The sequence below is a fragment of the Hydrogenophaga sp. genome (assembly GCF_026125825.1).
GTDB lineage: Bacteria > Pseudomonadota > Gammaproteobacteria > Burkholderiales > Burkholderiaceae_C > Hydrogenophaga.
In genome coordinates, this window is record NZ_JAHCKK010000010.1 from 1 (window position 1) to 84962 (window position 84962).

Below are 84962 nucleotides of genomic sequence, written 5' to 3' on the forward strand. Positions count from 1 at the left end.
AAGGCTCGCGCGGCGGCTTCGGTGCCGAGGCCGACACGCTCTTGGCGCGCGCCGGGCCGGGCGGGCGCACCGGAGCGCGGCGCGGGGCGTAGGGGTCGTTGGGGGCCTTGCCGGCAGCGCCCGGTTTCAGCTTGAGCGTGCGGGCAGCGGGTTTGTCGGTCGTCATGGGGGGGATCATCCCAGATAAGCCCGCCGCGCCGCGCCGCCGGGGGCACGGCGGCGGCGCAGGGGGTCAGGCATCTTCCAGGGTTCCGGAGCGCAGGGCCGTCAGATCGAGCACCCGCAGGCCCCCGTAGTCCACGCGAATCCAGCCCTTGGCCGCCAGGGTTGTGAGCGCCTCGTTGACGCGCTGGCGCGACAAGCCCACCAGATAAGCCAGCTCTTGCTGCGTGATGCGCAGCACGCCGCCCACATTGGGCGAAAGCAGCGGGTGGAACAGCGCGGCCAGGTTGCGGGCCACGCGCAGATCGGGGCTGTTGAGACGGTCGATCTCGCGCGCCGCGATGAACTGGCCCAGGCGCTCGTTGAGCTGGTGCATCACAAAGCGGTTGAAGCCGATCGAATGGTCCAGCAGCCAGTCGAAGGTTTCCACCGGCAAGCCGGCCACGCGGCTCTTGCGCAGCGCGAGGATGTTGTAGCGGTACTGCTCGTGCTTGAGCACCGTGCCTTCGCCGAACCAGCCCCCCGGCGCCACGCCCGCGAAAGTGACCACCGGCCCCTGCGAATCGTCGTTGCTCATCTTGAGCAGGCCGTCCACCAGGCCGAACCAATAGGTGACCGGGCGGCCGAAACGGCAGATGTAATCGCCCGCCTCGGCATCCCCCACCACCAGCGCGGCCAACGCGCGCTCGCGCTCGCCCGGCGTGAGGCTCTTCAGCCAGGGAATCTCGGCCAGCTCCTCCTGGGTGGGCGGGCGGGCGCGATCGCGCAGGACGGTGCCGGGACGGCGGTGGGGCAAAGCGCTCATGGGCGGGATGGGTCTAGGGAAAGTCCTAGGAGGGTTGACCCCAGATTGTCGTCGAACCGACAACATAACGTCAAATGAAGGCCTACCATGCGCAGCAGAACGGGACGCCCTATCCGGGGCGTTCCAGGCACCGGCGCCACGGGCCCGGCCTCAGGAGATACGCATGCAACACACGTTCCCCCGGCTTTTGCTGGGCCACGCACAAAGCCACCCGCAAGGTGCGGCCATGCGCGAAAAGGAATACGGCATCTGGCAGACCACCACCTGGGCCGGCATGGCCGAGCTGGTGGAGCAACTGGCCTGCGGCCTGCATCAGGCGGGCCTGCGGCGCGGGGAGCACATGGTGGTCATCGGCGCCAACCGCCCCCGCCTGTACGCCACCATGCTGGCCGCGCAATCGCTGGGCGCCATTCCGATTCCGCTGTACCAGGACGCGGTGGCCCCCGAATGCGTCTTCCCGATCAACAACGCCGAAGTGCGCTTCTGCGTGGTGGAAGACCAGGAGCAGGTCGACAAGTTGCTGGAGATTCGCGACCGCTGCCCGCAGCTGAGCCACCTTTACTACGACGACCCACGCGGCCTGCGCAACTACCACCAGCCCGGCTTGAGCAGCATGGCGTCGCTCATCGAGGCCGGCCAGGCGCACTCGAAGGCAAACCCCCAGCTCTTTCGCGAGCAGGTGGCGCTGGGCCGCCCCGATGACGTGGCCGCCATGTTCTTCACCAGCGGCACCACCGGCAACCCCAAGGGCGTGGTGCACACCCACCAGACCCTCATCGACCGCGCCACCGTGGGCTCGAGGTTCGACAAGCTCAACCGGCAGGACGAGATCCTGGCCTACCTGCCGCCAGCCTGGATCGGGCAAAACATCTTCAGCTACGCGCAGTGGCTGGTGACTGGCTACGTCGTGAATTGCCCGGAATCGGCCTCCACGGTCACGATCGACCTCAAGGAAGTCGGCCCGACCTACTACTTCGCACCGCCGCGCATCTTCGAAGGCCTGCTCACCAGCGTGATGATCCGCATGGAGGACGCTGGCGCGATCAAGCGCGGCATGTTCCACCGCTTCATGGCGCTGGCCCGCCGCGTGGGCCCCGACCGCATGGACGGCAAGTCGATCGGCCTGATCGATTCCATCAAGTACCGCCTGGGCGACTGGCTGGTCTACGGCCCGCTGCGCAACAACCTCGGCATGAGCCGCGTGCGCGTGGCCTACACGGCCGGCGAGGCCATCGGGCCCGACCTCTTCAGCTTCTACCGCTCCATCGGCATCAACCTCAAGCAGCTCTACGGCTCCACCGAGACGGCCGTGTTCGTCTGCCTGCAGCCCGACCACGAGGCGCGCGCCGACACGGTGGGCGTGCCCTGCGAGGGTGTTGAGATCAAGCTCTCCGACAGCGGCGAGATTCTGGTGAAGTCGCCAGGCCTGCTCAAGGGCTACTACAAGAACGAGGCGGCCACGGCCGAGGTGCTCACCGCCGATGGCTGGTACCACACCAGCGACGCGGGCTTCATCGACGCCTCGGGCCATCTCAAGATCATCGACCGCGTCAAGGACGTGGGCCGCCTCAAGGGCGGCGCACACGACGGGGCCATGTTCGCGCCCAAGTACGTGGAGAACAAGCTCAAGTTCTTCTCGCACATCAAGGAGGCCGTGGCCTACGGCGACCAGCGCGAGCGGGTCTGCGTGATGATCAACATCGATTTCGACGCGGTGGGCAACTGGGCCGAGCGGCGCAACCTGCCCTACGCCGGCTACACCGACCTGGCGCAGAAGCCCGAGGTGTACGAGCTCATCCGCGAATGCGTGGAGAAGGTCAACGCCGACCTCAGCCGCGATGAACTGCTGGCGGGCAGCCAGATCAGCCGCTTCCTGGTGCTGCACAAGGAGCTGGATGCCGACGACGGCGAGCTCACCCGCACGAACAAGGTGCGCCGCGGCTTCATTGCCGAGAAGTACGGCGTGCTGGTCGAGGCGCTGTACGGTGGCAAGACCGAGCAGTACATCGAGACGCAGGTGAAGTTTGAAGACGGCCGCACTGGCTCGGTCAGCGCCACGCTCAAGCTGAGCGACGCCAGGACCTTCACCCCCGTCAAGGCCGCGGCCTGAGCCCGAACACCCACACACCCGACCATGACACAGAAGAAGATCGGCGACGTCGTCCTCAACGTCCAGAACATCAGCCTGCGCTTTGGCGGCGTCAAGGCGCTGACCAACATCAGCTTCGACGTGCGCGAACACGAGGTGCGCGCCATCATCGGGCCCAACGGCGCGGGCAAGAGCTCCATGCTCAACTGCATCAACGGGGTGTACCAGCCTCAGGAGGGCTCGATCAGCTTTCGCGGCCGCACCTTCCGGCACATGAACAGCCGCCAGGTGGCCGAGATGGGCATCGCGCGCACGTTCCAGAACCTGGCCCTCTTCAAGGGCATGAGCGTGATCGACAACCTCATGACCGGGCGCAACCTGCGCATCAAGAGCGGGCTGCTCGCGCAGGCCTTTCGCAACCCCTTCGGCATCGGCGGGGCGCAGAAGGAAGAAGAGACGCACCGTGAGTTCGTGGAACACATCATCGACTTCCTGGAAATCCAGGCGCACCGCAAAACGCCGGTGGGGCAGCTGCCCTACGGGCTGCAAAAGCGCGTGGACCTGGGCCGCGCACTGGCCATGGAGCCGCAGGTGCTGCTGCTGGACGAGCCGATGGCGGGCATGAACCTGGAAGAAAAGCAGGACATGAGCCGATTCATCCTGGATGTGAACGACGAGTTCGGCACCACCATCGTGCTCATCGAGCACGACATGGGCGTGGTGATGGACATCTCCGACCGCGTCGTGGTGCTGGACTACGGCAAGAAGATCGGCGACGGCACGCCCGAAGAAGTCCGCAACAACGAGGAGGTCATCAGCGCCTACCTCGGCACGAGTCACTGAACGAGAACAAGACCATGGCATTCTTTCTTGAGACTCTCTTCGGCGGCCTGATGGTGGGCATGCTGTATTCGCTCGTGGCCCTGGGCTTCGTGCTGATCTTCAAGGCATCGGGCGTCTTCAACTTCGCGCAAGGCGCGATGGTGCTGTTCGCTGCGCTGGCCATGGCCCGCTTCTCCGAATGGATCCCGGTGTGGCTGGGCATCGAGAACAAGTGGGTCGGCAACATCGCGGCCTTCGTGGCGGCCGGCGCCCTCATGTTCGTCATGGCCTGGCTGATCGAGCGGCTGGTGCTGCGCCACCTCGTGAACCAGGAGGCCGCCACGCTGCTGATGGCCACGCTGGGCATCACTTACTTCATCGATGGCCTGGGCCAAAGCCTGTTTGGCAGCAACATCTACAAGATCGACATTGGCATGCCCAAGGACCCGGTGTTCGTGCTGGACTCGGTGTTCCAGGGCGGGCTCCTTCTCAACCAGGAGGACGTCATCGCCGCGGCCATCGCCGCGGCCATGGTGATCGCCCTGAGCCTGTTCTTCCAGAAGACGGCCACCGGCCGGGCGCTGCGCGCCGTGGCCGACGACCACCAGGCCGCGCAGTCCATCGGCATTCCGCTCAACCGCATCTGGGTCATCGTCTGGTGCGTGGCCGGCCTGGTGGCGCTGGTGGCGGGAATGATTTGGGGCTCCAAGCTGGGCGTGCAGTTCTCGCTGACCACCATCGCGCTGCGCGCGCTGCCCGTGGTGATCCTGGGCGGCCTCACCTCGGTGCCCGGCGCCATCATCGGCGGGCTGATCATCGGCGTGGGCGAAAAGCTCTCCGAGGTCTACCTCGGGCCGTTCGTGGGCGGCGGCATCGAAATCTGGTTCGCCTATGTGCTGGCGCTGGTGTTCCTGCTGTTCCGGCCCCAGGGGCTGTTCGGCGAAAAAATCATTGACCGCGTGTGACCCAGAACAAGAAAGAGAAAGCCCGTCATGTTCTATCGTGAAAACGGTCAATTCAAGACCACCTACAGCGCCGACCAGCAGATTTTCCCGATCGCGCAGGACCGCTGGTTCGTCCTGGCCCTGGTCGCGCTGGCCTTCGTCGCCGTGCCAATGCTCGCCAGCGACTACCTGATGCGAGCCATCTTGATCCCCTTCCTGATCTTCTCGCTCGCGGCCGTGGGCGTGAACATCCTGGTGGGCTACTGCGGCCAGATCTCGCTGGGCTCGGGGGCCTTCATGGCCGTGGGGGCCTACGGTGCCTACAACTTCTTCGTGCGCGTGCCGGGCATGCCGCTGATCCCGGCGCTGATCCTCGGTGGCCTGTGTGCAACGTTGTTCGGCATCCTCTTCGGCCTGCCCAGCCTGCGCGTGCGAGGCCTGTACCTGGCGGTGGCCACGCTGGCGGCGCAGTTCTTCGCCGACTGGATGTTCCTGCGCGTCAAGTGGTTCACGCTGGACACCCCCTCGGGCTCGGTGGCGGTCTCCAACCTGCAGGTGTTCGGCCTGCCGCTGGAGAGCGCGGCGAGCAAGTACCTGTTCTGCCTGGCGGTGCTCGCGGTCATCGCGCTGCTGGCCAAGAACCTGGTGCGCAGCGCCATCGGCCGCGAGTGGATGGCGATCCGCGACATGGATGTGGCCGCCGCCGTGATCGGCATCCGCCCCATGTACGCCAAGCTCAGCGCCTTTGCGGTCAGCAGCTTCATCATTGGTGTGGCGGGTGCGCTCTGGGCGTTCGTGTACCTCGGCGCGTGGGAGCCTTCGGCGTTCTCGGTGGACTACTCCTTCCGCCTGCTGTTCATGGTGATCATCGGCGGTCTGGGCTCCATCATGGGCAGCTTCTTCGGCGCGGCCTTCATTGTGGTGTTGCCCATCGTCCTGAGCCAGTTGCTGCCCTTTGTGGCCGGGCTGTTTGGCTTCTCGATTTCCACCACCGCGGTCTCGCATGCCGAACTGATGATCTTCGGTGGATTGATCGTGTGGTTCCTGATCGTCGAGCCCCATGGGCTGGCGCGGCTGTGGTCCATCGGCAAGCAGAAGTTGCGGCTGTGGCCCTTCCCGCACTGAGCGGCAGGCTGCTCGCAAGTACCAATGTTTTTCGTGGTGTTTGAGCGTTTACTGAGTGTGTTTCAACCTTTCATGACATGGAGACAGATATGAAACTTCGCAAGATCGTTGTGGCTGCCACGGTGGCGCTCGCAGGCACCGCGTCGCTGGTGTCGACCGCCGCACTGGCCCAGGCCAAGGAGCAGTACCTGCCCGTGTTGTCGTACCGCACCGGCGCCTATGCGCCCAACGGCACGCCCACGGCCAACGGCATCGTCGACTACTACAAGCTGGTCAACGCGCGCGGCGGCATCAACGGCGTCAAGCTGCTGGTGGAAGAGTGCGAAACCATGTACGACACGGCGCGCAGCGTGGAATGCTACGAGCGCCTCAAAGGGAAGAACGGCGGCGCCACGCTGATCCATCCCTGGGCCACTGGCGCCACCTTCGCGCTGACGGAAAAGGCCTCGGTCGACAAGATCCCCCTGATCACCACCGGCTACGGCCGCAGCGAGAGCGCCGACGGCACCATCTTCAAGTGGAACTTCCCGCTGCTGGGCACCTACTGGGTGGCCGCCGACGTGATCGTCCAGGCCATCGCGCAGAAGGAAGGCGGCCTCGACAAGCTCAAGGGCAAGAAGATCGCCCTCGTGTACCACGACTCCCCGTTCGGCAAGGAGCCCATCCCGCTGCTGCAGGAGCGCTCCAAGATGCACGGCTTCGAGCTGCAGCTGCTGCCCGTGGCCGCGCCCGGCGTGGAGCAGAAAGCCACCTGGCTGCAGATCCGCCAGTCGCGTCCCGACTACACCCTGCTCTGGGGCTGGGGCGTGATGAACTCGACCGCGCTGAAGGAAGCGCAGGCCACCGGTTACCCGCGCGAGAAGATGTACGGCGTGTGGTGGTCCAGTGCCGAGCCCGACGTGAAGGACGTGGGCATGGGCGCCAAGGGCTACAACGGCGTGACGCTGCAGCACGGCACCGACAAAAACGCGCCCATCGTCAAGGAAATCCTGGCCAAGCTGCACGACAAGGGCCAGGGCACCGGCCCGCGCGACGAGGTCGGTGAGACTCTGTACCTGCGTGGCGTGGTCAGCGCCGCCATGGGTGTCGAAGGCATCCGCGCCGCGCAGGAGCGCTTCGGCAAGGGCAAGGTCATGACGGGCGAGCAGGTGCGCTGGGGCCTGGAAAACCTGAACCTGACGCAGGCCAAGCTTGACGCACTGGGCTTCAAGGGCGTGCTTCGCGGGCCCATCAGCACCTCGTGTGCCGACCACGTGGGCGCGGGCGCTGCGCGCATCCACACCTGGGACGGCACCAAGTGGAGCTTCACCTCCGACTGGATCGAGGCAGACCAGCAGATCATCAAGCCGATGGTCAAGGCCACGGCCTCGAAGTACGCGGCCGAGAAGAAGCTGACGGCCCGCACGCCGGCCGACTGCCAGTCCTGACCCACCCCCGCCGCGCTGCGCGCGACCCCCTCAAAGGGGCGACACCTGGGGCCGGCAAAGCCGGACCCTCGGTGTCCCTTGAATGGGGCACGCGCTCCGGTGGTGGTTCTCTCTTGCGGCTGGTTTTTCCAGCCGCCATTCGCAAGGCCGGCGAGCCGTGCCTTGCGAATGGTCCCCAAGGAATCGGAATCTCCATGAGCACTCCCCATACCGTCCTCAACGTCAACGGCATCGAGGTCATTTACAACCACGTCATCCTGGTGCTCAAGGGCGTCTCCCTGCAGGTGCCCGAAGGCCAGATCGCGGCCATCCTGGGTGGCAATGGCGCGGGCAAGACCACCACGCTGCGCGCCGTCTCCAACCTGCTCAAGGGCGAGCGCGGCGAGGTCACCAAGGGCAGCATCGAGCTGCGCGGCGAGCGCATCGAAAACCTCTCGCCCGCCGATCTTGTGCAGCGTGGCGTGGTGCAGGTGATGGAAGGGCGCCACTGCTTCGCCCACCTCACCATTGAGGAAAACCTCATGACCGGCTCCTACACCCGAAAGAGCAAGGCCGAGATCGCGGCCAACCTGGAGAAGGTCTACACCTACTTCCCGCGCCTGAAGACGCGGCGCACCAGCCAGGCCGCCTATACCTCGGGCGGCGAGCAGCAGATGTGTGCCATCGGCCGCGCCCTCATGACCAATCCCAGCGTGATGCTGCTCGACGAGCCCTCGATGGGCCTGGCCCCGCAGATCGTCGAAGAGGTGTTCGAGATCGTCAAGGACCTCAACCAGAAGGAGAAGGTCACCTTCCTGCTGGCCGAGCAGAACACCAACATGGCGCTGAAGTACGCCGACTACGGTTACATCATGGAGAGCGGTCGCATCGTGATGGACGGCGTGGCCAGCGAGCTGCGCAACAACGAGGACGTCAAGGAGTTCTACCTCGGCATGGGCGGGGGCGAGCGCAAGTCGTTCAAGGATGTCAAGAGCTACAAGCGCAGAAAGCGCTGGCTGGCATGACGCTTCCCCCGCGACGCGCCTGAGGCGCCCCGGAAGCGGGCTGCACCTCCGGTCTGGCAAAGCCGGTACCGCGGCATCCTGGTTTCAGTCACTTCTTTCAAACACTTCAGCCATGGCACAGACCGAATTTTTTGATGCGCTGGAAACCCGATCGCCCGAGCAGCGTGAACGCGAGCACATGAGCGCGCTGGCGGCCCAGGTGGCGCACGCGCAGCAACACAGCACGGCCTTCGCCGAGATCCTGGGCGGCGTGGAAGCGGCGGGCGTGAGCAGCCGCCAAGCACTCGCGCAACTGCCCGTCACGCGAAAGTCCGATCTGCTCGAACGCCAGAAGGCGCAGCGCGCCCGCGACCCCTTTGGTGGTTTCTCGGCGCTGCTCCGCGGCCCGGGCATGAGCCGCGTCTACGCCTCGCCCGGCCCGATCTACGAACCCGAAGGCGCCACGCGCAACTACTGGCGCGCCGGCCGCTGCCTTTATGCGGCGGGCTTTCGCGCGGGTGAGCTGGTGCACAACGCCTTCAGCTACCACATGACCCCCGGCGCCTTCATTCTGGAATCCGGCGCCCACGCGGTGGGCTGCTCGGTGTTCCCCGCTGGCACCGGCCAGACCGAGCAGCAGTTGCAGGCCATCCACGAGCTCAAGCCCGAGGCCTACACCGGCACGCCCAGCTTCCTTCGCATCCTGGTCGAACGGGCCCAGGCCGATGGGGTCGACATCAGCAGCCTGCGCAAGGCCGTCGTGGGCGGCGAGGCACTGCCGCCCAGCCTGCGCGACTGGTTCGCCGAGCGCGGCGTGTCGGTCTACCAGAGCTACGCCACCGCCGACCTCGGCCTCGTGGCCTACGAGACGAGCGCGCGCGAAGGCCTGGTGATTGACGAGGGTGTGATCGTCGAGATCGTGCGCCCGGGCACCGGTGAACCCGTGCCCGACGGCGAGGTGGGGGAGCTGGTGGTCACCACCCTCAACCCGGCCTACCCGCTGATCCGTTTCGGCACCGGCGACCTCTCGGCCATCCTGCCCGGTGCGTGCCCGACCGGGCGCACCGGCCCACGCATCAAGGGCTGGATGGGCCGCGCCGACCAGACCACCAAGGTGCGCGGCATGTTCGTGCACCCCGCCCAGGTGGCCGACATCGCCCGGCGCTTCCCGCAGGTGAAGAAGGCCCGCCTGGTGGTCAGCGGCGAGATGGCGAACGACCAGATGTGCCTGCGCGTGGAGGCCAGCGATGACCACAACGGCCTGCAAAAGCAGATCGAAGCCGCCGTGCGCGAAGTCACCAAGCTGCGTGCCCAGGTCGAGCTCGTCCAACCCGGCACCCTGCCCAACGACGGCAAGGTGATCGAGGACGCACGCAGCTACCAGTAGGAGGAAAAGCCCTGCAACCATCGCGGAACTGACGCCAAACTGACGCCAAAAGTGCGCCAACGAGGGTTTTCCCCGGCCCGAAGCTAAGTAATTTCCGCGATACGGACATGGGGCGGGGGGGCTACGATCGCCCGGTAATCAACCTCTTCAAGGAGCATCGTATGAAGAAGATCCTCGCCCTGGCGGCCTTGGCTGCAAGCATTTCGTCAGGCGCCTTCGCGCAGGGCTTCCCCAGCAAACCCATCTCCTTTGTGGTGCCCTTTGCCGCCGGTGGCCCGACCGACCTGGTGGCGCGCCGCCTGGCAGAAGCCATGCGCAAGCCCCTGGGCGGCGCCAACATCGTGGTGGAGAACGCGGCCGGTGCCGGCGGCACCATCGGTGCCACCAAGGTGGCCCGCGCCGCACCGGACGGCTACACCCTGCTGGTCTGGCACATCGGCATGGCGGCCACCACCAGCCTGTACCGCAAGCAGACTTTCAAGCCGCTTGAAGACTTCGAGTACCTGGGCGCCATCAACGACGTGCCCATGACCCTGCTGGGCAGCAACAAGCTCAACGCCAACACCTACCGCGATTTCGAGGCCTACATCCGCGCCAACGGCGGCAAGCTCAACCTGGCCCACGCCGGCCTGGGTTCGGCGTCGCACATCTGCGGCCTGATGTGGCAGTCGGCCATGAAGCTGGACAAATCGCTGACCACCATTCCCTATGGCGGCACGGCGCCGGCCATGAACGACCTCATCGGCGGCAACGTCGATGTGATGTGCGACCAAACCACCAACACCACCTCGCAGATCGAAGCCGGCCGCGTGAAGGCCTTCGCCGTCACCACCGCCAAGCGCCTGGAGAACCACAAGCTGCTCAAGGACTATCCTTCGCTGCAGGAAATGGGCCTCAAGGACTTCAACCTGACCATCTGGCACGGCCTGTACGCGCCCAAGGGCACGCCGCCCGAGGTGACGAAGAAGCTCAACGAAGCCCTGCAAGTGGCTTTGAAGGACCCGGCTTTCATCAAGAGCCAGCTCGACCTCGGCGCCATCGTGGTGACCGACAACCGTGCCACGCAAGCCGGCCACAAGGCCTTCGTGGCCAGCGAGATCGCCAAGCTCAAGGCCGCCATCGACGGCGCTGGCCAGTACGCCGACTGATTTCGTGCCGCACGCCCGAAAGGGCGGCTCCCTGCAAGCCGCCCTCGGGCGGCTTTTCTTTTTGCCACCCAAGGAGACATCGCATGGACAACAAGCCGTTTTCCGCCTCGCGCCGCCATCACCTGCAGGTGCTGGCCGCTGCCACCGCAGCCCTGGGACTGCCTGGCCTGGGCTGGGCGCAAGCCGGGTGGCCGAACAAACCGGTCCGCATCGTCGTGCCGTTTGCGCCGGGGGGCACCACCGACATCCTCGCCCGCGTGCTGGCGCCCGAGCTGAGCAAGACGCTGGGGCAGTCCTTCGTGGTGGAGAACCGCGCGGGAGCCGGCGGCAACATTGGCGCCGAGGTGGTGGCCAAGTCACCGGCCGACGGCTACACCCTGCTCATGGGCACGGTGGGCACGCACGGCATCAACAAGTCGCTGTACGACAAGCTGCCCTACGACCCGCAGAAAGACTTCGCCCCGATCACGCTGGTGGCCGGCGTGCCCAACGTGATGGTGATGGGCACCCGGCGGGCGCAGGCCCTGGGCATCACCAGCGTGGCCGACTTCGTGAAGTACGCCAAGGCACACCCGGGCCGGCTGAACATGGCATCCAGCGGCAACGGCACCTCGATCCACCTGGCGGGCGAGCTGTTCAAGTCGCGCACCGGGATCTTCATGACGCACATCCCCTACCGGGGCTCCGGGCCGGCCCTGACGGACCTGCTCGCGGGCGCGATCGACGTGATGTTCGACAACCTGCCCTCGGCCATGCCCCACATCCAGGCCGGCAACCTCAAGGCGTTTGCGGTGACCAGCGCGGTGCGCTCATCGGCTTTGCCGGAGGTGCCCACGGTCGCCGAGGCTGGCAACCTGCCCGGGTTCGAAGCCAGCTCGTGGTTCGGCCTTCTGGCGCCCGCCGGCACACCGCCCGAGGTGGTGAACCGCCTGCAACAGGAGACCGCCAAGGCGCTGAACCTGCCGACGGTGAAAGAGCGCCTCTTGGCCCAGGGTGCAATCCCGAGCGGCAACACGCCCACCGAGTTCGCGCGCCTGATCGATGCGGAGACCACCAAGTGGGCCGCCGTGGTCAAGGCCTCCGGCGCCCGGGTGGACTGACGGAATTCAGCCCCGCAGGGGCTGCGCTGCCGCCCGAGGGGTCTTCAGACGCCCCAGACGATCTCGACACCCGCTGCCTCGCAGCGCTGCAGCATCTCGATGAAAGGGGCCGCGCGCATGCGCAGGCTCACGGGATCGACCTGCGCGTCTTCTTCGCGGGCGTTCTCCTCCGATGGCTCTTTCTGCTTCTGTCGGGCCGCGTCGTCCGCCGCCACGGCGGCACGGATCTTCTCCACGGCCGCGTCCATTTCGGCCGGCTGGATGATGCCAGGGCCGGACACGGGCTTGCCGAGGATTTCGAGCATGCGTTGGCCATGCTGGTGCAGCATGACGAGGTCGCCCGTTTCGCGGGACTTGAATCGATACACAGACATGAATGCCTCCGGGGGTGGTGAGGTAAGACCATTCTTGCACCTACACGCGGTGAAAAACCAGCGGATTTGTAGGAGAGACGTCCCGACGGATGTAGGACGCATGGCCCGGGCATCGCCGCCGCTGATGGACTGCGGGTTTACCCGATTGGAGTTGCTTATTTTAAGCCTAAACTAATTAGGCATGAAAACATCCGTTCCTGCGCTGCGGCGCATCCTGTGCATCGGTGGCGGCCCGGCGGGCCTGTACTTCGCCCTGCTGATGAAACGGCGCGACCCGTCGCTGACCGTGACGGTGGTCGAGCGCAACCGGCCGTTCGACACCTTTGGCTGGGGCGTGGTGCTGTCGGACCAGACGCTGGGCAACCTGCGTGAAGCCGACCCCGAATCGGCCGCGCTGATCGGCGAGGCCTTCAACCACTGGGACGACATCGAGGTGTTTTTCAAGGGTGGGCGCGTGCGCTCGGGTGGCCATGGCTTCTGCGGCATCGGCCGCAAGAAGCTGCTCAACATCTTGCAGGAGCGCTGCCTGGCCCTGGGCGTGAACCTGGTGTTCGAGACCGATGTGACCGACGACCAGGCGCTCGCGGCGCAATACCAGGCCGATCTGGTGATCGCCAGCGACGGCCTCAACAGCCGCATCCGCACCCGCTACGCCGACACCTTCCAACCCGATATCGACACGCGCCAGTGCCGCTTCGTCTGGCTGGGCACCAAGAAGACCTTCGACGCCTTCACCTTCGCCTTCGTGCAGACCGAACACGGCTGGTTCCAGGCGCACGCCTACAAGTTCGACGGCGAGACCTCCACCTTCATCGTGGAGACGCCCGAAGAGGTCTGGAAGGCGCACGGCATCGACCAGATGAGCCAGGAAGACGGCGTGGCCTTCTGTGAGAAGCTGTTCGCACCCTACCTGGACGGCCACGCCCTCATCAGCAACGCCTCGCACCTGCGTGGCTCGGCGATCTGGATCCGCTTCCCGCGCGTCATCTGCCACACCTGGGTGCACTGGAACGACGTGGCCGGCCGCCGCACACCCGTCGTGCTGATGGGCGATGCCGCGCACACCGCGCACTTTTCGATTGGCAGCGGCACCAAGCTCGCGCTCGAAGACGCGATCGACCTGGCCGACGAGTTCTCGCGCCATGCCAACGCCGACGTGGCCGAGGTGCTGCAAGGCTACGAAGCGCGGCGCAGCGTCGAGGTGCTCAAGATCCAGAACGCCGCGCGCAACTCCACCGAGTGGTTCGAGAACGTGGAGCGCTACACCGGCATGGAGGTCGAGCAGTTCGCCTACTCGCTGCTCACGCGCAGCCAGCGCATCAGCCACGAAAACCTGCGCCTGCGCGACGCGAAGTGGCTCGAAGGCTATGAGGCCTGGCTTGAAACCCAGGCGAAGCCCGGCGCGCCGGCGAAGAAGCACCCCACACCCCCCATGCTGCTGCCACTCACCGTGCGCGGCCTCACGCTCAAGAACCGCATCGTGGTCTCGCCCATGGCGCAGTACAGCGCGGTCGACGGCGTGGTGGGCGACTACCACCTGGTGCACCTGGGCGCGCGCGCCATGGGCGGTGCCGCGCTGGTGATGGTGGAGATGACCAGCCCCACGCCCGAAGGCCGCATCACCCCGGGCTGCCCGGGCCTGTGGAACGACGCGCAGCAAGCCGGGCTCAAGCGCATCGTCGACTTTGTGCACGGCCACAGCAGCGCGAAGATCGGCCTGCAGCTTGGCCACAGCGGTGCCAAGGGCTCGACCCAGCTCGGCTGGGAGCAGATCGACGAGCCCCTGCCCAGTGGCAACTGGCCGCTGCTCTCGGCCAGCGCCGTGCCCTATGGCGAGCAGAACCAGGTGCCGCGCGCGATGGACCGCGCCGACATGGACGCGCTGACGGCGGCCTTCGTCGCCTCCACCCGGCGCGCGGCCGCGGCCGGCTTCGACTGGCTGGAACTGCACGCCGCGCACGGCTACCTGCTGTCGAGCTTCATCACCCCGCTGACCAACCAGCGCACCGACGAGTACGGCGGCTCGCTGGCCAACCGCTGCCGCTACCCGCTGGAGGTGTTTGCCGCCATGCGCGCCGCCTGGCCGGCCGACAAGCCCTTCAGCGTGCGCATCTCGGCGCACGACTGGGCGCCCGGCGGCAACACGCCGGACGACGCGGTGGAGATCGCGCGTCTTTTCAAGGCCGCCGGCTGCGACCTGATCGATGTGTCCTCGGGCCAGACCACGCGCGCGGCCAAGCCGGTCTACGGCCGCATGTACCAGACGCCGTTTGCCGACCGCGTGCGCAACGAGGCCGGCATCCTCACCATGGCCGTGGGTGCGATCACCGAGGCCGACCACGCCAACAGCATCATCGCGGCCGGCCGCGCCGACCTCTGCGCCGTGGCGCGCCCGCACCTGGCCGACCCGGCCTGGACGCTGCACGAAGCCGCCAAGCTGCAGACGCGCGCCATCGAATGGCCGCGCCCCTACGAGAGCGGGCGCGACCAGCTCTACCGCGAGATCGCCCGCCAGCAGGCCCTCACCGCCCCCGCACCATGAACGCTTCTTCCCCGCTCGACCTCGAAGCCCGCGCCCACAGCGAACATGCGCACGAGCTGCGCCTGTGGCTGCGCCTGCTGACCTGCTCGCAATTGATCGAGAAGCGCGTGCGAGCCGGCCTGCGCGAGCAGTTCGACACCACGCTGCCGCGCTTTGACCTCATGGCGCAGCTCGAACGCCACCCCGACGGCCTGAAGATGAAAGAGCTCTCGCACCGCCTCATGGTCACCGGCGGCAACGTCACCGGCATCACCGACCAGCTCGTCAACGAAGGCCTGGTGGAGCGCATGGGCGTGGACGGCGACCGGCGCGCTTTTCGCGTGCGCCTCACGCCCCACGGCCGCACGAGCTTCACCGAGATGGCCCAGCAGCACGAGAGCTGGATCGTCGAGGCCTTCGAAGGCCTGAGCCCGCGCGACCTGGACAGCCTGCACAAGCTGCTGGGCAAGGTCAAGCAGCACCAGCTCGAGCTCAATCAGCGCATCGAGGAATGAACACCCCCGCCGCGCTTCGCGCGACCCCCTCCAGGGGCGAAGCCAACGGCCCGGCCCATCCGGAAGGACTTTTTGAATGAAACACCCGATCCCCGACCACAACCCGATGCGCGGCCAGTACGGCCCCAAGGCCACCCCGGCGCCGGCGCATTTCGCGCTCAGCGTGACCGACGACGGCGTGGCCACCGTCACGCTCAACCGGCCCGAGCGCAAGAACCCGCTGACCTTCGACTCCTACGCCGAGCTGCGCGACTGGTTCCTGGGCCTGCAGAAAGCGACCGACGTGCGCGCCGTGGTGCTCACCGGCGCGGGCGACAACTTCTGCTCCGGCGGTGACGTGCACGAGATCATCGGCCCGCTCACCAGGATGAGCATGCCCGAGCTGCTGGCTTTCACCCGCATGACCGGCGCGCTGGTGAGCGCGATGCGCGCCTGCCCGCAACCCATCGTGGCCGCCATCGACGGCGTGTGCGCCGGTGCCGGCGCGATGATGGCGCTGGCCTCGGACCTGCGCCTGGGCACGCCGCAGACGAACACCGCCTTCCTGTTCACCCGCGTTGGCCTGGCCGGCGCCGACATGGGCGCCTGCGCCCTGCTGCCGCGCATGATCGGCCAGGGCCGCGCCAGCGAGCTGCTGTTCACCGGCCGCGCCATGAGCGCCAGCGAAGGCCACGCCTGGGGCTTCTTCAATGCGCTGCACGACAGCGCCGCCCTGCTGCCCGCTGCGCACAAGCTCGCGGCCCAGCTCGCGCAAGGCCCGACCTTCGCCCACGGCATGACCAAGACCATGCTGCACCAGGAGTGGGCCATGACCCTGGACCAGGCCATCGAGGCCGAGGCCCAGGCCCAGGCCATCTGCATGCAGACGCAAGACTTCCGCCGTGCCTACGAGGCCTTCGCGGCCAAGCAGCGCCCGGTGTTCGAAGGCGATTGAACAGGAGACGGCACCATGGTCGCCTTTGAACACCCGCACGACCTGCGCCCGCCGCAGGCGCAGTGGGAGCTGCCCTTCTTCGATGCCCACCACCGGGACATGGCGCCGCGCCTGGCCGACTGGGCGAGCATGCAGGACATCGACGAAACCGACGACCGCGCCGCGTGCCGCGACTGGGTGGCGCGCCTGGGCCAGGACGGCTGGCTGCGCTACTGCGTGCCCGCGGCCCACGGCGGCGCGCTGCCCTCGCTCGATTCGCGCTCGCTGGTGATCCTGCGCGAAACCCTCGCTTTCCACTCGCCCCTGGCCGACTTCGCCTTCGCCATGCAGGGCCTGGGCAGCGGCGCCCTCACGCTGGCCGGCACCCCTTCGCAGAAGGCCCGCTACCTGAGTGCGGTCGCCACCGGGCAGAAGATCGCCGCCTTTGCGCTCAGCGAGCCCGAGGCCGGCTCCGACGTGGCCGCCATGGCCACGCGCGCCACGCAGACCGCCAGCGGCTGGACGCTGCAAGGCAGCAAGACCTGGATCAGCAACGGCGATCTGGCCGACTTCTACGTCGTCTTCGCCAAGACCGACCCCGAAGCCGGCGCACGGGGCATCAGCGCCTTCGTCGTCGATGCGAAGCAAGCTGGCCTGGACAGCAGCGAGCACATCCACGTGATGGCGCCGCACCCGCTGGCCACGCTGCGTTTCGACGGCTGCGCCATCGGCCCCGACGCCCTGGTCGGCACCGTGCACGGCGGCTTCAAGCTCGCCATGCAGACGCTGGACATCTTCCGCGCCTCGGTCGCCGCCGCCGCCCTGGGCATGGCGCGGCGCGCATTCGCCGAGGCGGTCGCTCACGCCAAGCAGCGCCGGATGTTCGGCCAGACCCTGGCCGACTTCCAGCTCACGCAGGCGCGGCTTGGCGAAATGAGCGCGCTGATCGACGCCGCCGCCCTGCTCACCTACCGCGCCGCCTGGCAGCGCGACTGCAGCCCCACGCAGGGCGCGGGCACGCCGGCCTACACCACGGCCGCGGCCACCGCCAAGCTCACCGCCACCGAAAACGCGCAGCGCGTGATCGACATGGCCCTGCAGATGTTCGGTGGGCGCGGTGTGCAGGTGGGCCAGAAGGTGGAAAGCCTGTACCGCGACATCCGCTCGCTGCGCATCTACGAGGGCGCCAGCGAGGTTCAACTGCTGATCCTTGGCAAGGCCGCGCTGAAATGAAACGCCCCGCCGCGCTTCGCGCATCCCCCTCGAAGGGGCCATGCCCGGTTCAAGGCATTTCGCGCCGACATCACTGGAGTTGAGTGAATGATGAACATTGCCATGCCCTCCGCCCAGGTCGATCACTTCGTGCACGACCGACTGCCCCCACCCGAGCAGTGGCCGGAACTGCGCTTTGACCGGCCCGAGCTGCAACTGCCCGCGCAGGTCAATGCCGTGCACGCGCTGTTCCAGCGCGCCATCGCGGCCGGACACGGCGAGCGCCCGCTGTTCCGCAGCGAGGAGCGCACCCTGACCTACGCGCAGGCGCAGGTCGAGGTGAACCGCATTGCCAACGTGCTCACGGTCGAGCTGGGCCTGGTGCCGGGCAACCGCGTGCTGCTGCGCGGCGGCAACTCCGTGGCCATGGCGCTGGCCTGGCTGGGCACGGTGCAGGCCGGCCTGATCGCGGTGGCCACCATGCCGCTGCTGCGCGCGAAGGAGCTGGGCGCCATCCTCACCAAGGCCCAGCCTTCGGTGGCGCTGTGCGACGTGAAGTTGCAGGACGAACTCAAGGCGGCGCTCGCCGCCGACCCCGACCTGGCGGGCCTGAAGCTGCTGGTGTTCAACACCGGCGAGGCGAGCCCGCCGAACTCGCTCGAAGCCCTGGCGCGGCGCCAGTGCGAACACGGCACGCCCTGCCCCACCGCCGCCACCGACATCGCGCTGCTGGCCTTCACCTCGGGCACCACCGGCACGCCCAAGGCCGCGGTGCACACCCACCGCGACGTGCTCGCCGCGTGCGAAACCTGGCCGCGCCATGTGCTGCGCGCCACGCCCGAGGACATCGTCATGGGCTCGCCGCCCCTGGCCTTCACCTTCGGCCTGGGCGGCCTGCTGGTCTTTCCCATGTGGGCCGGCGCCTCGGTGTACTTCCCCTCAATTCCCTATACCCCCGAGGCCATGGTGCAGCTGATCGGCCGCGTGGGCGCCACCATCTGCTACACCGCACCCACCTTCTACCGCCAGATGGCGGCGTTCGCCCGCCAGCATGGCATCGGGCGGCTGCGCATCAGCGTGAGCGCCGGCGAGGGCCTGCCCGATGCCACGCGCCAGCTGTGGAAGGAAGCCACCGGGCTGGAGATGCTCGACGGCATCGGCGCCACCGAGATGTTCCACATCTTCATCTCCTCGCCGCCCGAGGCCGTGCGCCGGGGTGCGATCGGGCAGGTCGTGCCGGGTTACGAGGCGCGCGTGGTGGACGACGAAGGCCGCCCCCTGCCCGTGGGCGAGGTCGGCAGGCTCGCCGTGATCGGCCCCACCGGCTGCAAGTACCTCGACGAGCCGCGCCAGACCCAGTATGTGCGCGACGGCTGGAACTTCCCCGGCGACGCCTTCCGCCAGGACGCCGATGGCTACTTCTTCTACCAGGCACGCACCGACGACATGATCATCACCGCCGGCTACAACGTGGCCGGCCCCGAGGTGGAGGCGGCGCTGCTGCAGCACCCGGCCGTGGCCGAGTGCGGCGTGGTTGGCAAGGCCGACGAGGAGCGCGGCCAGATCGTGCTGGCCTACGTGGTGCTCAAGCCCGGCGAGACGGCCGACGCCGCCCAGGCCAAGGCGCTCCAGGAGCACGTGAAGCAGAACATGGCGCCCTACAAATACCCGCGCGAGGTGGTCTTCGTGAGCCAGCTCCCGCGCACCGAAACCGGCAAGCTGCAGCGCTTCGCGCTGCGCCAGCAAGCCCAACAACATCAAAGCCAACCGACATGATGAAACACCTGCAACCGCCCGGCTGGGCAGCACCCAGGGGCTACGCCAACGGCATCGCCGCGCGCGGCACCCACGTTTACGTGGGCGGCCAGATCGGCTGGAACGCCGCTCAGGTGTTCGAGAGCGACGACTTCATCGCGCAGACGCGCCAGACCCTGCTCAACGTGCGCGATGTGCTCGCCTGCGCCGAGGCCGGCCCGCAGCACATGGTGCGCATGACCTGGTATGTGATCGATCGGGTGGAATACAACGCGCGCCTGCGCGAGCTCGGCGAGGTCTACCGCGAAGTGATGGGCCGCAACTTCCCGGCCATGACCTGCGTGGAGGTGAGCGCGCTGATGGAAGCGCGCGCCAAGGTGGAGATCGAAGTGACCGCCGTGGTGCCGGACTAGGGCCTTGTCACCAGAGCGCGGAATCGCGCATGTCGTCGAGCTTGCGGCGCTGGCGCTGCAGGCGCGCCTGCACGATCACCGCCACCGCCACGCCCAGCATGCCGCCGAGCAGCACGGTTTCGGCGATGGAGAGCGCGCGCCCGAGCCAGTCCGACGCAAGCCAGGCGATGCCGGTCAGACAGGCGGCCCAGCCGACGGCGGCGGCAATGATCAAGGGAAGGTGATGGGGCATGGGTGGCTAGGGCGTGGCGTCACGGAGAAGTCATTCTCGCATCCCCACCGCTGTTTGGGCACCCTACACTGGCGTCCTTTCCCCAAGCCCGAATGCCTTTCATGGACATCCTGACGCTGGCGCTGGCCGTTCTCCTCGGCCTGGCCTTCCTTCATTCCCGAGAACAGAAGAAGCGCATCGCGCTCCTGAGCCAACACCTGGGCCCCTACCAGATCGAGGCGACGATGGAAAAACTCACCCAGGGCTACCTGCGGGCCTTGGGAGAAACCGATGCGGCTCGCCGCGATCAGATCTGGCAATGGCTGGTGACGGCCGAATCGAGCATCGTCAGCCAGTTCGACCGCTTCACGCAGGACTTCGCCAAGGTCGAGGCGAGCGCCACGCGCGTGAGCACGCTGCCCATCGCCCTGCCCGGGGCGCACCGCTGGTGGCCCGGCGCGGGCTTCGACCTGCGCGAGGCCTTGCGCATCCACGCCAGGGGCATCGCCGAAGCCGCGGCCAACCATGCGAACCGATCGCCGCGCGACAAGGCCTACACCTTGACGGCCGAGCTCTTCCTGATGCAGCACACCTGCCACTGGTTCTGCCGCTCGCGCGGCATCGCCTCGGCCCGCCTGTGGCGGCGCCACCAGACCCGCCACGACCAGGTGCTGGCGGCGGTCGACCCGCTGACGCGGCGGGCCTATGGGGAACTCACCGGTCTCTGACACCCACCGGTGTCACGGGTCAGCCCACGGCGTCCCGGTTGCACTTCTTGCTGAAGCTGGTCTTCGCGGCGCCCGAGAGCTTCTTCTCGGCCGCGGCCATGTCGCAGCTGGCCGCCGCATCCTTCGTGCATTTCTTCAGGAACGAGGTCTTGGCCGCGCCGGCGAGCTTTTTCTCGGCCGCCGCCGCGTTGCAGCTCGGCCCCTCGGCAAACGAAGCCACGGGCATCAGGGCGGCAACGGCGAACGAACACAGGACAACGAGGCGCATGGACATCTCCAGGAGGGACGAAAGCCCCATTGAAGGCGCTGGCCGCCTGGCTGTCAAGAATACCCCCCTGGGGTATTCAACCTGACGGCGCCTGGCTGCGCGGCCCGGTCAGTGGCTGATCATCCAGGGCCGCTTGCCCGGAAAGGCCTTGGCGCCGTTGGGCGCCGTCACCGTGGCCTTGCTGCGCCCTGAGCCGCAGCAGCCGCAGCCCGCCGGGTGCTTGAGCCGCTGGTAGTCGCGCGACATCCTGGGCTCGTGGCGCGCGCGCTCGTTGATGCCCATGGCGGTGCGCGTGCCGCCGTCCATGAGCGCCAAGCGCGGCGCACTCACCCACACGCGCGGCGAGGCGATGCCGCAGTCGGGGCAGCAGGCCGGCTCGTCGCGTTCGCTCACGGAGCGCAACGCCTCGAAGCCACCGCAGGACGGACAGTCGTAGTCGTAGGTCGGCATGGCGTCACAGGTCCGGTGAGAGCGGCATCACCACCGAGCCGTCGAGGTGCTTGATCGGGCCGCTCGCGTTGGGGTTGATGTCGAAGTCGAAGATCTGCGTCGGCAACCACAGGGTGGCGCAGGCGTTGGGCACGTCCACCACGCCGCTGATGTGGCCCTGCACCGGCGCCGTGCCCAGGATGGAGTAGGCCTGCGCGCCCGAATACCCGAACTTCTTGAGGTACTCGATCGCGTTGAGGCAGGCCTGGCGGTAGGCCACGTTCACATCGAGGTAGTACTGCTTGCCGCTCTCGTCCACGCTGATGCCCTCAAAGATCACGTAGTCGTTGTAGGTGGGCGTGATCGGGCTGGGCTTGAAGATCGGGTTCTTGATGCCGTACTTGGCCATGCCGTCCTTGATGATGGACACCTTCATGTGCACCCAGCCGGCCATCTCGATGGCGCCGCAGAAGGTGATCTCGCCGTCGCCCTGGCTGAAGTGCAGGTCGCCCACCGAGAGGCCTGCGCCGTCCACGTAGACCGGGAAGAAGACCTTGGAGCCGCGCGAGAGGTCCTTGATGTCGCAGTTGCCACCGTGTTCGCGCGGCGGCACGGTGCGCGCGCCGGTGGCCGCGGCCTTGGCCTTGGCCTCGCCCGTGAGCTTGCCCATGTGGGCGGTGCCGGCAAACGGCGGGTTGGCCAGGCCGCTGGTGGCGGGGTCGGAATCGATCAGCGCCTGCTCGCGCGTGTTCCAGGTCGCCAGCATCTGGGGGTCGGGCAGGCAGCCGATCAGGCCGGGGTGGATCAGGCCGGCGTACTTCACCCCCGGCACATGGCGCGAGGTGGTGAACATGCCGTGAAAGTCCCAGATGGACTTCTGCGCCTGCGGGAAGTGCTCGGTGAGAAAGCCACCGCCGTTCTTCTTGCTGAAGAAGCCGTTGAAGCCCCACAGGCTGTCGTCCTTGGCGCCGATGTCGAGCAGCTCGACCACCAGCAGGTCGCCGGGCTTGGCCCCTTTTACCCCCACCGGGCCGCTGAGGTAGTGCACGGTGGTGAGGTCGATGTCGCGCACGTCGTCGGCGCTGTCGTTGTTCTGGATGAAGCCGCCGGTCCAGTCGTAGGTTTCCAGCACGAAGTCATCGCCCGGGTTGACCCAGCAGGCCATGGGGATGTCCGGGTGCCAGCGGTTGTGCACCATCTCGTTGCTGGGGGCGGGGGCGTTCAGGTCGACTTTGATGAGGGTCTCGGGCATGGCTTGTGCTCCTTGGGGTGGACGGAAGAGAGAGAGAGGGTGAGATCAGACGGAGAGGTAGGACTTGATGCGCTGCTGGTCCGTGTCGGCGCGCTCGGTCTCGTGCACCAGGCGGCCGCCCTCGATGACGAACAGGCGGTCGGCCACGTCCATGGCGAACGAGAGCACCTGCTCGGAGACCACGATGGTGATCTTGCGCATCTTGCGGATCTCGTTGAGCGCCTTGGCGATGTCCTTGATGATGGACGGCTGGATGCCTTCGGTGGGTTCGTCGAGCAGCAGCACCTTGGGGTCGGTGACGAGCGCGCGCGCGATCGCCAGCTGCTGTTGCTGGCCGCCCGAGAGGTTGCCGCCCTTGCGCCGGCGCATGTCCCACAGCACCGGGAACAGCGCGTAGATTTCTTCCGGGATGGTCTTGTCCTTCGCGTTCTCCAGGCCGGTCTGGATGTTCTCTTCCACCGTGAGCGTGGGGAAGATCATGCGGCCCTGCGGCACATAGGCAATGCCTTTGGCCACGCGCTGGAAGCTCTCCAGTTGCGAGACTTCCTGGCCGGCCACCGAGATGTGGCCGCTCTTGATCGGCAACACGCCGATCAGGCTTTTGAACAGCGTGGTCTTGCCCATGCCATTGCGGCCCATGATGGCCACGGTTTCATTCTCACGGCCCTCGAACGAGATGCCGTGCAGCGCCTGGCTCTGGCCATAGGCGACGACGAGGTCCTTGACTTTCAGCATGGCGGTTCCTTCAGTGGCCCAGGTACACATCGATCACCTTGGGGTCGGCCTGCACCTGGTCCATGGGCCCTTCGGCCAGGATCTTTCCCTGGTGCATGACGGTGACCTTGTGAGCGATCTTCTTGACGAAGTCCATGTCGTGCTCGATCACGATCACGGCGCGGTTCTGGCAGATGCGCTGCAGCAGTTCGGCGGTCAGGTCGCGCTCGCGCGCGCTCATGCCGGCGATGGGTTCGTCCAGCATCAGCAGCTCGGGCTCCTGCATCAGCAGCATGCCGATCTCCAGCCACTGCTTCTGCCCGTGCGAGAGCAGGCCGGCCTCGGTCTCGAGCTTGTCGCCCAGGCCGATGTCCTCGGCCACCGCCTTCACGCGGGCCTGGATCTCCTCAGTGGCGGTGAAGGCCAGCGCGCCCCACACGGAGCGGCCCGAGGGAAACGACACCTCCAGGTTCTGGAACACCGAGAGGTTCTCGTAGATCGAGGGCGTCTGGAACTTGCGGCCGATCCCCAGGCGCACGCGCTTGTGCTCGGCCACCTGGATGATTTCGTGGTTCTTGAACTTGATGCTGCCCGCGCTGGCCTTGGTCTTGCCACAGATCAGGTCCAGCAGCGTGGTCTTGCCCGCGCCGTTGGGGCCGATGATCACGCGCAGCTCGTTCTTGTCGACGTAGAGCGTGAGCTTGTCGATGGCCTTGAAGCCGTCGAAGGAGACCGTCAGGTCTTCCACGGAGAGGGCGAAGTCGGTGTTGCTCATGGTGCGGGCTCCTTGCGTTCACACACCCTGGCTGCGCGTGCCTTCGGGCAGCGGCGCATCCACGGCGGCTGGGGGGGTCTTGGCCATGGGCGCGTGCGGCGGCGGCGAAGGCGGCTGGGGCCGTGCGGCCGCGGCCTCGCGCAGCGCGGCCTGGCGCGACTTCCACCAGGGCACGATCCTGCTTTCCCACAGGCCGGCCAGGCCCATGGGGAAGGCCATGGTCACGCCGATGAAGAGGCCGGCCATGAGGAACAGCCAGAGGTCGGGAAAACTCTCGGAGAAGTAGGTCTTGCCGGCATTGACGATCAGCGCGCCGTACACCGCGCCCACCAGGCTCATGCGCCCGCCCACGGCGGCGTAGATCACCATTTCGATCGAAGGCACGATGCCCACGAAGCTGGGCGACATGAAGCCCACCTGCAGCGTGAACAGGGCGCCGCCGATGCCGGAGAGCGCGGCCGCCAGGCAGAACACGAAAATGCGGAAGTCGGCCACGTCGTAGCCCGAGAAGCGCACGCGGTCTTCCTTGTCGCGCATGGCCAGCAGCAGGGTGCCGAGCTTGCTGGTCTGGATCCAGCGGCAGACCACGATGGAGATCACCAGCATGCCCACGCAGACGTAGTACAGGATGAGCTTGGCGCTGTCGGTGCGGGTGTCCCAGCCCAGCAGGGTCTTGAGGTCGGTCATGCCGTTGACGCCGCCGGTGTAGCCCTGCTGGCCGATGATGAGCACGGTCAGGATCAGCGCCACGGCCTGCGTGATGATGGCGAAGTACACGCCGCCCACGCGCCGCTTGAACATGGCGAAGCTGATGATCCAGGCCAGCAGCGTGGGCACCACGATGACGGCGGCCAGCGCGAACGGAAAGCTCTTGAACGGCAGCCAGAACGAGGGCAGCTCGGTGAGCTGGTTCCAGTCCATGAAGTCCGGGATGCCGGGCGTGGACTGGATCTTGGTGGCCTCGGGGTCGGAGGCTTCCAGCTTGAGGAACATCGCCATGGCGTAGCCGCCCAGGCCGAAGAACACGCCCTGCCCCAGGCTGAGCACGCCGCCGTAGCCCCAGAGCATCACCAGGCCGATGGCCACGAAGGCGTAGGTCAGGTACTTGCCGACCAGGTTGAGGCGGAAGATGTCGAGGCTGAGCGGCAGCACCACCGCGAGCAGCACGGTGAGCAGGACCAGGCTGGCGAGCTGGTAGCGGGCGATCCAGGCTTTCAGGGCGTTCATGACGGACTCCGGGAGACAAAAAATCAGCGGCGGACTTTGCTGGCGAACAACCCTTGCGGCCGCAGCATCAGGATCACGACGATCAGCGACAGCGTGAGCATCTTGGCCATGGAGCCGGCCATGAAGAACTCGGTGATCGACTGCGTCTGGGCGATGCCGAAGGCCGAGACCACGGTGCCCAGCAGGCTGGCCGCGCCGCCGAAGGTGACGACCAGGAAGGCGTCGACGATGTAGAGCGAGCCCGAGGTCGGGCCGGTGGAACCGATGGTGGTGAAGGCCGCGCCGGCCACCCCGGCGATGCCGCAACCAATGGCGAAAGTCAGGCGGTCGGTCTTGCGGGTGTCGATGCCGATGGCGTTGGCCATCACGCGGTTGCTCACCGTGGCGCGCACCCGCAGGCCCCAGCGGCTCTTGTGCAGCGCGACCAGCACGCCGCATGTCACCACCGCCGTGAGCGCGAGCACGAACATGCCGTTGATCGGAATGTCCAGGCCCTCGGCTGGCGCCCAGGAGCCCAGCAACCAGTCGGGCAGCGTGGGGCTGACTTCCTTGGGGCCGATGAAGGTGCGGAAACACTGCTGCAGCGCCAGGCTGATGCCCCAGGTGGCCAGCAGCGTGTCCAGGGGCCGCTTGTACAAGTGGCGGATCAGCGCCCACTCGATGAACCAGCCGGCCGCGAACGCGAACACGAAGGCCGCGACGATGGCAAACGGGAAATAGGCCGCCACGGCGCCCGGGCTGATGGCGTTGGCCAGCGTGGAGCCCAGGAAGATGGTGTAGGCGCCGATGGTCATGAACTCGCCATGGGCCATGTTGATCACGCCCATCTGCCCAAAGATGATGGCCAGGCCCAGCCCCATGAGCAGCAGCACCGCGAACAGGCTCAGGCCGGCGAAACCCTGCATCAGGCCGATGTTGAGCAGGTCGTTGAAACTCATGTCCATGAGGACTCTCCAGGCAAAGAAAAGGCAACGAGAGCAGACCTCTCGATCCAGAACGCCGCGGGTCCGGCTGCGCCGGCCCGCCAGCGTTGCCCCCTGGCGGGGGTGGGCTTACTGATAACCCTTGGGGAACGGATCGGGTTTGATGAGATCAGGTGACTCGGCCACCACCTTGAAGGTCGCGTCCGGCATGCCCATGGCGATGCGCGACTTGCTCCAGAGGTGGTGGTTCGGGTCGAGCTTCACGTAGCCCTCGGGCGCGGTCTTGAGCTCGATGCCGGTGCGCGAGGCGGCCACCACCTTGTCCACGTCGAAGCTCTTGGCCTTCTCCACCGCGGCCTTCCACAGCCAGGGGCCGAGGTAGCCGGCCTGGGTCACGTCGCCAATCACCGCGTCCTTGCCGTACTTGGCCTTGAAGGCGGCCACGAACTTCTTGTTGTTCTCGTTCTCCAGCGACTGGAAGTACTTCATCGACGAGTAGAAGCCCTGGAAGTTCTCGCCGCCCACGCCGGTCATCTCGTCCTCGGTCACCGAGAGCGTGACGAGCAACTGCTTGTCGCCCGTGATGCCGGCGGCCTTGAGCGCCTTGTAGAAGGCCACGTTGGAGCCGCCCACCACCGCGCAGAAGATGCAGTCGGGCTTCTGCAGCTTGATCTTGTTCATCAGCGAGCCGAAGTTGGTGCTGCCCAGGGGGTAGTACTCCTCGCCGACGACCTTGCCCTTCTGGAAGTTCTCGATGTGCTTGCGCGCGATCTTCATCGAGGTGCGCGGCCAGATGTAGTCCGAGCCGATCAGGAAGAAGGTCTTGGCCTTCTTCTCCTTCTGCGCCCAGTCCAGGCTGTAGAGGATCTGCTGCGTGGCTTCCTGGCCGGTGTAGATCACGTTCTTGGACTGCTCCAGGCCTTCGTAGAAGGTGGGGTAGTACAGCAGGCCGTTTTCCTTCTCGAACACCGGCAGCACGGCTTTGCGCGAGGCCGAGGTCCAGCAGCCGAAGACGGCGGCGCAGCGGTCGTTGATCAGCAGCTTCTTGGACTTCTCGGCGAAGGTCGGCCAGTCGGAGGCGCCGTCCTCCTTGATCACCTTGATCTTGCGGCCCAGGATGCCGCCCATGGCGTTGATCTCATCGATGGCAAGCTGCTCGGCCTGAATGGAGCCCGTTTCCGAGATCGCCATGGTGCCCGTGGAAGAGTGCAGCTGGCCCACGGTGACTTCGGTGTCGGTCACGGCCAGCTTGGTGGTGTTGACCGAGGCGGTGGGCTGGCCAAAGCTCCAGGCCGGCAGGCCGGCCATGCCGGCGACGCCCAACATCTGCAGCACGCGGCGGCGGCTGGCCTGCGGGGTTTCGAGGGACTCGGGCAACTGGGCATTCGGATCGGAAGCGTGCTTCATGGAGGACTCCTGGGACGTTTGGGGCGGTGGAACCGGCGGTGTGCCGACTGGGTTGAAGACTAGGGAAAGCCCTTGCGCCCGCCCATACGTCAAATAACGTAGGGCCCCGGTCTGGTGGGTAGGGCCGGTTCTTGCTAGCGTCCCAGGCATGCCCTTGCCCGAGCCCGCACAGCCCGTTGCCGCCCAGAAAATCTTCCGGTTCCGCCGGGAGTACAACTCCTGGGTGGCCGACGAAACCATGGAGGACTACGCGCTGCGCTACACGCCGCGCAGCTTCCGCAAGTGGAGCGAGTGGCGCGTGGCCCACACCGCCTTCGGCTCGCTGTCGTTCCTGGCGCTGGAAGCGATTGGCGGCGCGATCGCGGTCAACTACGGCTTCGCCAACGCCATGTGGGCCATCCTGGTGGTGGGCCTGGTGATCTTCTTCACCAGCCTGCCGATCGCCTACTGCGCCGCGCGCTACGGGCTGGACATGGACCTGCTCACCCGGGGCGCCGGCTTCGGCTACCTGGGCTCGACCATCACCTCGCTGATCTACGCGGTGTTCACCTTCATCTTCTTCGCCATCGAGGCGGTGATCATGGCGCTGGCCCTGCAGATGGCGACCGACTGGCCGCTGGCCTGGTGCTACCTGATCTCGGCGGTGGTCATCATCCCGCTGGTCATCCGGGGCATCACCCTCATCTCGAAACTCCAGGCCTGGACGCAGCCGCTCTACCTGTTCCTGCTGTTGCTGCCCTTCGTGTGGATCGGGCTCTCGCAGCCCCAGCTGTACCGCGACTTCACCAGCCTTGCCGGCATCCGCTCGGGCAGCAGCGAGTTCCACCCGCTGATGTTCGGCGCGGCCGCAGCCGTCATCTTCTCGCTGGTGGTGCAGATCGGCGAGCAGGTGGACTTCCTGCGTTTCATGCCCGAGCGCAAGCGCGAGAACCGCTGGCGCTGGTGGGCCGCGGTGCTGATCCCCGGCCCGGGCTGGATCGTCATGGGCATGCTCAAGATGGTGGGCGGTGCCTTCCTGGCGTTCGCCGCGATGCAGTTCGAGGTCGACCCCGAGCGCACCGCCGAGCCCACGCAGATGTTCCTGGCCGGCTTTAACGAGGCCGTGGGCCACCCGGGCCTGGCGGTGGCCATGACGGTGGTCTTCGTGATCCTGGCGCAGATCAAGATCAACGTGACCAACGCCTACGCCGGCTCGCTGGCCTGGTCCAATTTCTTCGCGCGCGTCACGCACAGCCACCCTGGCCGCGTGGTCTGGCTGGTGTTCAACGTCTGCATCGCCACGCTGCTGATGCTGCTGGGCGTGTTCGCCGGCATCGAGAAGGTGCTGGGCGTCTACAGCAACGTGGCCATCGCCTGGGTGGGCGCGCTGGTGGCCGACCTCGTGATCAACAAGCCCCTGGGCCTGAGCCCCAAAGGCATCGAGTTCCGCCGCGCCTACCTCTACGACTTCAACCCGGTGGGCATGGGCTCCATGATCATCGCGGCGCTGGTGGCCAGCCTGGCCTATGCGGGCGTCATGGGCGAATACGCCGCCGCCTTCTCGCCCTTCATCGCGCTGGGCCTGGCGCTGGTGCTCTCGCCCCTGATCGCCTGGGCCACCCAGGGCCGCTACTACCTGGCGCGCACCCCGTCGGGCGGCTGGAAGCCCGGCGAAGCGGTGCGCTGCTCGGTGTGCGAGAACCAGTTCGAGTCGGAAGACATGGCCAGCTGCCCGGCGTACCAGGCGCCGATCTGTTCGCTGTGCTGCTCGCTCGAATCGCGCTGCCACGACCGCTGCAAAACCAACTCGCGCGCCATCGACCTGGTGCGCGCCGCGCTCACGGCCGTGCTGCCGCAGGGCGTGATGCTGCGCGTGAACTTCCGTGCGGGCCAGTTCCTCGCGGTGTGGCTCTCGCTCAGCGCGATCATGGCCTTCCTGATCGGCATGGTCTACCTGCAGGAAAGCCTGCACGCGCCGGCCGAGGCCCTGCAGTCGCCCTTCCTCAAGATCTATGCCTTCCTGGTGCTGCTGGCGGCGGTCTGCGCCTGGTGGGTGGTGCTGACCACCGACAGCCGGCGCATGGCGCAGGACGAGTCCGAGCGGCAGACCCAGTTGCTGATGCAGGAGATCGACGCCCACCGGCGCACCGATGCCGAACTGCAGTCCGCGCGCGACCGCGCCGAGACCGCGAGCCAGGCCAAGACGCGCTACGTGGCAGGCATGACGCACGAGCTGCGCACGCCACTCACCAGCATCCTGGGCTACGCGCAGATCCTGCTGAAACACAACGACATCTCGGTCTGGGTGCGCGAGACCATCGCCACCATGCAGCGCAGCGGCCAGCACATGCACGCGCTGATCGACGGCTCGCTGGACCTCGCGCGCATCGAGGCCGGCCGCCTGAAGCTCGACCCGGTGCCGCTGCCGCTGGGGCAGTTACTCGAAGACGTGGAGCGCATGGTGCGCCCGCAGGCCGAGGCCAAGGGCCTGCGCTTCGTGGTGCAGCAGGAAGGCGAACTGCCGGCCTGGGTGCGGGCCGACGCCAAGCGCCTGCGCCAGATCCTGATCAACCTGCTGAGCAATGCGGTGCGCTTCACCGACGAGGGCGAGGTCACGCTGAGGCTGGACTTGCGCCAGCAGGTGGCGCGCATCGACGTCATCGACACCGGCATCGGCATCGCCGCGCAGGACCAGAAGCGCATCTTCCTGCCCTTCGAGCGCGGCAGCGCGGGGCGGCGCGCGCTGGACACCGGCACCGGCCTGGGCCTGACCATCACCCACCTGCTCACCGACATGATGGGCGGCGAACTGCTCCTCAAGAGCCGGCCGGGCCATGGCAGCACCTTCTCGCTGCGCCTGTACCTGCCGCCGATTCCCTCGGACCCCAAGCACCCGCTGCCCATTCCCTCCACGCTGCGCGCCGTCACCGGCTATCTCGGCGAGCGCCGCACCCTGCTGGTGGTGGACGACCAGCCGCTGCACCGGCAGCTGCTCGCCAGCATCCTGGTCCCACTGGGCTTCGTGGTGCGCGAGGCGGCCAGCGGCCAGGAATGCCTGGAAATCGTCGAGCAGCACCCGCCCGATGGCCTGCTGCTGGACCTGACCATGGACGGGCTGGACGGCTGGCAGACCGCCGCGGCCGTGCGCAAGCTGCTGCCCGCATCCCGCCTGCCCATCGTGTTTGTCTCGGCCAACCTGTTCGACAACCGGCCCGAACAACTCGCCGCGCTGGACTGCCAGGGTTTCGTCGCCAAACCCATGATGGAGTCGGAACTGCTCGACGCGCTCCAGCACGCGCTGGCGCTGGAGTGGCTGACCGAGCAGGCCCCGGCCGCCACGCCGGTGAGCTTCGTGCGCCACCGCGTCACGGGCCTGCCGCTGCCCGAGGACCTGCGCGAGGAACTGCAGCGCCTGGCCCGCCAGGGGCAGGCCGCCGCGCTGCGCCAGCGCCTGTGGCAGGCCCAGACCGCCGAGCCCGCGCACGCCGCCACGCTGGCGCTGCTGCAGTCGTGCGCCGACCGCTTCGACTTTCAAACCCTGATCGAGTACCTCAGAGACACCGCGGAGCTGACGGAAGATGACATCGACGACTGACCCCATGGTCCCTGCGCCGCCCTCGGTCACGCCACCCGTGATCCTGGTGGTGGACGACGCGGTGGACACCCTGCGCATGCTGGGCGACGCGCTGGTGGCCGAAGGCTATGTGGTGCTGGCCGCGCGCGATGCCGACGAAGCCCTGGAGCGCTTCGAGGTCGCCGTGCCCGACGGCGTGCTGCTCGACGCGGTCATGCCCGGCATGGACGGCTTCACGCTGTGCGAACGGATCAAGGCCACGCCGGCCTGGGCGCACGTGCCCATCGTGTTCATGACCGGGCTGTCCGAGAGCGAGCAGATCCTGCGCGGCTTTGCCAGCGGCGGGGTGGACTACGTGGTCAAGCCGCTGCGCATTCCCGAGGTGATGGCGCGCCTGGCCACCCACGTGCGCAACGCGCGCGTGACCCGCCTGGCGCAGGAAGCGGTGGACGTGGCCGGCATGGGCACCGTGGTGCTGGACACCCAGGGCCGCCTGGCCTGGCGCTCGCCCCAGGCCACGGCCTGGCTGGCGCTGGCCTTTGGCCAGGACGCCACCGCCGGCCAGCGCGCACGCGAGTGGCTGGGCGCCTCGCTGAACCAGGGCGACACGACGCGCGACCTCGGCCGCCACGGCCGCCTGCTGGCGCGCCACATGGGACAGGGCAACCTGGGCGAGGCCATGCTCCTGCTCACGCTCACGCCGCCCGACAGCGACGCCGCGCAGCGCCTGCGCGACATCGCGCTCACGCCGCGCGAGACCGAGGTGCTCTCGTGGCTGGCCAAGGGCAAGACCAACCGCGACATCGCCGACATCCTCGGCATGAGCCCGCGCACGGTGAACAAGCACCTGGAGCACGTGTTCGAGAAGCTGGGCGTGGAGACGCGCTCGGCGGCGGCGGCGATCGCCGGGCGCCTGTTGCCGCAGGCGTGACGGCGGGACCGGGCAGCCCGGTCTGTGCGGCAAAGCACCGACGCGGGCGCGCCGGCGATCCATGCTCAATGGCGGCGCAGATGCCGCCGCTGGAAACCCCCCTCCGCCCCACCCGAGAACACCATGAACCCGCCCACCAAACCCCTTGACATCACCGAACTGCGACAGAGCGCGCGCCAGCACATCGAAGAAGGCGCCGTGACCGCCGGCTACAGCGCCAACCGCGAGAAAGTCATCGAGCTGCTCAACGAAGCCCTGGCCACCGAACTGGTGTGCGTGCTGCGCTACCGCCGCCACCACTTCATGGCCAGCGGCATCCACTCGCACGCCACGGCGGCCGAGTTCCTGGTTCACTCCAACGAGGAACAGGGCCACGCCGACCAGCTGGCCGAGCGCATCGTTCAACTCGGCGGCGAACCCGACTTCTCGCCCGACTCCCTGAGCCGGCGCAGCCACGCCGAGTACGTCGAAGGCGTGACGCTGGGCGACATGATCCGGGAGAACCTGGTGGCCGAGCGCATCGCCATCGACAGCTACCGCCACGCGATCGAGGTCGTGGGCGCGGACGACCCGACCACCCGGCGGCTGTTCGAATCCATCCTTGCGGTGGAGGAGGAACACGCCGACGAGCTGGCCGACCTGCTCACCCAGGTGCCCGCCCCCACCCAAGCAGCTTGAGGGCTTTGCCGGACCCGCGCTACCAGTCGAAGCCTTCGCGCTCGGCGACCGAGCGCGGATCGCTGCTCCACACATGGAGCACGAAATCCGCCTCGCGCAGCTCGCACAACACCGGCAGCCCCAGGCCACGGGCCAGTCGCTCGTGCACGGCATCGCCGTCGAGTGCGCAGCCCCGGATCGGGCGGCGCCAATGGCACGCCAGCACCGTGCCGCCCGGCAGCAGGGCTGCGCGCGCCTGCGCGGCGATGGCATCGAGCGATGCCGCGTCCACGAAGTAGCCCAGCTCGCTGATGGCGATGAGATCGAAGCCGCCCTCGGGCCAGTCGGCGGGCAGGTGCGCCTGCACCACCTCGACGTGGGCCAGCGCAGCCAGCCGCTCGCGGGCAAGAGCCACCGCGCGCGCCGACACATCCGACACCAGCAGGCGCTCACAGCGCTCGGCCAGTTGCGCCGAGAGTTCGCCGTTGGCGCAGCCCGGCTCGTACCCGCGGGCGTAGCGCCGCGTGGGCAGGCAGGCGACCGTGAGGGCGCGCTTGCGCGCCTCGTACCAGCGCGAGCGGAAACCCCAGGGGTCGTCGTTCTGGCGAAACAGCTCATCGAAGTGGTTCGGGCCTGGGGTGTCGGGCATGGTCAGACAAAAAAGTATTCGTGAGGCCACGCCGCGCGCGCCAGCAGGCTGCGGCCCAGCACGGCACCCAGGCTGGCGCTGCGCGGCGTGAGCTGGGAGACGTGGGCCGACAGCGCCGCCTGCTTGCGCCCGCACGCGTCGGCGTCCAGGGCCAGGCGGCGCAGGCGGTGCCAGGGCACGCGCGCGTCGGCGGGGACGGCCCAGTGCCACATCCACACCGGCGCGGCGAGGAAGCGGCAGCCCATGCGCAGGCAGGCGCCCTGGGTGACGCGGCCGGTGCTGTCGTGGTCCGGATGGCCGTCGCCCTCCCAGGTGCTCACCACCACATCGCGGGGGCGCAGGAACCACAGCAGCCAGCCCCACAGCAGGCCGCCGTGTGCCTGCACGTCGCCATCGGGCAGGGCCAGCGTGTGCACCTGGGGGTGCGCGATGCCCAGGCGCGCCAGGCCGCGCAGGCGCTCCTCGCGCCGCTGCAACGCCAGCCCGCGCCGATCTTGCAGGCACAGCCCGCCGTGGCTGGCCTCCCCGTCGGTCACGGCGACGAACACCACTTCGCCGCCGCGCGCGGCATGCAGGGCCACCAGGGCGCCGCAGGCCAGCACCTCGTCATCGGGATGGGGCGCCACCACCACAAGGCGCTGCGACGGCGCCAGCGCCTGCGCCATCGACAGCTCCGCGCACGGCGTGGCGCCCAGCCAGTGCTGCCAGGTGGACTCGCTGGTGCCCTCGCCCTCGATGCGCGGTGGCGCTGCTACAGCGACCATGGCGTGCCCTGCGGTGCGACCGCGCGTTCGCCCAGCGCGGCCAGGTCGCGTTCGGCGTGGCTCTGGCGCAGGTAGACCGGCAGGTCTGCCGCCATGCGCGCGAAGCGACGGTCGCGACAGAAGGGCGTGGCGCCCAGCGCGCGCCCCACCTCGTCCAGCACCAGGGTGGCACTGCGCTCGGCGCACAGGCGCGCGCGCAGCGCCAGCGCGCTGGCGTCCTGAGTGGGGTGCTGGTCGATCCACCGCGCCGCCTCGCGCAGCAGGGCGGCCGTGGATTGCAGGGCCACGTCCACCCGGCCCAGCGCGGCCAGCCGGAAGGCGCTGCGCTGCTCAGGTGGCGCCTCGGCCAGGGTCTGGCGCAAGGTGTTGGCCAGCGCCAGCGCCCCGCCATGCCAGCAGGCGGCGATGCCCGCGCCGCCCTGCCAGAAGCCCGGGCGCTGCAGGTAGGCCCCTTCCTCGCCCACGCGGTGGCCCACGGCGTCTTGGAAGGTGATGTCGCCGCTGGCGCTGGCCGCCATGCCGACCGCCTGCCACGCAGCGTCCGACACCCGCACCCCCGGCTGCGACAGGGCCACGCGAACCAGTTGCGGCCCCGTGCCGCCGGCGGACCACGCGGTGAGCAGGCCGTGGCTGAGACGAGCGGCGCCGGAGCACCAGGCCTTGCGGCCGTTCAGACACACCTCGTCCCCGCCGAGGGCCTCAAAGCTGGTGCGCCCGCCCGGCGCCTCCGACGCCCACATGCCCCAGGTGGCACCGGGCGGCGGCAGCGCACCGGGTGCGACCTCCGCCTGCACAGCCAGGGCATCGAGGTGCCCTTCCACCAGCTTGGCCAGCGACAGATCGTGCTCGGCGACCCTGGACAACAGTTGCCAGCGCAACAAGGTGCTGCCCTGCCCGGGCAGGGGCACCTCGTCCAGGCCCTGGTGCACCAGCCGCGCCAGGCCCTGCGCGGGACCGGCATCGGGGTCGAGCCCGGTCAGCGCATCGTCGAGCCAGGCGCGCAGGCAGGCGCCCGCGCCCTCGGGCTTCATGCGCCGCCTTCCGGGGACATGGGCAAATGGCCCTGGGCCAGGGCGAGCAGGGTCGAGCCGAACCCGCCGGGCGCGCGGAAGAGCTTGCGCGCACTGGTGACGACGCGCGGCGCCGCCGACCAGGCGATGCGCGCGCCCACCGCCTGCAAGGCCTGCACGAAGGCCACATCCTCGCGGGTGGCCAGCGGCTCGAAGCCCCCGGCGCGGTGGTAGGCCTCGGCGCTCACGCCCAGGTTGGCGCCATGGATGTGCTGGTGCCCGTCGACGTCGGTGTAGGTGGCATTGAAGTGGCGGCGCATGGGTTCGCCATAGACGCCCCAGTCCTTCACGCTGACCGTGCCGCACACCGCATCGCTGCCCAGGGCCATCTGCTCGTGCAGCCATTCGGGGGCCACGGTGGTGTCTGCGTCGGTGAAGGCGAGCCAGCGCGCGCCCAGCGCCAGGGCCAGGCGCGCACCTGCCGCGCGGGCCATGCCCACGTTGCGCACCTCGACCGTGGTGGTGACCGCGCCAGCCTCGTGGGCAATGGCCGCCGTGCCGTCGGTGCAGGCGTCCAGCACGACGATGGTCAGCACCGGCTCGCCCGCGAGGCCCGGGCAGGCGGCCGCGGCCGACACCGAGCGCAGGCAGCCGCCGATGGCCTCTTCTTCGTTGTTCGCGGGAATGATGATGGCCAACAAGGCGTGCTCCGGTGCCGGAGGGCACATGCAGGCATTACATCGGAGGTGCCCCTGCCGGTCTGTTCGGTACCGCGCTGTGCGCCATCGCGCGCGCCTCGGCAGGCCTGACGTCGGGGTTCCTGAACACACGCGGCAGAATCCACCGCATGCCCCCACCGCCCTACGACGCCCCCCAGGACATGGAACGCCGCGACTGGATCGCCGGCCTGGAGAAGGGCCTGCACCTCATCGAGGCTTTCGATGCCGAACACTCGCGCATGACGGCCAGCCAGGCCGCCCAGCGCTGCGGCATGACGCGCACCGCTACGCGACGCTACCTGCTCACGCTGGTGCACACCGGCCACGTGACCACCGACGGCAAGCTGTTCTGGCTCACGCCGCGCGTGATGCGGCTGGGCCAGGCCTACCTGGAATCGGCGCGCCTGCCGCGCGCCGTGCAGCCCTACCTGCAGCGCGTGACCGCCGGCACCGGCGAGGTCGCCTACGCCGCCGTGCTGGACCACGACGAACTGGTCTACATCGCGCGCAGTGGCACGCAGCGCCACCTCAACACGGGCTACATGCTGGGCTCGCGCGTGCAGCCGCACCTGACAGCTGCGGGCATGGCGATCCTGGCCGCGCTGGGGCCGGGCTTCTGGGAACCCTGGCTCGCCACGCAGACGCTGCGCCCCTTCACCTCGCACACCGTGCTGGACAAGCCGCAGTTGCACCAGCACCTGATGAAGGCGCGCGAACAGGGCTGGGCCATTTCCGAACAGCAGCTGGAGATGAACTACCGCGGTGTCGCGGTGCCGCTGTGGGACCACAACGACGCTTTGCTGGGCGCCATGAGCGTGACCATGCCCATGAACAACGAGACCAGCGAGCTCGCCGTCAAGCGCATCCTGCCGGTGCTGCAGGAGACCGCGCGCAGCGCGCGGCCCCTGCTCTGAGCGCGCGCCTCAGGCCTCGCTCAGCGGCAAGGCCGTCTTGTAGCGCACCTGCTTGAGCGCGAAGCTTGAGCGGATCTTCTCCACCTGGGCGATGGGCGAGAGCTGCTCCAGGATGAAGCGCTCCAGCGCCGGCATGTCGGGCACGGCCACGCGCAGCAGGTAGTCGGCGTCGCCCGTCATCAGGTAGCACTCCATCACCTCGTCGCGGATGCTGATGCGCGACTCGAACTCCTCCAGCGCCTGGCGGCTCTGCTGCTTGAGGCTGATGGAGATGAACACGTTGAGGTGCAGCCCGAGCTGCTTGGCGTCCAGCAGCGCCACGTACTGGCGGATCAGCCCACGCGCCTCCAGCGCCCGCACCCGCGCCAGGCAGGGCGACGGCGAGAGGTGCACGCGCCGGGCCAGCTCGACGTTGGAGAGGCTGGCGTCTTTCTGAAGCTCTTCCAGAATCTTCAGATCGGTGGCATCGAAGTGGTTTGTGCCGTCCGCTTTCATGGTGCAAGCATTTTATGCCTGCAGATGGCGCGCCCGTGCGTCCGATCGACACCAACTGCCAGCCTGTCGCGCCTACAGTGCCTGATCCAGGAGCACCCACCATGAACGACATTTCCCGGCCACCGCAGGCCAGCGCATCCCTGTCGGCCGACCCCGACCCGCAAGAGACCCTCGAATGGCGCGAGTCCTTGCTGTCGCTGGCGGCCAGCCAGGGGCCGGCGCGGGCGCGGCAGATCCTGACCGAACTCGCCCGCCTGGCGCGCCAGCAGCGCATCGGCTGGCAGCCCGAGCTGAACACGCCGTACATCAACACCATCGCGGTGGAAGACCAGCCCGCCTTCCCCGGCGACCTCGCGGTGGAGGAACGCCTGGCCTCGCTCATGCGCTGGAACGCGCTGGCCATGGTGGTGCGCGCGAACCAGGCCTATGGCGAACTGGGCGGGCACATCGCCAGCTACGCCAGCGCGGCCGACCTGTTCGAGACCGGCTTCAACCACTTCTTCCACGCCCGCAGTGAACAACATGGCGGTGACCTCGTGTTCTTCCAGCCGCACAGCGCGCCCGGCGTGTACGCGCGCGCGTTCCTGGAAGGGCGGCTGAGCGAGGCCGATCTGCTGCACTACCGCCAGGAAATCACCGCGCCGGCCAGCGGCGCGCGCGGCCTGTGCAGCTACCCGCATCCGTGGCTGATGCCCGATTTCTGGCAGTTCCCCACCGGCTCCATGGGCATCGGCCCCATCAGCTCGATCTACCACGCGCGCTTCATGCGCTACCTCACGCACCGCCACCTGCAGGACTGCACCGGCCGAAAGGTGTGGGGCGTCTTCGGCGATGGCGAAATGGACGAGCCCGAAAGCATGAGCGCCCTCACCCTGGCCGCTCGCGAGAGGCTGGACAACCTGGTGTGGGTTGTCAACTGCAACCTGCAGCGCCTGGACGGCCCGGTGCGCGGCAACGGCCGCATCATCGACGAGCTGGAAAAACTCTTTGCCGGCGCGGGCTGGAACGTGATCAAGCTGGTGTGGGGCAGCGACTGGGACGGCCTCTTCGCGCGCGACGTCACCGGCGCGCTGGTGCGCGCCTTCGCCCACACGGTGGACGGCCAGATGCAGACCTTCGCCGCCAAGGACGGCCGCTTCAACCGCGACAACTTCTTCGGCCAGAACGAAGAGCTCGCCCGCCTGGCGCAGGGCATGACCGACGAACAGATCGACCGCTTGAAGCGCGGGGGCCACGACCTGGTGAAGATCCACGCCGCCTACGCGCGCGCGGCTGCACACACCGGCCAGCCCACCGTGATCCTGGCGCAGACCAAGAAGGGCTACGGCATGGGCAGCGCGGGCCAGGGCAAGATGACCACACACAGCCAGAAGAAATTCGACGGCGCCGACCTGATCGAATTCCGCAACCGCTTCAACCTGCCGCTCTCCGACGAACAGGCCACCGGCCTGGTCTTCTTCAAACCCGCCGACGACAGCGCCGAGATGCGCTACCTGCGCGAGCACCGCGAGCGGCTGGGCGGCGCCATGCCCCGGCGCGAGACCGCTTGCGCGGTGGTGCCCGTGCCCGCGATCGAGGCTTACGCCAGCTTCGCGCTCAAGGCCGACGGCAAGGAGATGAGCACCACCATGGCCTTTGTGCGCATGCTCGGCAGCCTGCTGAAAGACGCCGACCTGGGCCCGCGCATCGTGCCCATCGTGGCCGACGAGGCGCGCACCTTCGGCATGGCCAACCTGTTCAAGCAGGTCGGCATCTACAGCAGCGTGGGCCAGCGCTACGCACCGGAAGACATCGGCTCGGTGCTGAGCTACCGCGAGGCGCTGGACGGGCAGATCCTGGAAGAAGGCATCAGTGAGGCCGGCGCCATCGCCAGCTGGACGGCCGCCGCCACCAGCTACAGCGTGCACGGCCTGGCCATGCTGCCGTTCTACATCTACTACTCCATGTTCGGCTTCCAGCGGGTGGGCGATGCGATCTGGGCCGCGGCCGACCAGCGCTCGCGCGGCTTCCTGCTCGGTGCCACCTCAGGGCGCACCACGCTGGGGGGCGAGGGCCTGCAACACCAGGACGGCAGCAGCCACCTCGTGGCCGCCACCATTCCCAACTGCAAGGCCTACGACCCGGCCTTCGCGGGCGAGCTCGCCATCATCCTGGACGCCGGCATGCGCGAGATGCTGGTGGAGCAACAGGACGTGTTCTATTACGTCACGCTCATGAACGAGAACTACGCCCAGCCGGATTTGCCCGAGGGGGCGGCTGAGGGCGTGCTCAAGGGCGGCTACCGGTTCGGCCATTTCGGCCCCGACCACGCCGCACAGCAGGTGACCCTGCTGGGCTCGGGCGCGATCTTCACCGAGGTGCTCAAGGCCGCCGTGCAACTGGCCGCGCAAGGCATTGGCGTGCATGTGTTCAGCATCACCAGCTGGAGCGAGCTCGCACGCGACGGCGTGGCGCACGGTGAGCGCTCGCACCTCACACAACTGCTGGCCGACAGCGCGAGCCCGGTGATCGCCGCGACCGACTACGTGCGCACCGTGCCCGAGAGCGTGCGCGCCTTCGTGCCCGAAGGCCGGCGCTTGCACACGCTGGGCACCGACGGCTTCGGCCGCAGCGACACGCGCGCCGCGCTGCGCGCCTTCTTCCAGGTCGACGCGGCGCACATCGCGCGGCAGGCGCGCGCCGCGCTGCCTCAGCCGGCGCGCTGACCGACGGGGCCGGCGCCACGGGTGCCAATGCCGGGCAGAGGCCCTACCGGCAATGCCCCTCGTAGTTCACGATCGTGGGGACCGAGTGAAGCGTGACGCCGTGAGACGACCGCTGGACGATGAGGTAGCCGTTCGGGCACATCCGCGCCTGCTGCAGGGCCATGCCCAGGTTGCGAAGGCGCGCTTCTTCGGCATCGGGCGAATGCAGATCGCAATACCCCGGGCAATCCGATCGATACGAAAAGCCGTCGGGCGTCGCGACCAAGGGCGTCCGCAGTTGGAAGGCGTGCGTGCAGGCGATCAACGGGAGACCTGCCAGGCAAACAAGCGCTGTGTGGAAGAATCTGCAGTTCATGTTGAATCTCAGTTCCGTCACGGGACAGTCCGGCAGGCCGCTCGCCCGATCGGCCATGGATCGGTGACGGGATGCCAGCGTCCATTCTGCAGGAGACATGCATGCGTGCCTTGATCCATCGTCCTCTGGTGGCCAGCGCGGTCGCCATGGGCTTGCTGGGGGCCTGCGCTTCGGCGCCGCCCGTGAACAGCGTGGCCACCGTGGCGGTCCAGGCCACGGTCACGCCCGAGGAGCTTCAAGCCGGCCATTCCCATGCCGTCCGGATGCGAACCGCGCTGCAGGCCGCGGGCGTCCCCCGTGAGGTGGTATCGGCCGGCCGCGTGGTTCGGGTCGCCTGCGCCATGATGAGCGACGGCACCTGGGGCGGTCTCGGTGTGCTGCCCGAGGGCGCTCGCGCGGCAAACGACAGCGTCTGGCGCATCCGCGTGCGGGATGTGGGCGACAACGATCGCGAGGCGGTGAATCCGCTCATCGATCCCGTGCACGGGCTGAGCTGGTCCGGCAAGGCGGCCTACACCTTCGTCCCCGACTGGCGCGAGCAAGGCCGTTTCTCCAACCTGGATCCGGTGCCGCTGCCCCGCGATCAGGCGGGCCGCTATCACGTGGTCTTCAGCCGCTACCTCGTGCGCTGCTCCGGCTAGACCGCCCCGCCGCCGCACTCAGGGCTCAGGCCAATGGCACACCACCTCCACGTTGTGGCCATCGGGCGCGATGGCGAAGGCGGCGTAGTAGTTGGCGTGGTAGTGAGGGCGAAGCCCTGGAGGCCCGTTGTCTTTCGCGCCCGCGGCCATTGCGGCGCGGTGGAACGCGTCGACCTCGCTGCGGCGGTCCGCCTTGAACGCCAGGTGCAAGGGCACCGGACTGTCCTTGGACTCGGACAGCCAGAGCGAAGGTTTGCCGCCCTTGCCCAGGCCCACGCCGTGCGGACCCTTCATGGCGACGCCCACCCCCAGCGGCGCCAATGCACTCAGGAAAAAGGCCTCGCTGGCCTGGACATCGCTGGCGGGAATACCGATGTGATCGAACATGTTCGCCCCTCTCTGAAACCAGGGAGGTTAGGACGCCAGCCACCGCCCCACCTTGCGGTAGGTCAACGCGCGAGTGCGCGCGGGGCGCTGCGGGATGGGGTGCGGGTCAAGTTCGTCCCCCGGCGGTCGATACAGGGGCATCTCTCTTCTTCCCGTTTGGAAATCCCCATGGACGTTTCTCCCGCCGCCCTTGTCCACGCCGTTGCCGACATGAAGCGCGACCAGGTCACCAGCGAGGTGCAGATCCAGGTGCTGAAGAAGGCGCAGGACATCCAGTCGTCCAGCGCCATGGCGATGCTCAACGCCTTGCCGGCCGCCCTGCCGCTGGCCAGCAGCGGCTCGCTGGGCACGCAGGTGAACGCCCTGGTCTGAACGCTCAGGCCGGCGCGCTCGAAGCGGCCTGCCGCATCAGCTCGATGAACCGCTTGGCACCGAGCCCCATGGCCCGGTCGGTGTGCCACACCACGTCCACCCACACGCGCAACTCGTTGCTGATGTTGTTGAAGCGGATTTCCGTCAGCGTGCCCGCGGCCACCATGGGCGCAATGAGGCTGCGCGGCAGGTAGGCCCAGCCCAGGCCCGCCTGCACCAGGCTGAGCGTGGCGAGGTGGCTGTCGGTGCGCCAGATGTGGCGCGAGAGCAGCAGGCGCGGATCGCGGCCGCGCGGGTCGCGGCTGACCACGGCGATCTGGCGGATGTCGATCAGGTCGTTGAGCTGCAGCCGGCCCTGGCGCGCCTGCGCTTCAGGGTGAGCGGGTGATATGACGGCCACCAGGATTTCCTGCCCCAGCTCCTGAAAGCCCTCGCGCTCGTCGGTGCCCGGGCGTTCGAACACAAGCGCCAGCTGGGCATCGCCCGCGTGCAGCATGCGCAAGGCGTCGGCCTGCGGGGCCGAGCGCACTTCCACGATGAGCGCCGGAAACTCGGCGGCCAGCACGGCCAGCGGCTCGCTCCAGGGCGCGGACAGCAGCTCGGGCGCAATGGCGATGGTCAGTTGGCGCTCCAGCCCCTGGTGCAGGCCTTCGGCGTGGGCCTGCAGCTGGCGCAGTTGGCTGGCGAGCTGCCGGGCCTGTGGCTCCAGCGCTCGCGCCACGTCGGTGGGCCGGGGCTCGCGCGCGCTGCGGTCGAACAGCACCAGATCGAGTTCGGCTTCCAGGTGGGCGATGGTCATGCTGACGGCCGAAGGCACGCGCCCGAGCTGGCGCGCGGCGGCCGAGAACGAGCCGGCGTCGAGCACCGCGAGGAAGACGCGCACGTTGTCGCTGGAGAAGGCCATGGCGCTTAACTTATCAGATTTTCTGAAAGTATCTGACTTTTACCGTCAGCCATGGCGATCTAACATGCCTTCATTGCCTCAGCCAGACCGGCCCGGAGGCCAGGGATATCGGAGTTTCGCCATGCAAGGCATCAAGCGCAAAGTTGTCTACATCACCCTTTACGAGGTCATCGCCATCACCATGTCCACCGCCGGGCTGGCCCTGCTGTCGGGTGCCCAGATGGGGCATGCCAGCGTGGCGGCCGTGGCCGCCTCGGCCATCGCGGTGGTGTGGAACCTGGTCTACAACACCTTGTTCGAGCGCTGGGAGGCGCGCCAGGCCCGGCGCGGGCGCAGCGTGTGGCGCCGCGTGGCGCACGCAATCGGTTTTGAAGCGGGCCTGGTGATCACGCTGGTGCCGCTGTTCGCGTGGTGGCTGGACATCTCGCTCTGGCAGGCCTTCGTGCTGGACCTGGGCCTGATCGTGTTTTTCCTGGTCTACACCTTTGTGTTCAACCTGGCGTTCGACAAGATCTTCGGCCTGCCGGCCTCGGCGCAGCCCGCGCCGCAGGGGGCCTGAGCCCCGGCTTCGTCAGATCTTGGCGAAGTCGCCGCTGCGGCCCAGGCCGGCGGCAAAGCGGCCGGCGCCATCGGCGCCCTGCTCCCAGTGCGCTTCCACGCCGTTGTGCCATTCGCGGCGCATGGCCTCGCGCAGCGGCAACCCATAGGTTTCGTGCACGGTGCGGCGGTCGGCCCGCACGGCAGCCTGGGGGAATCGCGCGATCTCCTGCGCCATGGCTTCGGCGGCGGCGCGTGCGCCCCCCTCTTCCACGACTTTTTCACACATGCCGATGGCCAGCGCCTCGGCGGCGGGCACCTTGCGGCCGGTGAGGATGATTTCCATCGCGCGGCCCTGGCCCACGAGGCGCGGCAGGCGCACGGAGCCGCCGTCGAGCAAAGGGATGCCCCAGCGCCGGCAGTAAACGCCGAAGTAGGCGCTGTCGGCCATGACGCGGATGTCGCACCACAGCGCGAGCTCCATGCCGCCGGCGACGGCCGGGCCTTCCACGGCGGCGATGACGGGTTTGGAGAGTTCAAGGCGCGTGGGCCCGAGCGGGCCGCGCGGCGCGTCGTTGGCACCCATGGGGAAGGCCAGGCCGCGCGCGATGTCGGCGTCGAACTTCTCGCGGTCGTTCAGGGTGCTGGCGTACTTCAGGTCCCAGCCGGCGCAGAAGGCGCCGCCCTCGCCCCAGAGCACGGCCACGGAGGCGCTGGCGTCTTTGTCGAAGGCCTGCAGCGCGGCCACGAGGGCGTCGGCGCTCTCGGGGTCCATCGCGTTGCGCGCTTCATCAAACCGGCTGTGGATGATGGTCCAGACCGGGCCGTTCTTTTCGGTTCGCACTGCCATGTGTCATGTCTCCTGCTGTCCGGCGGCTCGCCGGCGGGTGGTCAATGAATGCTCGATGAGCTGCCTGGGGGAAAGCTTGGCGAACTGCAGGCGCCCGGCCTGGTGCAGCACCAGGGTGCCGATGAGCTGCGCGAAGGTGGCCATGGCTTCGGCGTCGGGCGGGCTGTGGCGGCTGCGCCGGGCGTGCGGCGAGAGCAGCACGAGGGTGTCCATCAGCGCCTTGTTGAGCGCGAGGTCGTGTTCCTTGCCGACGCCGAGCTTTTTCAGGCCGTTGAAGGCGTAGAGACCGAGGTTCACCTCGTAGGGGCGCGCGAGGTAGTGGTCCAGAAAGGCCCTGGCGGCGCGCTCGTGCGGCAGGCCCGCGCCCGCGCCGCTGGCGGCGGCGGACACCTGGGCGTGCAGATCGGCCAGCGAGGTCGCGAGCAGCTCGGCGTAGATCAGCTCCTTGCTCGCGAACAGCGGATAGATGGCACCGGTGGTGCAGCCCGCGCGCTGCGCGATCTGCCGCATGGTGGCACCCTGCAGGCCGTGCTCGCCAAAGACTTCGCTCGCCGCGGCGAGGATGGCCACGCGCTTCATGTCGCGCACGCTGGCGGCCCAGGGGCCTGCGGAACTCGAAGACGAAGGGTTCATGTAGCGCCGATACGTTTCAATAACGTTGTTATGTTAGCGCCGCAAAAGAAGCCGCGCAAGGGCCGCGCGGCGGGTGGGTGGATTCAGGCGTCGAGCACGAGGTGGCCCGCGCGGCAGCGCGACACGCAGATCATCATGGACTTGTTCGCCGCGCGCTCCTGCTCGGTGAGGATGAGGTCGCGGTGCTCCACATCGCCCGCAATGACCTTGGTCTCACAGGCGCCGCACACGCCTTCGCGGCAGCTGTGGTCCAGCGCCACGCCTGCGTTGAGCAAGGCGTCGAGCAGCACCACGCCGGGTGCGACCTGCACGGTCTTGCCGGACTTGCGCAGTTCCACGCTGTAGCCCACCGCGGCGCTGGTGTCGGCCACGGGCGCGCCCGCGGCGAAGCGCTCCAGGTGCACGTGGCCCTGGCCCAGTTGCGCGCAGGCCCGTTCGTAGGCTTCGAGCATGGGGGCGGGGCCGCAAGCGTAGAAGTGCGTGTCCGCGGCGTGACCGTCGAGCAATGTCAAGAGCTGGGGCGGGCGGCCCTGTTCATCGTCGAAGTGGGCGTGCAGCGAGAGCATGGGATGCGCCCGCACCAGGGCCTCGATCTCGCCCACGAAGGCCGCCTCTGCCCGGCTGCGCGCGCAGTAGATGAGGTGCGCCGGGCGGTGCAAGGCGGCCAGGCGCTGGAACATGGCGAACACGGGCGTGACACCGATGCCACCGGCCAGCAGCACGCTGCGCGGCGCGTCTTCCTGCAGCCGGAAGTGATTGCGCGGCGCGCCGATGGGTATGACCTGGCCCACGCGCAGTTGCTCATGCACATAGCGCGAGCCACCCCGGCTGTGGCGGTCGTTGAGCACGGCGACCACGCAGCGGTGGCTTTCGCCCGGGTTGGTGAGCGAGTAGCTGCGCACCAGGCCGTTGCCCAGGTGCAGGTCGATGTGGGCGCCGGCCTCCACCACGGGAAAGGCGGTGGCGGGCGCAACGGGACGCAGCTCGACGCTGACGATGCCCGTGGCTTCGTGCCGGAGGTTGTAGACCAGGGCCTGCAAAGTGGGAGATGACATCCCGGGCGCCTCACATGATGTGCAGCCCACCGTCGACCATCAGCGTGGTGCCGGTGATGAAGGACGCTTCGCCCGAGGCCAGCCACACGATGGGCCAGGCAATTTCCTCGGGCGAGGCCCAGCGGCCGATGAGCGAGGTGTCCTTGCGCTCGGTCTTGAGCTGTTCGACGCTCTTGCCCGAGCCTTGGGCGCGGCCGACGTGGAAGTCCGTCAGCGTGGAGCCGGGGCAGACCGCGTTGGCGCGCACGCCGTGTGGCGCCTCCTCGAAAGCCAGGCTGCGCGTGAACGCGAGCTGGGCGGCCTTGGTCGCGTCGTACAGCGCCATGCCTTTGCGGCCGGTGACGGCGTAGCAGGACGAGACGTTGACGATGGCGCCCGCGCCGCTGTGCCGCAAGGCCGGCAGGGCCGCGCCGCAGTAGTTGGACATGCCCACCAGGTTCACGCCCACCATGGCCTGCCATTCGGCGGGCGTGGCGTGTGCCGCGGCGGTGTAGTTGCGCATGGCGGCGTTGTTGACCAGGATGTCGAGCCCGCCCCACTGCGTGGTGCACTGGGCCACCGCCGCCTGGGCGGCGGCTTCGTCGGCCACGTTGGCCGCGACGATGGCCACGCGCGCCTGCGGCATGGCCTGCAGGATGGCGTCCTGCGTGCGCGCCAGGGCCTGGGCGTCGGCGTCCACCAGCAGCACGGCCGCGCCTTCGCGACAGAACAACCGGGCAGCGGCGGCGCCGATGCCGGCGCCCCCGCCGGTGATCAGCGCGGTCTTGCCCGCGAGTCGGGGTTCGCTCATGTTGCGATCACTCCGCCTTGGCGCCGGTGGCCTTGATGACCTTGCCCCAGCGCACGATCTCGGTGCGGATCCAGTCGCTGAACTGCTTGGGCGAGCCCGCGATGATTTCAAACTCCATCTCGTGCAGGCGCTTCTGAATCTCGGGCGAGTTCAGGATGCGCACCATCTCTTCGTTGTAGCGGTTGATGATGGCCGGCGGTGTACCGGCGGGCGCTAGCAGCCCGATCCACGAGGTGGCCTCGAAATCCTTGAGGCCGGACTCGGCGAGCGTGGGCACGTCGGGTGTGCTGGGGAAGCGCTTGGGACCGGTGGAGGCCAGCAGCTTGAGGCGGCCTTCCTTCACGAAGCCCTGCACGTTGCCCGGCACGAAGAAGCCGGCCTGGATGTTGCCCGCGATCAGGTCGGTGACGGCCGGGCCGGCGCCGCGGTAGGGGATGTGCGTCATGTGGAAGCCGGCGGCCGACTTCATCATTTCCATGGTGAGGTGCGAGGCGCTGCCCATGGCGACCGAACCATACGAGTACTGCGCCGGGTTGGCCTTGGCCTTGGCGATGAAGTCCTTCACGTCTGCGATGCCGGCGGCGGGATTGACCACCAGGTACTGCGGCGACTTCACGGCCAGGGTGATGGGCGCGAGGTCCTTCACCGGGTCGTAGGGCATCTTGTCGAACAGCGTGACGTTGATGGCCAGCGGGCCGTTGTAGCCGATCAGCAGGGTGTGTCCATCGGGCGCGGAGCGCGCCACTTCCAGCGCGCCGATGTTGCCGCCCGCGCCGGGCTTGTTCTCGACCACGAAAGGCTGGCCAAAGGCCTTCTGCAGTTCCGGGCCGATCAGACGCGCGAGCACGTCGTTGGTGCTGCCGACAATGGGCACGATGATGCGCACGGGCTTGCTCGGTCGCCAGTCGGCGCCTTGCGCCCAGGCCGAGGTGGCCGCGCAGGCCGCGAGCGCGACAGCGGCCGCGAATTTGAGATGGGACTTCATGGATGTCTCCTGTGGTGGTCTGTCGTGGGGAAAAGGGTCAGCCGCTCAGAGGCTGAAAACCGGCTTCTTCGTGGCGTCGGCGAGCTGCTCGCGGGCCCAGGCGACCGGGTCCTGCTCCTTGGGCAGCAGCACGCCGGCGGGGCGCACGTGCTGCGCGCTGGCGTCGAGCGCAGGCGGCGTCTGTCCCTGCTCCAGGCCGAGCGCGGCTTCGTTGAGCATGCGGCGCGCCATCACGATGGCCTTGTCGGTGGGCAGCAGCTTCTCGGCCTCGTGGTCCTGGATGGTGCCCATGCTTTCCTGCAGCGAATAGTCCTGCGCGGAGAAGCCGAAGACGCCGCTGTACGAGCGGTCTTCGCGCTGGGCCACGCGGTCCATGCCGTAGTCGTTGTCGCGGTTCTGCTTGGGGATGAAGCTGCCGGGCGCCTCGTACTCGACGTGGATGCCCTTGCCCTCTTGCATGGCGGTGCGCTCTTCTTCGGTGAGCGGCCGGGCGGGTTGCCAGTTGATGCTCCAGGCCCAGCAGCTGTGGTCGTCGATCGGCACCCACACATGGCCGCCCAGCGCATGGTCGCCGAACGGGGCGATGAGTGTGAACCAGGGAAACAGCCACTGCGTGATGCGCCAGTAGTACGAGTCAGGCTCGCCGTTGCGGCGCCCGAACAGGCTCAGGCCAAAGGGGGTCTGCTCGATCTCGAACTTCACATTGCCGTCGGCCTTGATGTAGTCCAGCGCCTTGACACCCTGGTGCATGGGATCGGTGTCGACCTCGAAGCGGTGCACATAGGAGACATGGGCGGTGTCAATGCCGCCTTCCATGGCCTGCAGCCAGCTGCTGTACTGCAGGCGCTTGGAGACGAACACATGCTCCGGCGGCAGCGTGCACCACTCCAGCTCCGGCGGCTCGGGCTGCTGCTCGGCCGGGCCCATGTACGCCCAGACGATGCCGCCGCGTTCGACGCAGGGGTAGCCCTTGATGTGCATGCGCGCGCAGGCTTGCGGGGCGGAGGGCACGTCCACGCACTTTCCATCGCCATCGAACTTCACGCCGTGGTAGGCGCAGCGGATGCCGTTGTCCTCGTTGCGGCCGAAGTAGAGCGAGACACCGCGGTGCGAGCAGAACTCGCCGATCAGGCAAGCCTTGCCATCGGTGTTGCGAAAGGCCAGCAGTTTCTCGCCGAGCAGTTGCACGCGCACCTGGGGCCCATCGGCCTGCGCGATTTCGCTCGACATCAGCGCGGGCACCCAGTAGCGACGCATCAGGTTGCCCATGCGCGTGCCGGGACCGACGCGGGTGAGCGTTTCAGACATTTCCTTGTTCACAGGGGGACTCCATGGGGTGGGTTATTTGTACGTCAGGTGAGACAGTTGTCCATTTTTAATCCAGGCTTGATCCATGTCAAAGAAAATGACTCGACTGTCCATCAGGCGGACGTATTTCATACAATGCGGCATCCGATACCCGGGAGATGGCAATGAGCATCGACAAGAGCAACGAGGGCGTGCGCGCCGTGGATCGCGCGCTGGACATCCTGATGGCCTTTCGCGCGGACGACCGGCAGCTGAGCGCGAGCGAACTGCTCAAGCGCGTGGACCTGAGCCGCCCTACCCTGTACCGGTTGCTGCGCACGCTGGAGTTGCGCGGCTTCATCGTGTCGGTGGGCGAGCCGCAGCGTTTCCAGCTCGGCCCGTCGGTGGCGCACCTGGCGCACATGTGGAACTCGGGCCTGGACCTGGCCACGCTGTCGCAGCCGATGATGCGCCGCCTCTGGGAGCAGACGGGCGAGACGGTGGCGCTGCTGGTGCACCACGGCGAGGAGCGGGTGTGCGTGGCGGAGATGCCGAGCGCGCAACCCCTGAGTTTCAAGCGCGGCGTGGGCCACAGCGAGAAGGTGATCCTGGGCGCGAGCGGGCGCGCCATTCTCGCGTTCGCGCCCGACGCGCTGAACTACATCGAGGGCCGCATCCCGAAGGCGCGCCAGAAGGCGTACCTGGACGAGCTGGTGCGCATCCGCGAGACCGGCTACGCCATCAGCCGCGACGAATTGATCCAGGGAGCGGTGGCGATCGCCGCGCCGTTTTTCTCGGCTGGCTCGAAGGTGGTGGGCTCGCTCGCGGTGTATGGCCCGAGCGCGCGCGTGGACGACGCGCAGGTCAGGCGCATCGTGCAGTGGCTGCTGCAGGCCGCGCGCGATCTCTCGCAGAAGGCCGGCGCGGGGCCATAACGCGCTGCGCCCCATGCGCGGCGTGGGACGCACCTATCATGGGCGCCTGATCCTCTTCTGACGAAAGGAACCGCTCCATGAAAAGCATCGCCACCGTCCTGTTCGGCGCCTGGGCCGTGCTGGTGCTCACGCTGCCCGCGTTCGCGGCGGAGCCTTCCTCGGCCTGCCATGCCAAGCGCCGCAACATCGAGGCCCAGCTGACCAACGCGACCGAGAACGGCCGCAAACAGGAAGCGGCCGGCCTGAGGAAAGCCCTGCGCGCCAACGAAGCGAACTGCACGGACGAATGGCTCGACAAGGAGCACAGCCGCAAGATCCTGGAGGCGCGCCAGAAAGTGGCCGAACGCGAGGCGCGCCTGCGCGAGGCCGAACAGAAGGGCGATCCGAAGAAGGTGGCCGAGCGCCAGGCCAGGCTGGAAGCAGCGCGCCGCGAACTGAGCGAGGCCGAGCAGCCGCTCGAGCGCTGAAGCGCGGCGGGCGCCCTGCGCCTCAGACGGTGGTTTCCATCAGGCAGCGGGTGACGCGCGGCGGTTCGTCGCCGAGATGAAAGGCCAGCTTGCGGTCGCGCAACGCGACGTCGGCGGCGGTGACGCGATCGAATCGCCGAAGGTGGTCCGTCCAGGACTCATCCACGATCACCTCGACGAAGCGGCCCGGGTCGTTGATGTCGTGCAGCAGCTCCCAAGACAGGGCGCCGTGGCGCAGGCGCCCGCGCCGGCTTTCGTTGAGCATCAGGAGCCGGAATTCCGCCGCGCGCGCGGGGTCGATGCGGTACTCGATGCTGACCATCACATGGCCATGCCCCGGCGGTTCAGAGGTCGACGGTGCGGGAAAGATGCGCTTGGGGGTGAGATCGTCTTCCAGACCCGCGTCGGGCATCCAGCGGTTGACGGCCGCCATGGCGCTGATGCCGCTGACGGCGGCGATGCCCAGGCAGACGGGCACGCTGGTCCAGGTGGCGACCTGGCCCCAGAGCGCCGCGCCCGCCGCGCTGCCACCCATGATGGACATCTGGTAGATCGACATGCCGCGCGCGCGCACCCAGTCGGGCAGGCCCATCTGGATCGACACGCTGAGCGTGTTGGCCACGGTGATCCAGGCCGCCCCCCCGAGGAACATGGCGGGCACGGCGATCCAGAGCTGATGGGTCACGGCCATGACGGCCATCGCGGCGGCCTGGACCGCCGCGCCGCGCATCACCAGGCCATCGCGCGAATAGCGCCGGCGCAGCCGGGGCAGGAAGGCGGTGGAGGTGATGGCACCCGCGCCCATGGCGGCCAGCAGCAGGGTGAAAGTACCGGCGCCGCCATCCTGCATGCCGCGCGCGATCAGGGCCAGCAGCGCCATCAGCGCGGTCGAGTGGAAGAAGAAGATCGAGATGCGCAGCAGCACCCCTTTGAGCAGGTACGACTGCGCCACGTACTGCAGCCCCACGCGCATCGCGGAGCCCAGCCGCTCACGGCCCAGCGGATTGGGCGTGTGCTGGCGCTTCCAGCGGCTGATGATGACCGCAGCCCCGATCGAGAGCAGCGCGTTGAACAGAAAGACCCAGGCACTGCCGGCGCTGGCGATCAGCGCCCCGGCGGCCAGCGGGCCGATGATGCGAGAGGCGTTCATCGACACGCCATTGAGCCCCAGCGCCGCCGGCAGCTGCGAGCGCGGCACGAGCTCGGGCACGATGGCCGAGAACACGGGCCAGCGCATCGCCATGCCGATGCCGTTGGCGAAGATCAGCACCAGCAGCAGCGGCGGCGTCATCACGTCGAGAAAGATGACCGCGCTCAGCAGGATGGCCACTGCCGCCACCCACAGCTGCGTGAAGAGGAAATAGCGCTTGCGGTCCAGGTTGTCGGCCAGCGCGCCGCTGGGCAGGCCGAGCAGGAACACAGGCAGGGTGGCGGCCGTCTGCACCAGCGCCACCCACAGGGGCTTGGTGGTCAGCGAGGTCATCATCCAGGCCGCCGCCACTTCGCTCATCCACATGCAGATGTTGGCCATGAGCCAGGTGGTCCATAACATGCGGAACACCGGCAGGCGCAAGGGAGCTATGGGCGAGAGGCTGTCGTCATCGGCTTGGGACATGGGGGCACTGTAAAGGTTCTTACAGCCCTCTTTGCGACACCGCACCCGGCCTGGCCGAGTAGCGCACCAGGCCGTCCAGGGCCTCGATCTCCACACGCGCGTGCCGCCGGGCATAGACCTCCGCCTTGAGCCATTCCAGCTCGGCGTTCAGGTTCGCCTCGTCGGCCAGGGTGCAATACCAGACCTTGGCATCGCCATCCCACCGGTAGCCCCGGGCCTTGAGCAGGTCCTTGGACTCGAACGGCGAGCCGGTGGCGCGCAGCTTGAAGCTGGGCTGGGCCGCCGCCGAGATGAGGCGGCTCAGTCCCGTGGCCTGGCCCTGCGGGCCCACCGGGCGCGACAGCACCTGCAGCAGGGCGTGGCAGTCGACCTGCGCCCGGTGCGCGTCGTAGAACCAGCCTTGGTTCTGTGCGAGTGCACTGAGTTTGGCCGACTCGGCGCCAGCGGCCTTCCAGTCGATGTCCGCGAAAGAGCAGGCCCAGGGCCTGGCGGCGAAGCCGGGGAAGCGCGCTTCCACGAAGGGGCGGTCGAAGCCGGCGTTGTGCGCGACGATCAGATCGGCCCGGGCCACCAGGGCCTGAACCTGCGCATCGTCCAGCCGGTGCCCGGCCACCATGTCGTCGCTGATGCCGGTCACCTGCTGGGCCACCGCCGGGATCGGCATGCCCGGGTCTTCAAACCCTTCGAACAGCGTCACCGGCCCGAACGGCAAGCCCGAGGCGAGGTCCACGTCGACCAGCAGCATCGCGAGTTCGATGATCTTGTCGGCCTGGTGAGACAGGCCGGTGGTCTCGGTGTCGAGCACGAGCACACGTTGCACGCCCGGCAGCGCCTGCCCGTGGCGGTCCGGCGGCGGGCCATAGTCCGTGATGGGCACGAGGCGGCGCAGGACGCGGTAGGCAGGGTCCTGTTCCAGGCGCCGGGCCATGTCCTCCAGGGTAAGGGGGGGCGGGACCGGTACCGGGACGGCAGGTCGGGCGCGTTTGCCGCGCGAGACAGATGGAGCAGGTGCAACGGGCTCGGGAGCCCCCTGACCAGGCACATCGAATTCAAAGCTGAACTGATTCATCCGTGAAGCCTACCTCACCCGGCGGGGGGCGTTCGCCATGAACTTGCCAGGTCGCCCGGTGTGGGACAGCTCATTGGCGGCGCGGCGCCGAGGCCATGGTTGATCGACCTACGTCGCCGTGCTGCTGGCCATGTCTCCCGGGCCTTTCAGGCTGCTGTCTACCGGCCAGTCCCCTGCAGGCAGACTGAAGAAAAACGCTGCGCCCTGGCCGAGGCTGGACCTGGCCCACACTTTTCCGCCGTGGCGCTCGACGATGCGCCGCACGATGGTCAGGCCAAGACCTGTGCCTTCGTGGGTGGCATGGAGTCGGGTGAAGGGCTGAAAGAGCTGTTCGGCCTTGCTTGACTCGAACCCCACGCCGTTGTCGCGCACGCACACCACCACGGCCCCATTCTGATGACGGGCAACCACCTCCACCCTGGGCGGAGTCTGGCCCAGACTGAACTTGATGGCATTGCCGATCAGGTTGACGAACACCTGCTCGATCAGCCCTGGGTCAGCGAAGACCTCTGCATCCACATCCATCACGATCTCGCCCCCTTGCATCGCTGGATACACGGCAAGACAGGTGGACATGGCTTCACGGGCTGGATGGTTCAGGCAGACCCGGCTTCGATGGAGTGGCTGGAAACTCATCTGACTCAGCCGCAACAAGTCCGTGACCAACTCCGTCATGCGGGCCAACAAACGCGTCTGCCTCTGGACGCAGTCTTTGACGGTGTCCTGGTCGTTCTTGTCGAGCGCCTCCTTCAGCATATCGGCGATCCCACTCAGACCCCGCAGAGGCGCCTTCAGGTCGTGCGAGACCATGCCTCCAAAGGCCGTCAGTCCTGCGACGACGTCCTGCAGTTCCTGAGTTCGCTCCGAAACTCGCCCTTCCAGCGAGTCGTTCAGTTTGAGCAACGCTTGCTCCGCGTGTGTCCTCGCCTGCAGCTCGGCTTTCAAAGCCGCTTGGCGCCGTGCAAGGCCGGTGGCCAGCAACGCCACGCCGACAATGGTGAATGGGATGGCTGAGAGGCTCAGTTGCAGGTCAACCGGGACCAGCAGATAGATCAGTGGCTGCATCGCAAGCAGTCCGGCGACCACCAGCAGGCTCCCGACACCTTCTGCGTTGAAGCGCTCGCAATACAGCAAGGCAAGATAGCTGAAAAGAACGGCCACCACCAAGTGCGAAGGGCGCAGAGCGGGCGCGAGCTGGTAAAGCAAGAAGACCGATAGCAAGCTGCCGAAGAACACCAGCCAGAACCACCTCCAGGGCCGTCGAATCTGCACACCGGCCAGCGCATGGGCGCCCACGAAAAAGGCGGTGAACGCGCCAAGCCCCGCCAAGGCATTGGCTGCACGCAAGGCGCCGCACCCCGTTTGAAGATTCGAGCAGTGTGAAGAGGCAAGAAAGTTGGCCAGGGCACCGAGAAGAAAAGACCATGCCAGCCACCCATATCCGTCGGCCGGGGCATCGCGATGCGTCATCCACAACAAAAGCGCCAGCAGGAGCTGCGTTGCCCCAAATGTGATCAACAGAGACTCAGATTGAGTGATGCCTGGCATGGCTCGCCTCCTGTGAAGCTGGCTTACCTGCGTGTCTTGGTGGCCCATCTAGCCCGCCAGCTCGACCGCGCGGGTCCATCTGACGGGCGATCGATCGGGTTGGGCATTCAGGTGGGAGAGGATTTTCACACAGCCTCGTTCAGAGCTGAGGTGGCAACCGCGGTCCATGGCCGCGTTGTCTTTCGCCTTGTGGGGGCGAAAAGCGACCAGCCCGCTCGATGAGCGGCAGGCAACAAAAAAGCCCTCGTTTCCGAGGGCTTCAATGACAAGCAAATGCTTGATTTAGTTGGTTGCGGAGGCAAGATTTGAACTTGCGACCTTTGGGTTATGAGCCCAACGAGCTACCAGGCTGCTCCACTCCGCGTCAAGCCTTGTATTCTATCACGCTTTGTCAGCGTCGGCCGCCGGAGCGGCATCTTCTGCGCGATCCACCAGTTCGACCAGTGCCATCGGCGCGTTGTCGCCAACACGGAACCCCATCTTCAGAATGCGGGTGTAGCCACCGGGCCGGGCCTTGAAGCGCGGGCCCAGTTCGTTGAACAGCTTCACAACGACGTCGCGGTCGCGCAGACGGTCGAACGCCAGGCGGCGGTTGGCCAACGTCGGTTCCTTGGCCAGGGTGATCATGGGCTCGACCACGCGGCGCAGCTCTTTGGCCTTGGGCACCGTGGTCTTGATGGCTTCGTGCGTGAGCAGCGAGTTCATCATGTTGCGCAGCATGGCGAGGCGGTGCTCGCTGGTGCGGTTGAGTTTGCGAAGTCCGTGTCCGTGACGCATTTTTTCATCCTTTCAGTGTTTTGCCCCCAGCCGTATCAGGTACTGGGAGTTGGTCCGGGTCTGGCCTCCTTGGCCAGACACTGCGGTCTCAGTGCTTGTCCAGGCCGGCGGGCGGCCAGTTTTCAAGCTTCATGCCCAAGGTCAAGCCGCGCGAGGCAAGCACTTCCTTGATTTCGTTGAGCGACTTGCGACCCAGGTTGGGGGTCTTAAGCAGCTCGTTCTCGGTGCGCTGGATCAGGTCACCGATGTAATAGATGTTCTCGGCCTTGAGGCAGTTCGCCGAGCGCACGGTCAGTTCCAGCTCGTCCACGGGGCGCAGCAGGATCGGATCGAATTGCTGCGAGCTGCGCTGTGCCGGTGCATCGAACGCCGACAGTTCCACGCCCTCGAGCTGCGCAAACACCGCGAGCTGTTCGACCAGGATCTTGGCCGAGGCGCGAACCGCTTCTTCCGGGCCGATGGAGCCATTGGTCTCGATCTCGAGCACCAGCTTGTCCAGGTCGGTGCGCTGTTCGACGCGAGCGCTTTCCACGGTGTAGCTCACGCGCTTGACGGGCGAGAACGACGCATCAAGCACGATGCGGCCGATGGAGCGCGTCTGGTCGTCGTTGCGGCGCAGGCTGCCCGGCACATAGCCGCGGCCTTTTTCCACTTTGATCTGCATGTCCAGCTTGGCACCGGCAGACAGGGTGGCGATCACATGCCCGGGGTTGACGATCTCGACATCGTGCGGCGTCTGGATGTCCGCCGCCGTCACGACACCTTCACCGTCCTTGCGAAGGCTCAGCGTGACTTCGTCGCGGTTGTGCAGCTTGAACACCACGCCCTTGAGGTTCAAGAGCATGTTGACCACATCTTCCTGCACGCCGTCGATCGACGAATACTCGTGCACGACACCCGCGATGGTGACTTCGGTCGGCGCGTGGCCGGTCATGGACGACAGCAGAACCCGACGCAGGGCATTGCCCAGCGTGTGGCCATAACCACGTTCGAAGGGCTCGAGCGTGACTTTGGCGCGATTGGTCGAGACTTGCTCGACGTTGATGGTCTTGGGCTTCAGCAGATTGTTCAGCATTCAAACTTCCTTCAGGACCCTCGGCTCGTTACACCGATAAGGCAGACGGAGCATGGCCCGACCGCACCACGAGGATGCAGGTCGGGAACGGAATTAACGGGAATACAGTTCGACGATCAGCGATTCGTTGATGTCGGAGCCGAACTCATCGCGGTCGGGCGATTTCTTGAACACGCCTTCGACCTTGTCGGTCGACACGTCGACCCAGGCGGGGAAGCCAATCTGCTTGGCCAACTCGAGGGCTTCGATGACGCGACCTTGCTTCTTGGACTTCTCGCGCACCGCGATCACGTCACCGGCCTTCACCGAGTAGGACGGGATGTTGACCGACTGGCCGTTCACGGTGATCGCCTTGTGCGACACGATCTGACGGGCTTCGGCACGGGTGGAGGCAAAGCCCATGCGGAACACCACGTTGTCCAGGCGCGCTTCGAGCAGGAACAACAGGTTCGCGCCGGTGTTGCCACGGCGGCGGTCGGCTTCGGCGAAATAGCGGCGGAACTGGCGCTCCAGCACGCCATAGGTGCGCTTGACCTTCTGCTTCTCGCGCAGCTGCACGCCGAAATCGGAGGTGCGCTGGCCCGAGGTACGGCCATGCTGGCCGGGCTTGGAATCGAATTTGGCCTTGTCGCTGATCGAGCGGCGGGCGCTCTTGAGCAACAGGTCGGCGCCTTCACGGCGGGAAAGTTTGGCCTTGGGGCCGAGGTAACGTGCCACGTTGGTTTCCTTGGTTTCACTGCCGCAACCGGTTGTTGCGGGAGCCACCCCTCGAAGGAGGTGGCGGTGGGCTTAGCAAAAATGCCACCGCAGGCGACTGCGGTGGCGCTCGAAAAAAGCCTTCAATTATACCGCGATCAGCGCGGTGGTGCCTCAGATGCGGCGGCGCTTCTGGGGGCGGCAGCCGTTGTGCGGCACCGGGGTCACGTCGGAGATCGAGTTGATGCGGATACCCAGGGCGCCCAGGGCGCGCACCGAGGATTCGCGGCCAGGGCCGGGGCCCTTGATCTCGACGTCCAGGTTCTTGATGCCTTGCTCAATGGCGGCGCGACCCGCCACTTCGGATGCCACCTGGGCAGCAAAAGGCGTGGATTTGCGCGAGCCCTTGAAGCCCTGGCCACCCGACGAAGCCCAGGACAATGCGTTGCCCTGGCGATCGGTGATGGTGATGATCGTGTTGTTGAACGAGGCGTGCACGTGTGCAATGCCGTCGGCAACGTTCTTGCGGACTTTCTTGCGAACGCGGGCGGATGCGCTGCTGGAGGGAGACTTGGCCATGAGGGTCCTTCTAACCGTTTATTTTTTCAGCGACTGGGCGGCCTTGCGGGGACCCTTGCGCGTACGGGCGTTGGTCTTGGTGCGCTGACCACGCAGCGGCAGACCACGGCGGTGGCGGAAGCCACGGTAGCAACCGATGTCCATCAAACGCTTGATGTTCATGGTGGTTTCACGACGCAGGTCACCCTCGATCGTGAACGTACCGACCTGGTCGCGCACTTTTTCGAGTTCCGCGTCGCTCAGGTCCTTGATCTTCTTGGCGTAGTCGATGCCGCAGGCTTCGCAGATCTTGCGAGCGCGGGTGCGGCCAATGCCGAAGATTGCCGTCAAGCCGATTTCGGCGTGCTTGTGCGGCGGAATGTTGATGCCTGCAATACGAGCCATGTTGGGTCCTCTTAACTAACCGATCAGCCTTGACGCTGCTTGTGACGCGGATCGGTGCAAATGACTCGCACGACGCCATGCCGTTTGATGATCTTACAGTTGCGGCACATTTTCTTGACCGAAGCCGAAACTCTCATAGTCTTCTCCTAGATATTCCAAAAACATTCAACAACCGACCATTCACTTCGAGCGGAACACGATTCGCGCTCGGGTGAGGTCGTAGGGCGTGAGCTCTACCTTGACCTTGTCCCCTGGCAGGATCCGGATGTAGTGCATCCGCATCTTGCCGCTGATGTGACCCAGCACCACATGACCGTTTTCGAGTTTGACCCTGAAGGTCGCGTTGGGGAGGTTTTCAATCACCTCACCCTGCATCTCGATCACATCGTCCTTGGCCATAAGCGAAGTTCAAGGGGAGGTTTTGAAACTGGCCTTCTTGAGCAGCGATTCGTATTGCTGCGACATCATGTAATTCTGAACCTGGGCCATGAAGTCCATGGTGACCACCACGATGATCAACAGGGAGGTGCCGCCGAAATAGAACGGCACGTTGTACTTCAGGATCAGGAACTCGGGAAGCAGACACACCGCGGTGATGTAAACAGCACCGGCCAGCGTGAGTCTCAACAAAATCTTGTCGATGTAGCGGGCGGTCTGATCACCCGGGCGGATGCCAGGAATGAACGCGCCGCTCTTCTTCAGGTTGTCGGCCGTCTCGCGGCTGTTGAACACCAGTGCGGTGTAGAAGAAGCAGAAGAAGACGATGGCCGCGGCATACAGTGCCACGTAGATCGGCTGCCCCGGCGACAACGCTGCCGCGATGTCACGCAACCAGCGCGTCGAGTCGCCGGTGCTCACCCAGCTCACCACCGTGGTGGGCAGCAGGATGATGGACGACGCAAAGATCGGAGGGATCACGCCAGCCATGTTCAGCTTGAGCGGCAGGTGGGAGGACTGGCCGCCATACACCTTGTTGCCCACCTGACGGCGTGCGTAGTTCACCAGGATCTTGCGCTGGCCACGTTCCACGAACACCACGAAATAGGTGACCAGGATCACCAGCGCGATGATGAAGATCGACACCAGGATGTTCATGGCACCGGTGCGCACCAGCTCCAGCAGGCCACCAATGGCACTGGGCAGACCGGCCGCAATGCCGGCGAAGATCAGGATTGAGATGCCGTTGCCCAGACCGCGCTCCGTGATCTGCTCACCCAGCCACATCAGGAACATCGTGCCAGCCACCAGACTGACCACGGCCGTCAGGCGAAAGCCCATGCCGGGGTCGATCACAAGACCGGGGGAGCCTTCCAGAGCGAGGGCAATGCCCATGGCCTGGAAAATGGCCAGGGCCAAGGTGCCGTAGCGCGTGTACTGCGTGATCTTGCGGCGGCCCGCCTCGCCCTCTTTCTTCAGCTGCTCGAACGTGGGCACCACGTAGGTCATGAGCTGCATGATGATCGAGGCCGAGATGTACGGCATGATCCCCAACGCGAACACGGTGAAGCGCGAGAGCGCACCGCCCGAGAACATGTTGAACAGGCTCAGAATGCCGCCCTGCTGCCCCTGGAACAATTGCGCCAGTTGCGCGGGGTCGATGCCAGGCACAGGAATGTGTGCACCGATGCGATAGACCACCAGCGCCAGCAACAGGAACACCAGCCGGCGACGCAGGTCGCCGAACTTTCCGGTTTTGGCCAGGGACGTGGATCCAGTTGCCACAGGAAGCTTCCGTTCGAGTCCGATCAGGCCGCCAGCGAGCCGCCAGCGGCTTCGATGGCTTGCTTGGCACCGGCGGTCGCGGCGATGTCCTTGAGGGTCACGGCGCGCGTGATCTCACCGGTCTTGATCACCTTGACGCGCTTGGCCAGGTGAGGCACCAGGCCAGCCTGCTTGAGCACGAGCACATCGACCTCGCTCACGTCGAGGGCGTTGAGATCCGCCAGCGTGACTTCAGCGTTGAACTGCAGCTGCGCCGACTTGAAGCCGCGCTTGGGCAGACGGCGCTGCAGCGGCATCTGACCGCCTTCGAAGCCGACCTTGTGGTAGCCGCCCGAACGGGACTTCTGACCCTTGTGGCCACGGCCTGCCGTCTTGCCCAGACCGGAACCGATGCCGCGGCCGACCCGGCGCTTGGCATGCTTGGCGCCTTCGGAAGGCTTGATGGTATTGAGTTGCATGTCAGTGACTCCGATCAGACGATTTTGACCAGGTAGCTGATCTTGTTGATCATGCCGCGCACGGCAGGCGTGTCCTGCAGCTCGCTCACGCTGTTGAGCTTGCGCAGGCCCAGGCCACGGACGGTGTCGCGGTGGGATTGCTTGGTTCCAATGGGGCTGCGCACCAGTTGGACCTTGACGGTGTTTTGAGTGGTCATGATCGCTCCAATCAACCCAGGATCTCTTCGACGGACTTGCCACGCTTGGCAGCCACGTCGGCAGGGGTCGTCGAATTCTTCAGCGCGTCCAGCGTGGCACGCACCAGGTTGTAGGGGTTGCTCGAGCCATGGCTCTTGGCCACGACGTCGGTGATGCCCAACACTTCGAACACCGCGCGCATCGGGCCGCCAGCGATGATGCCGGTACCCTTGGAAGCCGGCAGCATCATGACGTTGGAAGCGCCGTGCTCGCCATGCACGCTGTGGTGCAGCGAGCCGTTCTTGAGCGACACCTTGATCATGTTGCGACGGGCCTGTTCCATGGCCTTCTGCACGGCCACCGGCACTTCGCGCGCCTTGCCCTTGCCCATGCCCACGCGGCCATCGCCATCACCGACCACGGTCAGCGCAGCGAAACCGAGGATGCGACCGCCCTTGACCACCTTGGTCACGCGGTTGATCGCGATCATCTTCTCGCGCAGACCGTCTTCGTTCGCTTCTTTGTTGATGTTTGCCGTAAATTTAGCCATTTTGTGTATTCCGTTTGATCAGAACTGCAGACCGGCTTCACGAGCCGCGTCTGCCAGGGCTTTCACCCGGCCGTGGTAAGCAAAACCGGAACGGTCAAACGCCACCTTCTCGATGCCGGCGGCCTTCGCCTTTTCAGCGATGCGCTTGCCCACCAGGGCAGCGGCGGCGGTGTTGCCACCCTTGCCTGCGCCACCGATCTGGGCACGCACTTCGGCTTCGGCGGTCGATGCAGCAGCCAGCACGCGGCTGCCATCGTCGGAGATGACGCTGGCATAGATGTGCAGGTTGGTGCGGTTCACGCTCAGGCGCACGGCGCCTTGTTGCGCAATGCGGATGCGCGTCTGGCGGGCGCGGCGGAGACGTTGCTCTTTTTTGGTCAACATGATCCTGGTCCTTATTTCTTCTTGGTTTCCTTGATCACGACCTTTTCATCCGCATAGCGGATGCCCTTGCCCTTGTAAGGCTCGGGGGGGCGAACGGCTCGCACCTCGGAAGCGATCTGGCCCACGCGCTGGCGGTCGGAACCCTTGATCAGGATTTCGGTCGGCGTCGGGGTTTCCACCTTGATGCCGGCGGGCATGTCCATCACCACGGGGTGGGAATAGCCAACCGTCAGGTTGAGCTTGGCGCCCTGTGCCTGAGCCTTGTAGCCCACGCCCAGCAACGTCAGCTTCTTCTCGAAGCCCTTGCTCACGCCATTGACCATGTTGTTGACCAGCTGGCGCATGGTGCCGGACATGGCGTTGGCCTCGCGCGACTCGTCCGCGGGGACGAACGTCAGCGTGCCAGCGTTGTTCTCCACCTTGACCAGCGTGTTCAGCGTCAGCGCCAGGGCACCCAGGGCACCCTTGACATTGATCTGGTTGTCCTTCACCGAGATCTCCACCCCAGCTGGGACGGTGACCGGCAGTTTTCCAATACGTGACATTAATTTCTCCTCAATGCCCGCATCAGGCGACGTAACACAGGACTTCGCCGCCGACACCGGTGGCGCGCGCCTTGCGGTCGGTCATCACGCCTTGCGGCGTGGTGACGATGGCCACACCCAGACCGTTCTGGACCTGGGGGATGGCGTTGCGGCCACGGTAGACACGCAGGCCAGGGCGGCTCACGCGCTCGATGCGTTCGATCACGGGACGGCCAGCGTAGTACTTGAGAGCGATCTCAAGTTCGTTCTTGCCGTCGGCGCTCTTGACCTGGAACCCATCGATGTAACCCTCGTCCTTCAGGACCTGGGCGATCGCGGTCTTGACCTTGGAAGCCGGCATCGTCACAACGGCCTTTTCGACCATCTGCGCGTTGCGGATGCGGGTCAACATGTCGGCAATAGGATCACTCATGCTCATTTGTGGTTCTCCTAATGCTTACCAGCTGGCTTTGGTGATGCCGGGGATTTCACCGGCAAACGCCATTTCACGGACCTTGGCGCGGGCCAGGCCGAAGTGGGCGAAGGTGCCGCGCGGACGACCGGTGATCTCGCAGCGGTTGCGCTGGCGGGTCGGGTTCGCGTTGCGGGGCAGCTTTTGCAGCGCCAGACGGGCTGCATCGCGCTCTTCGTCGCTCTTCTTGGCGTCGTTGGACGTCGCCTTGAGCTCGGTGTATTTCTTGGCGAACTTGGCGGCGAGCTTTTCGCGCTTGAGTTCACGTTGGAGTAGTGCTTGTTTAGCCACGCGCCACCTCAGTTCTTGAACGGGAAACGGAAACCGGCCAGAAGAGCCTTGCACTCTTCGTCGTTCTTGGCGGTCGTCGTGATGCTGATGTTGAGACCGCGCAAGGCATCGACCTTGTCGTACTCGATCTCAGGGAAGATGATCTGTTCCTTGACGCCGACGTTGTAGTTGCCGCGACCGTCGAACGAACGGCCGGAGATACCACGGAAGTCGCGCACGCGGGGCAGAGCCACGGTGACGAAACGGTCCAGGAATTCATACATGCGCGCACCGCGCAGGGTGACCATGCAGCCGATGGCTTGCTGTTCGCGAATCTTGAAACCCGCGATGGCCTTGCGAGCCTTGGTCACGACCGGCTTCTGGCCAGCGATCTTGGTCAGGTCGCCCACGGCGTTGTCCATGACCTTCTTGTCGGCCACGGCTTCGCTCACACCCATGTTGAGCGTGATCTTGGTGATGCGCGGCACTTCCATCGTCGACTTGTAGCCGAACTTCTTCATGAGGTCCGGGGCGATGGTGTCGCGGAAAACTTCTTGCAAACGTGCCATGGTCATGCCACCTTGATTTCTTCGCCGCTGGACTTGAAGACGCGCACTTTCTTGCCGTCGGCCAGGAGCTTGATGCCCACGCGATCCGCCTTGCCGGTGGCGCCATTGAAGATGGCGACATTGGACTGGTGGATGGGCATGGTCTTTTCGATGATGCCGCCGGTGATGCCCTTCATCGGGTTCGGCTTGGCATGCTTCTTGACGAGGTTCACGCCCTCGACAACCAGACGGCTGTCGTCGCTGCGCTGCAGGACCTTGCCACGCTTGCCCTTGTCGCGACCGGCAATCACGATGACTTCATCGCCACTACGAATCTTGTTCATGATGATTCCTCAGAGAACCTCGGGCGCCAGCGACACGATCTTCATGAACTTCTCGGTGCGCAGTTCGCGCGTGACCGGTCCGAAGATGCGGGTGCCGATGGGCTCCAGCTTGGCGTTGAGCAACACTGCTGCGTTGCCGTCGAATTTGATCAGAGCGCCGTCCTGACGACGGATGCCCTTGGCGGTGCGGACCACCACAGCGTTGTAAACCTCGCCTTTTTTGACGCGGCCACGGGGCGCTGCTTCCTTGATGCTGACTTTGATGACGTCGCCCACACTGGCGTAACGACGCTTGGAGCCGCCGAGCACCTTGATGCACATCACGGACTTCGCGCCCGTGTTGTCAGCAACATCGAGTCGAGATTGCGTTTGAATCATTTGATTTAAGTCCCAACTTGAATCCCCCCAGCCACCACGGCCGGGAGTGATCAGTCTTGGGCCCGTCGTTGAAGGCGTGCCGGGCATTGCACCCAGCTCACCCCCTTCGGTGGGCAGATAGCTCTTCGCCTTTTCAAGCGAAGCCGCGAATTATGGCATGGATGCGTTGGGCGCGTCAACCCTGGCCGCAGAAACTGGCAAATACCGGCCGCACAGGGCCTGGAAGGCCGCGAGTTCCGGGTCGCCAGACAACTCTTCGGCCAGGATGGCCGCCACGGCGGGCGCGAGGCGCGCGGCCTCGGCAGCGTCCAGGAACAGCACACGCCAGCGCCGGGCCAGCACGTCTTCCACGGTCTGTGCGTACTCGAAGCGGGCGGCGTAGCGCACCATGGCCTCGGTCAATCCGGCGCCCAGCAGGTTCCCCTGCCCCGGGCAGGCCACCACCTGCGGGGCCTCGGTCCCATACAGGTGGATGCCGGGTGGCGCATGCAGCGGCGTGACCGGGCTGGCGGTGGCCCCGGCACCCAGCAAAACGTGGGCCTCGCTCTGGCCGCCGGCGCGGTGCGGCAGCAGGCGGCTGGCGAAGCAGCGCTCCAGCACGTCCTCGGCCATGGCGCGGTAGGTGGTCCATTTGCCACCGGTGACGGTGACCAGGCCATTGGCATCCACCACGATGGTGTGTTCGCGCGACAACACCTTGGTGCCGCCCTCGGCCGCTTCGGGTGCCGCCACCAGGGGCCTGAGGCCGACCCAGAGGCTGCGGATGTCTTCGCGGCGCACCGGCCGGCTCAGCGCCTGGCTGGCTTCGCTGAGGATGAACTCCAATTCTTCGGCAAAGGCGTCGGGCTCGCGCGGCAGGTCGCGGCGCGGCGTGTCGGTCGTGCCCAACACCAGCTTGCCCAGCCAGGGCACGGCGAACAGCACCCGGCCGTCCCGGGTCTTGGGCACCAGCAGGGCATGGCCGCCGGGCAGGAAATCGCGGTCCACCACCACGTGCACCCCCTGGCTGGGGCTCACCATGTGCGAGGGCGCGCCGCCCTGGCTCGCCGCTGGCTGGGTGCGGTCCCGCAGGGCGTCCACCCAGACCCCGGTGGCATTGACCACGCAACGGGCCTGCAAGGGAAACGCCGTGGCGCTGCGGCGGTCGGTCACGTCCAGCACGGACATCGCCTGGTCGGCGCCCTGGACCTGTCGCACCGCCGTGACCTCGGCGTAGTTCAGCACGCGGGCACCCGCAGCCTCTGCGCTGCGCGCGAGCGCAAGCGCCAGGCGGGCGTCGTCGAACTGGCCATCCCAGTACTTCACCCCGCCCCGCAGACCGCCAGGCTTGACACCGGGCAGGGCCTGCAATGCCTGTTCGCGGTTGAGGAATTCGGTGCGCCCCAGGCCCGCGCCGCCGGCCAGCAGGTCGTACAGCTTGAGGCCCAGGCCGTAGAAAGGCGTCTGCCACCACCGATAGGACGGCATGACGAAGGGCAGCGGCTGCGCCAGGTGCGGCGCAATGCGCAACACCGTGGCACGCTCGGCCAGGGCTTCGCGCACCAGGGCCAGGTTGCCCTGGGCCAGGTAGCGCACGCCGCCGTGCAGCAGCTTGGTGGAACGCGATGAAGTTCCCCCGGCAAAGTCGTGCGACTCCAGCAGCACCACCGAAAAGCCCCGCAGCGCCGCATCGAGCGCGACCCCCAGGCCGGTGGCCCCGCCACCGACCACCGCGAGGTCGTACACGCCATGGCGGGTGAGCGTTTCAAGCAGTTCTGCGCGTCTCATGGGGGAGTGAATGGTCCCCCGCACCCAGGCGGCGCGGAGGACGGTTGCTACAAAAGCCGATGCATCACATCAGCGGACCTTGCCATTCTTCCATGCGTTGAGCAGCTGGTCGTAGGCGATGGTCTCTCCCTTGGGCTTTTCGTTGGCCAGCTTCTTCCAGGGCGCGGCCTTGTCGCTCAGGTATTTGTTGGGATCGCCCTTGGGGTTGAGCTTGGGCGCGCAGCGTTCCATGCCGGCGCGCTCCAGGCGGCTCATGACCTGGTCCATCTGCTCGGCCAGGTTGTCCATCGCGGCCTGCGGCGTCTTCTCGCCCGTCACCGCCTGGGCCACGTTCTGCCACCAGAGCTGCGCGAGCTTGGGGTAGTCCGGCACGTTGGTGCCGGTGGGCGTCCAGGCCACACGGGCCGGGCTGCGGTAGAACTCGACCAGGCCACCCAGCTTGGGCGCGAGGTCGGTCATGGCCTTGCTCTGGATGTCGCTCTCGCGGATCGGGGTCAGGCCCACGATGGTCTTCTTCAGCGAGGTGGTCTTGGCGGTCACGAATTGCGCGTACAGCCAGGCCGCCGCGGTCTTGTTCTCGTCATGGCCATTGAAGAACGACCAGGAGCCCACGTCCTGGTAGCCGTTCTGCATGCCCTGCTTCCAGTACGGGCCGTTGGGTCCGGGCGCCATGCGCCACTTGGGCGTGCCGTCGGCGTTGACCACCGGCAGCCCGGGCTTGGTCATGTCGGCGGTGAAGGCGGTGTACCAGAAGATCTGTTGCGCGATCTGGCCCTGCGCGGGCACCGGGCCGGCTTCGCCAAAGGTCATGCCGGTGGCTTCCTTGGGCGCGTACTTCTTCATCCAGTCGATGTACTTGGTGAGGGCGTAGACGGCGGCCGGCGAGTTGGTGGCGCCGCCGCGCGAGACGCTTGCGCCCTGCGGGTGGCAGCCGTCGGCCGAGGCGCGGATGCCCCACTCGTCCACGGGCTTGCCGTTGGGGATGCCGATGTCGGCGGTACCGGCCATGGACAGCCAGGCGTCGGTGAAGCGCCAACCCAGCGACGGGTCCTTCTTGCCGTAGTCCATGTGGCCGTAGATGGGCTTGCCATCGATGGTCTTGACGTCGTTGGTGAAGAACTCGGCGATGTCCTCATAGGCGCTCCAGTTCAGCGGCACACCCAGGTCGTAGCCGTACTTGGCCTTGAACTTGTCCTTGAGGTCCTTGCGGTCGAACAGGTCGGCGCGGAACCAATAGAGGTTGGCGAACTGCTGGTCGGGCAGCTGGTAGAGCTTCTTGTCGGGCGCCGTGGTGAAGCTGGTGCCGATGAAGTCCTTGATGTCCAGGCCCGGGTTGGTGAACTCCTTGCCCTTGCCGGCCATGTAGTCGGTCAAGTTCATCATCTTGCCGTAGCGGTAGTGCGTGCCGATCAGGTCGGAGTCGCTGATCCAGCCGTCGTAGATCGACTTGCCCGACTGCATCGAGGTCTGCAGCTTCTCGACCACGTCGCCTTCCTGGATCAGGTCGTGCTTGACGGTGATGCCGGTGATCTCGGCGAAGGCCTTGGCCAGGGTCTTGCTTTCGTACTCGTGCGTGGTGATGGTTTCCGACACCACCGAAATCTCTTTCACCCCCTTGGCCTTGAGCTTGGCGGCCGCGTCGATGAACCACTTCATCTCGGCCGCCTGCTGGGCCTTGGTGAGGGTGGAGGGCTGGAACTCGCTGTCGATCCACTTCTTGGCGGCGGCCTCGTCGGCCCACGCGGGCAAGGCGCCCATGGCCAGCAACGCGGCCAGGGCCAGGGTGGTGTGTCGCAATTTCATGTCGTCTCCTCTAGCGGTGCGCTTCCCCGGTTGGTGAGAGATCTCGGCCCCGGGGAAGCATTGGGCCGAATCCATATGGAAAGAAGCAGCGCGGTCAGCCCTTGCGCATCACCAGCAGCAGCCAGCCCATGGACAGCACGAAGGCGATCCAGATGCTGGGCTCCTGCTCCAGGGAGAACCACTGGGCCAACCAGCCTGCCAGGCCAATGAAGGCCAGGTTGATGTAGGCCGCGCCGAGCAGGCCGATGAACAGGCGGTCGCCGCGCGAGGTGACCATGGGCAGGAAGCCCTTGCGCTCGACGGTGGGCGCCTTGACCTCCCACAGCGTCATGCCCACGAGCATGAGCGCGATGCAGGTGAAGAACACGGCCACGGGTGTGGTCCAGACCATCCACTGAAACATCTCGGTCTCCTCAGACGCGGCCCATCGCGAAGCCCTTGGCGATGTAGTGCCGCACAAACCAGATCACGATCGCGCCCGGCACGATGGTGAGAACGCCGGCCGCGGCCAGCGTCGCCCAGTCCATGCCGCTGGCGCTCACGGTGCGCGTCATGGTCGCGACGATGGGCTTGGCATTCACGCTGGTGAGCGTGCGCGCCAGCAGCAGCTCGACCCAGCTGAACATGAAGCAGAAGAACGCCGCCACCCCCACGCCGGCCTTGATGAGCGGCAGGAAGATGGTGAAAAAGAAGCGGGGGAAGCTGTAGCCGTCGATGTAGGCGGTCTCGTCGATCTCGCGCGGAATGCCGCTCATGAAACCTTCCAGGATCCACACCGCCAGCGGCACGTTGAACAGCAGGTGCGCCATGGCCACGGCGATGTGCGTGTCCATCAGGCCCAGCGTGGTGTAGAGCTGGAAGAAGGGCAGCAGGAACACGGCCGGCGGCGTCATGCGGTTGGTCAGCAGCCAGAAGAACACGTGCTTGTCGCCCAGGAAGCGGTAGCGTGAAAAGGCGTAGGCCGCCGGCAGCGCCACGGTGAGCGAGATCACCGTGTTGATGCCGACGTAGATGAGGCTGTTGATGTAGCCCGAGTACCAGGACGGGTCGGTGAAGATGGTCCGGTAGTTGGCCCAGGTGAACTCGGCCGGCCACAGGGTGAAGGACGAGAGGATTTCCTGGTTGGTCTTGAAGCTCATGTTGACCATCCAGTAGATGGGCAACAGGGCAAAGACCAGGTAGGCGATGAGGAACAGCGTCCTCTTGCGAAACCTGCGGTTATCCATGACCCGGCTCCTTCTCCGACGTGCCCAGGCTCAGCATCCAGTTGTAGAGCACGAAGCAGAACAGCAGGATGATGAGGAAGTAGATCAGCGAGAACGCCGCCGCCGGGCCGAGATCGAACTGGCCGACCGCCTTGGTGGTGAGGTACTGCGAGAGGAAGGTGGTGGCGTTGCCCGGGCCGCCGCCGGTGAGCACGAAGGGCTCGGTGTAGATCATGAAGCTGTCCATGAACCTCAGCAGCACCGCGATCATCAGCACGCCGCGCATCTTGGGCAGCTGGATGTAGCGGAACACGGCCCACTTGCTCGCGCCGTCGATGCTGGCGGCCTGGTAGTAGGCGTCGGGGATGCTGCGCAGGCCCGCGAAAGCCAGCAGCGCGACCAGCGGCGTCCAGTGCCACACGTCCATGATCAGCACCGTCCACCAGGCGTGCACCGGGTTGCCGGTGTAGCTGTAGTCCATGCCGGCCCATTGCAGGAAGTAGCCCAGCAGGCCGATGTCGGCGCGTCCGAAAATCTGCCAGATGGTGCCGACCACGTTCCACGGGATCAGCAGCGACAGCGCCACCAGCACCAGCACGGCCGAGGACTTCCATCCCTGGGCCGGCATGGACAGCGCCAGTGCGATGCCCAGCGGGATCTCCACCAGCAGGACCGCGAGCGAGAACTGGATCTGCCGCCACAGCGCCAGGTGCAGCTCCTCGTCGCGCATCACCGCGGCGAACCATTCGGTACCGACGAACACGCGGCGGTCGGGCGAGAGCACGTCCTGCACCGAGTAGTTCACCACCGTCATCAGCGGCAGCACCGCCGAGAAGGCCACGCAGACGATCACCGGCAGCACCAGCCACCAGGCCTTCTGGTTCACGGGTTTGGTGGTATTGCTCATGCGATGAGTACCTCGTCCTTGTAGAAGCAGGTGTGCCGGCCCAGCACGCGCAGGTGCACGGTCTCGCCCACCGCGGGCGCGCTGGCCTCGGGCGCCAGCCGGCACTTGAGGCGGTGCCCGCCTGCCTCGCAGGTCACCATCACGTAGGTGCCGATGTCCTGCACGCGCGTGACCACCGCGGGCAGCGTGTCGGGCTCCCCAGCCCGGCCTATCGCCAGGTACTCGGGGCGGATGCCGAGCTTGACCGGCCCCACGGGCAGCTCCTGGCCATTGGTGAGCGCCAGCGGATGCTGCAGCACCACCACGCCGCCGCGCACGCTGGTCGCCGGCAGGAAGTTCATGCCGGGCGAGCCGATGAAGTGCCCCACGAAGGTGTGAGCCGGCCGCTCGAACAGCGCCGCCGCCGCGCCCACCTGCACCGCGCGACCGCGCGTCATCACCACCACCTCGTCGGCGAAGGTCAATGCCTCCACCTGATCGTGCGTCACATAGATCAGCGTGAGCTTGAGTTCGTGGTGAATCTGCTTGAGCTTGCGCCGCAGCTGCCATTTCAGGTGAGGGTCGATCACGGTCAGCGGTTCATCGAACAGCACCGCCGACACATCGGAGCGCACCAGGCCCCGGCCCAGCGAGATCTTCTGCTTCTGGTCGGCGGAGAGGCCGGCCGCGCGCTGGTCCAGCTGGTGGCTCATCTCCAGCATCTCGGCGATGCGGCCCACCCGGCCCTGGATCTCGGCCTCGGGCACCTTGCGGTTGCGCAAGGGGAACGCCAGGTTCTGCGCCACGGTCATGGTGTCGTAGATCACTGGGAACTGGAACACCTGGGCGATGTTGCGCTGCTGCGGGCTCTGGCGCGTCACGTCGACGCCGTTGAAGCGCACCGTGCCCTGCGACGGCGCGAGCAGGCCCGAGATGATGTTGAGCATGGTCGTCTTGCCGCAACCCGAGGGGCCCAACAGCGCGTACGCGCCGCCATCCTCGAAGGTCATCTGCAGCGGCAGCAGCGCGTAGTCCTCGTCCGCCTTCGGGTTCGGGCGGTAGGCGTGCGCCAGGTCGAGTTCGATGCGCGCCATCAGCCGGCCCTCCCCACCCGCGCGGGCGCCCGCACCAGCGGGCCCTCGGCATCGAAGACGAAGAGCTGGTCCGGCCGCAGGTACAGCGTGATGGGGTCGCCCAGCGGGCAGTCGTGCACGCCGGTCAGCTGGGCCACCAGCTCGCCCACCGCCGCGTGCACGTGCACGAACGTGTCCGATCCGGCGATCTCGGCCAGCTCCACGCGCCCGGGCAGCGCCACGTCGCCGGGGCGCTGCACCACGCGAAGGCCACCGGCGCGCAGGCCGAGCGTGAGCCGCCCGGGCGCATCGGCCGGCAAGGCCAGGGGCCAGACCTCGCCGCCGGCCACCCGCACGCCGCCGGCCACCGCATCGGCGGCCATGAGGTTCATCGGCGGGTCGCTGAAGGCGCGCGCCACGCGGATGCTCCGGGGCGCATGGAACACCTCGGCCGTGGGGCCGTACTGCAGCAGCTCGCCCGCGTCCATCACCGCCGTGTACCCCCCCAGCAGCAAGGCCTCGCCAGGTTCGGTGGTGGCGTAGACCACGGTGGCGTCGCTGGTGGCGAACAGCTGGGTCAGCTCCTCGCGCAGTTCCTCGCGCAACTTGTAATCCAGGTTCACCAGGGGTTCGTCGAACAGCATCAGCGGCGCCTGCTTGGCCAGGGCCCGCGCCAGCGCCACGCGCTGTTGCTGGCCACCCGAGAGTTCGGCCGGCAGGCGGTCCAGGAAGGGCTCGATGTGCAGGCGCGCGGCCAGCTCGCGCACCCGCCGGTCCACGTCGCGCTCGCCGCGCAGGCGCATGGGCGAGGCAATGTTCTGCGCCACCGTCATCGAGGGGTAGTTGACGAACTGCTGATAGACCATGGCCACGTTGCGCTGGCGCACCGGCACCCGGGTCACCTCCACGCCATCGGCCAGCACCCGGCCGGTGGTGGCCGTGTCCAACCCGGCCATCACGCGCATCAGGCTCGTCTTGCCGGCCTGGGTCGCGCCCAGCAGCACCGTCACCTCGCGCGGGGCCAGGCTCAGGCTCAGGGGGTAGAGGTGGGCGCTTGGCCCAACGGTCTTGCCCACGTGCTCCAGTGACAGCTGCATTCGGTCCCCGTGTGAAAAAACGCACACCCGAAAGCAGGCGGCGATTCGTTTCACCGATTATGTTGTTCGTTTATGTTCCTTTTTATTCGGTACTTACCCTGAGGAGCGCCTGAAAAGAATTCCGTTATGTTCGGGTGGCCTTGTGACCCCTCGACCCGCTGCACCGATGAACCTCAACCCCCGCCACACCCAGCTGCTTGACGAAGTGCGCGCCCACGGTCCCCAGACCATCGAAGCCCTGGCCGAGCGCTTTGGCGTCACGCTGCAGACCGTGCGACGCGACGTGCAGCGCCTGGCCGAGGCCGGCCTGCTCTCGCGTTTCCACGGTGGGGTGCGGCAGCCGGGATCGACCACCGAGAACATCGCCTACCGCCAGCGCCAGGCGATGCAGGCCGACGCCAAGACGCGCATCGCCCGCGCCGTGGCCCGGCGCGTGCCCAATGGCTGCTCCCTGATCATGAACATCGGCACCACCATCGAGGCCGTGGCGCGCGAGCTGCAGCACCACCGGGGCCTGCGCGTGATCACCAACAACCTGCACATCGCCTCGCTCATGAGCACCAACCCCGACTGCGAGGTGATCGTGGCCGGCGGCCTGGTGCGCGGCGCCGACCAGGGCATCGTGGGCGAGGCCACGGTGGACTTCATGCGCCAGTTCCGCGTCGACATCGGTCTGATCGGCATCAGCGGCATCGAGGCCGACGGCACGCTGCGAGACTTCGACTACCGCGAGGTGAAGGTGGCGCGCGCCATCGTCGAACAGTCGCGCGAGGTCTGGCTCGCCGCCGACCACAGCAAGTTCAACCGCCCCGCCATGGTCGAGCTCGCGCGGCTGGACGACATTGACGTGGTCTTCACCGACCTGGCGCCGCCGCCGCCCTTCGACGAGCTGCTGGCCCAGGCCAACGTCGAGTGCGTGCGCGCCGGGGTCTCCACCGACAACGCCTGACCGCCCCGCTTCTGCTCATCCGGAAAGACGCCATGACCTACCTGCTTGCCCTGGACCAGGGCACCTCCAGCTCGCGCAGCATCGTGTTCGACCGCGAAGGCCGCGTGGTCACGATGGCGCAGCGCGAGTTCCGCCAGATCTACCCGCAGCCGGGCTGGGTCGAGCACGACCCGCGCGACCTGTGGCAGACCCAGCTGGAGACCGCCCGCCAGGCCCTCCAGCAGGCGAAGCTGCGCGCCGACCAGATCCAGGCCGTGGGCATCACCAACCAGCGCGAGACCACGCTGGTGTGGAACCGCCAGACCGGCGAGCCGGTCTACAACGCCATCGTCTGGCAAGACCGCCGGGCGGAGAACACCTGCGCCGAGCTGCGCGAGCGGGCGCTAAGCGACACCGTGCTGCAGAAGACCGGGCTGCGCATCGACGCCTACTTCTCCGGCACCAAGCTCAAGTGGATCCTTGACCACGTGCCCGGCGCGCGCGCGCAGGCCGAGCGCGGCGAACTCGCCTTCGGCACCGTGGACAGCTGGCTGATCTGGCAGCTCACCGGCGGCGAGCGCCACGTCACCGACGTGAGCAACGCCTCGCGCACCATGCTCTTCAACGTGCACACGCGCGAATGGGACGACGACCTGCTGGCCCTGCTCGACATCCCCCGGCGCCTGATGCCCGAGGCCCTGCCCTCCAGCGCGGCGTTCGGCCGGATGAAGGCCGAGTGGCTGGGCGCGCCGCTGGAGATCGGCGGCGTGGCTGGCGATCAGCAGAGCGCCCTCTTCGGCCAGGCCTGCTTCACCGCCGGCATGGCCAAGAACACCTACGGCACCGGCTGCTTCATGCTGATGCACACCGGCGAGCGATTCCAGGTCAGCGAGAACGGTCTCATCACCACCGCCACCGCTCAACCTCCGGGGCCGCAGCAGTACGCGCTGGAAGGCAGCGTCTTCATCGGCGGCGCGGTGGTGCAGTGGCTGCGCGACGGCCTCAAGGCGATCCCGTCCAGCAGCGAGGTGCAGTCCCTCGCCGAGAGCGTGCCCGACGCCGGCGGCGTGGTGCTGGTGCCGGCCTTCACCGGGCTGGGCGCGCCCTACTGGCAGCCCGAGGCGCGCGGCAGCATCACCGGCCTCACGCGCGGCACCACCATGGCCCACATCGCACGCGCCGCGCTGGAGAGCATCGCCTTCCAGAGCGCCGCCCTGCTCGACGCCATGAGCCGCGATGCCCTGGCCGCCGGCGGCGTGCCCGTGAGCGAGTTGCGCGTGGACGGTGGTGCCTGCGCAAACAACCTGCTGATGCAGATCCAGGCCGACCTGCTGGGCATTCCCGTGGTGCGGCCCGCGGTGATCGAGACCACCGCGCTCGGTGCCGCCTACCTCGCCGGCCTGCACAGCGGCGTGTACGGCGGGCTGGACGAACTCTCGAAGCAATGGCGTGCCGAACGCACCTTCCACCCCACGCTCTCGCGCGAGCGCGCGGCCGAGAAGATGGCGCAATGGGAGCATGCGGTGCGCCAGACCGTCGCCCCTTGATGCGACGCGCGACAATGGCGCGATGAGCACCACCTTCCCCCACCCCACCATCACCTTCATCGGCGGCGGCAACATGGCCAGCGCCATCGTCGGCGGCCTGATCCGCCAGGGCCACCCCGCCAGCGCCTTGCAGATCGTCGAGCCCTGGGACGAGCAGCGCGCGAAGCTCGCGCAGCAGTTCCGGGGCATCCGCGTGCTGCCGCTGGCCGGCCCCACGCTCGAGCCTTCGGACCTGGTGGTCTGGGCCGTGAAGCCACAGACCTTCAAAGAAGCCGCGCTCGCCAGCGCGCCGCACCTGAAGGACGCGCTGCACCTGAGCGTGGCCGCCGGCATCACCAGCGAGAGCATGGCCGACTGGTTGCAGACGCAGCGCATCGTGCGCGCCATGCCCAACACGCCGGCCCTGGTCGGCCTGGGCATGACCGGCCTGTTCGCCCGCGCAGGCGCCAGCGCCGCCGATCGCGCGCGGGTCGAGGCCGTGGTGAAGACCACCGGCGACCTGGTCTGGGTGGCGGAAGAAGCCCAGCTCGACGCCGTGACCGCGCTCTCCGGCTCGGGCCCGGCCTACGTGTTCTATTTCCTCGAAGCCATGCGCGACGCGGGTGCCCGCATGGGCCTGCCGCCCGACGTGGCCTACCAGCTCGCGGTGGGCACGTTCGTGGGCGCGGCCACGCTGGCGCAGCGATCGGACGATCCGCCGCAGACGCTTCGCGAGCGGGTCACGTCCAAGGGCGGAACGACCTACGCCGCGCTCACGTCGATGGACGCGGCGGGCGTCAAAGCCAAGTTTGAAGACGCGCTGTTCGCCGCGCAGAAACGCGCCGAGGAACTTGGTCGCGAGTTCGGGAAATAGGCGTTGCCTTGTTTTCCTCGCTGCTCGAGCACGCGAGGTTCAAGGAACGAAACTCATAGCATACCGAGCACCACCCCCGCGAACACCGTGAAGCCCAGCCAGTGGTTGAGCCGGAAGGCCTTGAAGCAGCCGTCGCGCGTGCGGTCCTTGATCAAGCTGAAGTGCCAGACCACCTGGGCCAGCGCCACCACCAGCATGGCGCCCCAGACCCAGGGGTTCACCACCGCCCACAGCGCGACCGTCCAGATCGCCAGGAACACCAGATAGAAACCCGTGACAGCGGGCACATCGGCCCGGCCCAGCGTGATGGCCGAGGTCTTCATGCCGATGCGCAGGTCGTCGTCACGATCCACCATCGCGTACTCGGTGTCGTAGGCCAGCACCCAGAACAGGTTGCCCACCAGCAGCACCCAGGCCAGCAGCGGCACCTGCGACTGCACCGCCGCGAACGCCATCGGCACACCGAAGCTGAAGGCCACGCCCAGCACCGCCTGCGGCATGGAGACATACCGCTTCGCATAGGGGTAGATCAGCGTGATCGCCAGCGCGGCGAACGACATCAGCACCGTGAGCCCGTTGGTGGTGAGCACCAGCCCGAAGGCCACCAGCGCCAGCACGGCCCCCACCGCGAGCGCCTCGCGCGTGGAGACCTTGCCCGAGGTGACCGGGCGCTGCGCGGTGCGCTTGACGTGCTTGTCGAACTCGCGGTCGGCCACATCGTTCACACAGCAGCCCGCGCTGCGCATGAGGATGGTGCCGAGCACGAACACCACCAGCAGGTGCCAGCCCGGGAAACCGCCCGCCGCCACCCACAGCGCGGCCAGCGAAGGCCAGAGCAACAGCAGCCAGCCCGCAGGCCGGTTCCAGCGGATCAGGTCGAGGTACAGCGAAAGGCGCGAAGGCGCGGGCGAGGTGGTGGCAACCATGACAGGCGGATCACTCCTCAAGAAGCGAACGCAGCATCCACGCGGTCTGCTCGTGCACCGTCAGGCGCTGGGTCAGCAGGTCGGCGGTGGGCTCGTCGCCCGCTTTCTCCACCACAGGAAACAGCTGGCGCGCCGTGCGCGCCACCGCCTCGTGGCCCTGCACCAGGATGCGCACCATCTCCAGCGCCTTGGGCGGCGTGGCCGGCGCATCGGGCACCGAGCTGAGCTTGCCGAACTGCGCGTAGCTGCCGGGCGCTGCGTGGCCCAGCGAGCGGATGCGCTCGGCCACGGGGTCGACCGCGTTCCACAGCTCGGTGTACTGGGTCATGAACATCGTGTGCAGCGAGGTGAACATCGGACCGGTCACGTTCCAGTGGAAGTTGTGCGTGGTCAGGTACAGCGTGTAGGTGTCGGCCAGCAGCTGGGACAGGCCCTTGGCAATGGCGGCTCGGTCCTTTTCGCCAATGCCGATGTTGATCGCGGGGGCGGTGACGGTGCCTCGGGGTTTGGCCATGGTGATCTCCTGGGGATGGTGGAAAGAAAAAAGGAAGGGTTACGACAGGCGCTTGACGCCCGGCAGCTCGCAGGCGTAGATGGCGTTGCGCAGCTCGGCGATGGCCTCGTAGCGCGTGAAGCTGCGCCGCCAGGCCAGCACCACGCGCCGCGTGGGCGCCTCGCCTTGAAACGGCAGGTAGCGCACGTAGGAAGAATCGCCGAAGTCCTGGCCCGGCGCGCTCGCACCGTCCAGGGCGGAAGACGGCACCGACAGGCGCGGCACCAGCGTCACACCCATGCCGGCGGCCACCATGTGCTTGATGGTCTCCAGCGACGAGCCCTCGAAACTCTTGCGGATGCCTTCGGCGTCGTTCGAGAAGCGCGCGAACTCGGGGCAGACCTCCAGCACGTGGTCTCGGAAGCAATGGCCCGTGCCCAGCAGCAGCATGGTCTCGCGCTTGAGCTCTTCGTTGGTGATGCGTTCCTGCCTGGCCAGCGGGTGGGTGTGTGGCACGGCGGCCAGAAAGGGCTCGTCGTACAGCGGCGCGATGGCGAGGTTGGTGTCGGGAAAGGGCTCGGCCAGGATCGCGCAGTCGATCTCGCCCAGCCGCAGCTGTTCCAGCAGCTTGACGGTGAAATTCTCCTGCAGCATCAGCGGCATCTGCGGCGTGCGGTCGATGACGTGGCGCACCAGATCGGGCAGCAGATAGGGACCGATGGTGTAGATCACGCCCAGCCGCAGCGGCCCGGCCAGCGGGTCCTTGCCGCGCTTGGCGATCTCCTTGATGGCGGCGGCCTGCTCCAGCACGGTCTGCGCCTGGCGCACGATCTCCTCGCCCAGCGGCGTCACCGCGATCTCGGCGGCGTTGCGCTCGAAGATCTTGAGCTCGAGTTCCTCTTCCAGCTTCTTGATGGCCACCGACAGCGTGGGTTGCGACACGTAGCAGGCCTCAGCGGCCTTGCCAAAGTGCCTCTCCCTCGCCACGGCCACGATGTACTTGAGTTCGGTGAGCGTCATGGGGTGCTATTTTGCGCCCGCGGCCCGCCGCGTGCAGGGCGCCTCATCCAATCACTCAGGCTTTCAGGTACTCGGCCTTGCCGCCCAGCCAGCGCGCGATGTGCTTTTCGGCCGCGGCCGGGTACTGCGCGAGCATCACGGGCGCGGCCTCGCGCGCCCAGTCGAGCAGGTGGCCGTCGGTGGCCAGGTCGGCGAAGCGCAGCAGCGGCGCGCCGGACTGGCGCGCGCCGAGGAACTCGCCTGGACCGCGGATCTCCAGGTCGCGGCGCGCGATCTCGAAGCCGTCGCTGGTGTCGGCCATGGCCTTGAGGCGCTCGCGCGCGGTCTCGCCCAGTCGACCGCCATCGGGTGGCGTGTACATCAGCACGCAGGCCGAGGCCGCCGCGCCGCGCCCCACGCGCCCGCGCAACTGGTGCAGCTGAGACAGACCGAAGCGCTCGGCGTGTTCGATCACCATCAGCGAGGCGTTGGGCACGTCCACGCCGACCTCGATCACGGTGGTGGAGACCAGCACGCCCATTTGCCCGCCGCTGAAGAGCGACATCACGGCCTTCTTCTCGGCCACCGGCATGCGCGAGTGCAAGAGCCCGACCAGCACACCGGGCAGGGCCTGCGCCAGTTCGGCGTGCGTGGCCGTGGCGTTCGACAGGTCGATGGCCTCGCTTTCCTCGATCAGCGGGCAGACCCAGTACACCTGCCGCCCCTGCGCAAGCTGGCTGCGGATGCGCTCGATCACCTCGGCGCGGCGGCTGTCGGCCACCACTTTGGTCACGATGGGCGTGCGCCCGGGCGGCAGCTCATCGATGGTCGAGACGTCGAGGTCGGCGTAGTAGCTCATCGCGAGCGTGCGCGGAATCGGCGTGGCCGTCATCATCAGCAGGTGGGGCTCCTGCTCGGTGCCGTCCGCTGCCACGCCCACCTTGCTGCGCAGCGCCAGCCGCTGCGCCACGCCGAAGCGGTGCTGCTCGTCGATGATGGCCAGGGCAAGGTGCTTGAACACCACCTGATCCTGGATGACCGCGTGCGTGCCCACCACCAGCGCGGCCTCGCCGCTGGCGATCAGGGCCAGCATCTCGCCGCGCTGCTTCTTCTTCTGGCTGCCTGTGAGCCAGGCCACGCGCTTGCCCAGCGGCGCGAGCAAGGGCTCCAGCCAGCCGATGAGCTTGGCAAAGTGCTGCTCGGCCAGGATTTCGGTGGGCGCCATCAGCGCGCACTGCCAGCCCGCGTCGATGGCGATCGCGGCGGCCAGCGCGGCCACCACCGTCTTGCCCGAACCCACGTCGCCCTGCAGCAGGCGGTGCATCGGCACCTGGCGCGTGAGGTCGCGCGCGATCTCCTCGCCCACACGCCGCTGCGCGGCGGTGAGCGCGAACGGCAGCGCGCCCAGCAACTGCTCGTGCAGGCCGCCCGGCGCCGCGCGCAGGGCCGGGGCGCGCAGGGCAGCGCGCTCCTGCTTGGCGGTGAACTGCGAGAGCTGCTGCGCCAGCAGCTCCTCGGCCTTGAGGCGCTGCCAGGCCGGGTGGCTGCGGTCTTCGAGCGCGTCGAGCGACACGTCCGGCCCCGGGTGGTGCAGGTACTGCAGCGCATCGCGCAGCGTCCAGGTGCCGCGCACCACGGCCTGCAGGCCGCCCAGCAGCGCGGGCGGCAGCGTCTCGCTCAGGTCGGCGCGCCTGAGGCCACTGGCGACGGCCTTGCGGAGGTAGGCCTGCGGCAGTTGCGCGCTGGTGGGGTAGACCGGCGTGAGCGCATCGGGCAGTTCGCCACCGGCGAGCTGGAATGCGGGGTGCACCATGCTCCAGCCCGCAAAGCCCCCGCGCAGCTCGCCGCGCGCGCGCACCCGCGCGCCCACGGCCAGCGTCTTCTGGTGCGCCGGGTAGAAGGTGAAGAAGCGCAGCGTGCAGGTGTCGGTGCCGTCGTCAAGCGTCACCAGCAGCTGGCGGCGCGGGCGAAAACTGATCTCGCTGTTCGTCACGGTGCCCTCGATCTGCGCCAGCTGGCCATCGCGCGCGCCGCGCAGGCTCACGATGCGGGTCTCGTCCTCGTAGCGCAAGGGCAGGTGCAAGGCCAGGTCGATGTCGCGCACCAACCCGAGCTTGTGCAACGCCTTCTGAGGGGCAGACAGGGGCTTGCGGGCAGGGGTGGCGTCGGGCATGGGACAATTCTGCCCGGTTCCCATCCGCCTCCCTTTCACTTGGCACGGGCCTTGTTCGGCCCTCAAGCAGCATGACCGCTTCTTCCGACACCGTCGCGCGCCCCTTCACCGTCGCCGACTTTGACTTCCACCTCCCCCCCGAGCTGATCGCCCAGCACCCGGCGCCCGAGCGCAGCGCCTCGCGCCTGCTCGACGGCACCGGCCCCGCGCCAGTGGACCGCGTGTTCCGGCATCTACCCGCCCTGCTGAACGACGGCGATCTGCTGGTGTTCAACGACACCGAGGTCGTCAAGGCGCGTCTCTTTGGCCAGAAGGCCAGCGGTGGTCAGCTGGAGATGCTGATCGAGCGCGTGCTGCTGCCCCACGAGGCCAGCGACGGCACGGCCCACGAGGTGGTGGCCCACCTGCGCGTGAGCAAGAAGCCCCAGCCCGGTGGCCGCCTGCACATGGCCGGCGGCCTGAGCGGCGGCGGGTTCGACGCGGTCTTTCTCGGCCGCTGGCCCGATGAGCAGGGCCAGCTGTTCCGCCTGCGCCTGCACGGCCCGGCCGGTGAAACACCCTATGAGCTGATGGCGCGCCACGGCCACGTGCCGCTGCCGCCGTACATCACCCACGCCGACGAGGCCGACGACGAGCGCCGCTACCAGACGGTCTTCGCGCGCGTGCCCGGCGCGGTGGCCGCGCCCACCGCCGCGCTGCACTTCGACGAGGCGGTGCTGGCCGCGCTGCAAGCGCGCGGGGTGCGGCGCGCCAGCGTCACCCTGCACGTCGGCGCGGGCACCTTCGCGCCCATGAAGGCCGGGCGCATCGAAGACCATGTGATGCACCACGAGCGCTACGCCATCCCGCCCGAGACGCTGCAGGCCATTGCCGAGTGCCGCGCGCGCGGCGGCCGTGTGGTCGCGGTGGGCACCACCACCGTGCGCACGCTGGAGAGCTGGGCGCGCTCCGGCGAGACCCAGGGCGACACCAACATCTTCATCACGCCGGGCTTCGGCTTTCGCGTCGTGGACCTGATGGTGACCAACTTCCACCTCCCGCAGTCCACGCTGATGATGCTGGTGAGCGCCTTCGCGGGTTACGACCACATCCGCGCGCTGTACGACCACGCCATTGCCGGGCGCTACCGATTCTTCAGCTACGGCGACGCCATGCTGCTGCGCCGCGCCTGAAGAGCCCGTCATGCGCCCCATCCTCCTTGCCCTGCTCGCCTTGCTGCTGTCGCACGCCGCGTCGGCTGCCCCGCCGATCTACGCCGCCCAGGGAACTTGCGATGGTCACCCGGGCGTCGCGCTGAACGTGCCGGCCGGCTGGTGCGCGGGCCTGGTGGCGGATGCGCGCGACGGCCTGCGCATGCCGCGCCGCCTGCTGGCCGTGGCGCCGCACCGGTTCTGGATCGTGGACATGGGCAACTGGGAGCCGCGCCGGGGCCGCCTGCTGGAGCTGCGCACCGACCTCCCGCACGGCGCAGCCGGGCGCCTGCGCGTGCTCGCCAGCGGCCTGGACCGCCCGCATGGCCTGGCCCTGGGCCCGGACGGCCGCATCTACGTCGGCGAAGCCGGCACCGTGTGGCGCACACCGGTGGGCGAGGCGGTGCAGCGGCAGGACGTGATCACCGGCCTGCCCACCGGCGGCGCGCACCCGCTCAAGGAACTGGCCTTCACGCCCGATGGCCGGCTGCTCGTCAACCTGGGCTCCGTCACCGACGCCTGCCGGGGCGACGACCAGCAACAGCCCCTGCCTTGCCCCGAGCTCACCGGCCCGCAGCCGCGCGCCGCCGTGTACGTGGCCCGCTTCGGCGGCACCGACTTCGCGCTGCAGAGCTTCAAGCCGCTGGCCACCGGCCTGCGCAACTCGCTGGGCCTGGCCGGCACGATCGCACGCGATGGCACGGTGCGCCTGTGGCAGGCCGAGAACTCGGTCGACTACACCGACGCGGCGCTGCCCGCCGAGGAGCTCAACGAACTGAAGGACGGTGCGTCCTACGGCTGGCCCTACTGCGTGAGCGATGCGCGCGGCAAGGCCGTCACGGCCCGTGGCTACGAAGGTCGGGCGCGCTGCAACGCGCACACGCCTGCCCATGCGGCCTGGCCGGCCCACGTGGCCCCGCTGCAACTGCTCACGGCGCCTCAGACCCTCACCACCGGCCCCTTCGCCGGCCGCCTGCTCGCCGTCTGGCACGGCTACCGCACGGGCGGCCACCGCATCGTGGCCTGGCGGCTCGACGAACACGGCCGCCCCGCCGGCGCGCGCGAAGACCTGGTCAGCGGCTGGCACGCCCAGGCCGGCGTGCGCCCGCTGGGCACGCCTGCCGGCATCACCCTCGACGCCGACGGCCGCCTGTGGATCGTCGAAGACCGCAACCGCAGCGTGATCGTGATCGCGCCCAGCCCGTCCCCCTGAACACCCTCCCCCAAGAGACCCACCATGCTCCAGTTCGACCTGCTCACCACCGACCCGAACAGCCACGCACGCCGCGGCCGCCTCACGCTCAACCATGGCGTGGTGCAAACCCCCATCTTCATGCCCGTGGGCACCTACGGGACCGTCAAGGGCGTGATGCCGCAGAGCCTGCACGACATGGGCGCGCAGATCATCCTGGGCAACACCTTCCACCTCTGGATGCGCCCGGGCCGCGAGGTGATGCAAAGCTTCGGCGGCCTGCACGCCTTCGAGCAGTGGCACAAGCCCATCCTCACCGACTCGGGCGGCTTCCAGGTCTGGTCGCTCGGCGCGATGCGCAAGATCACCGAGGAAGGCGTGACCTTCGCCTCGCCGGTCAACGGCGACAAGCTGTTCATGTCGCCCGAGGTCAGCATGCAGATCCAGACCGGGCTGAACAGCGACATCGTGATGCAGCTCGACGAATGCACGCCCTACGAAACCAACGGCCACCTCACCACCGAGGCCGAGGCGCGCAAGAGCATGGAGATGAGCCTTCGCTGGGCGAAGCGCTCGCAGGACGAGTTCGCGCGGCTGGAAAACCCCAACGCGCTGTTCGGCATCGTGCAGGGCGGCATGTTTGAGCACCTGCGCCAGGAGTCGCTGGACGCGCTGGTGGCCATGGACTTCCCCGGCTACGCCATCGGCGGCGTGAGCGTGGGCGAGCCCAAGGAACAGATGCTGCAGATCATGGCGCACACCCCGCACCGCCTGCCCGCGCACAAACCCCGCTACCTCATGGGCGTGGGCACGCCCGAAGACCTGGTGCAGGGCGTGGCCGACGGCGTGGACATGTTCGACTGCGTGATGCCCACGCGCAACGCGCGCAACGGCACCCTGTTCACGCGCTTTGGCGATCTGAAGATCCGCAACGCGCGCCACAAGACCGACCACCAGCCGCTGGATGCGACCTGCACCTGCCACGCCTGCGCGGGGAGCAGCGGCGTGAGCTGGGCCGACGGCGGGCGCGATGGCTTCAGCCGCGCCTACCTGCACCACCTGGACCGCTGCGGCGAGATGCTCGGCCCCATGCTGACCACCATCCACAACCTGCACTACTACCTGAACCTCATGCGCGAGGTGCGCGAGGCGCTGGATGCGGGCACCTTCAGCGCCTTCCAGGCGCAGTTCAAGGCCGATCGCGCGCGCGGGGTCTAGCCTTCGGCCCGGGCCGCGGGTGCGCCGCAAGCACCCCGCGCGGGCAGGCGCCGTGCGCCATGCCGGTCCATGAGCAGTCCCTTGGTCAACCGCATGGCCTCACAAAGTGGCGGTGGATGGGCTCATGCGGGTCTGCTCCTCTAGGGCACCGTGTGGGGCGGCCACCCCATCGGGCATCGCCTTCCGATACAGTTGCCTCGATCAACCCCGAAGTACCGCATCCCGATACCGGACTTCCCCATGAGCACCACCGCCGACCTCGTCCTGGCCTTCAAGAAGGCGCTGAAGGCCGCAGCTGCGGCGCTGAGGCCGGCATGAACCGCCCCGTGCCCCGCCACATCCTGCCCGTGCTGGTGCTGGCCCAGTTTCTGGGCACCTCGCTCTGGTTCGCGGTGAACGCGGTCATGCCCGACCTGCAAAGCGAGCTCGGCTGGCCCACCAGCGCGGTGGGCACGCTCACCTCGGCGCTGCAGTTCGGCTTCATCGCTGGCACGCTGGTGTTCGCGCTGCTGGCCATTGCCGACCGTTTCGCACCGCGCAGGGTGTTCCTGGCGTGTTCGCTGGCCGGTGCGGCCTGCACCGTGGGGGCCTGGTGGATGGTCCGCGACTTCAGCGCATTGCTGGCCTGGCGTTTCGCCACCGGCTTCTTCCTCGCGGGCATCTACCCGGTGGGCATGAAGATCGCCGCGCAGTGGTACACGCGCGGCCTGGGCGGTGCGCTGGGCCTGCTCATCGGCGCGCTGGTGCTGGGCTCGGCCAGCGCGCATGCGCTGCGCGCACTCAGCGGCGCCCTGCCCTGGCCCTCGCTCATGCTCGGTGTGGCGGGGCTGGCCGCCGCGGGCGGCGTGCTGCTGTTCTTCGGCACCAGCGACCCGCCTGGCGCGCCCCAACGCGTGAGCACGCTGCAATGGCGCGCCCTGGCCACCCTGTGGACGGACGCGCGCGTGCGCAGTTCGGTGCTCGGTTACTTCGGCCACATGTGGGAGCTCTACACCATGTGGGTGATGGTGCCGCTGGTGCTGGCCACGCGCCTGCAGGGCACGGGTCTCTCGTGGGCCGCGTTCCTGGTGCTGGGCGCGGGCGCCATCGGCTGTGCGGGCGGGGGCTGGCTCGCGCCGCGCTGGGGCAGCGCGCGGGTGGCGGGCACGCAACTGGCCCTCAGCGGGGCCTGCTGCCTGGCCGCGCCCTGGGCCATGGGCGCACCGGCCCCGGTGTTCATCGGCTGGCTGCTGCTCTGGGGCGTCACGGTCTCGGGCGACTCGCCGCAGTTCTCCACACTGACTGCACGCAACGCGCCTGCCCAGGCCGTGGGCAGCGTGCTCACGCTCACCAACAGCATCGGCTTTGCGATCTCCATCGCCAGCATCCTGCTGTTCGTCTCCCTGGCCGAACAGGTGCCGCTGGGCGCGCTGCTGCCCTGGCTGGCGATCGGGCCCGCGCTGGGGCTGTGGGCCTTGCGGCCGCTCTGGCGGGAAGACGCCTGCGCCCCCTAGCAGGCCTGGTGCGCTGGCGAACAGACCGGGCCGGACACATGGCCCTACCCTGCAGGCCCTCGTCACGAAGGTGCCCCATGCCCTGGACCCACGACCTTGCCCCGTCCCGCTGGCGCGCGCGCGCCGCGCTGGGCCTGACCGCGCTGCTGGCGCTGGGCGGCTGCGCCGAATCGGCCCGCTTCAGCGTGAGCGAAGGCACGGGCCCGACCCCGCGCCTGCCGGCACCGAACAAAACCCTGATCCCCACGGTGAACGTGGCGCCCGCCGTGGGCTGGCCCAGCGGCGCGGCACCCACGCCGGCAGCGGGCACGCGCGTGACGGCCTT

91 protein-coding genes, 1 tRNA gene and 1 pseudogene are annotated in these 84962 nt (G+C 67.5%); 35 read left to right on the forward strand and 58 right to left on the reverse strand.

Features of this window, described 5'->3' with window-relative positions; genetic code table 11:
* Positions 1-232: 232 nt before the first annotated feature.
* The gene (locus tag KIT86_RS05895) at positions 233-967 is read right to left on the reverse strand and encodes a Crp/Fnr family transcriptional regulator (protein WP_297395990.1); all 735 of its coding nucleotides are present in this window, start codon (positions 965-967) and stop codon (positions 233-235) included.
* Between the two features lie 163 nt (positions 968-1130).
* On the opposite strand from KIT86_RS05895, the gene KIT86_RS05900 reads away from it, so the two are divergent.
* The 9 genes from KIT86_RS05900 to KIT86_RS05940 all read left to right on the forward strand — a co-directional run bounded on the left by KIT86_RS05900 (position 1131) and on the right by KIT86_RS05940 (position 11992).
* The gene (locus KIT86_RS05900; protein ID WP_297395993.1) at positions 1131-3077 is read left to right on the forward strand and encodes an AMP-binding protein; all 1947 of its coding nucleotides are present in this window, start codon (positions 1131-1133) and stop codon (positions 3075-3077) included.
* Between the two features lie 24 nt (positions 3078-3101).
* Positions 3102-3899, forward strand: coding sequence for an ABC transporter ATP-binding protein (locus KIT86_RS05905; protein WP_297395996.1), 798 nt, complete (start codon positions 3102-3104; stop codon positions 3897-3899).
* A gap of 14 nt (positions 3900-3913) precedes the next feature.
* The gene (locus tag KIT86_RS05910; RefSeq protein ID WP_297395999.1) at positions 3914-4843 is read left to right on the forward strand and encodes a branched-chain amino acid ABC transporter permease; all 930 of its coding nucleotides are present in this window, start codon (positions 3914-3916) and stop codon (positions 4841-4843) included.
* Between the two features lie 27 nt (positions 4844-4870).
* Positions 4871-5947: a branched-chain amino acid ABC transporter permease gene (locus KIT86_RS05915; RefSeq protein WP_297396002.1), complete on the forward strand. Its 1077-nt coding sequence runs from the start codon at positions 4871-4873 to the stop codon at positions 5945-5947.
* A gap of 89 nt (positions 5948-6036) precedes the next feature.
* Positions 6037-7374 (forward strand): ABC transporter substrate-binding protein, encoded by a 1338-nt coding sequence (locus KIT86_RS05920; RefSeq protein WP_297396004.1) that lies wholly within the window; start codon positions 6037-6039, stop codon positions 7372-7374.
* Positions 7375-7568: 194 nt separating this feature from the next.
* Positions 7569-8378, forward strand: a complete 810-nt coding sequence (locus KIT86_RS05925) for an ABC transporter ATP-binding protein (protein WP_297396007.1) — start codon at positions 7569-7571, stop codon at positions 8376-8378.
* A gap of 112 nt (positions 8379-8490) precedes the next feature.
* The gene (locus KIT86_RS05930; protein WP_297396010.1) at positions 8491-9744 is read left to right on the forward strand and encodes a phenylacetate--CoA ligase family protein; all 1254 of its coding nucleotides are present in this window, start codon (positions 8491-8493) and stop codon (positions 9742-9744) included.
* 161 nt (positions 9745-9905) lie between these two features.
* Positions 9906-10892 carry a tripartite tricarboxylate transporter substrate-binding protein gene (locus tag KIT86_RS05935; protein WP_297396012.1) on the forward strand — a complete coding sequence of 329 codons (987 nt, stop codon included), beginning with the start codon at positions 9906-9908 and terminating at the stop codon, positions 10890-10892.
* A gap of 83 nt (positions 10893-10975) precedes the next feature.
* Positions 10976-11992, forward strand: a complete 1017-nt coding sequence (locus tag KIT86_RS05940; RefSeq protein ID WP_297396015.1) for a tripartite tricarboxylate transporter substrate binding protein — start codon at positions 10976-10978, stop codon at positions 11990-11992.
* Between the two features lie 44 nt (positions 11993-12036).
* Here KIT86_RS05940 and KIT86_RS05945 read toward each other — a convergent pair whose 3' ends face one another.
* Positions 12037-12366 (reverse strand): DUF1840 domain-containing protein, encoded by a 330-nt coding sequence (locus tag KIT86_RS05945; protein WP_297396017.1) that lies wholly within the window; start codon positions 12364-12366, stop codon positions 12037-12039.
* A gap of 181 nt (positions 12367-12547) precedes the next feature.
* On the opposite strand from KIT86_RS05945, the gene KIT86_RS05950 reads away from it, so the two are divergent.
* The 6 genes from KIT86_RS05950 (at position 12548) to KIT86_RS05975 (ending at position 19695) form a co-directional block, all read left to right on the forward strand.
* On the forward strand, positions 12548-14908 hold the full coding sequence (locus tag KIT86_RS05950) for a bifunctional salicylyl-CoA 5-hydroxylase/oxidoreductase (RefSeq protein WP_297396020.1): 2361 nt from the start codon (positions 12548-12550) through the stop codon (positions 14906-14908).
* Entirely contained in the window at positions 14905-15402 is a 498-nt protein-coding gene (locus tag KIT86_RS05955; RefSeq protein WP_297396022.1) for a MarR family transcriptional regulator, read from the forward strand. Before KIT86_RS05950 ends, KIT86_RS05955 begins: the two co-directional genes overlap by 4 nt.
* Positions 15403-15478: 76 nt before the next feature.
* On the forward strand, positions 15479-16336 hold the full coding sequence (locus KIT86_RS05960; RefSeq protein ID WP_297396024.1) for an enoyl-CoA hydratase family protein: 858 nt from the start codon (positions 15479-15481) through the stop codon (positions 16334-16336).
* Between the two features lie 15 nt (positions 16337-16351).
* Positions 16352-17548, forward strand: a complete 1197-nt coding sequence (locus KIT86_RS05965; RefSeq protein ID WP_297396027.1) for an acyl-CoA dehydrogenase family protein — start codon at positions 16352-16354, stop codon at positions 17546-17548.
* Between the two features lie 87 nt (positions 17549-17635).
* A complete protein-coding gene (locus KIT86_RS05970) occupies positions 17636-19303 on the forward strand; it encodes a benzoate-CoA ligase family protein (RefSeq protein WP_297396030.1) in 1668 nt (555 codons plus the stop codon).
* Positions 19300-19695 carry a RidA family protein gene (locus KIT86_RS05975; RefSeq protein WP_291120380.1) on the forward strand — a complete coding sequence of 132 codons (396 nt, stop codon included), beginning with the start codon at positions 19300-19302 and terminating at the stop codon, positions 19693-19695. Before KIT86_RS05970 ends, KIT86_RS05975 begins: the two co-directional genes overlap by 4 nt.
* 7 nt (positions 19696-19702) lie before the next feature.
* Here KIT86_RS05975 and KIT86_RS05980 read toward each other — a convergent pair whose 3' ends face one another.
* Positions 19703-19927 carry a hypothetical protein gene (locus KIT86_RS05980; RefSeq protein ID WP_297396035.1) on the reverse strand — a complete coding sequence of 75 codons (225 nt, stop codon included), beginning with the start codon at positions 19925-19927 and terminating at the stop codon, positions 19703-19705.
* Positions 19928-20028: 101 nt separating this feature from the next.
* On the opposite strand from KIT86_RS05980, the gene KIT86_RS05985 reads away from it, so the two are divergent.
* The gene (locus tag KIT86_RS05985; RefSeq protein WP_297396038.1) at positions 20029-20634 is read left to right on the forward strand and encodes a hypothetical protein; all 606 of its coding nucleotides are present in this window, start codon (positions 20029-20031) and stop codon (positions 20632-20634) included.
* Positions 20635-20653: 19 nt separating this feature from the next.
* Here KIT86_RS05985 and KIT86_RS05990 read toward each other — a convergent pair whose 3' ends face one another.
* The 8 genes from KIT86_RS05990 to urtA all read right to left on the reverse strand — a co-directional run bounded on the left by KIT86_RS05990 (position 20654) and on the right by urtA (position 27629).
* On the reverse strand, positions 20654-20902 hold the full coding sequence (locus KIT86_RS05990; protein ID WP_367185424.1) for a PsiF family protein: 249 nt from the start codon (positions 20900-20902) through the stop codon (positions 20654-20656).
* Between the two features lie 108 nt (positions 20903-21010).
* Positions 21011-21352 (reverse strand): zinc ribbon domain-containing protein, encoded by a 342-nt coding sequence (locus KIT86_RS05995; protein WP_297396042.1) that lies wholly within the window; start codon positions 21350-21352, stop codon positions 21011-21013.
* 4 nt (positions 21353-21356) lie between these two features.
* Positions 21357-22583 (reverse strand): formamidase, encoded by a 1227-nt coding sequence (gene fmdA, locus KIT86_RS06000; protein ID WP_297396044.1) that lies wholly within the window; start codon positions 22581-22583, stop codon positions 21357-21359.
* A gap of 45 nt (positions 22584-22628) precedes the next feature.
* Entirely contained in the window at positions 22629-23318 is a 690-nt protein-coding gene (urtE, locus tag KIT86_RS06005) for an urea ABC transporter ATP-binding subunit UrtE (protein ID WP_297396047.1), read from the reverse strand.
* A 10-nt stretch (positions 23319-23328) separates the two neighbouring features.
* Positions 23329-24072 carry an urea ABC transporter ATP-binding protein UrtD gene (gene urtD / locus KIT86_RS06010; protein ID WP_297396049.1) on the reverse strand — a complete coding sequence of 248 codons (744 nt, stop codon included), beginning with the start codon at positions 24070-24072 and terminating at the stop codon, positions 23329-23331.
* An 18-nt stretch (positions 24073-24090) separates the two neighbouring features.
* Positions 24091-25299 (reverse strand): urea ABC transporter permease subunit UrtC, encoded by a 1209-nt coding sequence (gene urtC / locus KIT86_RS06015; RefSeq protein WP_297396052.1) that lies wholly within the window; start codon positions 25297-25299, stop codon positions 24091-24093.
* 23 nt (positions 25300-25322) lie between these two features.
* Positions 25323-26237 carry an urea ABC transporter permease subunit UrtB gene (gene urtB, locus KIT86_RS06020; RefSeq protein WP_297396220.1) on the reverse strand — a complete coding sequence of 305 codons (915 nt, stop codon included), beginning with the start codon at positions 26235-26237 and terminating at the stop codon, positions 25323-25325.
* A 114-nt stretch (positions 26238-26351) separates the two neighbouring features.
* Positions 26352-27629 (reverse strand): urea ABC transporter substrate-binding protein, encoded by a 1278-nt coding sequence (urtA, locus tag KIT86_RS06025; RefSeq protein ID WP_297396055.1) that lies wholly within the window; start codon positions 27627-27629, stop codon positions 26352-26354.
* Positions 27630-27777: 148 nt separating this feature from the next.
* Between urtA and KIT86_RS06030 the strand changes: the two genes are divergently transcribed.
* The 3 genes from KIT86_RS06030 to KIT86_RS06040 all read left to right on the forward strand — a co-directional run bounded on the left by KIT86_RS06030 (position 27778) and on the right by KIT86_RS06040 (position 32791).
* Positions 27778-31203 (forward strand): ATP-binding protein, encoded by a 3426-nt coding sequence (locus KIT86_RS06030; RefSeq protein ID WP_297396058.1) that lies wholly within the window; start codon positions 27778-27780, stop codon positions 31201-31203.
* Complete coding sequence (locus tag KIT86_RS06035) at positions 31187-32113, forward strand: DNA-binding response regulator (RefSeq protein WP_297396061.1); 927 nt, start codon at positions 31187-31189, stop codon at positions 32111-32113. Before KIT86_RS06030 ends, KIT86_RS06035 begins: the two co-directional genes overlap by 17 nt.
* A gap of 123 nt (positions 32114-32236) precedes the next feature.
* The gene (locus KIT86_RS06040) at positions 32237-32791 is read left to right on the forward strand and encodes a ferritin-like domain-containing protein (RefSeq protein WP_297396063.1); all 555 of its coding nucleotides are present in this window, start codon (positions 32237-32239) and stop codon (positions 32789-32791) included.
* Positions 32792-32810: 19 nt separating this feature from the next.
* On the opposite strand, the gene KIT86_RS06045 is transcribed toward KIT86_RS06040, so the two are convergent.
* Genes KIT86_RS06045 through KIT86_RS06060 form a run of 4 tightly spaced genes read right to left on the reverse strand, consistent with a single transcriptional unit; the run spans position 32811 to position 35894 of the window.
* A complete protein-coding gene (locus KIT86_RS06045; RefSeq protein WP_297396065.1) occupies positions 32811-33419 on the reverse strand; it encodes an SAM-dependent methyltransferase in 609 nt (202 codons plus the stop codon).
* A gap of 2 nt (positions 33420-33421) precedes the next feature.
* A complete protein-coding gene (locus KIT86_RS06050; RefSeq protein WP_297396067.1) occupies positions 33422-34183 on the reverse strand; it encodes a PIG-L family deacetylase in 762 nt (253 codons plus the stop codon).
* Complete coding sequence (locus tag KIT86_RS06055) at positions 34171-35214, reverse strand: acyl-CoA dehydrogenase (protein WP_297396070.1); 1044 nt, start codon at positions 35212-35214, stop codon at positions 34171-34173. The genes KIT86_RS06050 and KIT86_RS06055 overlap by 13 nt, the downstream gene beginning before the upstream one ends.
* The gene (locus KIT86_RS06060) at positions 35211-35894 is read right to left on the reverse strand and encodes a glycosyltransferase (protein ID WP_297396072.1); all 684 of its coding nucleotides are present in this window, start codon (positions 35892-35894) and stop codon (positions 35211-35213) included. The genes KIT86_RS06055 and KIT86_RS06060 overlap by 4 nt, the downstream gene beginning before the upstream one ends.
* Positions 35895-36040: 146 nt before the next feature.
* On the opposite strand from KIT86_RS06060, the gene KIT86_RS06065 reads away from it, so the two are divergent.
* Entirely contained in the window at positions 36041-36826 is a 786-nt protein-coding gene (locus KIT86_RS06065; protein ID WP_297396075.1) for an IclR family transcriptional regulator C-terminal domain-containing protein, read from the forward strand.
* Between the two features lie 9 nt (positions 36827-36835).
* On the opposite strand, the gene KIT86_RS06070 is transcribed toward KIT86_RS06065, so the two are convergent.
* Positions 36836-37321, reverse strand: a complete 486-nt coding sequence (locus KIT86_RS06070) for an Lrp/AsnC family transcriptional regulator (RefSeq protein ID WP_297396078.1) — start codon at positions 37319-37321, stop codon at positions 36836-36838.
* Between the two features lie 101 nt (positions 37322-37422).
* On the opposite strand from KIT86_RS06070, the gene mdeB reads away from it, so the two are divergent.
* The gene (mdeB, locus tag KIT86_RS06075) at positions 37423-40026 is read left to right on the forward strand and encodes an alpha-ketoglutarate dehydrogenase (RefSeq protein ID WP_297396080.1); all 2604 of its coding nucleotides are present in this window, start codon (positions 37423-37425) and stop codon (positions 40024-40026) included.
* Between the two features lie 43 nt (positions 40027-40069).
* Here the strand turns inward: mdeB and KIT86_RS06080 are convergent, their stop codons facing one another.
* On the reverse strand, positions 40070-40381 hold the full coding sequence (locus KIT86_RS06080; RefSeq protein WP_297396082.1) for a hypothetical protein: 312 nt from the start codon (positions 40379-40381) through the stop codon (positions 40070-40072).
* A 101-nt stretch (positions 40382-40482) separates the two neighbouring features.
* On the opposite strand from KIT86_RS06080, the gene KIT86_RS06085 reads away from it, so the two are divergent.
* Complete coding sequence (locus KIT86_RS06085; protein ID WP_297396085.1) at positions 40483-41022, forward strand: hypothetical protein; 540 nt, start codon at positions 40483-40485, stop codon at positions 41020-41022.
* Positions 41023-41040: 18 nt separating this feature from the next.
* On the opposite strand, the gene KIT86_RS06090 is transcribed toward KIT86_RS06085, so the two are convergent.
* Positions 41041-41409 carry a VOC family protein gene (locus KIT86_RS06090; protein WP_297396086.1) on the reverse strand — a complete coding sequence of 123 codons (369 nt, stop codon included), beginning with the start codon at positions 41407-41409 and terminating at the stop codon, positions 41041-41043.
* 168 nt (positions 41410-41577) lie between these two features.
* Here KIT86_RS06090 and KIT86_RS06095 point away from each other — a divergent pair, with 168 nt between their 5' ends.
* On the forward strand, positions 41578-41781 hold the full coding sequence (locus KIT86_RS06095; protein WP_297396089.1) for a putative motility protein: 204 nt from the start codon (positions 41578-41580) through the stop codon (positions 41779-41781).
* Positions 41782-41785: 4 nt separating this feature from the next.
* Here KIT86_RS06095 and KIT86_RS06100 read toward each other — a convergent pair whose 3' ends face one another.
* Positions 41786-42685 carry a LysR family transcriptional regulator gene (locus KIT86_RS06100; protein ID WP_297396093.1) on the reverse strand — a complete coding sequence of 300 codons (900 nt, stop codon included), beginning with the start codon at positions 42683-42685 and terminating at the stop codon, positions 41786-41788.
* Positions 42686-42806: 121 nt separating this feature from the next.
* On the opposite strand from KIT86_RS06100, the gene KIT86_RS06105 reads away from it, so the two are divergent.
* Positions 42807-43244 carry a PACE efflux transporter gene (locus KIT86_RS06105; RefSeq protein ID WP_297396096.1) on the forward strand — a complete coding sequence of 146 codons (438 nt, stop codon included), beginning with the start codon at positions 42807-42809 and terminating at the stop codon, positions 43242-43244.
* 12 nt (positions 43245-43256) lie between these two features.
* Here the strand turns inward: KIT86_RS06105 and KIT86_RS06110 are convergent, their stop codons facing one another.
* The 6 genes from KIT86_RS06110 to KIT86_RS06135 all read right to left on the reverse strand — a co-directional run bounded on the left by KIT86_RS06110 (position 43257) and on the right by KIT86_RS06135 (position 48855).
* Entirely contained in the window at positions 43257-44072 is an 816-nt protein-coding gene (locus tag KIT86_RS06110) for a crotonase/enoyl-CoA hydratase family protein (RefSeq protein WP_297396099.1), read from the reverse strand.
* A gap of 3 nt (positions 44073-44075) precedes the next feature.
* Positions 44076-44705 (reverse strand): TetR/AcrR family transcriptional regulator, encoded by a 630-nt coding sequence (locus KIT86_RS06115; RefSeq protein ID WP_297396102.1) that lies wholly within the window; start codon positions 44703-44705, stop codon positions 44076-44078.
* An 83-nt stretch (positions 44706-44788) separates the two neighbouring features.
* The gene (locus KIT86_RS06120) at positions 44789-45760 is read right to left on the reverse strand and encodes a PDR/VanB family oxidoreductase (RefSeq protein ID WP_297396105.1); all 972 of its coding nucleotides are present in this window, start codon (positions 45758-45760) and stop codon (positions 44789-44791) included.
* A gap of 10 nt (positions 45761-45770) precedes the next feature.
* Positions 45771-46550: an SDR family NAD(P)-dependent oxidoreductase gene (locus KIT86_RS06125; protein WP_297396106.1), complete on the reverse strand. Its 780-nt coding sequence runs from the start codon at positions 46548-46550 to the stop codon at positions 45771-45773.
* A 7-nt stretch (positions 46551-46557) separates the two neighbouring features.
* Positions 46558-47535 carry a tripartite tricarboxylate transporter substrate binding protein gene (locus KIT86_RS06130; RefSeq protein WP_297396109.1) on the reverse strand — a complete coding sequence of 326 codons (978 nt, stop codon included), beginning with the start codon at positions 47533-47535 and terminating at the stop codon, positions 46558-46560.
* Positions 47536-47580: 45 nt separating this feature from the next.
* Positions 47581-48855 (reverse strand): aromatic ring-hydroxylating dioxygenase subunit alpha, encoded by a 1275-nt coding sequence (locus KIT86_RS06135; protein WP_297396111.1) that lies wholly within the window; start codon positions 48853-48855, stop codon positions 47581-47583.
* 152 nt (positions 48856-49007) lie between these two features.
* On the opposite strand from KIT86_RS06135, the gene KIT86_RS06140 reads away from it, so the two are divergent.
* A complete protein-coding gene (locus tag KIT86_RS06140) occupies positions 49008-49757 on the forward strand; it encodes an IclR family transcriptional regulator (RefSeq protein ID WP_297396114.1) in 750 nt (249 codons plus the stop codon).
* A gap of 77 nt (positions 49758-49834) precedes the next feature.
* The gene (locus tag KIT86_RS06145) at positions 49835-50224 is read left to right on the forward strand and encodes a DUF1090 domain-containing protein (protein ID WP_297396117.1); all 390 of its coding nucleotides are present in this window, start codon (positions 49835-49837) and stop codon (positions 50222-50224) included.
* A 22-nt stretch (positions 50225-50246) separates the two neighbouring features.
* On the opposite strand, the gene KIT86_RS06150 is transcribed toward KIT86_RS06145, so the two are convergent.
* The 29 genes from KIT86_RS06150 to KIT86_RS06290 all read right to left on the reverse strand — a co-directional run bounded on the left by KIT86_RS06150 (position 50247) and on the right by KIT86_RS06290 (position 71625).
* Positions 50247-51839, reverse strand: a complete 1593-nt coding sequence (locus KIT86_RS06150) for an MFS transporter (protein WP_297396121.1) — start codon at positions 51837-51839, stop codon at positions 50247-50249.
* 19 nt (positions 51840-51858) lie between these two features.
* Complete coding sequence (locus tag KIT86_RS06155) at positions 51859-52767, reverse strand: 3'-5' exonuclease (RefSeq protein ID WP_297396123.1); 909 nt, start codon at positions 52765-52767, stop codon at positions 51859-51861.
* Between the two features lie 249 nt (positions 52768-53016).
* Positions 53017-54456 carry a HAMP domain-containing sensor histidine kinase gene (locus KIT86_RS06160; protein ID WP_297396126.1) on the reverse strand — a complete coding sequence of 480 codons (1440 nt, stop codon included), beginning with the start codon at positions 54454-54456 and terminating at the stop codon, positions 53017-53019.
* Positions 54457-54743: 287 nt separating this feature from the next.
* Positions 54744-54820 (reverse strand) — tRNA-Met (locus tag KIT86_RS06165).
* A 17-nt stretch (positions 54821-54837) separates the two neighbouring features.
* Positions 54838-55233, reverse strand: coding sequence for a 50S ribosomal protein L17 (rplQ, locus tag KIT86_RS06170; RefSeq protein ID WP_297396129.1), 396 nt, complete (start codon positions 55231-55233; stop codon positions 54838-54840).
* Positions 55234-55321: 88 nt separating this feature from the next.
* Positions 55322-56308, reverse strand: coding sequence for a DNA-directed RNA polymerase subunit alpha (rpoA, locus tag KIT86_RS06175; RefSeq protein WP_297396132.1), 987 nt, complete (start codon positions 56306-56308; stop codon positions 55322-55324).
* A 93-nt stretch (positions 56309-56401) separates the two neighbouring features.
* The gene (gene rpsD / locus KIT86_RS06180) at positions 56402-57025 is read right to left on the reverse strand and encodes a 30S ribosomal protein S4 (RefSeq protein ID WP_297396134.1); all 624 of its coding nucleotides are present in this window, start codon (positions 57023-57025) and stop codon (positions 56402-56404) included.
* Between the two features lie 153 nt (positions 57026-57178).
* A complete protein-coding gene (gene rpsK, locus KIT86_RS06185; protein ID WP_066267872.1) occupies positions 57179-57583 on the reverse strand; it encodes a 30S ribosomal protein S11 in 405 nt (134 codons plus the stop codon).
* A gap of 18 nt (positions 57584-57601) precedes the next feature.
* Positions 57602-57967 (reverse strand): 30S ribosomal protein S13, encoded by a 366-nt coding sequence (gene rpsM, locus KIT86_RS06190; RefSeq protein WP_137917294.1) that lies wholly within the window; start codon positions 57965-57967, stop codon positions 57602-57604.
* Positions 57968-57990: 23 nt separating this feature from the next.
* Positions 57991-58104, reverse strand: a complete 114-nt coding sequence (gene rpmJ, locus KIT86_RS06195; RefSeq protein WP_009514917.1) for a 50S ribosomal protein L36 — start codon at positions 58102-58104, stop codon at positions 57991-57993.
* 43 nt (positions 58105-58147) lie between these two features.
* Positions 58148-58366, reverse strand: a complete 219-nt coding sequence (gene infA / locus KIT86_RS06200; RefSeq protein WP_086118896.1) for a translation initiation factor IF-1 — start codon at positions 58364-58366, stop codon at positions 58148-58150.
* 9 nt (positions 58367-58375) lie between these two features.
* Positions 58376-59689, reverse strand: a complete 1314-nt coding sequence (secY, locus tag KIT86_RS06205; RefSeq protein ID WP_297396159.1) for a preprotein translocase subunit SecY — start codon at positions 59687-59689, stop codon at positions 58376-58378.
* A 23-nt stretch (positions 59690-59712) separates the two neighbouring features.
* The gene (rplO, locus tag KIT86_RS06210) at positions 59713-60147 is read right to left on the reverse strand and encodes a 50S ribosomal protein L15 (RefSeq protein WP_137917291.1); all 435 of its coding nucleotides are present in this window, start codon (positions 60145-60147) and stop codon (positions 59713-59715) included.
* Between the two features lie 14 nt (positions 60148-60161).
* On the reverse strand, positions 60162-60344 hold the full coding sequence (gene rpmD, locus KIT86_RS06215; RefSeq protein ID WP_159589446.1) for a 50S ribosomal protein L30: 183 nt from the start codon (positions 60342-60344) through the stop codon (positions 60162-60164).
* 11 nt (positions 60345-60355) lie between these two features.
* Entirely contained in the window at positions 60356-60874 is a 519-nt protein-coding gene (rpsE, locus tag KIT86_RS06220; protein WP_159589444.1) for a 30S ribosomal protein S5, read from the reverse strand.
* 18 nt (positions 60875-60892) lie between these two features.
* Positions 60893-61258 (reverse strand): 50S ribosomal protein L18, encoded by a 366-nt coding sequence (gene rplR, locus KIT86_RS06225; RefSeq protein ID WP_204735156.1) that lies wholly within the window; start codon positions 61256-61258, stop codon positions 60893-60895.
* Positions 61259-61269: 11 nt separating this feature from the next.
* Positions 61270-61803, reverse strand: coding sequence for a 50S ribosomal protein L6 (gene rplF, locus KIT86_RS06230; protein WP_297396171.1), 534 nt, complete (start codon positions 61801-61803; stop codon positions 61270-61272).
* Between the two features lie 22 nt (positions 61804-61825).
* Complete coding sequence (gene rpsH / locus KIT86_RS06235; RefSeq protein ID WP_297396174.1) at positions 61826-62221, reverse strand: 30S ribosomal protein S8; 396 nt, start codon at positions 62219-62221, stop codon at positions 61826-61828.
* Between the two features lie 18 nt (positions 62222-62239).
* Positions 62240-62545, reverse strand: a complete 306-nt coding sequence (gene rpsN / locus KIT86_RS06240) for a 30S ribosomal protein S14 (RefSeq protein ID WP_297396177.1) — start codon at positions 62543-62545, stop codon at positions 62240-62242.
* Positions 62546-62553: 8 nt separating this feature from the next.
* Positions 62554-63093, reverse strand: coding sequence for a 50S ribosomal protein L5 (gene rplE, locus KIT86_RS06245; RefSeq protein WP_297396180.1), 540 nt, complete (start codon positions 63091-63093; stop codon positions 62554-62556).
* 2 nt (positions 63094-63095) lie between these two features.
* The gene (gene rplX, locus KIT86_RS06250) at positions 63096-63416 is read right to left on the reverse strand and encodes a 50S ribosomal protein L24 (RefSeq protein ID WP_066267894.1); all 321 of its coding nucleotides are present in this window, start codon (positions 63414-63416) and stop codon (positions 63096-63098) included.
* A 9-nt stretch (positions 63417-63425) separates the two neighbouring features.
* Positions 63426-63794, reverse strand: coding sequence for a 50S ribosomal protein L14 (rplN, locus tag KIT86_RS06255; RefSeq protein ID WP_009514936.1), 369 nt, complete (start codon positions 63792-63794; stop codon positions 63426-63428).
* Between the two features lie 150 nt (positions 63795-63944).
* The gene (locus KIT86_RS06260; RefSeq protein ID WP_297396188.1) at positions 63945-65561 is read right to left on the reverse strand and encodes a glycerol-3-phosphate dehydrogenase/oxidase; all 1617 of its coding nucleotides are present in this window, start codon (positions 65559-65561) and stop codon (positions 63945-63947) included.
* Between the two features lie 69 nt (positions 65562-65630).
* Positions 65631-67364, reverse strand: a complete 1734-nt coding sequence (locus KIT86_RS06265) for an ABC transporter substrate-binding protein (RefSeq protein WP_297396191.1) — start codon at positions 67362-67364, stop codon at positions 65631-65633.
* A 94-nt stretch (positions 67365-67458) separates the two neighbouring features.
* Positions 67459-67767 (reverse strand): DUF2160 domain-containing protein, encoded by a 309-nt coding sequence (locus KIT86_RS06270; RefSeq protein WP_297396194.1) that lies wholly within the window; start codon positions 67765-67767, stop codon positions 67459-67461.
* A 10-nt stretch (positions 67768-67777) separates the two neighbouring features.
* Positions 67778-68590, reverse strand: a complete 813-nt coding sequence (locus tag KIT86_RS06275) for a carbohydrate ABC transporter permease (protein WP_297396195.1) — start codon at positions 68588-68590, stop codon at positions 67778-67780.
* Positions 68583-69476 (reverse strand): carbohydrate ABC transporter permease, encoded by an 894-nt coding sequence (locus tag KIT86_RS06280; protein WP_297396196.1) that lies wholly within the window; start codon positions 69474-69476, stop codon positions 68583-68585. Before KIT86_RS06280 ends, KIT86_RS06275 begins: the two co-directional genes overlap by 8 nt.
* Positions 69473-70549 (reverse strand): ABC transporter ATP-binding protein, encoded by a 1077-nt coding sequence (locus KIT86_RS06285; protein WP_297396197.1) that lies wholly within the window; start codon positions 70547-70549, stop codon positions 69473-69475. Before KIT86_RS06285 ends, KIT86_RS06280 begins: the two co-directional genes overlap by 4 nt.
* Positions 70549-71625 (reverse strand): ABC transporter ATP-binding protein, encoded by a 1077-nt coding sequence (locus tag KIT86_RS06290; RefSeq protein ID WP_297396199.1) that lies wholly within the window; start codon positions 71623-71625, stop codon positions 70549-70551. Before KIT86_RS06290 ends, KIT86_RS06285 begins: the two co-directional genes overlap by 1 nt.
* Before the next feature lie 166 nt (positions 71626-71791).
* On the opposite strand from KIT86_RS06290, the gene KIT86_RS06295 reads away from it, so the two are divergent.
* From KIT86_RS06295 to proC, 3 genes are read left to right on the forward strand one after another with little or no spacing between them, the layout of a single operon-like run.
* Positions 71792-72574 (forward strand): DeoR/GlpR family DNA-binding transcription regulator, encoded by a 783-nt coding sequence (locus KIT86_RS06295; RefSeq protein ID WP_297396201.1) that lies wholly within the window; start codon positions 71792-71794, stop codon positions 72572-72574.
* Between the two features lie 32 nt (positions 72575-72606).
* The gene (glpK, locus tag KIT86_RS06300; RefSeq protein ID WP_297396202.1) at positions 72607-74100 is read left to right on the forward strand and encodes a glycerol kinase GlpK; all 1494 of its coding nucleotides are present in this window, start codon (positions 72607-72609) and stop codon (positions 74098-74100) included.
* 22 nt (positions 74101-74122) lie between these two features.
* Positions 74123-74953, forward strand: coding sequence for a pyrroline-5-carboxylate reductase (proC, locus tag KIT86_RS06305; RefSeq protein WP_297396204.1), 831 nt, complete (start codon positions 74123-74125; stop codon positions 74951-74953).
* 53 nt (positions 74954-75006) lie between these two features.
* On the opposite strand, the gene ubiA is transcribed toward proC, so the two are convergent.
* From ubiA to recG, 4 genes are read right to left on the reverse strand one after another with little or no spacing between them, the layout of a single operon-like run.
* Entirely contained in the window at positions 75007-75879 is an 873-nt protein-coding gene (gene ubiA / locus KIT86_RS06310) for a 4-hydroxybenzoate octaprenyltransferase (RefSeq protein ID WP_297396206.1), read from the reverse strand.
* Between the two features lie 10 nt (positions 75880-75889).
* A complete protein-coding gene (locus KIT86_RS06315) occupies positions 75890-76393 on the reverse strand; it encodes a Dps family protein (protein ID WP_297396207.1) in 504 nt (167 codons plus the stop codon).
* 39 nt (positions 76394-76432) lie between these two features.
* Entirely contained in the window at positions 76433-77392 is a 960-nt protein-coding gene (locus tag KIT86_RS06320) for a hydrogen peroxide-inducible genes activator (protein WP_297396208.1), read from the reverse strand.
* A gap of 55 nt (positions 77393-77447) precedes the next feature.
* Positions 77448-79544 carry an ATP-dependent DNA helicase RecG gene (gene recG, locus KIT86_RS06325; RefSeq protein ID WP_297396210.1) on the reverse strand — a complete coding sequence of 699 codons (2097 nt, stop codon included), beginning with the start codon at positions 79542-79544 and terminating at the stop codon, positions 77448-77450.
* A gap of 71 nt (positions 79545-79615) precedes the next feature.
* On the opposite strand from recG, the gene queA reads away from it, so the two are divergent.
* From queA to KIT86_RS06355, 6 genes and pseudogenes are all read left to right on the forward strand, one after another.
* Entirely contained in the window at positions 79616-80716 is a 1101-nt protein-coding gene (queA, locus tag KIT86_RS06330) for a tRNA preQ1(34) S-adenosylmethionine ribosyltransferase-isomerase QueA (protein WP_297396212.1), read from the forward strand.
* A gap of 10 nt (positions 80717-80726) precedes the next feature.
* Entirely contained in the window at positions 80727-81947 is a 1221-nt protein-coding gene (locus KIT86_RS06335; protein ID WP_297396213.1) for a sorbosone dehydrogenase family protein, read from the forward strand.
* Between the two features lie 24 nt (positions 81948-81971).
* Positions 81972-83144, forward strand: coding sequence for a tRNA guanosine(34) transglycosylase Tgt (gene tgt, locus KIT86_RS06340; protein WP_297396215.1), 1173 nt, complete (start codon positions 81972-81974; stop codon positions 83142-83144).
* Between the two features lie 192 nt (positions 83145-83336).
* Positions 83337-83462 (forward strand): hypothetical protein, encoded by a 126-nt coding sequence (locus tag KIT86_RS06345; protein WP_297396217.1) that lies wholly within the window; start codon positions 83337-83339, stop codon positions 83460-83462.
* The gene (locus KIT86_RS06350) at positions 83459-84637 is read left to right on the forward strand and encodes a nitrate/nitrite transporter (protein WP_297396218.1); all 1179 of its coding nucleotides are present in this window, start codon (positions 83459-83461) and stop codon (positions 84635-84637) included. Before KIT86_RS06345 ends, KIT86_RS06350 begins: the two co-directional genes overlap by 4 nt.
* A 77-nt stretch (positions 84638-84714) precedes the next feature.
* Positions 84715-84962 (forward strand): annotated as a pseudogene (locus KIT86_RS06355) (sorbosone dehydrogenase family protein); the annotation flags it as partial.

Bases quoted from the DNA above. Each gene is read 5' to 3' on its own strand.
- KIT86_RS05895 (WP_297395990.1), bottom strand. From the start codon at position 967: ATGAGCGCTTTGCCCCACCGCCGTCCCGGCACCGTCCTGCGCGATCGC.
- KIT86_RS05900 (WP_297395993.1), top strand. From the start codon at position 1,131: ATGCAACACACGTTCCCCCGGCTTTTGCTGGGCCACGCACAAAGCCAC.
- KIT86_RS05905 (WP_297395996.1), top strand. From the start codon at position 3,102: ATGACACAGAAGAAGATCGGCGACGTCGTCCTCAACGTCCAGAACATC.
- KIT86_RS05910 (WP_297395999.1), top strand. From the start codon at position 3,914: ATGGCATTCTTTCTTGAGACTCTCTTCGGCGGCCTGATGGTGGGCATG.
- KIT86_RS05915 (WP_297396002.1), top strand. From the start codon at position 4,871: ATGTTCTATCGTGAAAACGGTCAATTCAAGACCACCTACAGCGCCGAC.
- KIT86_RS05920 (WP_297396004.1), top strand. From the start codon at position 6,037: ATGAAACTTCGCAAGATCGTTGTGGCTGCCACGGTGGCGCTCGCAGGC.
- KIT86_RS05925 (WP_297396007.1), top strand. From the start codon at position 7,569: ATGAGCACTCCCCATACCGTCCTCAACGTCAACGGCATCGAGGTCATT.
- KIT86_RS05930 (WP_297396010.1), top strand. From the start codon at position 8,491: ATGGCACAGACCGAATTTTTTGATGCGCTGGAAACCCGATCGCCCGAG.
- KIT86_RS05935 (WP_297396012.1), top strand. From the start codon at position 9,906: ATGAAGAAGATCCTCGCCCTGGCGGCCTTGGCTGCAAGCATTTCGTCA.
- KIT86_RS05940 (WP_297396015.1), top strand. From the start codon at position 10,976: ATGGACAACAAGCCGTTTTCCGCCTCGCGCCGCCATCACCTGCAGGTG.
- KIT86_RS05945 (WP_297396017.1), bottom strand. From the start codon at position 12,366: ATGTCTGTGTATCGATTCAAGTCCCGCGAAACGGGCGACCTCGTCATG.
- KIT86_RS05950 (WP_297396020.1), top strand. From the start codon at position 12,548: ATGAAAACATCCGTTCCTGCGCTGCGGCGCATCCTGTGCATCGGTGGC.
- KIT86_RS05955 (WP_297396022.1), top strand. From the start codon at position 14,905: ATGAACGCTTCTTCCCCGCTCGACCTCGAAGCCCGCGCCCACAGCGAA.
- KIT86_RS05960 (WP_297396024.1), top strand. From the start codon at position 15,479: ATGAAACACCCGATCCCCGACCACAACCCGATGCGCGGCCAGTACGGC.
- KIT86_RS05965 (WP_297396027.1), top strand. From the start codon at position 16,352: ATGGTCGCCTTTGAACACCCGCACGACCTGCGCCCGCCGCAGGCGCAG.
- KIT86_RS05970 (WP_297396030.1), top strand. From the start codon at position 17,636: ATGATGAACATTGCCATGCCCTCCGCCCAGGTCGATCACTTCGTGCAC.
- KIT86_RS05975 (WP_291120380.1), top strand. From the start codon at position 19,300: ATGATGAAACACCTGCAACCGCCCGGCTGGGCAGCACCCAGGGGCTAC.
- KIT86_RS05980 (WP_297396035.1), bottom strand. From the start codon at position 19,927: ATGCCCCATCACCTTCCCTTGATCATTGCCGCCGCCGTCGGCTGGGCC.
- KIT86_RS05985 (WP_297396038.1), top strand. From the start codon at position 20,029: ATGGACATCCTGACGCTGGCGCTGGCCGTTCTCCTCGGCCTGGCCTTC.
- KIT86_RS05990 (WP_367185424.1), bottom strand. From the start codon at position 20,902: ATGCGCCTCGTTGTCCTGTGTTCGTTCGCCGTTGCCGCCCTGATGCCC.
- KIT86_RS05995 (WP_297396042.1), bottom strand. From the start codon at position 21,352: ATGCCGACCTACGACTACGACTGTCCGTCCTGCGGTGGCTTCGAGGCG.
- fmdA (WP_297396044.1), bottom strand. From the start codon at position 22,583: ATGCCCGAGACCCTCATCAAAGTCGACCTGAACGCCCCCGCCCCCAGC.
- urtE (WP_297396047.1), bottom strand. From the start codon at position 23,318: ATGCTGAAAGTCAAGGACCTCGTCGTCGCCTATGGCCAGAGCCAGGCG.
- urtD (WP_297396049.1), bottom strand. From the start codon at position 24,072: ATGAGCAACACCGACTTCGCCCTCTCCGTGGAAGACCTGACGGTCTCC.
- urtC (WP_297396052.1), bottom strand. From the start codon at position 25,299: ATGAACGCCCTGAAAGCCTGGATCGCCCGCTACCAGCTCGCCAGCCTG.
- urtB (WP_297396220.1), bottom strand. From the start codon at position 26,237: ATGAGTTTCAACGACCTGCTCAACATCGGCCTGATGCAGGGTTTCGCC.
- urtA (WP_297396055.1), bottom strand. From the start codon at position 27,629: ATGAAGCACGCTTCCGATCCGAATGCCCAGTTGCCCGAGTCCCTCGAA.
- KIT86_RS06030 (WP_297396058.1), top strand. From the start codon at position 27,778: ATGCCCTTGCCCGAGCCCGCACAGCCCGTTGCCGCCCAGAAAATCTTC.
- KIT86_RS06035 (WP_297396061.1), top strand. From the start codon at position 31,187: ATGACATCGACGACTGACCCCATGGTCCCTGCGCCGCCCTCGGTCACG.
- KIT86_RS06040 (WP_297396063.1), top strand. From the start codon at position 32,237: ATGAACCCGCCCACCAAACCCCTTGACATCACCGAACTGCGACAGAGC.
- KIT86_RS06045 (WP_297396065.1), bottom strand. From the start codon at position 33,419: ATGCCCGACACCCCAGGCCCGAACCACTTCGATGAGCTGTTTCGCCAG.
- KIT86_RS06050 (WP_297396067.1), bottom strand. From the start codon at position 34,183: ATGGTCGCTGTAGCAGCGCCACCGCGCATCGAGGGCGAGGGCACCAGC.
- KIT86_RS06055 (WP_297396070.1), bottom strand. From the start codon at position 35,214: ATGAAGCCCGAGGGCGCGGGCGCCTGCCTGCGCGCCTGGCTCGACGAT.
- KIT86_RS06065 (WP_297396075.1), top strand. From the start codon at position 36,041: ATGCCCCCACCGCCCTACGACGCCCCCCAGGACATGGAACGCCGCGAC.
- KIT86_RS06070 (WP_297396078.1), bottom strand. From the start codon at position 37,321: ATGAAAGCGGACGGCACAAACCACTTCGATGCCACCGATCTGAAGATT.
- mdeB (WP_297396080.1), top strand. From the start codon at position 37,423: ATGAACGACATTTCCCGGCCACCGCAGGCCAGCGCATCCCTGTCGGCC.
- KIT86_RS06080 (WP_297396082.1), bottom strand. From the start codon at position 40,381: ATGAACTGCAGATTCTTCCACACAGCGCTTGTTTGCCTGGCAGGTCTC.
- KIT86_RS06085 (WP_297396085.1), top strand. From the start codon at position 40,483: ATGCGTGCCTTGATCCATCGTCCTCTGGTGGCCAGCGCGGTCGCCATG.
- KIT86_RS06090 (WP_297396086.1), bottom strand. From the start codon at position 41,409: ATGTTCGATCACATCGGTATTCCCGCCAGCGATGTCCAGGCCAGCGAG.
- KIT86_RS06095 (WP_297396089.1), top strand. From the start codon at position 41,578: ATGGACGTTTCTCCCGCCGCCCTTGTCCACGCCGTTGCCGACATGAAG.
- KIT86_RS06100 (WP_297396093.1), bottom strand. From the start codon at position 42,685: ATGGCCTTCTCCAGCGACAACGTGCGCGTCTTCCTCGCGGTGCTCGAC.
- KIT86_RS06105 (WP_297396096.1), top strand. From the start codon at position 42,807: ATGCAAGGCATCAAGCGCAAAGTTGTCTACATCACCCTTTACGAGGTC.
- KIT86_RS06110 (WP_297396099.1), bottom strand. From the start codon at position 44,072: ATGGCAGTGCGAACCGAAAAGAACGGCCCGGTCTGGACCATCATCCAC.
- KIT86_RS06115 (WP_297396102.1), bottom strand. From the start codon at position 44,705: ATGAACCCTTCGTCTTCGAGTTCCGCAGGCCCCTGGGCCGCCAGCGTG.
- KIT86_RS06120 (WP_297396105.1), bottom strand. From the start codon at position 45,760: ATGTCATCTCCCACTTTGCAGGCCCTGGTCTACAACCTCCGGCACGAA.
- KIT86_RS06125 (WP_297396106.1), bottom strand. From the start codon at position 46,550: ATGAGCGAACCCCGACTCGCGGGCAAGACCGCGCTGATCACCGGCGGG.
- KIT86_RS06130 (WP_297396109.1), bottom strand. From the start codon at position 47,535: ATGAAGTCCCATCTCAAATTCGCGGCCGCTGTCGCGCTCGCGGCCTGC.
- KIT86_RS06140 (WP_297396114.1), top strand. From the start codon at position 49,008: ATGAGCATCGACAAGAGCAACGAGGGCGTGCGCGCCGTGGATCGCGCG.
- KIT86_RS06145 (WP_297396117.1), top strand. From the start codon at position 49,835: ATGAAAAGCATCGCCACCGTCCTGTTCGGCGCCTGGGCCGTGCTGGTG.
- KIT86_RS06150 (WP_297396121.1), bottom strand. From the start codon at position 51,839: ATGTCCCAAGCCGATGACGACAGCCTCTCGCCCATAGCTCCCTTGCGC.
- KIT86_RS06155 (WP_297396123.1), bottom strand. From the start codon at position 52,767: ATGGCCCGGCGCCTGGAACAGGACCCTGCCTACCGCGTCCTGCGCCGC.
- KIT86_RS06160 (WP_297396126.1), bottom strand. From the start codon at position 54,456: ATGCCAGGCATCACTCAATCTGAGTCTCTGTTGATCACATTTGGGGCA.
- rplQ (WP_297396129.1), bottom strand. From the start codon at position 55,233: ATGCGTCACGGACACGGACTTCGCAAACTCAACCGCACCAGCGAGCAC.
- rpoA (WP_297396132.1), bottom strand. From the start codon at position 56,308: ATGCTGAACAATCTGCTGAAGCCCAAGACCATCAACGTCGAGCAAGTC.
- rpsK (WP_066267872.1), bottom strand. From the start codon at position 57,583: ATGGCCAAGTCTCCCTCCAGCAGCGCATCCGCCCGCGTTCGCAAGAAA.
- rpsM (WP_137917294.1), bottom strand. From the start codon at position 57,967: ATGGCTCGTATTGCAGGCATCAACATTCCGCCGCACAAGCACGCCGAA.
- rpmJ (WP_009514917.1), bottom strand. From the start codon at position 58,104: ATGAGAGTTTCGGCTTCGGTCAAGAAAATGTGCCGCAACTGTAAGATC.
- infA (WP_086118896.1), bottom strand. From the start codon at position 58,366: ATGGCCAAGGACGATGTGATCGAGATGCAGGGTGAGGTGATTGAAAAC.
- rplO (WP_137917291.1), bottom strand. From the start codon at position 60,147: ATGCAACTCAATACCATCAAGCCTTCCGAAGGCGCCAAGCATGCCAAG.
- rpmD (WP_159589446.1), bottom strand. From the start codon at position 60,344: ATGACCACTCAAAACACCGTCAAGGTCCAACTGGTGCGCAGCCCCATT.
- rpsE (WP_159589444.1), bottom strand. From the start codon at position 60,874: ATGGCTAAATTTACGGCAAACATCAACAAAGAAGCGAACGAAGACGGT.
- rplR (WP_204735156.1), bottom strand. From the start codon at position 61,258: ATGTTGACCAAAAAAGAGCAACGTCTCCGCCGCGCCCGCCAGACGCGC.
- rplF (WP_297396171.1), bottom strand. From the start codon at position 61,803: ATGTCACGTATTGGAAAACTGCCGGTCACCGTCCCAGCTGGGGTGGAG.
- rpsH (WP_297396174.1), bottom strand. From the start codon at position 62,221: ATGAGCATGAGTGATCCTATTGCCGACATGTTGACCCGCATCCGCAAC.
- rplE (WP_297396180.1), bottom strand. From the start codon at position 63,093: ATGGCACGTTTGCAAGAAGTTTTCCGCGACACCATCGCCCCGGACCTC.
- rplX (WP_066267894.1), bottom strand. From the start codon at position 63,416: ATGAACAAGATTCGTAGTGGCGATGAAGTCATCGTGATTGCCGGTCGC.
- rplN (WP_009514936.1), bottom strand. From the start codon at position 63,794: ATGATTCAAACGCAATCTCGACTCGATGTTGCTGACAACACGGGCGCG.
- KIT86_RS06260 (WP_297396188.1), bottom strand. From the start codon at position 65,561: ATGAGACGCGCAGAACTGCTTGAAACGCTCACCCGCCATGGCGTGTAC.
- KIT86_RS06265 (WP_297396191.1), bottom strand. From the start codon at position 67,364: ATGAAATTGCGACACACCACCCTGGCCCTGGCCGCGTTGCTGGCCATG.
- KIT86_RS06270 (WP_297396194.1), bottom strand. From the start codon at position 67,767: ATGTTTCAGTGGATGGTCTGGACCACACCCGTGGCCGTGTTCTTCACC.
- KIT86_RS06275 (WP_297396195.1), bottom strand. From the start codon at position 68,590: ATGGATAACCGCAGGTTTCGCAAGAGGACGCTGTTCCTCATCGCCTAC.
- KIT86_RS06280 (WP_297396196.1), bottom strand. From the start codon at position 69,476: ATGAGCAATACCACCAAACCCGTGAACCAGAAGGCCTGGTGGCTGGTG.
- KIT86_RS06285 (WP_297396197.1), bottom strand. From the start codon at position 70,549: ATGGCGCGCATCGAACTCGACCTGGCGCACGCCTACCGCCCGAACCCG.
- KIT86_RS06290 (WP_297396199.1), bottom strand. From the start codon at position 71,625: ATGCAGCTGTCACTGGAGCACGTGGGCAAGACCGTTGGGCCAAGCGCC.
- KIT86_RS06295 (WP_297396201.1), top strand. From the start codon at position 71,792: ATGAACCTCAACCCCCGCCACACCCAGCTGCTTGACGAAGTGCGCGCC.
- glpK (WP_297396202.1), top strand. From the start codon at position 72,607: ATGACCTACCTGCTTGCCCTGGACCAGGGCACCTCCAGCTCGCGCAGC.
- proC (WP_297396204.1), top strand. From the start codon at position 74,123: ATGAGCACCACCTTCCCCCACCCCACCATCACCTTCATCGGCGGCGGC.
- ubiA (WP_297396206.1), bottom strand. From the start codon at position 75,879: ATGGTTGCCACCACCTCGCCCGCGCCTTCGCGCCTTTCGCTGTACCTC.
- KIT86_RS06315 (WP_297396207.1), bottom strand. From the start codon at position 76,393: ATGGCCAAACCCCGAGGCACCGTCACCGCCCCCGCGATCAACATCGGC.
- KIT86_RS06320 (WP_297396208.1), bottom strand. From the start codon at position 77,392: ATGACGCTCACCGAACTCAAGTACATCGTGGCCGTGGCGAGGGAGAGG.
- recG (WP_297396210.1), bottom strand. From the start codon at position 79,544: ATGCCCGACGCCACCCCTGCCCGCAAGCCCCTGTCTGCCCCTCAGAAG.
- queA (WP_297396212.1), top strand. From the start codon at position 79,616: ATGACCGCTTCTTCCGACACCGTCGCGCGCCCCTTCACCGTCGCCGAC.
- KIT86_RS06335 (WP_297396213.1), top strand. From the start codon at position 80,727: ATGCGCCCCATCCTCCTTGCCCTGCTCGCCTTGCTGCTGTCGCACGCC.
- tgt (WP_297396215.1), top strand. From the start codon at position 81,972: ATGCTCCAGTTCGACCTGCTCACCACCGACCCGAACAGCCACGCACGC.
- KIT86_RS06350 (WP_297396218.1), top strand. From the start codon at position 83,459: ATGAACCGCCCCGTGCCCCGCCACATCCTGCCCGTGCTGGTGCTGGCC.